The following is a 114559-nucleotide window of genomic DNA, read 5'->3' on the forward strand; positions in this document are numbered from 1 at the left end:
GGCGCTGCCTTGCCTTCTTGCGCGCATGCGCTTCCGCTTGAATGCGATGCTGAACGAAACTCGCGGAAACATTCGGACACATTTCGGAAACGCGTGCAAGCTCGTACACCCGTTCAAACACGCCATCCGGCGTCGTGCATACGCGCAATAGAAATGTATCGAAAACATCGAACGAGCACGCAGAAACATTTCGCGCGCGAGTTCTCGCGTCGACGATCGCGACATTCATGCTGAAATCCCCGCCCGTTCGCGATCATTAAACGTGCAAGCGTGCGAGATCAGGCGCACGCTCATGAAAAAATTCATCGCGCGATTCAAAATCGCGCGCATCGCGACTGACAGATTCAAAAAATCGGATAACGTCAACGCGATGATTCGGAAAAAATTTCCCAGCGCGATTTCATCGAAGACGGCTCCGCTGTGCGCATCGACAAAGCCAGCGGTTGATGCCTGCTCGCGGCCGCTGCCGTCGGGCAATCGCGTGTGGCGACTGCATTTTCCGGCGCGATCATCCTTTTCGCATCCATGCAAAGCGATGCAGGTCGCGGGCGCGGCGACGCCTTGGGCTGCGCCGGGCGATTGGCCAGGTCGGCAGGTTTTGCCGCGCGGGCGGCAAAAAACTCCAGATAAGCCACTGAAAAACAACGAAAAATATTCGCCTGGATTTTCGGGCGAGCCCGTTCAACGCATCGGAAGCCGCGCGGAATGTGCACGATCGGCATTGCGGGTTGGAGAATGGGGATGAACTGGGCGCTTGAGATGAAGGCACCGGCCGAGATCGAGATCACCAAGGCGCCGCTTGCGCCGATCGATCCCGCGCCGCCGTGGAGTGACGGCGTCGCCATCCCTGCGACGGTTCAGGTCGAAGCCACCGATGTTCGCGACGAGGACGCCGAACTGCTGGACCGGCTCGCCACCGGCGATGAGGCTGCGTTCCGCCTTCTGGTCGAGCGCCACATCGATCGTGCCTATGCGATCGCGCTGCGCATCATCGGCAACGCGGCCGACGCCGAGGACGTGGTGCAGGACACCATGCTCAAGATCTGGACGCATCGCGGGCGCTGGCAGCACGGCCGCGCGAAATTTTCGACCTGGCTCTATCGTGTCGTCAGCAATCGCTGCATCGATCTGCGGCGCAAGCCTCGCACCGAGAACGTCGATGTCGTGCCCGAGGTGGCCGATGCGAGGCCCGATGCGTCCAGCGTCATCGAGCGCAACGAGGCGCGGGATCTCCTCGACGCGGCGATGCAGCGGCTGCCCGAGCAGCAGCGCGTTGCCGTGATCCTGTCCTATCATGAGAACATGAGCAACGGCGAGATCGCCGATGTCATGGATACGACGGTCGCCGCGGTGGAGTCGCTCTTGAAGCGCGGCCGGCAGCAGCTTCGCGAGTTGCTGCGCCGGCACGAACGCGACATCCGTCACGCGTTTACGGATCTCTAACCATAAATCACGCTAGCGGCGGAGTTTCCGCCTGATCTTCCGCTGCCGTTCCGTTTGAAGGATGCACGGCGCCGGAACTCGCGTCGTTCGTTATCATCCCGGATGCGGCATGTCATGCCCATCACCACAGGAGCTTTTACATGCCCGTAATTTCCACCAATCTCGCTGCCAACGCCGCAGTGAGCTACCTCAACATCAACTCGCAGCAGGAGACCAGCGCGCTCTCCAAGCTGTCGAGCGGTTCGCGGATCACCTCGGCTTCCGACGACGCTGCGGGCCTTGCGATTTCGACCCGCATCTCCTCCGACGTCACCGTGTTGCAGCAGGCCGCGACCAATGCCTCGCAGGCCACCGCGATCCTGCAGACCGCCGATGGCGGCGCCTCCAACATCAGCGACATCCTTGCCCGTATGGAATCGCTGGCTTCGGAATCGTCCTCCGGCACCACGGTCCAATCCAGCCGCGCCTATATCAACTCGGAATTCTCGCAGCTCATCAGCGAAATCGATTCGATCGCCTCCGGCACGCGTTACAGCGGGCAGAGCTTGCTCGACGGCACCAGCTCCTTCGCGTCAGGCGTTTCGGTCATGGTCGGCTCTTCGGGCAGCGACACCATCACCATCACCTTGTCGAACCTGACCTCGTCATCGCTCGGCGTCAGCTCGCTCAGCGTCAGCACGCAGTCGAGTGCCGTCTCGGCGCTAGACGCGCTCAGCAGCGCTGTTGATACGGTCTCCAATGCCCGCGCCCAGATCGGCGCCCAGGAGTCGCGGTTCAACTTCGCCTCCAGCTCGATCTCGACCCAGACGCAGAACCTGCAGGCAGCGAACTCCGCCATCAAGGATGTCGATATCGCCTCCGAGCAGGCGACGCTGTCTTCGGCCGAGGTGAAGACCCAGGCTGCGGTGTCGGCGGAAACCGCCGCGAACCAGATGCCGCAATATCTGCTCAAGCTGCTCGGCTAACGGGCAAGAAGCCGGGCCGGCATGACGCCGGCCCGGTCTCTCTCATGACGGACCCAGGGCCATGACGGTAAGCAGCGCCACGTCGAGCACCACCGGGACGACCTCCTCGACGTCGAGTTCGACCGGCTCGTCGAGCACGGTGACGACGACCGGAACGACCAACTCGACCAGCGTCGATTGGAGCGCGCTGATCCAGGCCGAAGTCGCTGCCAAGCTGGAGCAGGCAACCACGATCGAGACCAAGATCACCGCCAACCAAGCCAAGATCTCGGCCTATCAGACCTTGCAGACCGATCTGAGCAACCTGGCGAGCAGCCTGCAATCGCTGGCCACCTCGGTCATCAATTCGTATGCGACCAACGTCTTTGCGACGCGCGCGGCGACCATTTCCGCCACCGGCGATGTCAGCGCCTCCTCCGCGCTGTCCATGACCGTCAACAACGGTGCCGCAACCGGCGATCACACCCTCACCATTTCCCAGATCGCCACCGCCGAGAAAGTGATCGGCGCATCGCAATCGGACGAGACCACGGCGCTCGGCTATTCCGGCACCTTCTCGCTCGGCCTGTCCGGCGGCTCCAGCGCCAGCATCACGGTCAACAGCTCGATGTCGCTGCAGGACATCGTCGATGCCGTCAACGCGCAGACCTCGACCACAAACGTAGAAGCCTCGATCGTCCAGGTATCCAGCGGCTCCTACGAAATGGTGCTGACAGCCACCAACGACAATGCCGACATCAGCTATTCCAGCACCTCGGGCGACGACATCCTCAACAAGCTCGGTGTCACCGACGGCTCAGGATCGTTCACCGACGTGCTGCAGCAGGCGCAGCCGGCGAAGGTTTCGCTCGACGGCATTTCGATGACGCGCGATACCAACACCATTTCGGACGTGCTCAGCGGAGTCACTTTTGATCTGCTGCAGGCGACGCCCAGCGGCACCACGCTCAACATTTCGATCGGCACCGATGCCAGCCAGATCCAGTCCGCGCTGCAGACATTCGTGACCGACTACAACACGTTCCGCGATGCCGTGATCGCCCAGCAGGCGCAGAATTCGGATGGCACTGCCGCATCGAGCGCGGTGCTGTTCGGCGACAGCACCATGCGCGACATCATGACCCAGATCGAGCAGGTATTGGGAACGTCGATCGGCGGATTGTCGATGAGCGATCTCGGACTGTCCTTCAACGAGAACAACGAGCTCGAGCTCGACACCAGTGCACTGTCGACGATCCTGGACACCAATCTCAGCGGCGTGACGACGCTGCTCTCGGCGCAGACCACGACGTCCTCGAGCCAGCTCGCCGTGGTCAATACCGGAACCTCGCCGCAATCGTTCACGCTCGACCTGACGGTGGACTCCTCCGGCAATCTCAGCTCCGCTTCCGTCGACGGCGACAGCTCGATGTTCACCGTCAGCGGAAACACCATCGTCGGCAATGCCGGAACCGCCTATGCCGGCATGGCCTTCACCTACACCGGATCGACGTCCCAGTCGATCACCGTGACCTCGACATCGGGTCTCGCGACGCAGATCTACCAGCTCGCCAAGACCTATTCGGATACGAGCACGGGAGCGCTGCAGACGCTGATCAGCAATCTGCAGACGCAGGATGACGATTACCAGAACCAGGTCGATACAATCGAGAGCAACGCGTCGGCCTATCAGACGCAGTTGCAGAACCAATACGCCAACTATCAGGCGGCTATCGAAAGCGCCAATAACACCCTCACCTATCTCAAAGCATTGTTGAACTCATCGAGTAGCGGCTGATGACACAGAACCCGTTTGCCTATCGAGCCAACCAGGCCTATCGCGGCGCGGCGGTCGCCGTGCCGCCGCTGAAGGCGGTGGTGATGTTGTTCGACGGCGCCATCACGTCGTTGCAGAAGTCGGTGGAAGCGCAGGAAGCGCGCCGGTTCGAGGAAGGTCATGGTCACCTGATGCGCGCCACCGCCATCCTGCGCGGCTTGAGCCACCATCTCGATTTCAACCGCGGCGGCGCCTTGGCCGAGCGGCTTTACCAGACCTATAGCGCGTTGATCATGGCCTGCTTGCGTGCCTACGGCCGACCTCGCGCGCGGGAGAATTTTGGCCGCATCGTGGCAAGCCTCGGCGAACTGCGCGAGGCCTGGCAATTCGTGGATGCGACCAGAGGCCCGAAGGCGCCCGGGCAGGGATAGGCTCGCCGAATCGCTTCGGCGCCGCGGCGCTGGATAGAGGCGCTGCGGCATGCAGACGCAGCCTCCCGCCCCGCGCAAATCCCCGGGGATGGGCGGGGCAATCCTATGGATTTCCGGTTGAAATCCGTTTCCGCCGGGGCGCGAATGCTCTATGACAGCTCTGTCAAAGGAGCTGGATCCGCCGACGATGGACGTCACGATGTTCGAGGACTTGATCGACCGGTTGGGGGAGGATCTCTCCCATTGGCCCGACGATCAACGGCGGGCCGCCGAAGAACTCCTCGCGTCATCTTCCGCGGCGCGCGCGCTGCACGAGGAGGCCCGCGCCGTGCGCAAGGCGCTGGCGGGACCGCCGATCAGCGCCCCGGCCGGTCTCGCCGACCGCATTGTCGCCGCCGCCCGGGCCTCCGCGAAATCGGCGCCCTCGCAAAACGACCAAAAGACCGCGGAAGAGCCGGTTCGTCCCGCGCAGCCCGGCAAGGTCTTGCCGGTGCTGTTGCTGGCACTTTGCCTCTTGCCCTCGCTTGCCGCGCCGGCTTTGCTGGATCTGACGCGAGGCTGCATCTAGCGCATCCGCCGATCAAGTTGCAGAGCCGGACGAGTGCCTTCAACCAGGCCCGTCATTGCGAGGAGCGAAAGCGACGAAGCAATCCAGACTGTATCCGCGGACAAAGCCTGGATTGCTTCGCTTCGCTCGCAATGACGGCGGAGCGTGCGCCCTCCGATTCGCTCAGATCGGCGACTGCTCTGGCGTTTCCCTCCAAACCGCTCGCCCGGTCGGTTCCGTCTCTTTCCGGGCTCATTCTCAACTGCAACCTCAACTGTAACGCTGTCGCGCGCTGACCTGGTCTTGCGCGCTCATGTCCTGCCGCGCCGATCGCGCGCGGCCGCGCTTACGTCCTTGCGATGCGCATCGGCAAATTCTGCCGAGCAATCAATCGTTTCCGCGCAATTTATTCGCGCCTGAATTGGCCGCGCCATCCGTTTCATCTGCGAACGACCTTCACGAATGCAACCTGCAAACGAGCCTCCGTCGCGCGCTCCGCGCAACGACGAGAGCCGGAGCTTGCCATGACTGTTACCTCGACGTCTTCCACGTCGAACACGACGACGAGCAGCACGACATCCTCGTCGAGCTCGTCGGCTTCGACGATCAGCTCCAGCGATTTCCTCCAGCTCCTGCTCAGCGAAATGCAGAACCAGGATCCGCTGAATGCGACGAGCACGACCGACTTCATGAACCAGCTCACGTCGTATGCGAATTTCACCGAGCAGTCGCAAATCAACAGCAGCATGTCGTCGCTCGCGAGCTCCTTCTCGAGCCTCGTCACGCTGAACTCGGTCAACTACATCGGCCACACCGTCGAGGCGAAAACCGACACCGCGACGCTGTCCAACGGCTCGGCGACGTTCGGCTACTCGCTGTCGGCGGCATCCTCGAACGTGACACTCACGCTCAAGGATTCCTCGGGCAACACGGTGTGGACAGGCAGCGGCACCGGCAATGCCGGCGCCAACACCTTCACCTGGAACGGCCAGGACTCGAGCGGCAATCAACTCAGCGACGGCGGACAATACACGCTCTCGGTCACCGCGACCGACTCGGCCGGCAACTCGGTTTTCAATTACTCGACCATCACCGGCACCGTGACCGGCATCGATACGTCGACCTCCACGCCATCGCTGACGGTCAACGGAGTTTCCGTCAGCGCCGCCAACATTATCGCGGTCACTTCCTGACACACTATCTGGAGTTCTATTCATGGGTCTCTCGGGCGCACTTTCCTCGGCGATCTCGGCGCTTGCCTCGCAAAGCACGGCGCTGTCGATGATCTCCGACAACATCTCCAACTCGGACACGACGGGCTACAAAACCACATCCGCGATGTTCGACGACCTGGTGACGGCGTCGAGCTCGTCGACGTCCTATGCCGCGGGCGGCGTCACGGTGTCGGGCCGCGCCAACATCACCCAGCAGGGCCTGCTCGCGGCCACCACCAACGCCACCGACGTGGCGATCCAGGGCAGCGGCTTCTTCGTGGTGACGGATGGGCTGTCGGGCGGCAACACCTTCTATACACGCAACGGTGCCTTCACCACCGACAACCAGGGTTATCTCGTCAACAACGGCTATTATCTGGAGGGCTGGCCGACCGACAGCACCGGCGCCGCCGACGAGACCGCCGCCCCGGTGCCCATCAATACGCAGGCCGCGGGCAGCATTGCGAGCGCCACCGCAAATGTGGCGTTCGATGCGAACTTGCCGTCCGACGCCGCCACGGGCGCCACTTTCACCAGCTCGATGTCTGTCTACGATTCGCTCGGCGATCCCGCCACAATCTCGGTCACCTGGACCAAGACTGGCAGCAACGCCTGGACGGCGCAGTTCGGCGATCCGACCACGTCGTCAGGTACGTCGCTCGGCACCACCAGCATCGTCAGCTCGAGCGGTACCCCAACCTCGGTCACGCTCAATTTCAACAGCGACGGATCACTGTCCTCAACCAGTCCAACTCCGCCACAAATCAGCGTCGCCTGGACCAACGGCGCCAGCAGCAGCACCATCAACCTCAATCTGAGCAAACTGACGCAAAACGCATCCGGCGAGACCACGCCGGCGGTCGACGTCACCAGCATCACGCCGGATGGTTATGCGCGCGGCACGCTGAGCAGCATTTCCGTCAGCAAGAACACCGGCCTGGTCGATGCGACCTATTCCAATGGCGAGACCATCCCGATCTACAAGATCGCGGTCGCGACCTTCACCGATCCGAACGGGCTCTCGGCGGGCAGCGACGGCATGTATTCGGCGACGGCAACCTCGGGCAACGCAACCCTGCACGGGTCCGGCGAGAATGGGGCGGGCACCATCTACGGCAGCGAGCTGGAGTCGAGCACGACCGACACCAGCGGCCAGTTCAGCAACATGATCTCGGCGCAGCAGGCCTATTCGGCGGCTTCGCAGGTGGTGACCACCGTCAACAAGATGTACGACACGCTGATCTCGGCGATGAGGTAGTCATGGCCGGCGCAGGTAAATTGAAGAGGGGCGGCGAGGGCGAGGCGCTGCTGCGCAAGCTGCGGCGACTGACGGCTCGTGCCGGCGCGCTGAAGGCAGGCGATCGCGCGCAGCTTCTCGCGCTGATGGACGACATCCAGACCGCACAGCGCAAACTGGCAAGCGAATGCGCGCGCCTCGACGAGGATATGAGGCGCGCGACGGTCAGGCTCACGGCGATCAAGGCGTATGCATGGGGCACGAGCGCAGTTCGCGCGCCGCGCCAGGGTCGGCACTGAAAGAATGGGAGCGACAGCATGATTCCGGTACAGAACATCACCGCCAAGCGTGCATCGGGAAACGACATGCACGTCAGGTCCCTCATTGCGCTGATCGACGAGTTGCTCTCGATCGTGACAGAGGAGAACGCGGAGCTTTCCAAGGGCTTGCCGGCCTCGCGCCTCAAGCAGGTCGACGAGAAGAACCGGCTCGCCGATTTGTTCCAGGAGTGCGTGGCCGAATGCGCGGCGAAGACCGCGAAGCTGCATGTGCAGGACCGGGTGCTGCGCGAGCAGCTCATGGAGCGGATCCTGAAGCTGCGCGAGGCCATGGATGAAAACCTGGTGCGGCTGCGCGCGGCGATCGATGCCAGCAACCGCAGGATCGAAGCCGTGATGCAGGCGATCCGGGAGCAGATCGCCAATGTCTCACCCTATGGCGCCGGCGGCCGCCGCACCGCGCGCTCGGCATCCTACAGTACCAACGTTCGGGCCTGACCGGTCCTTGATGACGGGAGGTTGCATTGTCCTCGCTTGATATCGCTCGGCTCATCGCCTTTAGCGGCCTCTCGGCAACGCAGGTTCAGATCAGCGTCGCGTCGTCGAACATCTCGAACGCGGACACCGCCGGCTACACCGAGGAGACCGCCAATCAGGCGAGCCTGGTCACCGCGGGTGTCGGCACCGCCGTCACCATCACCGGCATCAGCACCACCATCGACAAGCTGCTGTTGAAGTCGCTGATCGGCGCCACCTCGGATCTCGGCTCCGCCAACACGACCAACAATTATCTCACCCAGCTCGAGCAGCTCTATGGCACGGTGGATGGCTCCACGACCTCCGACAGCACGACGACCGGCACGTCGCTAGCCAACACGCTGGCATCGTTCGAATCGGCGCTGTCGTCGCTGGAGGGCACGCCCTCGAGCCCGTCGCTGCAGTCGAATGTGATCAGCGCGCTCGATGCCGTCACGACCCAATTGCAGGACACGTCGAGCGGCATCCAGAATTTGCGTTCCAATGCCGACCAGGACATCGCCTCGTCGGTGCAAAGCATCAACAGTGATCTCAAGCAGATCGCGGACCTCAACAAGGAAATCAAGCAGGAGGCCGCCGCCGGGCAGTCGACCGCCGATCTCGAAGACCAGCGCAATTCGGCGCTGCAGGACCTCGCCTCGATGATGAACGTGAACTACTATACGACCTCCAGCGGCGATCTACAGGTCTACACCACCTCGGGCCAGCCGCTGGTCGACAGCACCGCGCATACGCTGAGCTATACCACGGCCTCCAACGTGACGGCGGCGACCACTTACGCCTCGGGCGGGTTCAGCGGCATCACCGTGAACGGGGTCGACATCACCGCCCAGATCACGTCGGGCAAGGTGGGGGCGCTCATCACGCTGCGCGATAAGACCCTGCCGGCCGCGCAATCCCAGCTTGACGAGCTCGCTCAAAATCTCATCTCGACGGTCAATGCCGTCTCCAACCAGGGCACGTCGGTCCCGCCTCCGACCAGCCTGACCGGGACCACGACGGTGAGCAGCACGGACGCTTTTTCCGGCACCGGCACCGTCCGCATTGCGGAGACGGACGCTAGCGGCAACCTGACAGGCTACTATGACTTCGATCTCTCTTCTTACAGCACGGTCGGGGACGTTGTTAATGCAATCAACAATGAATCTAGTACCTCGCATGTGACGGCATCGATCGATTCTTCCGGCCATCTGGTGCTCACGGCTGCGGACTCGGGCGACGGCGTCTCCATCAACGAGATGACCAGCTCGGTCGGCAGTAGCGATCAGGGCTTTTCGGATTATTTCGGCCTCAACGATCTGCTTACCGGTTCGAACGCCTCCGATATCGCCGTGCGCAGCGATTTGCTCAGTGGTTCCGCGGCACTGCCGACCGCAACGCTGGACTCCTCGACGAGCCTGAGTGCCGGAAGCCAGGTGCTGTCGTCGGGGTCTGCGACCATCGTCGATGCGCTCGACAACGCAATGACGGGATCGACCAGTTTTGCCGCCGCCGGCGGGCTTGCCGCGACGACCGGCTCCTTCACCGACTATGCCGCCGCCATCGTCTCCAATATCGCGACGCAGGCATCGCAGGCGTCTTCGAACTACACGCTGAAGGAGACGGCGCAATCGACCTATGCCAATTCGATGTCCTCGGAGTCGGGGGTCAACATCGACGAGGAGACGGCGCGGCTCAGCGCGCTGCAGAACAAATATTCGGCGGCCTCGGAGCTGATCCAGGTCATCAATTCCATGTTCTCGTCGCTGATCAGCGCGATCCAGGCGGGCTAGAAGCGCTTTTCACCTCTGCCCGCTCGCGGGGAGAGGTGAACGAATAGATTGCTCGAAGTAGGAGAAGTCCCATGACGATGCGCGTGGCCACCTTTGCGCTTTCCGACCAGATGATCGCGGCGGCGCTGCGGACGCAATCGATCATGGCCAATGAGCAGATCCAGGAATCCTCGGGCGTCAAGTCGCAGGACTTTGCCGGCTATGGCGCCGATACCCAGAGCGTCGTCAATCTGCAGGTATCGGTGACGCGTGCGCAATCCTATATCGATGCCTCGACGCTCGCCGACAGCAAGGTTCAGGCGATGTACTCGGCGGTGGGATCGATGACCACCCTCATCACCAATTTGCGTTCACAGCTTTCCGCCGCCACCACCGGCAGCAGCTCGTCGACGGCCTCGCTGATCAGCTCGGCCAAAGACATGCTGCAGGAGATGGGATCGCTGCTGAACACGCAGTATGACGGCGAATATGTCTTCGGCGGCGCCGATGTCACGACGGCGCCGGTCGATCTTTCGAGCTTCTCATCGGGCAGCGGATCGCTGACGACCGCCGACACCAGCTATTACCAGGGCGATAGCGAGATCGCCTCGGTCAAGGTCGCCGACAATCAGACGGTGGATTACGGCGTCACCGCCGACAATTCTGCGTTCGAGCAGACCATGCGCCTGCTGAAATTCATCGCCAACAGCACGTCGCTGTCCTCGTCCGACGTCAGCCAGGCGCTCGATCTCGCCAGCAGCGCACTGGATGCCACCTCGACGGTGCAGGCCCAGCTTTCCAGTGCATCATCGCAGATCGAGGCCGCGAGCTCGCGCCAGACCGACTACAAGAACTACGCCTCGACGCTCGCGAGCGACCTCACCAGCGTCGATGTCGCCGCCGTCACCGCGCAGCTCTCGACCTATCAGGCGCAGTTGACGGCATCCTATTCCGCGATCTCGAAGATTCAGAGCCTCAATCTCGCCGACTATCTGAGGTGATCGGTCGCGAGCCGAGCCGGAGACTTACGCCTTCGGCGCCTCCCATTTTCGCGCCGGCGGCACGTAGGCCGCAAAGCGCTTGAGGATTGCATCGACATCGCTGGCAACGACCAGCATGTCGGCATAGCGTTTGGCGACGAAACCCTCCGCCACCGCCTTCTCGATCATCGCAATGAGCGGCTGGAAATAATCCTTCACGTTGAGAAGGCCGCAGGGCTTGCCATGGATGCCGAGCTGCGCCCAGGTCCATTGCTCGAAAAACTCTTCCAATGTGCCGGCGCCGCCGGGCAGGGCGATAAAGCCGTCGGAGAGATCGGCCATTTTGGTCTTGCGTTCGTGCATCGTCTCGACGACGTGAAGCTCGCTGAGGCCGGCATGAGCAATCTCACGCTCAAGCAGCGCCCGTGGGATCACGCCGATGGCGCGCCCGCCTGCCGCGACCACCGCATCGGCAATCGCGCCCATCAGCCCGACCTTGCCGCCGCCATAGACGAGGGACAGTCCGGCCCTCGCCAGGGCTTCGCCGGCGGAAATGGCGGCGTTGCGATAGACCGGATCGCGGCCGACGCTCGAGCCGCAAAAGACGCAAACTGCCTTCATGCCAGTGCCTCCTGCCATCCTTCTATCCGACTCGCTTGAGGATGGCCTAGCACATTCGCCCAGGCCGAAGGATGAAGCCGAGTCGCCCCTCGCCGATGATGCATTGGCGCAGGCTGGCGCGCCGGCCGGGCGCCACCGCCGTCGTATTCACACCGTGCGGATTGAAATGGCAGGCAAACGTCGGCGCGATCGGGCTGCTTGCCCGAATTCGGCCGCAACGCCGCGCTCACCTCCGCCCGCCGACCTCGTCGATATGGTTCAACAGATCCGCCGGATCCTCATAGACGCGGATGGCGCCGGCCTGGCGCAATTCGTCGGGGCCATAGCCGCCGCTGAGCAGCCCGACTCCGAGCGCACGGCAGCGGGTGGCAGCAAGCATATCCCAAATGCTGTCGCCGACGACGATCGCGCGGTCGATTCCGACATCGAGACGCTGCGCCGCGGCCAGGAACAGGTCGGGATCGGGCTTGGCATATTTGACCTGGTCGCGGGTAACGACGGGAGTCCTGCTCGGATCGACGCCAAGCGCTTCCAGGTTGACGGCCGCCGTCTCCATCCGGCCGCTGGTCGCGATCGCCCAGGCGATGCCGGCGTCCGTCAGCCACGCGAGCAGTTCGCGCGCGCCGGGCAGCGGACGGATGTCGCGCCCGTAGCGATTATAGGCCTCCGCATGCGCGCGCCGCAGCCGGTCGATGCGCTCTGGATCGATATCGCAGCCGGTTTCGCGCAAGAGCTGATTGGTGAACAGCCCGCCGCTCATGCCGATCTTGCGATGGATGCGCCAGACCGACAGCTCGATTCCTTCGGCATCGAGCGCGGACTTCCAGGCCAGCACATGCTGATAGACGCTGTCGACCAGCGTGCCGTCGAGGTCGAAGAGAAAAGCCGTTTCGATGCGCATGGTCGAGATCTCCTCTGTTCCGCGCCGGTCCGCTGTTAACGCGGGCCCGCCACCGAAGGTCTCAAGGAGACTAGCAGATGTGATTGACGTAGGTGTTGCAGTCTATTCGCCCCGGCTGCCCTTTTACGTCAAGGCACCGTCATTCCGGGGCGGTGCGGCAGCACCGAACCCGGAATCTCGAGATGTCCGGGTTCGCGCTTTCGCCGTCCGGAATGACGATGCCTTGACGAACGCGGGGCGGGGCGAGGACGGATCACTCCGCCGCCTGTACCATCCCCTGTCCGGCCGCCTCGATCGCGACCGCGACCGACTGAACGATGGCGGCGAAGCGCACGGCGGTCTGGATCACCGCCGAGCTGACGCCGGCTTCCTGCAGCACTTTCTCATGGGAGTCCATGCAGGCGCCGCAGCCGTTGATGGCGGAGACCGCCAGCGACCACAGTTCGAAATCGGCCTTGTCCACGCCGGGATTGCCGATCACGTTCATGCGCAGCCGCGCCGGCATCGTCCGGTATTCCTGGTTCGACGTGAGGTGGATGAAGCGGTAGTACACGTTGTTCATCGCCATCACGGAGGCGGCCGCTTTCGCCGCCGCAATCGCGGCCGGCGTCAGCACCTCGGCCGCAGCCGATTCCATCGCGGCGATGACGACCGGATTGCGCGTCGCGATCGCCGTCGCCAGGAACAGCCCATATTTGGTCTGCGGCGACAGCGTCTCGTCGGACGCCATGGACGTCAGGTTGAGCCTGACGTCCTTGGCGAAGTCCGGGATCTGGTCCTTCAGTTGCTCGATCGACATGACGCGTCAGGCAACTTTGAGCGTTGCGCCACCGACCTCGCGGTTGCAGGGGCAGAGCTCGTCGGTCTGCAGCGCGTCGAGCACGCGGAGCGTGTCCTTCGGAGCGCGGCCGACATTGAGGTTGGTCGCGTAGACGTGCTGGATGGTGTTATCGGGATCGACAATGAAAGTGTAGCGATAGGCGACGCCGTCGGGCGAACGCACGCCCAGGCCGTCGACCAGCGCGCCCTTGGTGTCGGCGAACTGCCAGATCGGCAAATGATGCAGGTCCTTGTGCTCGCGCCGCCAGGCCAGCTTGCAGAACTCATTGTCGGTCGAACCGCCCAGCACGACGGCGTCGCGGTCGGCAAAATCCTTGGACAGCCGTGCGAACTCGGCAATCTCGGTCGGACAGACGAAGGTGAAATCCTTGGGATAGAAGAAGATGATCTTCCATTTGCCGGGGAAGCTCTTTTCGGTCAGCGTCTCGAACGCGCTCTGCCCCTTCTCCTCCTGGCTGTGAAAGCCCGGCTTCACGCCGACGATCTCAAACGACGGCAATTTACTTCCAATTCCAAGCATATTGTCCTCACAAGATTGCTTCGCCGAAGCGACAATGTCCGGCGATAGCGAAGCAAGCGATATGCCATCCCATGTCGCGCTGTTCAATTGTCGCAAATGCAACAATCGAATGCTCGTACCGCAGGCATCAGAACGCGATCGTTTCGTTCGACTTGGATGTCTGATTGAGCGTATTGTTTGAGCAGGATTTCCGCGCCGATGCGGCGTTTTGCGTGCTTGCCACGATGAGCATGCGGCGCTTGTTCGGCATAAGGTGCATGCTGCCAGAATCGAGGATGAAGCCATGAAGCTCAGCGCTCGCAATGTTCTGCCCGGCCGGGTGATCGCCGTCACCAAGGGAAGCACGACCGCCCATGTCAAGGTCGAGTTGGCGCCGGGATTGACGGTTTTCTCCTCGATCACCAACGAGGCGGTCGACGATCTCGGGCTGAAAGTCGGCGACAGCGTCTCGGCTGTGATCAAGTCGTCCGACGTGATGATCGGGAAATAGCCGTCTGACGCTGACTGCGTCAGATCGAGAATCTGCGGCAATGCAATGCGGTGCGCGTGGACTTATACTGCCGTAGCCGGGCCCGCGCGCAAAAACTAATTTCACGAGCTGAATCAAGCTGATTTGGCTTGTCCAGACCCTTCGCAACAAATATTTCTGTTTTTCAGAAGCCGGAATCAATCGTATCGTCTGCGTGTTCCGCGCCGGCATGAGGGACGTACGCGTCGTCACGAACGTGGAGCGGAATGCGGTGACCGCGTTGATGCCGGTGGACGAGCGGTATCGACGCGGACGGCGAAGTCGTGTGGTCCTGGCGCGCCCATGGAGGCGCCAAGTTGGCGATGATGTGTTCGCATCGAGCTGACGACGGTGGCAAACGCTGGTTCACCGAGGAGAGCGCGAAGTAAGCCGTAAACCACTCGCGCAGGGAAGGCCGGTGTGAAGCCGCCTGTACCTGTGGTCACGCGCCCTTTGCGCACCTTTTCTGGCGCGAGGGCCCCGGGTGCAGCGGTCACCCGGTCTTCCCTGCCCCTCTGTATTTTAAGAGGGCTGTAGTTGAGCAAAACTCGAGCGCGGATCGCGCCGCGAGAATATGAACGCACGCCCCTCAGCCGTTCGAACTTTGGATCGGAACGTGCTTAACGCGCGGAGGCCATTGAATCTTGCTCGTCAAGCCCGGCCATGACGAAGCACCTGTTGAAAGACTCTGCGGATCGGTCACGTCACCGGCGCGGGATTGAACAGCGTGAGGTCGTTGTGAATGCCCCAGCGATCCGACCAGACCTTGGTCCGGCCGCTGGCGACATCGAGGATCAGGCGGAACAATTCCCAGCCGGCGTCCTCGATGGTCATTTGGCCCGTCGCAATTCGCCCCGCGTCGAAATCGATCAGGTCCTTCCAGCGCCGCGCCAGCTCGCTGCGGGTGGCCACCTTGATGACGGGCGCCGCTTGCAATCCGTAGGGCGTCCCGCGGCCGGTCGTGAACACCTGCAGCGTCATGCCCGAGGCGAGCTGCAGCGTGCCGCAGATGAAGTCGGAGGCAGGCGTGGCCGCAAACAGCATGCCCTTCTGCCGCGCCTTCTCGCCGGGCGCCAGCACGCCGGCGATCGGGCTCGAGCCCGACTTGACGATCGAGCCGAGCGATTTCTCAACGATGTTGGCGAGCCCGCCCTTCTTGTTGCCGGGCGTGGTGTTGGCGCTGCGGTCGCTGCCGCCGCGGGCGAGATACGCATCGTACCAGGCCATCTCGCGCACCAGCGCGCGGCCGACCTCTTCGTTGGCGGCGCGGCGCGTCAGAAGCTGGATGGCATCGCGCACTTCCGTGACTTCGGAGAACATCACGGTGGCGCCGGCACGCACCAGCAGATCGGCGGCGAAGCCGACGGCTGGATTGGCGGTCACGCCGGAAAAGGCATCACTGCCGCCGCATTGCAGGCCGATCACGAGATCGGAGGCCGGGCAGGTCTCGCGTCGGCGCTGGTTGAGCACGGCAAGCCGCGCATCGGCCATTTTCATGATGCCGTCGACGATGGCGCCGAAGCCGTCAAAGGCTTCGTCCTGCATGCGCACGATGGAGTTGTCGACGCCCTCGGGCAGGAGGCGTTCGGGCGCGAGTTTTTCGCAACCGAGTCCGACCACCATCACCTCGCCGCCGAAGTTCGGGTTGAGCGCGAGGTTTTGCAACGTGCGGATCGGCACCACGGCATCGGGCGCGGTGATGGCGACGCCGCAGCCATAGGCATGCGTCAGCGCGACAACGTCGTCGACATTGGGATATTTGGGCAGGAGCTCGGCGCGGATGCGCTTGACCGCATATTCCAGCGTGCCGGCCACGCATTGCACCGAGGTCGAGATGCCCAGAATGTTCTTGGTGCCGACCGAGCCATCCGGGTTGCGATAGCCCTCGAAGGTATAGCCTTCGAGCGGCGGCAGCGGTTCCGGCACGGCGGTCGCGATCTCGAGATTGTCGAGCGAGGGCGCTTCCGGCATGCGGATGCGCGCCTCATCGACCCATTCGCCTGCTTGAATCGGCGAGGCGGCATGGCCGATGATCTCGCCATAGCGCAGGATGGGCGCATCTTGCGCGATATCGACCAGCGCGGTCTTGTGGCCCTGCGGCACGAAGCTCTTCAGCGTGAGCCCGCAGGGGAAGCGCGATCCCGCGGGCAGGCCGAAATCGTTGACGACGATCGCGACATTGTCGCGCGCGTTGAGCTTGATGTAGCGGGGCTGTTCGGCCGTGATGGGCGAATGTTTCATGCGCACTCCCTTTCGAAGGACGCCCGTTCAGACCGGATAGGTGTAGGCGGTCTTGACCGTGGTGTAGAACTCCTTGGCATAGGCGCCCTGTTCGCGCGCGCCGTAGCTCGAGCCTTTGCGGCCGCCGAAGGGCACGTGATAATCGACGCCGGCGGTCGGCAGATTGACCATCACCATGCCGGCCTCGCTGTTGCGCTTGAAGTGGGAAGCATATTTCAGGCTGCTGGTGCAGATGCCGGACGCAAGCCCGAAATCGGTATCGTTGGCGATCGCGAGCGCCTCGTCATAATTCTTGGCGCGAATGACGGCGGCGACGGGGCCAAAAATCTCCTCGCGCGCGATGCGCATGGAGTTCTTGACCTCGGTGAACAGCGCGGGCTGCAGATAGAAGCCGGGCGTCTCCCGGTTCAACAGCTCGCCGCCCCAATAGAGCTTGGCGCCCTCGTCCTTGCCGATCTTGAGGTAGCGCAGATCCTGGTCGAGCTGGTTCTGATCGACCACCGGGCCGACATGGACGCCGGGCTTCAGCGCATCGTCCACCTGCAGGCCCTTCAACCGCTCGGTCATCGCCTCGACAAAGCGGTCGTGAATGCCCTCGGTCACGATCAGGCGCGAGGAGGCGGTGCAGCGCTGGCCGGTGGAGAAATAGGCGCCATTGGTGGCGGCTTCGACGGCGACCTTCAGATCGGCGTCGTCGAGCACGACCAGCGGATTCTTGCCGCCCATCTCGAGCTGGAACTTCTTCATATTGGAGGAGGCGACGCAGGCCTTCGCGATGTTACGGCCCGTCGCGACCGAGCCGGTGAACGAGATCGCCGCGACATCGGGATGTTCCAGCATCGTCTGGCCGACGACGGAGCCGGAGCCGACCACGAGGTTGAACACGCCGGCCGGCAGGCCCGAGCGCGCGATGATCTCGGACAGCGCATGCGCCGAGCCGGGGACCAGTTCCGCCGGCTTGAACACCACGGTGTTACCGTAGCAGAGCGCGGGCGCGATCTTCCAGGCCGGGATCGCGATCGGGAAATTCCAGGGCGTGATCAGGCCGACCACGCCGAGCGGCTCGCGCGTCATCTCGACCTCGAGATTGGGGCGCACGGAGGGGCCCTTCTCACCGAACAGCCGCAGCGCCTCGCCGGCAAAGAACGCGAAGATTTGCCCGGCACGTGCGGCCTCGCCGATGCCTTCGGGCAGCGTCTTGCCCTCTTCGCGGGAGAGCAGGCGGCCAAGCTCTTCCTTGCGGGCGAGGATTTCGGTCGAAATCTTGTTCAGCGCGTCATAGCGCTCCTGCGGCGTCGAGCGCGACCAGGCGGGGAAGGCGGCCTTCGCCGCTGCGATCGCCTTTTCGGTCTGCGCCCGGTCGGCGCGGGCATATTCGCCGACGAGATCGTTGGTGTTCGAGGGATTGATGTTCTTGGTGATGCCGGTGCCATCCACCCAATCACCACCGACAAAATTCTTCAGGACTGCTGACATGTGTTCCTCCGGAGTCTGTTTCTCATCGTACGAGGCAGGGACGCTTGTCGTCAAAGGTCCAGCCCGGGACGAGGAATTGCATGGCGATCGCATCGTCGCGCGCGCCAAGCCCATGCTTCTTATACAGCGCATTGGCGGCTTCGATCGCGCTACGGTCGATCTCGACGCCGAGACCAGGCCGGTCGGGAACGGCAATCTTGCCGCCCTCGATCTTGAGCGGCTCCTTGGTGAGCGCCTGGCCGTCCTGCCAGATCCAGTGCGTATCGATCGCCGTCACCTTGCCCGGCGCCGCCGCGCCAACATGCGTGAACATCGCCAACGAAATATCGAAATGATTGTTCGAATGCGAGCCCCAGGTCAGGCCGTTGTCGCGGCAGGTCTGCGCCACGCGCACCGAACCTTGCATGGTCCAGAAATGGGGATCGGCCAGCGGGATGTCCACAGCGCCAAGCCGCACGGCGTGCGACAATTGCCGCCAGTCGGTGGCGATCATGTTGGTCGCGGTCGGCAGGCCGGTGGCGCGGCGGAACTCCGCCATGATCTCGCGGCCCGAAAAGCCGGCCTCGGCGCCGCAGGGGTCTTCCGCGTAAGCCAGGATGCCGTGCATGTCCTTGCACAGCCGGATCGCCTCATCCAGCGACCAGGCGCCGTTCGGATCGAGCGTCACGCGCGCCTTGGGAAAGCGCGTGGCGATCGCCGTGACCGCCTCGATCTCCTGCTCGCCGCGCAGCACGCCGCCCTTCAGTTTGAAATCAGCAAAACCGTAATGATCATGCGTCGCCTCGGCGAGCCGGACGATAGCCTCTGGCGTCATCGCCTCCTGGTGGCGCAGCCGGAACCAATCGATCCCCTCGTCTTCGCCCGCGACATAGGGAAGATTGGTTTTGCGGCGATCGCCGACAAAAAAGAGGTAGCCCAGCGTCTCGACGCTGGCGCGCTGCTGGCCTTCGCCGAGCAGGGCCGCGACCGGAAGCCCAAGATGCTGGCCGAGCAGATCGAGCAGCGCGGATTCCACCGCCGTCACCGCATGAATCGTCACGCGCAAGTCGAAGGTCTGCTTGCCGCGGCCGCCCGCATCGCGGTCGGCGAATGTGGTGCGGATCGAAGCCAGGATGTTGTTGCAGGCGCCGATCGTCTCGCCGATGACGAGATTGCGGGCATCTTCCAGCGTCTGCCGGATCTTCTCGCCGCCCGGCACCTCGCCGACACCGGTATGGCCGGCATTGTCGGTGAGCATGACGATGTTGCGGGTGAAGAACGGCGCATGCGCGCCGCTCAAATTGAGGAGCATGCTGTCGCGTCCCGCGACCGGAATCACCTGCATCTCCGTGACGACCGGTGCGCCCGAAAGCCCGGCGCTCATCGCTTGCGCCACCATCTGCTCCTCCCGTTGGCCGCAGCTCGCGGCGGTTTATTCTGCAGCCTGCATCGCCGATTTGGTCGCGGGCAGCCTCTCCACCAGCGCTGCCAGTTCGGCCAGTTCCTGCTCCGTCAGATCGGTCAGCGGCGGACGGACAGGTCCGGAATAGCGGCCGATCACCTTCATTCCGGCCTTGATGATCGAGACGGCGTAGCCCTTCTTGCGGTTACGTATCGCGACCAGCGGCAGAATGAAATCCTTCAATCCTGCATGGATGGTCCGATGGTCGCGCCGCCGCACGGCGGCGTAGAAGTTGATGGCGAATTCCGGCACGAAATTGAAGACGGCCGAGGAGTAGGTGGTGACGCCCATGTCGAGATAGGGCAGGGCAAAGGTCTCGGCGGTCGGCAAGCCTCCGATATAGGTGAGGCGGTCGCCGAGTTTGGTGTAGACCCGCGTCATCAATTCGATGTCGCCGATACCATCCTTGTAGCCGACGAGGTTGGGGCAGCGCTCGCACAGCCGCGCCAGCGTGTCGGGCTGCAGGATGGCATTGTCGCGGTTATAGACGATGACGCCGAGCTTCGTCGCCGCGCAGACCGCCTCGACATGGGCGGCGAGGCCCTCCTGCTCGGAGTGGGTGAGATAGGGCGGCAGCAAGAGCAGGCCGTCGGCACCCGCCGTCTCGACGCCGATCGCGATCTCGCGTGCGGTCGCGGTGCCATAACCGGCGCCGGCAAGCACGGGCACGCGGCCCTTGGTCTCGTCGACGGCGACCGCGACCACTTGCGGCACTTCGGCCGGGGTGAGCGAAAAGAACTCCCCCGTGCCGCCTGCCGCGAACAGGCCGGCGACATCGTAACCGCAGAGCCAGTCCATGTTCGCGCGATAGGTCGCCTCGTCAAAGGAAAAATCCGCCTTGAACGGGGTCACGGGGAAAGACAGGAGGCCGCCGCCGATTCTCGCGGCCATCTCCTGCGGGGTCATCTTGCTCATCGCGCCACTCCTGGTTCGGGGAACGACGCGGGCGGTGCAGACGGCCTCGCGTCCCGCCGGATTTCTAGGAAACGGTTCAATGCGCGTCCAAGCCAATGACGATATCGAACGATGCGCGATCAGCATCGATCCCCAGCGTCAGTCCTTCGGCGTGCCCGAGACCGCGATACCGCTTGCGATCTCGACCAGCGCGGGCAGCAGCGGATTTTCGTGCGCGCGCGGCCAGACCAGGAACAGTTCGACCGGATTGGGCGTACGCAGCTTGAGCGGGCGCAGCTTGACGTCGGCGATCTTCAGGCTCGCCGCGGCGGCCGGAACGATAGCAACGCCGAGCCCTGCCCGCACCATGGCAAGAATGGAATGGATTTGGCTGAGATGCTGGACGTAACGCGGCAGGATTTCCGCGCGCGAAAACTGCGACACCAGGAGATCGTGGAAGTAGCGCGCCTCATAGGGCGAGTACATGATGAAGGGCTGGCTGTCGAAATCCTTGATCGAGAGCGCCCCGGCCGCTGCCAGCGGATGCTTTTTCGGAATCGCCGCGAGCAGCGGCTCCGCCAGCACGCGGCGGCTTGCGAGCTCGGGGCGCGCGATCGGCGGCCGCAACAGCCCGGCATCGATCTGCCCGGAGGCGAGCGCCTCGAACTGATCGCCGGAAACCATTTCCTTCAGCGAGAAGTCGATCTCCGGCAGTTTTGCCCGGCACGCGGCAATCAATTCGGGCAGAAAGCCGTAAGCCGCGGCGGCCGTGAAGCCGATCTTGAGCGAGCCTGTCTTGCCCATGGCGATGCGATGGGCGACCTGGGATGCGCTCTCGGCAAGCTTCAATATCCGCCGCGCCTCGGGCAGGAAGCTGCGCCCTGCAGGCGTCAGCCGCACCGAGCGGCTGGTGCGCTCGAGCAGCGGCGCGTCGATGATATGTTCGAGCACCTGGATCTGCCGGCTGAGCGGCGGCTGGGTCATGTTGAGCCGCGCCGCCGCCCGACCGAAATGCAGTTCTTCCGCCACCGTGACAAAGCAACGGAGCTGGTTGAGGTCGAACATCGATGCGCGTCCGGAATAGACGGGGCGTTGAAATGCCGCTTCTAGCATCGATGTCCGCCCAAAACAAAGACGGCGGCCGAAGCCGCCGCCGTCGATTCTTGCGCGGGGAGGAGACAACGCCCTCAGGACCGCCGCAAATGCACCCGTTCGATCTTGCCGACGATGAAGAGGTACGCCGCCGCCGCGACCAGCGCATTCAACCCGACGAAGACGAGCGCGCCGTTGAAGGAGCCGGTTCCCGCCACGATGTAGCCGATCACGATTGGCGTGGTGATGCCGGCCATGTTGCCGAAGGTATTGAAGAGCCCGCCCGACAAGCCGCCGGCTTCCTTGGGCGAGGTGTCGGAAACCACCGCCCAGCCGAGCGCGCCGATGCCCTTGCCGAAAAAGGCGAGCGCCATCAGGCCGACCACCAGCGCCTGGCCGTCGACATAGTTGCAGGCGATGATCGACATCGACAGCAGCATTCCGCCGACGATCGGGACCTTGCGCGCCAGCGTCAGCGACTGTGTCCTGCGCAGCAGCGCGTCGGAAATGATCCCGCCGAGCACGCCGCCGATGAAGCCGCTCAGCGCCGGCAGCGTGGCGACAAAGCCCGCCTGCAGGATCGAAAGCCCGCGCTCCTTGACGAGATAGACCGGAAACCAGGTCAGGAAGAAATAGGTCAGCGTGGTGATGCAATATTGGCCGATATAGACGCCGAGCAGCATGCGGTTGGAAAGCAACTGCCGCAAATGATCCCATTTCGGTCCGCTCTCCGCTGCGCGCGCATCGTTCGGGCCGTCCAGATCAACGAGAGCGCCACCCTCCTTGATGTAGTCGAACTCGGCCTCGTTGATCGCCGGGTGGTCCTTCGGGCCGTACATCGTCTTGACCCAGATGAGGCCCATGAGGAGACCGAGCGCGCCCATGACGTCGAACACGTAGCGCCAGCCGAACTCATGCGCGATCCAGCCCATCAGAGGCGCGAACAGAACGGTCGCGAAATACTGGCCGGAGTTGAAGAAGGCGGACGCCGTGCCGCGCTCATTGCCGGGAAACCACGCCGCGACGATGCGCGCATTGGCCGGAAAGTGCGCGCATTGGCCGGAAAGGATGGCGCTTCGGCGAAGCCCACCAGGAAGCGCAAGGCAAACAGTGCAACGATCGCGGTTCCCGCGCTCAGAAAGCCAACCCAGCCCTGCAGCATCGTCACCAGCGACCAGGCAATGATGCTGATAGCATAAACCCAGCGCGAGCCGAAGCGGTCGAGCAGCCAGCCGCCCGGCACCTGCGCAATCACATAGGACCAGCCGAACGCCGAGAACACGTACCCCATGGCGACGGGATCGAGATGCAGTTCCTTGGAAAGCGCAGGTCCCGCGATCGACAGCGTCGCACGGTCGGCGTAATTGACCGTGGTGACCAGGAACAACATGGTCACGATAAACAGCCTGACGCGAGACCGTCTGGCCTCGGTCACGGCGGACACGATTGCGCTCATGCGCACCTCCTCGAAAACCTTCCTCCGGATGCTTTCCTAGAGAGATGCGTAAGGAGGGTCCAAGCCGAAGCGGGTATTGATCGATACCGTTTTTGGATTGATCGTGGCCCAGGGCACGGCCCTCCGACGGGCTGGGAAAGTGGCAGAAGCCGGGCCTTGCTAGCGCTATGCGCTACCGATCTGTCAGGAATTGAGAGCCGCCAATCTTGCGGGCTCGTTGGCTTCCGCTGGTGTGCAGTGAATCTCGGACCTCAGCAAAACGGGTCGCGGGTCAGCACGGATGGCGCAGACCGTCCTTGCCGAGATAGCTGCGGGAGACGGGATCATAGGAGCGGTAGTGTCGGGCGCAATAAGACTGGCCGGTCGCGGGGCCGAAATAGACCTGCGACGGATAGGGGCGGGGAGAGCGGTAAGGATTGCTCTCCAGAAAGCCGGCGGCGCCGATCGAGGCGAGCGGCGGACTGGCGGCAAAATTGCCGGGAAAGCCGCCGTTGGTCGGAAAGTCGCGGTTGTCATTGCGGGCGTCAAACGTCCACCACGGGCTGGTCACGCCGTAGCGGAGCGGGCGCGGGCCGTAATAGTCGCCGGCAAGAGCCGGCGTGCCAAAGACAAAACTCGCGAGCAGTAGAAGTGCCGCCCCCCTCAGGCCAGTCATCGTCGCCGCGCGCTTGTGCTTCATGGCCGGATCGTCCCCCAATCGCCTTTCCATCCCGTGAGCCGCCACTTGCGAAACTGCAGGTAAAGGCCGTCGCTGCGGATCGACAACGCGCTGCCTTTGATGTTGGGGATCGCGAGCAACAGCTCGTTGCCCGGGCGACCGCGAACGTAGTTCAGCGGCACGCCGAGCGCTTGCGATACCTCCTCCGCCGTCATGCCGAAGTGGAGCGGTGCTCCGTTCGTCGGCACAACGAAGGTGGTCTGGCCAAAGACGGGCGCGAGGGTGAGGCCCAGCGCAAGCGGGATCGAAACGGAATAGCGTGCGCGCATCGCTTACTCCACCGCGGCCGAGGCCAGCGTGCCTTGCGGCGTCCACCCACCGCCGAGCGCCTGGAACAGACTGCTTGCCGCCAGAAGCTTGTTCAGGCGGATTTGAACGAGGTTATTTTGCGCGGTGAACAGCGTCTGCTCCGCCTGCAGCACGGTGATGAGGTTCACGGTGCCTCCGCGCAACTGCGTTTCCGCGACCTCAAAGGCCTTCTGCGAAGCCGCCACCACGTCGTTCTGCAACCGCTCCTGCAGCGTGAACTTCTGCAATCCGATCAGCGCTTTCTCAACGTCGGAGAAGGCCGAAAGCACGGTTTTGCGATAGGTCTGCAGATCCTGAAGCTGCACGCCCTTCGCCTGCTTCAACTGGCTCTCCAGCAAGAAGCCGTCGAACAGCGGCTGCGTCAGGCTCGCGGTCATCGTGTAGAACCACGCGCCCGGCGTGAACAGCGAGGCGAGCGCGGCGCTCTGCAATCCGGTCGTGCCGGTCAACTGGATCTGCGGAAAGAACGCGGCGCGCGCGGCTTCGACACTGAAATTGGAGGCCGCAAGCGTCGCCTCGGCCTGGCGGATATCCGGCCGCTGATACAACAGTTCCGACGGCAGCCCAGGCGTGACCCGCGGGACCGCGATCCGGCTGGTGGAGCCGCCGCGCACCGTGAAGTTCGCCGCCGCGCGGCCGACCAGGAGCGCAAGCGCGGCGATGTTCTGGTCGCGCGTGACCTCGAGCGGCGGGATGGCCGCGCGCTCGGTTGCGACCAGCGCTTCCTGTTGCGAGACGTCGAGCTGCGAGGCCGTGCCGCCGGCAAACTGGGTCTTGACGAGGTTCAGAATCCGCTCGGCTGCAGCCAAATTCTGGCGGGTGACGCGCAATTGGTCCTGCGCGGCGAGAACCGCGAAATAGGTGTTGGCGACGCTCGCCATGGTGGTGAGCGTGACGACTTCGCGGTTGTAGCGCGACGCGGTCGCGGTTTCCTCGGACGCGGCGAGTGTCGCGCGGTTCTTGCCCCAGAAGTCGAGAATGTAGCTCGCCGTCAGGCTGGTCGAGAAGGTGGAGAATGTCGAGGAGCCGCTGCCGGTGAAAGTGCCGCTGCTCAAGCTGGACGCGGAGCGGCTGGTCGAACCGAAATGCTGGCGCTCGGCGCTTGCGCTGCCGCTCACGGTCGGCAGCAGCGCTGCGCCGGAAACGCCGACCTGGGCGTCGGCCTGGACGATCTGCGCGATCGCGACCGCGATATCGAGATTGTGGAGCTGCGCTTCATCCATCAACGACGTCAGCTCGGCCGAGCGAAATCCGCGCCACCAGTCGAGCGCCGGCACCGAGGCATCGGCATCGGCCTTGGGCGCCGCGCGATAGTTTGCGGGGACTTCGAGATTGAGCTCGGGCCGCTCGAGGCCAAGAATGCAGCCCGACAAGCCCGGGCTGATCGCCAGCGCAAACAGCGCAGCCGCCGGACGCAGCTTGCGGCCGCCGTCCGCAGGCGTATGCCGGACAAGCTTGCTGATGCGGTGAACGGCTCGAATTGGCAGGGGTCTTGGCATTTACTCGCCTGGCTGCAGTGAAGGCCCGGGCGTGTAGGGTGCCGCGTTGCCCCGGCGACGTTGGCTCCAGAGGCGGAACCTGTCCAGATACAAATAGATCACAGGCGTGGAATAAAGTGTGAGTATCTGGCTCAGCGCGAGACCGCCGACAATCGAGATGCCCAGCGGCTGGCGCAACTCGCCGCCGTCGCCGACGCCGAGCGCGAGCGGCACCGCGCCGAGCATGGCGGCCATGGTCGTCATCATGATCGGGCGGAAGCGAAGCAGGCAGGCCTCGCGAATCGCCTCGAGCGGTGCAAGGCCGCGTCGGCGTTCGGCGTCCAGCGCAAAGTCGATCATCATGATCGCATTCTTCTTGACGATGCCGATCAGCAGGATGACGCCGATCAGCGCCATGATGCTGAACTCGGTGTTGAAAGCTATCAGCGCCAGGAGCGCGCCGACGCCGGCCGAGGGCAGAGTCGAAAGGATGGTCAACGGATGCACGTAGCTCTCGTAGAGGACGCCGAGCACGATGTAGATCGTCACCAACGCCGCGAGGATCAGGTAGGGTTGATTGCTGATGGAATCCTGGAAGGCCTTGGCAGTACCCTGGAACGTGCCGTGGACTGTGGCAGGCACGCCGATGCGGTTCATGGTGGCTTCGATCGTCGCGATCGCCGTGCTCAGCGAAACGTTCGCCGGCAAATTGAACGAAATGGTGTTGGCGACGAGAAGCCCCTGATGGTTGACGGAGAGCGGCGTTGCGCCATTCGTGAAATGCGCGACGGCCGAGAGCGGGATCATGGTCTCCTGGCTGGTGCTCACGGCGGAGCCTGTGGAGGTGACGCCCTTGCCGGTCGCGCCGATCGAGTTGGTCGCCTGGTTGCGCGCGGCCTGAGCGTTGGCGGAATTTGCGGAAAAGGTCTTGCCTCCGGAGACAACCGTCCCGGCGACGGCATTGGTCGCCTGCGAACCGCCGACCGAGCCGCCGGACGTGCTGATATAGACGTCCTTCAGCGTCTCCGGATTTTGCCAATAGCGCGGCGCGACCTCCATGATGACGTGGTACTGATTGCGCGCGACATAGATGGTGGAGACCTGACGCTGGCCGAAGGCGTCGTAGAGCGTATTGTCGATCTGGCTCACGGTAACCCCGAGCCGCGCCGCGGCGTCGCGATCGATCACGACGTCCGATTCGAGACCCTTGTTCTGCTGATCGCTGTTGACGTCGGCGAGATTGGGCTCGTGCTGCAGGGCGGCCACGATCTTCGGTGTCCACTCGTTCAGCTCTTCCAGTGTGGGGCTCTGCAGCGTGTATTGGAATTGCGCATTGCTGGCCCGGCCGCCGACGCGAATATCCTGCACCGATTGCAGGAACAGCGTTGCGCCCGGTACGGCAGCGAGCTGATGCCGCAGCCGCGCGATCACCCCGTCGGCGGAAATCTTGCGCTGATCGCTTGGATAGAGCGAGACGAACATGAAGCCGGAATTGGTCGACCCGCCGCCCGTGAAACCGACGGCGGTTTCAACCGCCGGATCCTTCTTGATGATGTCGACGAATTGCGTCAGCTTCTGCTGCATGAGCTGAAATGAAATGCTCTGATCGGCCTGGATGAAGCCGACGATTCGTCCGGTGTCCTGCTGCGGGAAGAAGCCTTTCGGAATGACGCCGTAAAGGTAGAAGTTCAGTCCGAACACCGCGAGCAGGATCAGAATCATCGAACGCGGATGCTCCAGCGCGGAGGTCAGCGTGCGCCGATAAAAGCCGAGCATCGCCTCGAAGAAGCGTTCGCTCGTGCGGTATAACCAGCCGCGTCGTTCGGCTGAGAGCGGTCGAAGCAGCACCGAGCACATCATCGGCGTGGTCGAGAGCGAGATCGCCAGCGAAATCAGGATCGAGATCGAAATGACCATCGCGAATTCGCGGAACAGGCGGCCGACGATGCCTCCCATCAACAGGATCGGGATGAACACGGCAATCAGCGATATGCTCATCGAGAGCACGGTGAAGCCGACCTCATTGGCGCCCTTCAGCGCGGCCTCTAGCGGCGACAGCCCGTCCTCGATGTAGCGGGTGACGTTTTCGAGCACGACGATGGCGTCGTCGACGACAAACCCGGTCGCAACCGTCAGCGCCATCAGCGACAAATTGTCCAGGCTGTAGCCCATCAGGTACATGACCGCGAAGGTGGCGACCAGCGACACCGACACGGCGACCACGGGAATAAAGGTGGCACGCATGTTGCGCAGGAACGCGAACACCACGATGATCACCAGCATGACGGCAAGGATCAGGGTCCGCTCCACATCATGCAGCGAGGTCCGGATCGTGGTCGAACGGTCGACCCCCAGCGTCATGTCGATGGCGGGTGAAACCGAGGCGCGCAGCGTCGGCATCAGCGCCTTCACCGCGTCGACGGTGGAAATGATGTTGGCGCCTGGCTGCCGATACAGGATAATCAGCACCGCCGGCTTGCCGTTCGCGAGGCCGGCATTGCGGAGGTTTTCGACGCCATCGGTGACCTCGCCGACGTCGGACAGATGCACCGGCGCGCCGTTGCGGTAGGCGACGATCAGCGACTGGTAGTCCTTGGCCTTGTTGGCCTGGTCATTGGCGTAGATCTGATAGCGTTGATCGCCGACATCGATGCCGCCCTTGGGGCTGTGCGCGTTGGCGCTGCCGAGCGCCGCACGGACATCCTCAAGCCCGATCCCATACTTGTAGAGGGCCTGCGGGATCAGATCGACCCTGACCGCCGGCAGCGAGCCGCCGCCGACCAGCACCTCGCCGATGCCTTCGACCTGCGACAGCTTTTGCGCCAGCACCGTGGAGGCGGCGTCGTAGATCTCGCCGCGGGTCAGGGTATCCGAGGTCAGCGTCATGACCAGGATCGGCGCGTCGGCGGGATTGACCTTGCGGTAGGTCGGATTGCTTCGCAGGCTGGTCGGCAGGTCGGCGCGGGCGGCGTTGATCGCGGCCTGGACGTCGCGAGCGGCGCCGTTGATGTCGCGGTTGAGGCCGAACTGCAGGGTAATGCGCGTCGTGCCGACCGAGCTCATCGACGTCATCTCGGTGACGTCGGCGATCTGCCCGAGATGACGCTCGAGCGGACTTGCCACCGTGGTGGCGACGTCCTGAGGGCTCGCGCCCGGCAGCGTCGCCTGGACCGAGATGGTCGGAAAATCGACCTGCGGCAGCGGCGAGACCGGCAGCTTGAAGAACGCGATGGCGCCCGCGGCGGCAAGCCCGAAGGTCAGCAAGGTCGTTGCGACCGGTCGGCGAATGAAGGGTGTGGAGGGGCCCATGGCTCAGCGCGCCCCGCCGACCTGGCCGAGGCTGTGCGGCCGCCCGGTGAACCGCAGCGCCAGCCGATCGAACCAGAGATAGATGACGGGCGTGGTGAAGAGGGTCAGGAGCTGACTCAGCAGCAGGCCACCGACAATCGAAATCCCGAGCGGATGCCGCAGCTCCGATCCCGCGCCGGTGCCGAGCATCAGGGGCAGCGCGCCCAGCACCGCGGCCATCGTGGTCATCAGGATCGGCCTGAACCGCAACAAGCAGGCCTGGTGGATGGCGTCACGCGGTGACAGCCCCTCATTACGCTCGGCGTCGAGCGCGAAGTCGATCATCATGATCGCGTTCTTCTTGACGATACCGATCAACAGAATGATGCCGATGATGGCGACGATGGTCAGATCGTGGCCGCCCAGCATCAGCGCCAAGAGCGCACCGATACCGGCCGAGGGCAGTGTGGAGAGAATGGTGATCGGATGGATGAAGCTCTCATAGAGCACGCCCAACACGATATAGACAGTGACGATCGCCGCCAGGATCAGGAATAGCTGATTGGACAGCGAGGCCTGAAACGCCAGAGCCGCACCCTGGAAGCTCGTGATCACGCCCAGCGGCTGGCCAATGTCGAGTTGCGCCTGCTTGATGGCTGTCACCGCTTCGCCCAGCGACGCGCCCGGCGACAGGTTGAATGACACCGTGGCGGATGGGAACTGGCCAAGATGCGAGATCTGCAGCGGCGCGGTCGTCTCGCGGACCTTGGCCATCGTCATCAGGGGAACCGGCGTGCTGCTCACGGAAGATGGCAGGTAGATATCGCCTAGCGAGTGCAGCGAGTTCTGCAGGCTCGGATCCGCTTCGAGGATCACGCGATACTGGTTCGAGTTGGTGAAGATGGTCGAGACGATACGCTGGCCATAGGAATCATAGAGCGCATTGTCGATGGTCGCAGGGGTTATGCCGAAGCGCGCCGCCTGGTCGCGATCGATGTCGACGTAGACCGCAAGTCCTTGCTGGGCGCTGTCGGTCGTGACTTCGGCGAACTGCGGTAACGTTCGCAGCTTATCGACGAGCTTCGGCGTCCATTCGGCAAGTTCCGCGGGATCGGCGTCCTGCAGGATGAACTGGTATTGCGTGCGACTGACGGTGCCCTCGATGGTCAGGTCCTGCACCGGCTGCATATAGAGCGTGATGCCGGTCAGGTGCGACGTCGCTTCCTTGATACGCTGCATGATCGTGGCAATATCGGACTTGCGCTGATCGTGCGGCTTCAGGTTGATCAGGATGCGGCCGCTATTGAGCGTGGCGTTGGTGCCATCGACGCCGATGAACGAGGACAGGCTGTCGACCTCGGGGTCCTTCAGGATGATGCTGGCGAGCTGCTGCTGCCGCTCGGCCATAGCGGCGTAAGATACCGACTGCGGCGCTTCCGAAATCGCCTGGATGACGCCCGAGTCCTGCAGCGGAAAGAAGCCCTTGGGGATGACGATATAAAGAAAGGCGGTGAGGGCGAAAGTCGCAAGTGCGATCAACAGCACAAAGGTCTGACGGTCGAGCACCCAGTTCAGCATGTGCCCGTAAAGCGCAATGACGCGGTCAAACGCCTCGCGGTTGAAACGCTGGAACGCGTTCTCGCGAGTCTCGCTTTCCGGCTTCAACAGCTTGGCGCAGGCCATCGGCACCAGCGTCAGCGAGACAACCGCGGAGATGAGGATCGTCACCGAGAGCGTGATGGCGAATTCGCGGAACAGCCGGCCGACCACGTCGCCCATGAACAGGAGGGGAATCAACACGGCGATCAGCGACACCGTCAGCGAGATGATGGTGAAGCCGATCTGCTCAGAGCCGCGCAGCGCCGCCTGCAATGGCGGCTCGCCCTCTTCGATGTAGCGGGAGATGTTTTCGATCACCACGATCGCGTCGTCGACCACGAAGCCGGTCGCGATCGTCAGCGCCATCAGCGAGAGGTTATTGAGGCTGAAGCCGCACAGGTACATGATGCCCAGTGTGCCGACTAGGGACAGCGGCACCGACAGGCTCGGGATCAGCGTTGCTCGCGTCGAGCGCAGGAACACGAAGATCACCAGCACGACCAGGATCACTGCGAGCGAGAGCTCGTATTCGACGTCCTTGACGGAAGCGCGAATGGTGATTGTGCGGTCGGTCAGGACATTGAGGTCGATGGCAGCAGGGAGCGTCGCCTGGAGCTGCGGCAGCAGTGCCTTGATGCCATCGACCACCGAAATCACGTTGGCGCCCGGCTGGCGCTGAATGTTCAGGATGACGGCCGGCGTTTCGTTCATCCAGGCGCCGAGCTTGTCGTTCTGCGCGGCGTCGATGACGTCGCCCACATCGCTTAAGCGAACCGGCGAGCCGTTCTTGTAGGCGACGATCAGGGATTTGTAGTCGGCGGCGTTGCGGATCTGGTCGTTGGCGTTGATCGTATAGGCTCGCATCGAGCCGTCGAAATTGCCCTTGGGCGTATTGACGTTGGCGTTGCCGAGCGTGGTGCGCAGGTCGTCGATGTTGAGGCCGTAGGCCGCGAGCTTGCGGATGTCGGCACGAATCCGCACCGCTGGGCGCTGGCCGCCGCTGATGCTGACGAGACCGACGCCGGGAAGCTGGGAGATTTTTTGCGCGAGCCGCGTATCGGCGAAGTCCTCGACCTGCGTCAGCGGCATCGTCTTCGACGTCAACCCGAGTGTCAGGATCGGCGCGTCAGCGGGGTTCACCTTGGCGTAGATCGGGGGCGCGGGCAGGTCGGAGGGGAGCAGATTGCCCGCGGCATTGATCGCGGCCTGCACCTCCTGTTCGGCGATGTCGAGCGAAATGCTCAAGCCGAATTGCAGCGTAATGACCGACGCGCCGGCGGAACTGACCGAACTCATCTGGTTGAGATTCGGCATCTGCCCGAATTGCACTTCCAGCGGTGCCGTGATGGAGGAGGTCATCACATCCGGACTGGCGCCCGGATAAAAGGTCTGCACCTGGATCGTCGGGTAGTCCACTTCGGGCAGCGCAGCCACAGGCAGGAATTTGAACGCCAGCATGCCCGAGAGCATGATGGCGATCATCAGCAGCGTCGTCGCTACCGGCCGTAAGATAAATGGCTGCGACGGGTTCATTGCTTCGGTGCACCCTCCGAACGCCGTTTCTTCGCAGGATTGGGGCTGTTCTGGCTGGGCGCCGCGGCGCCTGGTGGATTGCTGGTCTCTGAGGACTGGCGCAATACGATCTTGGCGCCGTCGCGCAGCTTGTCGGCACCGTCGATCACGACGCGATCGCCTGGATTGAGGCCCGAGAGCACTTCCACGCGGTCGCCGTCGGTGACGCCGAGCTGCACCTGACGCACCGAGACGGTGCTGTCGGGATTGATCAGATAGACGAATGTGCCGGGCACGCCACGCTGGACGCCCGCGGTGGACATGGTGGTCACGTCCTTATGCGTGTCCAGCAGCAGGCGGACATTGACAAACTGGTTGGGATAAAGCGTGCGCTGGTCGTTCGGAAACTGCGCGCGCAGCTTGATCGTGCCGGTGGTCTGATCGATCTGGCTGTCGAAGGTCTGCAGCGTGCCGTCCGCCAGCTTGTTGGCGCCGCCGCGGTCGAGTGCGGATACCGGCAGAACCGCGCCGCTCTGCAGGCGTTTTGCAATCGCCTGCAAATTGTCCTCGGGCACGGTGAACAGCACGCTGATCGGCGCAAGTTGCGTCACCACGACGATGCCGTTGGTATCGCCTGGGGTGACGTAGTTGCCCTGATCCACCTGACGCAAGCCGACGCGGCCGTCGACTGGCGAGACGATCCTGGTGTAGTTCAGATTGACTTCCGCCGATTTCACCGCCGCGCGATCGGCTTCGACCGTGCCCTGGTCCTGGGCCACCAAGGCGATTTGCGTGTCCAGCGTCTGATGCGGCACCGCGTTCTGCGCGGCGAGCCCCTGGTAGCGCTGCAAATCGACCTGCGCTCCCTTCAACAGCGCTTCATCGCGCGCAAGCTGGCCCTTGGCTTGCGCAAGCGCCGCCTCGTAGGGGCGCGAATCGATTTCCGCGAGCAGGTCGCCTTTCTTGACCTCGTCGCCTTCCTTGAAATCGATTTTCATCAGATAGCCGCTGATCTGGCTCCTGATGGTGACGGTCGCGAGCGAGGTGACCGTGCCCAGCGCGTTGAGGGTAAGTTTGATGTCGCCCTTGCCGATGACCTCATCAGCGACGGACATCGGCGGCGCATTCCGGCCGAAGCCGGCGCGGCCTTGCGGCTCGGGCGCCGTTCCGTGCCTGGTCCACCAGACGATGCCGGCGACGACCAGCAGCACGATGATCACCGTGAGGGTGAATCTCCAGCGGGACCGCGGCTTCGGAGGCGACGCTTCGGTCGGAGGGGCTTTGATCGGCGGCTTGAGCGGCTTGTCCATGAACCTGCGTCACACGGGGCTAAGGAGATCGGGTGGCGTCCCTATAGCTTATCCGTTCCGCTACCGCTGGGACATTCCGAACCACCATATTTTGAACGGTTCCGTTCCGAATTGTCCCATTAACTTTCTGAAAGAATTGGGCTTTTGTCACGGAATCTGCACCATTGCGGCAAATCCGCCACGACTTGAAGCCGAGAAACGCGCCGTGCCGTCAGGGTGGGCGTGAGGAGGAGGCGTGCGCCTTCTTCCCCAATTTCTCCTTGCGCATCGCGTTCCAAAAAGTCTCCGCGGCATTCGTCATGCGAGCCCGCGCGCGGAACAGGCTAATGCTGATCGCGATATCCCAATCTTCCGCCCCGGCACGCAAGAGCCGTCCTTCGGCAAGATCGTTCTGCACCAGAGAGCGCGGCGCCCACGTGACGCCTCTTCCCTCGCGGGCCATGTCGATCAGCAGCATGACAGGCGCGGCAAAGCTCGGCACCAGCCAAGCGGCTGGATCCTTTGCGGCGAGCACCGCGCTGACGATACGGCCGATGCCGGAGCCAGGATGGTAGGCAAGATAGGGCAGCGGCGCGGTTTGCGTACCGGGCAGCGCATGGCGTGGCCTTGCTTTTCTCCGCCGTGTGCCGCGCAGCGCCGAGACCGCCGCAGGCGCAGTCACGGGCACAAGCACGTCGCTGCCCAATTCGAGGCGCTGAAAACGATCGGTGTCGAGCCGGCTCGCCAGCGCCGGATGGTGATGGGCAAGCAGGAAATGCACCCGCGCATCCAGCAGCAGCTTCTCGCAAGCGGCGAAATTGGCGGCCACCAGTTGTACGCCCGCGCCGGCCCTTGCGCTGTCCGCCCGGCGAATCCAGTCCGGAAAGAAAGTCTGCGACAGCGCGTGGGTTGCCGCGAAATGAATGGTTTCGGCCCTGAGGCGGGCGACTTCCAGTGCTTCTTCGCGGCCGGCCACGAGCCGGCGCAACACGTCCTCCGCCACCGAGCGGAACGTCTTGCCCGCCGGCGTCAGCGTGAGCGTATGCGAGGTTCGCTCGAACAGCGGCGCCCCCAGCCAGTCTTCCAATGCCCGGATGCGGCGACTCAGCGCCGGCTGGGTGACATGGCGGCGCTCGGCGGCGCGGGAGAACCCGCCATCCTCGGCGATCGCCAGGAAATCCTCCAGCCAGACCAGGTCCATGATGATTTTTTGTCCTTAATTCATGCCGATACGGCATTAGCGCCCGCCGCCTTGCTGGTTCAATGTAAATCCGCCGAAAAGCCAAAAGAACAACAGATGCCCCGCTCGGGCGCGTCGCTCCGGGAGGATATGCATTGCAGATTGCCGCGACTTCGCTCTCTCCATCCATTGCCGCCGCGGCCGCAGCGCCGCGCCGCAAGCCGTTCTGGCGTGAGCAATACGTCCTTGTCGCGGCAGGCGCTGCGTTTGGTGCGCTCGCTGGCGCCCTGTTTCCCTCGATCGCTGTTGATTTCAAGCCGCTTGGCGACACCTTCATTTCACTGATCAAGATGACCATCACGCCGCTGATCTTTCTGGTGGTGGTCACGGGCATTGCGCAGGTCGGCGACATGCGCGCCGTGGGGCGCATCGGGCTCAAGGCCTTCGTCTATTTCGAAGCCGTCACTACGCTGTGCCTGCTGTTCAGCCTTCTGGTCGTGCACTGGGTGCGGCCCGGTGCGGGCGTCGCGCCGGCGAGCGCCCAACAAGCCGAGACGGTGTCGCGTTATGCGCAGGCGCATGTCGGGTCAGTGTCGGCTTATCTCCAGCACATGGTGCCGGACAGTTTTGTCGGCGCCTTCGCCAATGGCGACGTGCTGCAGGTTCTGGTGCTGGCGCTGTTGTGCGGAATCGGACTGCTGCTGCTCGGTGAGCGCGGCACGGCGCTGCGCGGCGGCATGGAGCGGGTGACCGAGCTCGTGTTCAGCGTGGTGCATGTCGTCGTCGCGTTGGCGCCGATCGGCGCTTTCGGCGCCATGGCCTTTACGGTGGCGAAATTCGGCGTCGCCACGCTCTATGCGCTGGCGCTCCTGGTCGGCGCCGCCTGGGCGATGATGGCGTTCTTCATCTTTGTCGTGCTCGGGGCGATCTGCCGGTTTGCCGGCATCCGCCTGATGGATCTGCTTCGCATGCTGCGCACCGAACTCCTGGTCGTGCTGGGTACGTCCTCGTCGGAGACCGCCATTCCCAGTATGATGGAGAAATTGCCGGCCGCGGGGGTCGGCCGGGCCGTCGTAGGTCTGGTCATTCCCTCCGGTTATTCCTTCAATCTCGATGGCGTGGCGCTGACGCTGCCGCTCAGCACTATCTTCGTGGCGCAGGTCTACGGCATCGAGATGACCACGGCGCAGCAGCTCAGCCTGTTCGTCGTGATGCTCTTCACCAGCAAGGGCGCGGCCGGGGTGACCGGCGGCGCATTCGCCGCGCTCGCCGCGACCGTGATTGCGGCCGGCCTTCCGGCGGAGGGGCTGGCGCTGCTGCTCGGCATAGACCGCTTCATGTCCTTGGCGCGGGCCATCACCAACACCATCGGTAACGCCGTGGCCGCGATCGTCGTCGCCAAATGGGACGGCGAGTTCGATTCGCACGCCTGGACCTCATCCATCACCCAAACCCTGACCGCAAAGTGAAGTTCAATGGACACAAGTCAAGACGCTCTCCCGATCGTCGCGCTGGTACCTGGCGATTGCACCGGCATCGGGCCTGAGCAAACCGCGCGCATCCTCGCCGATGGCAATCTCGCCAATGTCGCTCGCCTGGTCGTGGTCGGCGACGCCCGCGTGCTGGAGATGGGCATGGCGCAGGCCGGCGTGAAGCTGAAGGTCGAGCACATCGCTTCGCCGGCAAGAGCCTCCTGGCACGAGGGCGTGGTGCCGTTGGTTGATCTCGGCAATACCGATCCGTCGCTGTTTCCGCTCGGCAAGGCCAACGCCGATTCCGGCCGGCTCACCGGCGAGACGCTGTCGCGCGCGATCGACTTCGCGAGGGAAGGCGAGGTCGACGCCATCACCTTTGCGCCGCTGAACAAGCGCGCGATGTTCGACGGCGGCTGGAAGTTCCCGGACGAGCACAAGATGTTCGCGAGCCTGCTCGGCCATCAGGGCTATTTCTCCGAGATGAACGTGCTCGACGGGCAATGGATGTCGCGGGTCACCGGCCATCAATCGCTGCGCGAGGCCTTGGACTGCATCACTCCGGAGAGTATCACCGACGCGATCGAGCTTGCCGACCGCATGATGCGCAAGTCGGGCATCGAAAGACCCCGCATCGCGGTGGCGGCGCTCAATCCCCACGCGGGCGAGGGCGGCCTGTTCGGCCGCGACGAGATCGAGATGATCCGTCCCACCGTCGACGCCGTGGCCAAGCGCGGCATCGCCTGCAGTGGGCCTTATCCCGCCGACACTGTCTACATTCGCGCTTTTGCCGGCGAGTTCGACAGTGTAGTGGCGATGTATCACGACCAGGGCCAGATCGCGACCAAGCTGCGCGGTTTCAATCGGGGCGTCACGGTGACGGCAGGGCTCGACACCGTCTTCACGACGCCATCGCACGGCACCGCCTTCGATATCGTCGGCAAGGGCGTGGCCAAGACCGGCGCGCTCGAAAGCGCGGTCCGGCTTGCTGCCCAGCTTGCCAATGTAAAAACAAGAACCCGGGAGATTACCCATGCCCATCACTGATCGCCGAACCCTGCTGCAGACGGCTGTCGCACTTCCGCTCGCCACTGCCGGCGCTACCGGCATGGCTTTCGCGGATGCTTCCGCCGTCGCGCCTGCCGCGCCAGCAAAATCCGCACCCACCAAGGGCGTGACGCGGGCGCTTGCACATTATCTCGTCAGCGCCAGTTACGATGATCTTCCCGCCAATGTACGAAAGGAAGGCGTGCGGACCTTGTTGAACTGGGTGGGCGTTGCGATCGGCGGCTCGCGCCACCAGACCGTGGATATCGCTGTTGCCGCGCTCACGCCGTTCTCGGGCCCGCAGCAGGCCTCGCTGTTCGGGCGGCGCGAGCGGTTCGACATCATGAACGCGGCCTTCATCAACGGCGTGTCGAGCCACATCTTCGATTATGACGACACGCATCTGAAGACCATTATTCATCCGGCGGGTCCGGTGGCGTCGGCCATTCTTGCGCTGTCGGAAATGCAGCCGGTCTCCGGCAAGGACTTTCTCAACGCGCTCGTGCTCGGCGTCGAGACCGAGTGCCGGATCGGCAACTCCGTCTATCCGAACCATTACGACGTCGGCTGGCACATCACCGGAACGGCCGGCGTGTTCGGGTCTGCGGCGGCTGTTGGCAAATTGCTCAAGCTCAACGAGCAGCAGATGGTGTGGGCGCTCGGCCTTGCCGCCTCGCAGCCGGTCGGCTTGCGCGAATCCTTCGGATCGATGAACAAGAGCTTCAATCCCGGTCGCGCCGCCTCCAACGGCATCTTCGCGGCGATGCTGGCCTCGAAGAATTTTACTTCCTCCGACGAGATGATCGAGGCCAAGCGCGGCTGGGCCAATACGATCAGCACCAAGCAGGACTACAACGAGATCCTCGGCGATCTCGGCAAGCGCTACGAGGCGGCGCTGAACACCTATAAGCCGTTCGCCTGCGGCATCGTCATGCATCCGGCGATCGACGCGGCGATCCAGTTGCGCAATGAGAACAAACTCACTGCGGATCAGATCGATCACGTCGATCTCAAGGTGCATCCGCTGGTGCTGGAGCTCACCGGCAAGAAAACCCCGCATGAGGGCCTGGAGGGTAAGTTCAGCATCTATCATGCGGTCGCTGTCGCGCTGGTTGAGGGGGCCGGGGGCGAAAAACAGTTCAGCGACCGCGCGGTGAACGATCCGACCATCGTCGCGCTGCGCGGCAAAGTCAATCCGGTGATCACGCCGGGCATCAAGCCCGAGCAGGTCGACATGACCGTCGTGCTGAAGGACGGGCGACAGTTGCACCGCTACATAGAACACGCGGTCGGCAGCGTGGAGGTGCCAATGACAGACCAGCAGCTCGAGGCGAAGTTCACCGATCTCGCCGACGGCATCATTGCCCCGCCGACGATCCGCCGGGTGATGGACGCTTGCTGGAATGTCGAAAACCTGCCGAACGCTGCCGAAATCGCCAAGATGTCGGTCTCGGCGTAAGGTGAGGGGCTACATGCACCAAGCACTATCGCGTCGCCGCCTGCTGCTGTCCGCTGGTGCGCTCGCAACGCTAGCGGCATCGCCGTTCAGATGCGCGCCGGCCGCGGACGGGGCTGCCGGCGTCACCGCGCGCCTTGCCAGCTACATGGCTGCGGCACGCCGCCAGGAATTGCCTGACGCGGTGATACTGGCGTGCAAGCATCGCATTCTCGACACCTTTGGGGCGATGGTCTCGGGTTCGCGAATGAAACCGGGCATGATGGCGACGAAATATGTGCGCACACTCGGCGGCGAGCCGCAGGCCTCGGTGGTCGGTTCGGACTTCCATACCACCACCATCAATGCCGCGCTCGCAAACGCCATGTGCGCCCATTCCGACGAGACCGACGATTTCGAGCCCGTCACCAAGGCGCACCCCGGCAGCTCGGTGGTGCCGGCCGCATTGGCGATGTCGGAAAAGGAGGGCCGCAGCGGCGCGGATCTCATTCGCGCGGTCACTCTTGGCTACGATCTCGCCTGTCGGCTGTTGATGGCGCTGGGACCCGACCTCGTGCGCGGCACGCATCGCAGTGCCGAGGGAATGGCCTCGACCTTCGGCGCGTTGGGCGCGGCCGCCTCGCTCGCCCAACTCGACGAACAGGGCATGCGTTTTGCGATTTCGTATTCCGCGCAGCAGGTCTCGGGCCTGTGGAGCTGGGTCAAGGACAAGGACCATATCGAAAAGGCCTTCGACTTCGCCGGCATGGGCGCGCGTAATGGCGTGATGGCGGTCACCATGGTGCAGGCAGGCCTCACCGGCGTGGACGATGTGTTGGACGGCACGCACGACCTCTTCATCGCGCTGTCGACCGAGCCGAAGCCGGAGCAGATGCTGGATGGGCTCGGCCATCGCTTCTACATCACGGAGACGGCGATCAAGACCTACTCCGTCGGCTATCCGATCCAGTCGCCGCTGGATGCGCTCTTGAGCCTGCGCAAACAACATGATCTCACCCCCGAGAACGTCCGAAGCATTCTGGTGAAACTTCCGACCGACGCGATGGGCATTGTCGGTGAAAGCGCCATGCCCGACGTCAATTGCCAGCATCTGGTGGCGCTTGCGCTGATGAAGGGGGCCGTTTCGTTCGCCGACAGCCACGACACCGCGCTTATGCACGATCCAAAGATCCTCGAACAGCGTGCCAAGATCACTCTGGCGGGTGATAAGGCGCTGATGGACCCGGCTGCGCCGCGCGGTGCCATCGTCGAGGTGACGCTGGTCGATGGGCGCAAGCTCGACCATTTCACCAAATTTCCGCCAGGCACCAAGGAAAATCCGCTCAGCACCGAGGCCGTGAGCGCCAAGGCGCGCGATCTCATGGCGCCCGTGCTAGGAGCGGAAAAGACCGACAAGCTGATCGCGCAAATCAATGCGCTGGAACACGTGGACGATGTGCGGACGCTGCGGCCGCTTTTCACGACGTGAGAGGCGGGGCGCGGCCGATGAAGGGCAGCCATTCGCCAAAGCGCTCGACAAGGAGGGCCTGTTGCGCAGAATCTAAGGCCACTATCTAAGGCGATTGTGAAACGCACGAAGACAAGTGCGGCGGTAAAAACATCGGTGCAGGACACAGGCACAGTAAGGGGAGAAACATGAAGCTGAAGCAATGGATCGCCGGCTGTGCCGGCGCGGCCGCGCTGTTACAGGCGAGCGCCGTCATCGCGGCGAATGTCGATATTTCCGCACATGACGTCGGTGGTCAGGTGAGCGGCGAGAAGGGCCCCGAGGCGGGCGTGTGGGTGATCGCCGAGACCAAGGACCTTCCGACCAAATATGCCAAGATCGTCGTTACCGATGATCAAGGCCGCTATGTCATTCCCGACTTGCCGGACGCGAGCTACAAGGTCTGGGTTCGGGGCTACGGCCTGATCGACAGCGCACAGGTCGATGCGCGTCCTGGCAAGCTTGTCGATTTCACCGTGAAGGGGGTCGCCTCGGCCGGCGCTGCGGCGCAGCTCTATCCCGGCATGTACTGGTATTCCATGCTCGACATTCCGGCGCCGAGTGAATTCCCTGGCACCGGCGACAAGGGCAACAAGATGCCGGACACCATGAAGAGCCAGGCACAGTGGGTGGATACGGTGAAGAATGGCTGCCAGTCCTGCCACGCGCTGGGCTCTCGCGGTATCCGCGAGGTGCCCAAGATGTTCAGCGAGGGTCACGATTCGCAGGAGGCCTGGGCGATGCGCACGCAGGCGGGCCAGGCCATGGAATATATGGCGGTGGTGCTGGGCAGCATGGGACCCGAAAAGGCCTATTCGCTGTTTGCGAAATGGACCGACCGCATTGCGGAGGGCGAATTGCCCTTCGACAAGCCCGAACGCCCGAAGGGAGTCGAACGCAATGTCGTCTACACCGAGTGGGATTGGGCCTCACCCACGCACTACCAGCACGATGCGATTTCGACCGACAAGCGCAACCCGACGGTGAATGCCAACGGCTTGATCTACGGGTCTCCGGAGGAAAGCACGGATCTCATTCCGACGCTCGATCCCGTCAAGAACGTCGCCGCCACGATCAAGGAGCCTTACCTCGATCCGAACACGCCATCGTCGGCGGACGCGCCGCGCGGTACATCGGCCTATTGGGGCGACGAGGCGATCTGGGACGGTCACACCAGCATCCATAACGTCATCATGGACGAGCAGGGCAAGGTCTGGTTCACCGCGCGTCTGCGGCCGCCGGAAAATCCGGATTACTGCAAGCAGGGCTCCAGCCATCCGTCCGCAAAGGTTGATCCGCAGGCCACCTCGGTGCGCCAACTCTCGCGGTTCGATCCTGTCACCGGCAAATGGGACATGATCAACACCTGCTTTTCCACGCATCACCTCTATTTCGCGCATGATGCCAACGACACGCTGTGGATGAGCGCGGGCGGCCCGACCCTCGGCGGCGGCATCGTCGGCTGGCTGAACGTCAAGCAATTCCGCGAAACGCATGACGGCGTGGCCGCGCAAGGTTGGACGCCGCTCGTGATCGACACCAACGGGAACGGCAAGCGCGATGCCTATGTGGGCCCGAAGGACCCGCTCGATCCGGCCAAGGACAAGCGCGTCATGGCCTCCTTCTACGGCGTGATGCCGAGCCCGGTCGACGATTCCATCTGGGGCCAGTCGATGGACCGCGGCTTCTCGCGGATCGATCAGCCCGGCTACATCATCCGCGTCGTGCCGGGGCCCGATCCCGCCAACACGGCGCTCGCGGAAATCTATCAGCCGCCGGAGGGCACGTTCGGTCCGCGCGGCATCGATATCGGATTTGACGGCGTGGTCTGGACAGCCCTGTCGAGCGGCCATCTCGCGAGCTTCGACCGCAGGCTGTGCAAGGGGCCGCTCAACGGCCCGAGCACGGCCGAAGGCAAGCAGTGCCCCGAAGGCTGGAAGGTCTACCGGATGCCCGGCCCGCAGTTCAGGGGGCTGGACCCGAAGGGCAGCGCCAATCACGCGTATTATCTCTGGGTCGATCGCTACAATATCCTCGGCCTCGGCGCCAATGTGCCGATCGCGTCGGCCAATGGTGGCGAATCGCTCCTTGCTCTGGTGAATGGCGAGTTCGTCACGCTGCGGGTGCCTTATCCGCTCGGCTTCTTCACCAAGAATGTCGATGGGCGTATCGATGATGCGTCCGCCGGTTGGAAGGGACGCGGCATCTGGACTACTTCGGGCACACGCGCGAATTTCCATGGCGAGGGCGGCAAGGATGCCTATCCCAAGGTCTTCAAGGTGCAGATGCGGCCCGATCCGCTGGCGCACTGATTTGTTCAACTCGCCGGTTCCGCGCGTTGCGGGGCCGGCTCCAACGGAGCATCACATGCAAAGAACTTCTCGACGCGATCTGCTGACCGTGGCAACGGGGGCTGTGGCGGCGGCCGCCATCTCCGACGCGGCTCCGGCCGCGGCGCAAGCCGGTCCCAAGCCGATCTTCGAGGTGCCGATCACGACCATTCCCATCGTCGGCGAGAACGGCGTGTTTCAGGTCCGCCGCATCTATTGCATCGGCCGCAACTATGCCGCCCACGCGATCGAGCGCGGCTCGGATCCAAACCGCGAGCCGCCGTTCTTCTTCCAGAAGCCGACGGACGCCATCCAGAACGTGCCGATCGGCGTCGTCGCCGACCACCCCTATCCCTCGCTGACCAAGAACTACCACCACGAGGTCGAGCTGGTGGCGGCGCTGAAGTCCGGAGGCACCAACATCTCGCCCGAGAAGGCGCTCGATCATGTCTACGGCTACGCGCTCGGCCTCGACATGACCCGGCGCGACCTGCAGAACGGCATGTCCGCGGAAAAGAAGCCCTGGGAGATCGGCAAGAGCTTTGATCATGCAGCGGTGCTTGGACCGATCCACCCGGTCTCCAAGGTCGGCCATCTCACCAAGGGTGCGATCTCGCTCGCGGTCAACGGCGTGGTGCGGCAAAGCTCCGATCTCGACAAGATGATCTGGAGCGTTGCGGAGCAGATCGCAAAACTTTCCGAGGCATTCGAGCTGAAGGCCGGCGACATCATCTACTCGGGCACGCCGGAAAATGTCGGGCCGGTGGTGAAGGGCGACGTGCTGCTGTGCAAGCTCCAGGGCCTGCCGGACATGTCGATCAAGATCGTCTAATTCTGTCGGCCGTCGCGCGAAGTGTTTGGCGCGACGGCCATTGCAGATCGTCGCGGCCCTTTTCGAACTGCCGGCACGCATTTGGCAGTCCGGTGGTATTCTCCATCCTCGTTCGGGAACTTTTCGCGGCTCGAACCGTCTAAGCTGACGGGTCGAAGCGCAGGCGCTTGCTTGTCTAACCCCCGCCACCTCGTAAGCCGCGCCGGCCAGCGGAGGCACATCATGAGCGAGGACAACAAGCCGAGCGGACCGGATCTCACGCAAGGTGTATCGCCTGCCGATTTCGCCGATGGTAAGCTGCTCGGCCATGTTGGCGAGGAGCAGGTGCTTCTCGTCCAGCTCGGCTCCGAGATCCTCGCGATAGACGCTTTTTGCAGCCATTATCACGGCCCGCTCGCGGAAGGGCTGGTTGTCGGCGACACGATTCGGTGCCCCTGGCACCACGCCTGCTTCGCGTTGCGCAGCGGCGAAGCGGTGCGCCCGCCTGCGCTGACCGCGCTCTCGGTCTGGCAGGTTGAACGCGAAGGGGACAGGATCTTTGTCCGGCGTAAGCGCGAGGCAGCCAAGGAGGCGCCGCCGGCTACAGCGCGCCGGGCGGGCGCTTTGCCAGACCGAATCGTCATCATCGGCGGTGGGGCCGCCGGATTTGCTGCAGCCGAGATGCTGCGGCGCGAGGGCTTTGCCAGTCTGATCACCGTGATCAGCGATGATGGCGCGCCGCCGGTCGATCGGCCCAATTTGTCCAAGGACTATCTGGCGGGCCAGGCGCCGGAAGACTGGGTGCCGCTCCGCCCGGACGAGTTTTACGCCGACGTCGGTATCGAACTCAGGCTCAATACATCAGCCGCCTCGATCGATCTGAAAGACCGCAAGGTTGCTCTCGGCAATGGCGGGTCGGTGCCGTTCGATCGCCTGCTGCTTGCAACGGGCGCGGAGCCGGTGCGCCTGCAGATCCCGGGGGCCGATCAGCCGCACGTGCACACGCTGCGCACACTCGCCGACAGCCGCGCGATCATTGCAGCCGCGGGTAACGCAAAGCGCGCGCTGGTCATCGGCGCGAGCTTTATCGGGCTGGAGGTCGCGGCATCGCTGCGCACCCGCAATCTCGAAGTGCACGTCGTGGCGCCGGAGCAGCGGCCGATGGAGCGCATTCTTGGCGCCGAGATGGGCGACTTCGTGCGCTCACTGCACGAAGAGCACGGCGTCATTTTCCACCTGCAGGATACGGTGGCACGGCTCGATGGCAAACGCGCCACGCTGAAGAGCGGTGCCGCGATCGAAGCCGATCTGGTCGTGGTCGGAATAGGCGTCCGCCCGCGCGTCGCGCTTGCCGAACAGGCGGGACTTGCGACCGCCCGCGGCGTCACCGTCGACGCCTATCTCGAAACCAGCGTCCCCGGCATCTTCGCTGCCGGCGACATCGCACGCTGGCCGGATGCGCATTCAAAGGCCAATATCAGGGTCGAGCATTGGGTCGTCGCCGAGCGGCAGGGCCAGACCGCCGCGCGCAACATGCTGGGGCAACGCGAAAGGTACGATGCCGTGCCGTTCTTCTGGAGCCAGCACTACGACGTGCCGATCAACTATGTCGGTCACGCGGAAAGCTGGGACCAGATCAAGGTCGACGGCAGCATCGCCGGCAAGGATTGTCTCGTGCGGTACAAGCAGCAGGGCCGCGTGCTCGCGGTGGCTTCGATCTATCGCGACCTCGCCAATCTTGAGGCCGAGCTCGCGATGGAGCGCGGGAGCTGACGCTGAACGAAAATACTCCGGCCGCATCAAAACGTCGGCGGCGTGCAGGCGCTGATCACTTCGCAGGGTTTGTTGCCGACGCAGCGGAAGCGGTGCGGCCGGCGGCTCTCGAAATAATAGGCATCGCCCGGTCCCAGGATGCGCCGCTCGCCATCGACCGTCACTTCCAGGCGGCCGCTGATCACGATGCCGCCTTCCTCGCCGTCGTGCACCAGCGGCACGCGCCCGGTGTCGCCGCCCGGACCGTAATGCTCTCTTAATATCTGCAGCGCGCGGCCGAACAGATTGTCGCCGACCTGGCGGTAGGAGATCGGCTTCTTGCCGATCTCGGTCAATTCGTCGGCGCGGTAAAAGGCCTTGCGCGGGCGTTCCGGCTCGATCGCGAAGAACTCGGCCAGCCCCATCGGAATTCCGTCGAGGATGCGCTTGAGGGCGCCGACGGACGGGTTCATCTGGTTGGACTCGATCAGGGAAATGGTCGAGTTGGTGACGCCGGATCGCTTTGCCAGCTCCCGTTGGGACAACTTGTGATGCTGGCGAACGAAGCGGAGTCGCCCGCCGATATCGACGCTCATCGGAAATCCCGTGTTTGAACTGTTGCGGATCGCACAAACGTGCCTTTGGCGATCTAACAAAATCAAGAGGTTGCCTGCAATCAGAAAAGGACTTGTTGCCCATTCCTGAGCATGGTCAGGCTGTTTGAACAGCCACGCAAAGGAGCGCCGCCGTGACCGTTCACCAGATTCCGAACACCTTGCAGCTCGATTCCTTCTGGATGCCGTTCACGGCCAACCGACAGTTCAAGGCCGCGCCCCGCCTCGTCGCTTCCGCGGAAGGGATGCATTACACGACCGTCGATGGCCGCAAGGTGATCGACGGCTCGGCGGGGCTGTGGTGCGTGAACGCCGGCCACGCCCGGCCGCAGATCGCAGCCGCGGTCGAGCGACAACTGATGACGCTGGACTATGCGCCGTCATTCCAGATGGGCCATCCGATCGCTTTCGATTTCGCCGAGAAGCTCGCCGCGATTGCGCCTGATGGACTCGATCGCATCTTCTTCACCAATTCGGGTTCGGAATCGGTCGACACCGCGCTGAAGATCGCGCTGGCCTATCAGCGCGCCGCGGGGCAGCCGACGCGGACGCGCCTGATCGGTCGCGAGCGCGGCTATCACGGCGTCGGCTTCGGCGGCATGTCGGTGGGCGGCATCGTGAACAACCGCCGCGCCTTCGCCACCCATCTGCCCGGCGTCGACCATATCCGCCACACCCACGACCTCGCACGCAACGCCTTCTCCAGAGAGCAGCCGGCATATGGCGCCGAATTCGCCGATGATCTCGAGCGCCTGGTCGCCTTGCATGGCGCGGAGACCATCGCGGCCGTCATCGTCGAACCCGTCGCGGGCTCCACCGGCGTGCTGGTGCCGCCGCAAGGCTATCTGAAGCGGCTGCGCGAGATCTGCGACAGGCATGGCATCCTGCTCATCTTCGACGAGGTCATCACCGGCTTCGGCCGGCTCGGCACGCCGTTCGCGGCCAATTATTTCGGCGTCACCCCCGATATCATGACCACCGCCAAAGGCATCACCAACGGCGTGATCCCGATGGGGGCGGTGTTCGCCAGCCGCAAGGTGCATGACGCGCTGATGGCCGGGCCGGAGGCCCAGATCGAGCTGTTCCACGGCTACACCTATTCCGCTCATCCGGTGGCCTGTGCCGCGGGTCTGGCGACGCTCGAGATTTACCGAAGCGAGGGCCTGTTGACGCGCGGCGCGACGTTGGCGCCGCACTGGCAGGAGACGATGCATGGCTTGCGCGACCTGCCCAATGTGATCGACATCCGCACCATCGGCCTCGTCGCCGGCATCGAATTGTCGCCGCGACCGGGTGCCGCCGGCGCGCGCGCCTACGAGGTGATGGTGGACTGCTTCAACAACGGACTGATGCTTCGCATCACCGGCGACACGATCGCGCTGTCGCCGCCGCTGATCGTCAAGCAAGAGCAGATCGACGAGATGGCGGCGATCCTGGCTGCCGCGATCAAACGCGTGGCCTGATCCTTGCTCTGCGCGGTCGCAGTTAACATCTCTAATGGCGCGGCGATCGCGCGGGAGTCTTGATCGGTGAAAGTGCTAATCCTCGGCGCCGGCGTCATTGGCGTGACGTCGGCCTATTATCTTGCGAAGGCCGGCCACGCGGTCACAGTCGTTGACCGCCAGGCGGGTGCGGCGCTGGAAACCAGCTTTGCCAATGCCGGCGAGGTTTCGCCGGGCTATGCCTCGCCCTGGGCGGGGCCCGGCGTGCCGGTCAAAGCCATCAAGTGGCTCTTGATGAAGCACGGCCCCCTGGTGATTCGTCCCAAGCCGGACCTCGCGATGTGGGTGTTCATGGCGAAGATGCTGCGCAACTGCACCAGCGCGCGCTACGCCGTCAACAAGAGCCGGATGATTCCGATCGCCGAATATAGCCGCGACTGCCTGCGCAGCCTTCGCGGTGAAATCGCCATTCATTACGACGAAGAGAGCCGCGGCACCTTGCAACTCTTCCGCAAGCAGGCGCAACTCGATGGCACGGGCGAGGACATCGCCGTGCTCAAACAATATGGCGTGCCCTACGAGGTGCTCGACCGCACCGGCTGCATCGCGGCCGAGCCCGCGCTCGCCGCCGTGAAGGACAAATTCGTCGGCGGCCTGCGTCTGCCGCAGGACGAGACCGGCGACTGCCACATGTTCACGCAGGCGCTCGCCGCGAAGGCGGCGGAGCTTGGCGTGCAGTTTTCCTTCGGCACTTCGATCGAGCGGATCGTCGCGGACGGTCGGCGCGTCGCCGGCGTCGCGACCTCTGCAGGGCTCCTGCAGGCCGACGCTTATGTCGTCGCGCTCGGAAGCTGGTCGCCGCGCGTGCTCGGGCCACTCGGCATCTCGCTTCCCGTCTATCCGGTGAAGGGCTATTCGATCACTGTGCCGGTGAAGGACCCCGCAGGCGCACCTGTTTCGACTGTGATGGACGAGAGCTATAAGGTCGCGATCACGCGGCTGGGCTCTCGCATCCGCGTCGGCGGCACCGCGGAGATATCAGGCTATTCCAATGTCCTGCATCCGTCGCGTCGCGCCACGCTCGATCATTCCCTGACCGATCTTTTCCCGCGCGGCGGCGATCTCACGGACGTGAAGTTCTGGTGCGGCCTGCGCCCGATGACCCCCGACGGCCCGCCGCTGATCGGGCCGACGCTTTACCCCAACCTGCACCTGAACACCGGCCACGGCACGCTCGGCTGGACCATGGCCTGCGGCTCGGGCCGCGTGCTCGCCGATCTCCTGAGCGGCCGCAAGCCCGACGTCGATATCGGCGAGCTGGCGATGAGCAGGTATGAGCATCGCTTCGGCTGAGAAGGCGCCACGCAACCGGGCCTCGGTCGTAGCGGAAAGCCGAATGCCGTGGGATCGAGCTTGGCGCGGCGCTCCTCAAGATAATTCGCAAGCGGGTTCGCGCCGTCATCCTGTTAGCGATTATACCAGTAGGCTTTCACTACTTTACCCGAACGAACAACGCGCCAATATCCCTGCGTTCTGAACAGGGAGCGTTTTCATGCGCGTATTCGTCACCGGCGCCGCAGGATTTATCGGCACCGAAACTACAAAGGAACTTATCGCAAACGGGCATCATGTCGTCGGCCTCGCGCGCTCTGAAGACAACGTCAGGACGCTGGAGAATCTGGGCGCGGAGGTTCATCGCGGCTCGCTGCAGGATCTCGAAAGCCTGAAGAGCGGCGCAAGGGACGCCGACGGCGTGATCCATCTGGCCTTCATCCATGATTTCGCGAAATTCGCGGAGAATGGCGCGATCGACAAGGCCGCCATCGAAGCGATGGGTGATGTGCTGGCCGGCACGAACAAGCCTTTTATCGTCACATCGGGAACGGGCCTCATTGCGCCCGGTGTGGTGATCACCGAAGATATGCGGCGCGATTCCAGCCCGCATGTTCCGCGCGTATCCGAGCAGGCAGGTCTGGCCTATGCCTCGCGTGGCGTGCGCGCGATGGCGATACGTTTGCCGCAGGTGCATGGCGCCCCTGGAAAAGCTGGGTTGATCAGTTATCTGGTCGAGTTCGCGCGCCAAAAAGGCGCCGCGGCCTATGTCGGCGAGGGCGCCGAACGCTGGGCTGCGGCGCATAAGCTGGATGTCGCCCGCCTTTACCGGCTTGCGTTGGAGAGGGGCGCGGCAGACGGGATTTATCACGCTGTTGGCGAGGAGGGCGTCCGCATGCGCCAGGTCATCGAAGTGATCGGCCGCGCCCTGAATGTGCCGGTCGTTTCGATCAAGAAGGAGGAGGCGGGCGATTATTACGGGCCATTGGCGATGTTCGCCGGTCTGGACATGCCGGCCTCCAGTACGTTGACGCAGCATCGGTTGGGCTGGACGCCCACCGGGATCGAGTTGATCGCCGACATCGGCCAGCCGGGCTACTTCAAGAGGTGAGCCCCAGCCTGGACGGCCGTCAAACAGCGCTTCAAAATGATCGCGCGTCTATTTCGTCCCGAACATCCGGTCGCCCGCATCGCCTAAGCCCGGCAGGATGTAACCGTGGTCGTTGAGCCGCTCGTCGATGGCGGCGGTCCAGATCGGAATATCAGGGTGTTCTTTCTGGAATTGCGCGATGCCTTCGGGGGCCGCGAGCAGGCAGACGAAGCGGATGTCGCGGGCGCCGCGCGCCTTGAGCAGTTCGGCGCCGGCGCAGGCGGAATTGCCGGTCGCCAGCATCGGATCCATCAGCACCACTAGGCGGTCCGACAGATCGTTGGGCGCCTTGAAGAAGTATTCCACCGCCTGCAGCGTTTCGGGATCGCGATAAAGTCCGATATGCGCCACCCGTGCCGAGGGGATCAGTGCCAGCATGCCGTCGAGAAAGCCGACACCGGCGCGCAGGATTGGCGCCAGAGTGAGTTTCTTGCCGGCGATCATCGGTGCCTTCATCGGCGCGAGCGGGGTCTCGATATCGACCAGCTCCAGCGGCAGGTCGCGCGTGACCTCGTAACAGAGCAGCATGCCGATCTCGTTCAGGAGTTCCCGAAAACCTTTGATCGAGCGGTCGCGCTCGCGCATCAGCGAGAGCTTGTGCTGGACCAGAGGGTGGGCGACGACGTTGACGCTGGCTGCCATGTCACGAGATGTACATGCTTAAGGCGGCCTTCGCCAGACGGAAACCGGCGGTTTTCCCGGCGCAGACCAGGGTTTGAAGCGCCGGTCGGCTCAAGTAACATCCGGGCAAAAGGAGGCCAGCATGAACGGTTCGCAAAAAGGTGCGACAGCCCGGTCGATCCAGGAAATCGCAAGCTTCCACGCCCACGTCTATTACGATCCCGCGACAAGCCGGACAGAGGCCGAGCGGTTGCGTGACTGGATCGGCGAGCGCTTTGCGGTCACGCTCGGCCGCTGGCATGACGAGAAGGTCGGCCCGCATGACCAGGCGATGTTTCAGGTGGCCTTTGCTTCGGAGCTTTTCGCCGAGCTGGTGCCGTGGCTGATGCTCAATCATGGCTCCCTGAGCATTCTGGTGCATCCGAACACGGCCGACCCGCGCCGGGATCACTTGGCCGATGCGTTGTGGATCGGACCGCCACTTGCCTTGCATGGAGACAAGCTGCCGGGGCAGGGCGAGGCGCAACCTGCACCCGCGCCGAACACGGAGCCGACGTTGCGGCCTTAGAGCATGATCCGGAAAAGTGGGAACCGGCTTTGCGGAAAGATCAGGCTCAAACAGAGAGATCAGATCGTGATCGGATTTCCGTCTCATCGGATCATGTTCTAAGCGCTCGCGGTGGCGCGGATGGTCGCGGCGAGAGCTTTGAGCGATGACCTGCTCTGGCGGTCGCTGAGATTGGAATGCAGCACCACATCGCGCGACGGCAGCGCCGGCAGGCCCAGCCGCGGCCCGACATCGATCGTGCCGGGCGGCGCCACGCGCCGACCGAGCGCGGCAACCGCAAGGCCGGCGGAGACGGCCGCTCCGATCGTCGTGACGCCGCCGCCGACAAAGACTTCGGTCCAGGCTATGCCGGCCGCCTTCAGCGCGGCGATCGCCATGCTGCGAACGCTGCAGGGCTCGGCTTGGGTTGCGAGCGGCAAAGGCTCGCCCGGATGATGCTCGAAATCCGGAGCGGCCATCCAGGCGAAGGCCTCCTCCAAGATGGTCTCGCCGTCGCGCCTGCGGTTGTCATGGCGCAGCACGATGGCGGCATCGATGGTCCCCTGCTCGAAATCCGCAAGCACCTCGCGTGAGGTCGACACCCGCATCTCCAGCACGAGGCCAGGCTCGGCACGGCTCATCCGCCTGAGCAGTAGCGGCAGCTCGGCGCCGACAATGTGATGGCTGATGCCCACCACTAGCCGACGCTGTTCGACACCGAAAGCTGACACCGCGCCGTGATGCGCGGCCACCAGGTTTCGCGCTGCTTGCAGAAAGGCGTTGCCATCCGCCGACAGCCGCACCACCCGCGGCGTTCGTTCCAGCAGCCTGCGGCCGAGGCCGTCCTCGAGCCGCTTGATCTTCAGACTCACGGCCGACTGCGTGGTGTCCAGCGCTTCGGCGGCGCGGGTGAAGCTTTTCAAATCCGCGGTCAGGACGACAAAGGCCTGCACGGCTTCGATATCGAGGGCCTTCATGGTTCAACCATTTAAAATCGAAATCATTGATATAGAAATTGATGTCGTTTCGCAATGGTCGTCTCAACGCTATGTCTGGCTCATGTCCGGTTTGACTGCAGGAAGAGAAAGGAATCCCACCATGATCATCGTCCATTACGGCCACAGGCTGCCGGCCAATTACGATATTGGGCTCATTCGCAAGCGCGCCGCCGAGCGCGGGCACCTCTTCGACGCCGTCCCGGAGCTGCACTTCAAGGCTTTCTTACTGCGCGAGCGCGGCCAGTTCGGCGCGATATCGAGCGAATATTCCTCGCTCTATCTCTGGCGCCAGGACGAAGGCTTCCGCAATTTCCTGGTCGAGGGCCGCTACAGGTCGGTGACCGACAGTTTTGGCCGGGCTGTGATCGAGACCAGGGTGGCGTTGGATGCGCGCAAGGGGAGCGGCCGCGCCGCGCGCTTCCTTTATAAGCAGGAGCAGGACATTCCGCTCGATGCCGATCTGACCTCCGCCTTCGCCGCCGAGATCGAGCGCAACCATGCGGTCGCGCAGGAGCCGGGCACGGTTGCCGCCGCCGTGGGCGTCGACGTGCAGACCTGGAAGCTCACGCGCGTGCTGTTGTCGGAGCGCGAGCCCGATGCTGGCAAGGGCGGCGTTGCATATCAGGTGCTCTATCTCGCAAAGCCACTGCTCGAGACGCTGCCTGGGTAAGGTTTCGCAGGGTGTGCTGAGCGAAAGCGAAACCCACCGCTTCTCGCGCGCCGCGGCATGGTGGGTTACGCCTTCGGCTAACCCACCCTACGGTTCTGAAGCGGTCGCCATGTTGGACCCTCATCCCGGGGGTCTCGCGAAAGCGAGCCTCGAGGGATGAACGGCCCCGCTACAAGGGCTTTCGAGACGGCCGCTTGCGGCCTTCTCACGGGTGACGGGGATAGTTGGACGCCGTTTGACGTGAGACGCTTTCTAGCCGATCTCCCGCCGCACCAGCGCCGCTGCATCCGCCATCGCCTTCAGCTTGCCGAATGCCCTGGCGCGCGGCATGTATTTCATGCCGCAATCGGGCGCGACGACGAGGCGATCAGCCGCCACGTATTTCAGGCCGTTGCGGATGCGATCGGCGATGACGTCCACCGTTTCAATTTCGGGATCGCCGAGGTCGAGCACGCCCAGCATGATCTTCTTGGCTGCGAGATCCTTGAGCACGCCGAGGTCGAGCCTGGGTTGCGCCGCCTCGATCGAAATCTGCTCGGCGATGGTGTCGGCGAGCTCGGAGAGGAAGGAATAGCCCGCCGGCTTGGTCGAGCCCGGCACGACCGCGGCATAGCCGAAGCAGAGATGCACGACCGTCGGCACCTTGATGCCTTCCAGCGCACGGTTGATCGCCTTGACCGCGTAACGGCGGGCAAGGTCGGGATTGTTGCGCACCCAGGGTTCATCGAGCTGGATGATGTTGGCGCCGGCTTTTTCCAGATCCCGCGCCTCCGCATTGACAGCTTCGGCAAACGCGAGCGCGAGCTCTTCGTCGTCCTTGTAAAATTCGTTCTTGGCCTGCTGGCTCATGGTGAATGGGCCGGGCAGGGTGATCTTGGCCGGGCGATCGGTATTGCGACGAAGGAACTCCATGTCGCGCACCTCCACCGCGCGGGTGCGCCGCACCTTGCCGACCACCCGCGGCACCGGCGTCTCGTGGCCGGCGCGCGAGATGATCATTGCCGGATTCTCGGCGTCGACGCCTTCGAGCGCGGTGGCAAAGCGGTTGGAATAGCTCTCACGGCGGATTTCGCCGTCGGTGACGATGTCGATGCCGGCGCGCTCCATGTCGCGGATCGCGACGATGGTCGCATCATCCTGGGCTTCCTCCAGATGCTCTTCCGGTAGCCGCCACATGTCGCGCATGCGGGTGCGCGGCACGGATTTCGACAGCATCGCGCGATCGACCAGCCAGTCCGGCTGTGGGTAGCTGCCGACCACGGTGGTCGGCAACAGATGCTTCGGCAGGTTCATCCTGGTCTCCTTGCTTCTTATTTGCGGCGCGGCTTTTAGGCCGCGCGCGTTGCCGTGGCCGTAACTTCGTCCTTGACGGGATTGCGCAAGATGCCGATGCCGGAAATCTCGACCTCGACCACGTCGCCGTCCTTCATCCAGAGCGGCGGCGTACGGTAGGCGCCGACGCCGCCGGTCGTCCCGGTGACGATGACGTCGCCGGGCACGAGCTCGGTGAATGTCGAGCAATAGGCGATCAGCGCTGGCACATCGAACACCAGGTCCGAGATCGGCGCGGCCTGCACCTCGACGCCGTTCAGTCGGGTCGCGATATTGAGCTTGCTGACGTCGGGAATCTCGTCGGTCGTGACCATCCACGGGCCGAAGGCGCCGGTGCCGACGAAATTCTTGCCCGGGGCGAATTGCGAGGTGTGGCGCTGCCAGTCGCGGATGCTGCCGTCATTGTAGCAGGCGTAGCCCGCGACGTGGCGCAGTGCGCTTTCCCGCGCGATGCGGCGGCCGCCTTTGCCGATGATCACGGCCAACTCGCCCTCATAGTCGAAGCGCTCCGATTCCAGGGGGCGGATCATCGGCTGCCCGCCGCCCACCTGGCTGTTGGCGAAGCGCGTGAAGATCATCGGATGGACCGGCTTGGGATGGCCGCTTTCGGCAAGGTGCGTCGCATAGTTCACGCCGATGCAGAAGATCTTGTCGGGATCGGGAAGGGTCGGCAGCAGCTCGATCTCGGACAGCGCGTGATCGGGGCGCTCGCTCCTGAGCGCGGCAAGCTCGTCGAGCGATCCCTTGCTCAGCAGCGTCTTGAGCGTGGGATAGGCCGCAAGGCGCTTGCCGGCGTCGATGACGCCCGCGTCGGTGATGATGCCGTAGCTTGCCGTTGCGCCTTTCCTGAAACTTGCAATCTTCATTATCGGATACTTTCCTCGATGGTTGAAACATAGGCGTCGATGGGCCGCACGATTGTGCCTGCACTGATCGGCACGCAAGCTGGCGGAAAATCCTGGCGGAAGCGGGCGCCGCCCTTATCGGCGGCGTCGAGAAACTCCTCGAGATGGTTCATCGCGCCGGTCGGCAGGTCGTGCAGCACCATCAACGTCCACTCTTGCGCGCGGCATTGATCCAGCGCGCGATTCGCCCAGCCATGCGGATCGTCCCAGTCGCGCGGGATCGCGTTCCACAGCACGCAGGAATATTGCTCGCGCGCGAGATAGCTGACGATGGAAGGCTTCAGCAGCCGGTCGTCGAGATTGCCGCCGCCGCCAAATGGCCGGAACCAGCGCTCTTCGTGCGCGAGGTCGCCGATCAGGGCTTGCGTCCGGCCGATCTCGTGCTCGGCGCTGGCGGGGTCGTGCTGCTGCCCGAGCGGCAGCGAGTGGGTGTAGGTGTGATTGCCGATCCAGTGACCTTCGTCATGAGCGCGCGAGGCGAGCCGCCGGCGCGCGGGATCCTCCAGCTTCCGTCCGATCACGAAGAAGGTCGTCTTGATGCCGCGCTCGCGCAAGATATCGAGCACGCGCGGGGTGACGTCCGGTTCCGGGCCATTGTCGAAAGTGAGGGTGAGATCGAACACGTCCTGCGCTCCGTCATGTCGCCGGCTGCATCGCGCCGGTCGCGACATCGTCGGCGGTGGCTTGCGCGCCGCGCGTGCCGGTCTGCCAGATCGCGCATTTGCGCTCGATCCATTTGATGGCGGCGTTGAACGCAACCGCCAAGGCGAGCACCAGGAGCACGCCGGCAAAGACATGCGGGCTGTCGAGAATGGTGCGGTAGCGCGAGATCAGGTAGCCGATCCCGGCGGACGAGATCAGCATTTCCGAGACGACCACGCCGACGATGACCAGCGCGCCGCCGATGCGTAGGCCCGACAGCACGGTCGGGATTGCCGCCGGCAGCACTACGCGCGCTAGGCGCTGACCGACCGTCGCGCCCATGCTGCGCGCAGCGAGGAGGAGCTGCGGATCGATGGTCTGGATGCCGGCGGCGGTCGCGAGCATGGTCGGCAGAAAACCGTAGATGGAGGCGAACGCGATCTTGGATTCCGAGCCGATGCCGAGCCACACGGTAAAGACGGGATAGAGGATGACCAGCGGCACGGCGTAGAGGCTCGACACCATCGGCATGATCAGCACGCGCGGGCGCGGCAGGCTGCCGACGAGGGCGCCGAGCAGGATGCCGCCGCCGCAGGCGAAGGCCATGGAGACGCCGACCTCGTACAGGGTCACCAGCAGCGCCTGGCCATATTCGCCGGCTTCCGTGAAGCCCGCCTTCAGTGTCGATGATAGCGAGGGCAGGAACAGTTCCGGCACGAGGCCGGTGCGGGGAAGGATCTCCCAGAACGCGATCAGGGCGATGACGATCAGCCGGCGCAGCGTGCTTGCCTTCATGCGCGCCTCACGCCGATTTCCGGATATGCCGCCAGATGCGGTCGCGAAGGGTGCTGAAGGCGTCGCCGCTCAGCATTTCATAGGTACGCGGCCGCGGCAGCGGAATCTGCAACTGATCGACGATGCGCCCCGGGCGCGCCGACATCACCACCACCTCATCGGCGAGGTAAACGGCTTCGGTGAGGCTGTGCGTGACGAACACGACGGTCTTGCCCGTAGCGGCCCAGATCCGCAGCAGCTCGTCGCCCATGGTCATGCGCGTCTGCTCGTCCAGTGCCGCGAACGGCTCGTCCATCAACAGCACGGGAGGATCTTGCACCAGGCCGCGCGCAATCGAGACGCGCTGCTTCATGCCGCCCGACAGTTCATGAGGATGACGCTTGCCGAAGCCCTCGAGGCCGACCAGCTTGAGCGCTTCCTCCGCCCTGGCGCGCCGCTCGGCCTTGGGCACGCCGCGCAGCGCCAGCGGAAACTCCACATTGTCTTCGGCCGTGAGCCAGGGGAACAGGCTCGCTTCCTGGAACACCACGCCGACGCGGTCGGGATCGGGCTGCGTGATGGGGGTGCCGTTGATCAGGATGGTGCCGGAGGTCGGCTGCCGTAGGCCGGCAAGCATCATTAGCAGTGTCGACTTGCCGCAGCCGCTCGGTCCGACAAGCACGACAAAGCGCCCCGGCTTGATGTCTAGCGAAACCTCCGACAGTGCGACGACGTCCTGGCCACGCGCCTTGTAGACCTGGCCGACGTCGTTGATCTGGATCGCGCCGGCGCGTGGCGCGGGTTTCAGCGGCGTTACGTTCGCCAATGGCTGCATCGCGTTTCCACCCATCTGATCATTTCGTTGAAGGCAATGGCAATGGCCGCGATCATCACTACGCCGGCCAGGAGCTGCTTCATCTGGAAGTTTTCGCCCCAGGTGGCGATCTGATGCCCGATGCCGTCGCGTGAGGCGTACATCTCCGCCAGGATGACACCGGTGAGATTGAAAATCATTGAGATCCGCAGCGCCTCGAGCAGCACCGGCAGCATGCTCGGCAGATACACGCGCCATGCGGTCTGTGTCGCCGTCGCGCCGTAGGAGCGGGCGACGGTGAGATATTCGACCTTCACGGATTCCACCGCCGTCGTCGTCGACATGACGACGATGAAAATGGTGGAGAAAAACCCGAAGCCGACCTTCTGCGAAAAGCCGACGCCGAACACCAGGATGAACATCGGCAGGAATATCGATTTGGGAATCGAGAAGGCGAAGAACAAAAGCGGCTTTGTCACCTCCGCGAAATAGCGGTTTTCCGCGATCAGAAATCCCATCAGGGCGCCCACGGGCACCGCGAGCGCGAATGCCGCCAGCACCTCGGTCGCGGTGACCAGGAGATCGTTGCGGACGCTCGCCCGCTGCAGGAGATCACCGAGCGTTGCCAGCGTGTCGGAGGCCGAGGGCAGGAGCCGCGGATTGACAATGCCCGTCCGCGACAGCACTTCCCACAGTGCAAACAGCGCAACGACGATTGCGATCCGCGCCAGGGTGTTGGTCATGCGCTCCATCGCGTGCATCGTCTCACGGTTTGGTCGGAACCGGCTTGAACTGCGTGGAGATGATGTCCTCCGTCGGCATGATGTCCTTCAGCCCGCCGAACTTGGCGAGATCGAGCGAAAGCTGTACGGCCTCGACTACGTTGGGTGCCGCCATGTTGCTGTCGGTCTCGAGATTCATGATGGTGTTGTCGTATTCCATCGCGGCGATCTCGGCGGGCATCTCATAGAGCTCGGCAATCAGCTTGACCGTGACGTCGCGGTTGTTGCGCATGAACGCGACTGCGCCGTAAAGCGCATTCAGCGCCTTCTGCACCACCTCGGGCTTTGCCTGCGCGTATTTGTCGAGCACGATCCAGCCCGCGGTGAGGTTCGGGGGCACTTCCTTGGCATAGTCGAGGATGGTCTTGGCATCGCCGGATTTCAGGACCTGGAAGCTGAGCGGCGAATAGACCACCGCCGCATCGACATTGCCCGCCATCAGGTTCGGCACCAATCCGCCGCCGCCGACCGGCACGCGGGTGAAGTCGATCTTCTTGTCCTGGATGGTCCAGAGCGCGAGCAGGTCAGAGCCCGATCCGGCCGAGGTGATCCCGACCTTCTTGCCGTTGAGATCCTTCACGCCCAATGTCGATTTGGCCGGTACCATCAATTGCCAGCCGAAATTGCCCATCGCGGCGTTGGCCACGAGCTTCGACATCACGCCTTTCTTGCGCCCGGCGGAGACCAGTGAGGGCGGATCGAGGATGATGTCGGCTGCGCCCGCCGCCATCGCCTCGAACGTCTCGGCCCCGCCCCGGTAGATCGTGAGTTCCGCGCTGATGCCTTCCTTCTCGAACAGTTTTTGCCGCACCGCCGTCTCCGCGATCGTCGTCGGCCAATAGGTCTTCGTCGGCAGGCCGACCCGGATGGTCTCGGAAGAAGCGGGGGCCGGAAGCACAAGCAGGGCCAAGGCGAAAACAGAGGCGAGGCCGTGACGGCGGGTGAGATGCATTCGATGTTCCTCCCGATGATTGGTTTTGTTGTTCTGCTGCTGGAATCGTGCGCGGTGCGTCAGGTCTTGCCGCTCACCTCCGCGATCCGGGGCGCGCCGAGTTCGACGAATTCCATGGTGACGGAAAAGTGCCGTGCGAGCGCGGCGACCGCGGCGTCCGCATCGCGCTTGCGCACGGCATCCACGATGGCGGCATGCTCGGCTTCGACGTCGCGCGGCTTGTCGGTCTGACGGCGCAGCGCCAGGCGGCGATAGCGCTCGCTCTGTTCGTGCAGCACGTCGCGAAAACCGAGCAGCCACTGCGAGCCGCAAGCATTGACCAGCGCGCGGTGAAAGATGCGGTGGCGGACGACCCATTCCTCATAGTGAACGCCGGGGTCGTCGGGATAGCGATAGGGGACAGCTTGCAGGGCTTCCCAGGCGGCTTCCACCGCGTCGAGCCAGCCGGCGTCGCCGCGCTCGATCGAGCGGCGCAAGGCCAGGCCTTCGATGTCGATCCGGGTCTGTGTGACGTCGGCGAGGTCGGCCAGCGACACCGGGCTCACACGAAAGCCGCGCTGGTCCGAGGCCTGCACCAGCCCATCCGCCACCAGCCGCGACAGCGCCTCGCGCACGGCGGCGAGACTGACGGAGAATTGCTTGGCAAGGCCCGCGATATGCAGCTTTTGGCCTGGCAACAGGCGCGTGGCGAGAATGTCCGCCCGCAGCCGTTCCTGAACGGCCGAGGTCAGGCTGCGCGGGCGTTCCTCCGTGCCGCTCCCTCCAAAACTCAGTCCGACGCTCTCCATGGCGCGACAATGACAACACGACTGGCAATCGTCAATCGAAAATCGATTTTTCTATCGGAAAGCCACGGCCACCGGTTTGCAGCTACCAAACGTCCCGGGGCTTGGGCTAAACCGCTGACAGCGCGCGACCTGCGCGCCATCAAGCCGGGTTGATAAGAAACATGAATAGTGAAGCACGATCCCGCGGGAGCGAAACCGCCTCTGAATTCGACTACATCATCGTTGGCGCGGGCTCAGCCGGTTGCGTGCTCGCCAATCGGCTCTCGGCCGATGGCAAGCACACGGTGCTCCTGCTGGAGGCCGGGCCGAAGGACAAGAACATCTGGATCCACGTGCCGCTCGGTTACGGCAAGCTGTTCAAGGAAAAGACCGTCAACTGGATGTACCAGACCGAGCCCGAGCCGGGGCTCGGCGGCCGCCAGGTGTTCCAGCCGCGCGGCAAGGTGTTGGGCGGCTCAAGCTCGATCAACGGCCTGCTCTATGTGCGAGGCCAGCACGAGGATTACGATCGCTGGCGCCAGCTCGGCAACACCGGCTGGGGCTTCGACGACGTGCTGCCCTACTTCAAGAAGGCGGAAAACCAGTGCCGTGGCGGTGATCAGTATCACGGCGCGGCCGGGCTGCTGCCGGTCTCGGACTGGCGCCATTCCGATCCGCTCTCCGAGGCGTTTGTCAAAGCGGCCGTCGAAGCCGGTATTCCCTACAACCCCGATTTCAACGGCGCGACCCAGGAAGGCGCGGGATTCTTCCAGACCACCACACGGAAGGGCCGGCGCGCCAGCACGGCGGTCGCGTACTTACGCCCCGCGCTGCACCGAGGCAATCTGCGCGTCGAGACCTCGGCGCTGGGCCAGCGCGTGCTGTTCGATGGCCGCCGCGCGGTGGGCGTCGAATACCGGCAAGAGGGTGTTGTGCGCACGGCGCGCGCGCGCAAGGAGGTCGTGCTCTCCGGCGGCGCCTATAATTCACCGCAGCTCTTGCAGCTCTCGGGCGTCGGACCTGCGGAGCTACTGAAGCAGCACGGCATCGACGTCGTGCTCGACGCGCCCGGGGTCGGCAACGATCTGCAGGACCATCTGCAAGTGCGGCTGGTGACGCGCTGCGCGCAGCGGGTCACGCTCAATGACATCGTCAACCATCCGCTGCGCCGCGTCTGGGCCGGCGTGCATTATGGGCTCTTGCGCAAGGGCGCGCTGACGATTGCCGCAGGCACTTCCGGTGCGTTCTTCAAGACCAGTCCGCGCCTTGAGACGCCGGATATTCAGATCCACTTCATTCCATTCTCGACCGACAAGATGGGCGAGAAGCTGCATTCCTTCTCCGGCTTCACTGCCTCGGTGTGCCAGTTGCGCCCCGAGAGCCGCGGCTCGCTCCGCATCAAGAGCGCCGACCCGACGGTGGCGCCGGAAATCCGCATCAATTACCTGGCAACCGAGACCGATCGCCGCGCGTTCATCGATGGCCTGAGGATTTTGCGAAAAATCCTGGCGGCGCCCGCGCTAAAGTCGTACTGCGCGGGTGAAGTGTATCCGGGATCGAATGTCACGAGCGACGAGGATCTGCTGGAGTTTTGCCGGCAGACGGGCTCGACGGTCTATCATCCGACCTCGACCTGCCGGATGGGCAATGATCCGCTCGCGGTGGTCGACCAGCGCCTGCGTCTGCGCGGCATCGAGGGCTTGCGGGTGGTCGATGCCTCGATCATGCCGGATCTGGTGTCCGGCAACACCAATGCGCCGGTGATCATGATTGCGGAGAAGGCCTCCGATATGATCTTGCAGGATGGGCGATGACACGGGAGCGCTTGTAGTGGATGGTCGTTTGCGGATCGGGACGCGAAAGAGCGCGATGGCGCTGGCCCAGACGGAGGAGATCGCGCGCCGGCTGACCGCATCCATGTCGGGTCTCGAGGTCGAAGTGGTCAAGTTCGACACCACTGGAGATATCGACCAGACCAGCAAGCTGCTGCCGCATGGCGGCAAGGGTGGCGCCTTCGTGCAGCAGATTCGCGCGGCCGTGCTGAAGGGCGAACTGCAGGCGGCGATGCACTCGCTCAAGGACATGCCGGGCAACGAGGACACGCCGGGGCTGGTGATCGGCGCGACCTTGTCGCGCGATCCGCCGGGTGACGTGCTGGTGCTGCGTCCTGGCCTGTCGGTCGAGAAGCTGCAGCGCTCGCGCGGCAAAGGGCTTAAACTCGGCACCAACGCGGTGCGGCGCGCGGCTTACGCGCGGCGGCTATTTCCTGATGTCGAGGTGATTCATTTTCGCGGCGCGGCCGATACCCGCATACGCAAGCTGGATCAGGGCGAGAGGCAGCGTCTGCCCGATGGCGGCACGGTGGGGCCTGCGGATGCCCTGATCATGGCGCGTTCCGGGCTGGAGCGCGTCGGTCTCGCCGATCGCATCGCATACGAATTTTCCGCCGCCGAGATGCTGCCCGCAGTTGGGCAAGGGATTGTCGCCGTGGAGTGCGCGGCGGCGGACTGGCGGACGCGCGAACTGCTCTCGAGCATCGATGATGCCGACGCGCGCGCCTGCGCCGAGGCGGAGCGCGAGGTGCTGTGGGTGCTCAACGGTCACTGCAATTCGCCGATCGCAGGATTTGCAGAGATCAAGGCTGCGGAGATGCTGCTGCGCGCGTCGGTGCTGGATTTGGGCGGCGGTGTCATTATTGAAGCATCGCGCACCGGTCCCGCCGGCCGACCGCGCGAATTGGGACGCGCGGTGGCCTTCGATCTCCTGGCGAAAGGTGCTGCCGAGATCATCGAGCGCAGCCGGCCGAGGTGACGTCACCTTCCCCCGCAAGGGGACAGGGTAGGGGCTCCTGCTGGGATCAGCCGTTATGCCCCCGCACCCGCCGCACCATTTGCTCGACATGCGCGATCGGGGTCTCCGGCAAGATGCCGTGGCCGAGATTGAAGATCAGCCGGCCCGCCGCATAATTTGCCAGCACATCGTCGACCGCGGCATCGAGCGCGGCGCCGCCCGCGATCAGCGCCAGCGGATCGAGATTGCCTTGCACGGCGACCTTGCTCTGCACCTGCGTGCGGATCATGGCGGGCTCCGCCGCCCAATCGATGCTGACGGCATCGACGCCGGTTGCCGCGACATAGGCCGGCAGCAGCGCGCCGGCGCCGCGGGGAAAGCCGATGATCTTCGCCTCGGGTCTTTGTTTGCGCACGCCTTCGACGATGCGGCGGGTCGGCTCGATCGACCAGCGTTCGAATTCGCGCGACGGCAGCACGCCGGCCCAGGTGTCGAAAATCTGCAAGGCGTCGGCGCCGGCCTCGAGTTGGCCGAGCAGATAGTGCACCGAGTTCTCGACCAACGTGTCGATGATCTTGGAAAACGCGTCGGGATGGCGATAGGCGAGGAGGCGCGCCGGCGCCTGGTCCGGCGTGCCGTGGCCAGCGACCATGTAGGTCGCGACCGTCCACGGCGCACCGCAGAAGCCGATCAGCGTGACGTCCGAGGCGAGCGCTCCGCGCACGCGTCGCAGCGCCTCGAACACCGGTTCGAGCTTCCTCAGATCGGCCTCGCGCGCGAGCTGGCCGATTTTGTCCGGCGTGTCCAGCGGATCGAGCCGCGGTCCCTCGCCGGCTTCAAAGGCTACGTTGCGCCCGAGCGCGTAGGGAATGACCAGGATGTCGGAGAAGATGATCGCCGCATCGAAATTGAACCGGCGGATCGGCTGCAGCGTGACCTCGGCTGCGAGTTCAGGCGTGAAGCAGAGATCGAGGAAGCCGCCAGCCTTGGCGCGCACTTCCCGATACTCTGGCAAATAACGTCCGGCCTGCCGCATCATCCAGAGCGGCGGCACCTTCTGCCTGCGCCCCGCGAGCACATCGAGAAGGGGCTTGGGTGAGGACATGGAATTCAAGCGCAGGCTCCGCAGGCGAGGGATCGTGGTTCCCTGATACACCGCCGATCCGGCTTGGCCAACCCGGGCCTTGTCGGCGCGGTCGCGTGGGAACCGACCACATCCGATTCGCCGGAACGCGCCTCCAGCGCGCGCGTTGGTTAGGCATTGGATTGAGGAGCTCCGGAGGCTCACCATGGCCGACAAGTTCAATCCTGCGCCACGCGACAAGCTCGCCGCCGATCCCCGAGAGGCCCAGCGGCTGGACCAAGAACTGCACGCGAAACTCGAAACCGGCCTGGTCGACACCTTTCCCGCGTCGGACCCCGTGAGCGCTGCGCAGCCGGCATCGACCAGGCATGACCGCCATCCCGAGCGGAAACACGACAACCACGACCGTTAGCCCTTGAGGGCGGCAAGCAATCAATAATGCGGCGGCGGCTCGTTGGTTGGTCGTGGCAGGCCGGCTTCCGCCTCCAGCAAGCGCTCGTTCAAATGCGCGATCTTGCGCTTGAGCGCGTCGATTTCCCGCCACTGGGTCGTGACCGTTTCGTTCAGCGTCTCGATCGTGGCGTCCTGGAACATCAGGCGCGCCTCGAGCGCATCGATGCGGTTTTCCAATGCGAGTTCACTCATCGATACCTCGTTCGCGTGAACGTTCCCTCAGGCCATGGCCAAGCGCAACGCGCTCGTCGAACACAAAACACTCGCCACGCCAGCGGCTTTCGGCCTCACTCACGTCCTCCAGATATTTGAGGATGCCGCCCTTGAGATGATAGACCTCGCGAAAGCCGCGCGCCAAGAGATGACTGCTCGCCTTTTCGCAACGGATGCCGCCGGTGCAGAACATCGCGATCTTGCGATGCTTTTCGGGATCGAGCCTTTGGGCGACAAATTCCTTGAACTCCCCGAAGCTCGCGATTTGGGGATCGACCGCGCCTTCGAAGGTGCCCATTGCGACCTCGAACGTATTGCGCGTGTCGATCACGAGCGTGTCTTCGCTTGCGATCAGCGCATTCCATTCGGACGGCTCGACATAGACCCCGACCTGGCGGTTCGGATCGGCCGCCGCATCGCCGAGCGTGACGATCTCCTTCTTCAGCCGGATCTTGAGGCGTCCGAACGGCATCGCCCGCGCCCTGGAGAATTTCAGCTCGATACGGTCGAGGCGGCTTCCGAACAGCGCACCGCCTTTTAGTTCAGTCACGAGTGCGTCAATGCCATGGTCGGGACCCGCGAGCGTGCCGTTGATGCCTTCTTCCGCCAGCAGCACGCTGCCTTTCAGTGCAAGTCCTGCGCAGATCGTGCGCAGCGGTTCACGCAACGCGCGAAAATCGCGCAGCGACGTGAACTGATAGAAGGCGGCGACCTTGTAAGACATCTCGTGAGCACGGGCGTAGATATGGGGCAGAGGCGGGCGCGGTTTAGCAGGAGCCAAAGGCCGGCTCAATGAACCAGGTTCCGCGACCGACATGGCATCCATTCGCTGGCATACCAGCCATTGCAGAAGGCTATATGGATGTGTCATGAAAGCGCGGTTCCGCCGCCAAGTCGCGGGAAAACAACGCTAAAGTGAGCCCTGTTTATGAGGAATTTCCAACTCGCCGGCCGCTCCACGGTCCATGCCCAAAACGCGATGGTGGCGACGTCGCATCCGCAAGCAGCGCTGGCGGCGATCGAGGTGCTCAAGGATGGCGGCACCGCAGTGGACGCGGCGGTTGCGGCCTGCGCGCTCCTGGGCGTGATCGAGCCGCAATCGACCGGCATCGGCGGCGATTGCTTTGCGCTGATCCAACCTCGCGGCGAGGGCAAGATCACGGCCTATAATGGCTCGGGCCGCGCGCCAAAGGCGGCGAACGCCGATTGGTATCTGGAGCGCGGCATCCGCGCGGTGCCGCTGACTTCGGCGCATGCGGTGAGCATCCCCGGCGCGATCGATGCCTGGGAAACCATTTTGCGCGATCACGGCAAGCTCGGCCTCGACCGCCTGCTGCAGCCGGCGATCAAGGCGGCGGAGGAGGGCTATGTCGTCGCGCCGCGCGTCGCCTTCGACTGGAAGACCCAATTCGAGAAACTGAAAAAGGGCACCAACACCGAGCGCTATCTCCTGCCGCAGGGCAAGCCCGCGGTCGCCGGCGACGTCATCCGGCAACCCGAACTCGGCAAGACCCTGCGTGCGATTGCCGCCAGGGGCCGCGACGCCTTCTACACCGGCGAGATCGCCGAAGACATGGTGGAGACGCTGCGCAGCATCGGCGGCCTGCACACGCTGGAGGACTTCGCGGCCCACACCACCGAAGTGACCTCGCCGATCGGTACCCTCTATAAGGGCCTCGACGTCTGGCAGTGCCCGCCCAATGGGCCCGGTATCACCATGCTGGTGATGCTCAACATCCTCTCGCGCTTCGATCTTACGAAATTTGCGCCTGTTAGCGTCGAGCGCTTCCATCTCGAGGCGGAAGCCGCGCGTATCGCTTACATGATCCGCGAGGAAAACATCGCGGATCCCGCCCATATGAAGGTGGATGTGGCGAGGATCCTGGCGAAAGAATTCGCCGAGGAATACATCAGCCGCATCCGGATGGATGGCGTGCTCGAGTTGCCGAATGTGGCGCCGCCAATGAACCCGTCGACCATTTACGTCACAGTGGTGGACAAGGATCGCAACGCCTGCTCCTTCATCAATTCCATCGCGCATGCCTTCGGCTCCGCCATCGTCTCCAACAAGACCGGCGTGCTGCTGCAGAACCGCGCCGGCGGTTTCCGCATCCAGCCCGGCCATCCCAACTGCATCGCCGGAGGCAAGCGGCCGCTGCACACGATCATTCCGAGCCTCGTGACGAAGAATGGCCGTGCCCTGATGCCGTTCGGAGTGATGGGCGGCCAGTACCAGCCGGTCGGTCAGGTTCATGTGCTCACCAACATGCTCGACTATGGCTGCGACGTGCAGGAGGCGATCGATATGCCGCGCGGCCTGCATTACGAAGGCATCTACCAGCTCGAGGATGGCGTGCCGCCTGAGGTCGTCGAAGGCCTCAAGAAGCTCGGGCACAAGACCACCAGCGTGGTCTCGCCGCTCGGCGGTGGACAGGCGATCTGGATCGATTGGGAGAAGGGCACGCTCACGGGCGGTTCCGATCCACGTAAAGACGGCTGCGCACTCGGCTACTAAAGCGGGTTCGCTTTTCACCTCTCCCGGCCGGGAGAGGTGAACGAGATTGCCGTAGCGGCTCAACTTGGGCTCATCATTATTGTGTGGGGCCGCACGGTCGCGCCGGAACCTTCGTTCCATCAGCGAAAGTTGAAAAACTCGGCCGCTCAATTCGTCGCGGCGCAGGCGCGTCTGCGGAACGGGGCTTGTTATCCCTAGTTAGGTCGGGCAGGCGCGCAGGCGTGCGCGCCGCTTCTACTTTCAGCGGCGGAGGCCGTCCATGTCCGACAAATCCTCTTCCTCGAACGCGTCGGCTTTCAATCGCCGCGCCTTCATGGCCGCAGTCGCGGGAACGGCGGTGGCGGCGCCGCTCACTGCGCGTGCCGAGGGACCGGCGGCGACGCCGAGCGTGGCGCAAGGTCCGCAGCTTCCCGTCGACCTCACGCTGAGGGTCAACGGCCAGAACAGGCAACTTAGTCTCGACGCGCGCACCACGGTGCTGGATGCGCTGCGCGAGCGGCTCGGTCTCACCGGCAGCAAGAAGGGCTGCGACCACGGCCAGTGCGGCGCCTGTACGGTGTTGATCGACGGCCGCCGGGTGCTGTCCTGCCTCACGCTCGCGCTTGTCGCGCAAGGTCACGAGATCACGACCATCGAAGGTCTCGCCGATGGCGACAAGCTGCATCCGATGCAGCAGGCTTTCATCGATCAGGATGCTTTCCAGTGCGGCTATTGCACGCCGGGACAGATCATGTCGGCAGTCGCTTGCGTGAAGGAAGGACACGCCAAAAGTGACGACGACATCCGCGAATATATGAGCGGAAACATCTGCCGCTGCGCCGCCTATCCGAACATCGTTGCGGCCATCAAGCAGGCCGCGCCCGAAATCCTGAAAGGCTAGCCCGATGCAACCGTTCGTCTTTCAAAGTGCCAATGATCCGTCAGCCGCCATGCAGGCCTTGATGCAGGCCTTGGCCGCGAGCGGTGGCAACAATGTCACGGAAGCGCCGGTGCAGGCGCTCGCGGGCGGCACCACGCTGATCGATCTGATGAAGCTCGACGTCATGCGGCCAAGCACCGTGATCGACATCAATCCGCTGTCGGCTGCGTGGTCGCAGATCAATCTCGAGGGCGGCAATTTGCGCGTGGGCGCCATGGCCCGAATGGCGGATGTCGCTGCCCATCCTGAAATCCAGAACAACTATCCCGTTGTTGCGGATTCGCTCAAACTTGCCGCGAGCGCGCAATTGCGCAACATGGCGACGCTCGGCGGAAATGTCCTGCAGCGCACGCGTTGCACCTATTTCCGCGACATCAGCTATGGCAATTGCAACAAGCGCAATCCCGGCTCGGGCTGTGCAGCGATGGAGGGCATCAACCGCATGCACGCGGTGCTCGGCACATCAGACCAATGCATCGCGACGTATGCGGGCGATTTCGCGCAGAGCCTGATTGCGCTGGACGGCAGCGTGGAGATCACCGGCAAATCGGGAACGCGCAGCATTGGGTTCGCGCAATTGCATAGGCAGCCAGGTAACTCACCGCACATCGAGACGACGCTTGCACCGGGCGAGCTGATCTCGGGCTTCACGATTCCCGGCCGTTGGCCGCGCTCGGCCTATCTCAAAGTGCGCGACCGGCAGTCCTATGAGTTCGCATTGGCCTCGGCAGCGGTCGCGCTCGACATGCAAGACGGCGTCGTGCGCGATGCACGCCTGGCGCTCGGCGGTGTCGCCACCGTGCCGTGGCGGGCGCGTGAGGCGGAAGCGCTGCTGAAGGGGCAGAAATTCGATGACGCGCTGGCCGAGCGCGTCGCGGACGCTGCCTTTGCTGGCGCAACGCCGCGCCGTCATAACGCCTTCAAGATCGCGCTCGGCAAGCGCGTGGTGGCGCGGGCGCTGCACCAGGCCGCAACGATGGAGGTGTGATCATGTCGACCGCCGCTCCTGCGCCGAAAGCGAATATGGGCCAGCCGGTGCCGCGCTATGACGGCGTCGCCAAGGTGACCGGACACGCGCAATATGCCGCGGACGTCCCGCTCGCCAATCCGGCTTACGCCTATCTCGTCACCAGCAGCATCGCTAAGGGCCGCATTGATGGCTTTGACCTTGCCGAAGCCAAGACCATGCGCGGGGTGATCGATATCTTCACGCATGAGAATGCGGAGAAACTGAAGGAGATAAAATTCTTCAGCAATGGCGGCTATGCCTCCACGACCATCGTTCCGCTCAATTCGCCTGACGTTGCGCATGAAGGCGAGATCGTCGCGGTGGTGGTCGCCGACACCTTTGAGGCGGCGCGCGGTGCAGCGCATCGCGTCAAGGTGAAATACACGGCGGAGACCCCGACCACGACGTTCGATTCGCCCGGCACCACGTCGGCGCGCGCCAAGGGTCAGAACGCCGTGTTCAAGGAGGATCCGAAGGTCGGCGACTTCGCCAATGCCTTCGATCAGGCCGAGGTGAAGTTCACCGCGAGTTACGAGACGCCGACGCAGCACCACAATCCGATGGAACTGTTTGCCACGAGCTGCGTGTGGAATGGCGATCAGCTCACGATCTACGAACCGAGCCAGTTCGTCTACGGCCTGAAGAACGGCGTCGCCCAGCAGCTCGGCATCGATGCCGACAAGGTGCGGGTGATCAATGCCTATGTCGGTGGCGCTTTCGGGTCCAAGGGCTCGACCACGCCGCGCACCGCGATCATCGCCTCCATCGCCCGGCGGCTGAACCGGCCGGTGAAGCTGGTCGCAAGCCGCGATCAGGGGTTCACCATTGCGACCTATCGCGCCGAGACGCGGCATGACATCCAGATCGGCGCAAGTCGGGACGGCAGACTGGTCGCGCTGCGCCATGAGGGCGGGGAGATCTCCTCGCGCGCCGACGCCTATTGCGTCGGCGGCACCAAGACCACGACGCGCCTCTATGCTTGTCCGAATGTCGACAGCCTGGTGTCCATCGTGCGCGCTGACCGTAACACGCCGGGATTCATGCGCTCGCCGCCCGAAGTGCCCTATGTGTTCGCGCTGGAAAGCGCGATGGACGAGCTTGCGGCGGAGCTGCAGATGGATCCGATCGAGCTGCGCCGCGTCAACGATACCACCAATGAGCCGATTTCCGGCAAGCCCTACACTTCGCGTTCGCTGATGGCCTGTTTCGACGAGGGCGCGAAGGCCTTCGGCTGGGACAAGCGCGCGGCGACGCCGAAATCAATGAGCGACGGCGATTGGCTGATCGGCTATGGCTGCGCGACCGCCTGTTACCCGACGCAAATGGGTGCGGCGGCGGCGCGGGTGCGGCTGCAGCGCGACGGTCGCGCGCGGGTCGAGATCGCGGGCCACGACCTCGGCACCGGAGCGTACACCGTGATCGCGCAGGCCGCCGCGGAGCGGCTGGGAATTCCGTATGAGAAGGTGTCGGTCTCGCTTGGCGACAGCCGCCTGCCGCCGGCGCCCGTTGCGGGCGGCTCGAACTCGACCGCGAGCACCTGCTCGGCCGTGATCATGGTGTGCGACCAGATCCGGCACCGCCTGTTCCAGGCCTTGATGCCGAAAGAGACGCTGGCGGACAAGGCCAAGGAGACGGTTGGCGTCGGTCAGACGCCGGCGAGCAAGGCGGAGCAGAGCGGCCAGCCGCTCGACCGAGACAAAGCGTTCGATGCGCTCGGCGTCAGCGCGGTCGAGGAATATGGCGAGTGGAAGCCGGAAGGCGCGCCGAAGGACGCATTGCAAGCGCTGCACAATGGCATCGTGCGCATGGTCGGCGGGCCTGATCTGGGCGGCAAGATCGCTTATGCCTTCGGCGCCGAATTCGTCGAGGTGAGGGTGAACAGGTTCACCCACGAAATTCGCACACCGCGCCTCGTCGGCGCGTTTGCGGCGGGCCGCATCATGAATCCGCGTACGGCGCGCAGCCAGCTCATGGGCGGGTTGATCTGGGGCATGTCATCGGCGCTGTTCGAGGCGACCGAGCTCGATGAGCGCTATGCGCGCTATGTCAATGATAATCTCGCCGACTACCTCGTCCCGGTGAATGCGGACACGCCGAGCGTCGACGTGATCCTGCTCTCCGAGACCGACGAACATATCGATCCCGCGGGCGTGAAGGGACTCGGCGAACTCGGTAATGTCGGCACCGCGGCCGCGGTTTGCAACGCGATCTACAACGCCACTGGCCAGCGCATCCGCAAGCTGCCGGTGCGGCTGGAGAAGATCGAGGTGTAGATATCGCTCCAGAGGGTGGTCACGCTGGCATTGTTGCGCTAAACACCTGCCGCGTTTTCGAACAAGGAAGGTGGTAAGCGATGTTGCGTGCAAGAATTCTGGTCGCATCGGTGATGGTCTTCATCGCGATGCTGTTTGTGCCGACCCTCGCGTCCGCCCAGAGCATAGGAAAAGCCGTGACCACACCATCAGGCCTGCAGATCATCGACACCAAGGTCGGCACCGGAGCCTCGCCCAAGCCGGGCCAGATTTGCGTGATGCATTATACCGGCTGGCTCTACGAGAATGGGCAGAAGGGCAAGAAGTTCGATTCTTCAGTCGACCGCAACGAGCCGTTCGAGTTTCCGATCGGGCAGCACAAGGTGATCGCGGGGTGGGACGAGGGCGTCGCCACCATGAAAGTCGGCGGCAAGCGCACGCTGATCATTCCGCCATCGCTCGGCTACGGCGCGCGCGGCGCCGGCGGCGTCATCCCGCCGAACGCGACCTTGATGTTCGACGTCGAACTGCTGGCGGTGAAGTAGCTGGCATTGCGGACTCCGTGATATTCCCTCGCCCCCGCTCTTGTCTGCCGAAGCTTTAGCCAAGGCGGGCGCGGGCGAGACGTGATGGCCGGTGCGAGGTCAAAAAGAAGCCGGCCTTTCGGCCGGTCTTGTTCAGATAAACCAATTTGTCACGCTAGTCCGCGCCGCGCTTTGCGGCCGCTGCCGCGCGGTCGATCGTCTCCTTGGTGGCTTCCTTGGCCTCGCCCACGGTCTTCTGGCCTTTGCCCTTCACTTCCTGCATGGCGCCTTCGCCCTTGAGCTTCTCGGAATCGGTGGCTTCGCCGACGCCCTGCTTTGCCTTGCCCATTGCTTCGTTGGCAGTGCCTTTCACCTTGTCAGCGGTGCTTCCCATAAAATTCTCCTCCTGATTGGTCCGCCAAATCAACGTTTTGCCTGCAAAAAAGTTCTTCCCATCCGCTGGCTTGAAACGTTGGATTTCTGTACGGTGCTCGCGGAACTCCCTCGAAAGCAGCGCCATCGAAAGCAGCGCAATGACTTCTGATCATCACGACCACGGCCACCCGCACTCGCACGACCACGATATGGAACGCTGGAAGCATGACGGCGTCCGCGTTATTCCCGGCAACCAGCTCGATCCCAACGTGCCCTCGACACAGGGCATGGACCGCAAGGCCGCGATCAACTTCGCGCGCGTCGGCGCGCAGAAATTGTGGGCGGGCACGGTCAGCATCAAGCCAGATGCCAAAACCGGCGCGCATCATCACGGCCATCTCGAGAGCATCATCTACGTGGTGAAGGGCAAGGCGCGGATGCGCTGGGGCGAAAAGCTGCAATTCACCGCGGAAGCCGGCCCCGGCGACTTCATCTTCGTGCCGCCTTACGTGCCGCATCAGGAGATCAATGCCAGCCGCGACGAGGTGCTGGAGTGCGTGCTGGTGCGCAGCGACGGCGAGGCGGTCGCGATCAATCTCGACATTGAACCGGTCGAGAAGCCGGAGACGGTCTTGTGGGTCGACCCCGTGCACCGCGACCCCGCGGAGAAGAAGTGAGGCGCTGACCGTCGTTCCGGGGCGCGAAGACGCGAAACCGGAATCTCTTGCGCGCCACGTCACAATTGCGAGCCAACAGGTCCGCGCGAAGCGCGGCCCCATGACAGGCTCCGCGAAGCAATCCAGGGCCCGGCGTGAAACTCTGGATTGCTTCGTCGCTTCGCTCCTCGCAATGACGGGTTAAAGCGTTCACGCAAACACGCTGTGATCGATCGGGCCGTTCGGCACGACATAGCCATAACGCGTGTTGGACGGTTCGGGGCCGCGCTTCTCATACTCCGCCTTCATCAGCGCGAAGCGGTCGCCCTTGATTTCGTTCATCGTGCGCTTGGGCTGGATATCGTAGAGCCTCGCATTGTTGTCGCCGAAGATCGCGCTCTTCACGGGCCCATCGGCCGGGCCGAGCGGGGCAAAGCCGAACTGCTTCTGCATCACTTCCGGAATTTCCAGCCGCCGCAATCCCTCGATCTGCCATTGCGGCGCGCCGGTCCACAGCGCGTCCGTGCCCCAGCAGACGTGATCGACACCGAGTCCCTTGATGAGAATGCCCATCAGCGCCGCGCAGACATTCGGCTCGGCGACGAGCGTCGTCGCGAACAATTGACCGACATCGCCATAGACGTTGCTGACGCCATATTGCGCCGGAATGTCGGCAAGATCGCTGGTCCAGGCGATGCGCCCGGTGCGCTCGAATTCGGCGAGCGCCACCTTCGGATCGCCACCGACATGGCGATAGGCGGAGTGATAGATGATGAAGTTGAGCTGCGGCCAGTCCTTGGCCGCCTGTCCGACATCGGCGACATCGGCAAAGCCGCGCAAATTCGGAAACTGCTTTTCGACGCCGGGCGGGAACAGCCCCTTGTGTACGCAGACGTTCTTGATGCCCGCTTGCACCATTTTTTCATAACCCTTGTAGGCGACCTTCTCATCGTCCATGCGCCAGGGATAGCGGCTGATGTCCTTGTGCGTGTTGTCGCCGATGGTGTAGCCCTTGCAGGACTCCGGCTTGAGCGCGAGTGCCGCATCGAGTTTGTCGAGCCAGCCCGGCTGTCCGGGCGTGAAGATGGCATGACAGAACAGGCGCCGCGAGCCGACCTCCTCGTTGATCTTCTTGCGGGCGTCCGCCATCTGCTCGTTGGTCAAGAACCAGTCCCGCTCGATATCGGAGGGGGCGGAGGAGATCAGCGCGATCTTGGTATCGGAATCGAGAAAGATCTCCTTTTTGTAGTTGTTGAATTTCAGATCATCGATGGTCTGCTCGTGCTCGGTGAGTTCCTTGTTCCAGCCCGCCTTGCCGACCGCTTTCCGCATTTCCAGAAAAGGTGGTGATGCGGGTGTCGTCGCGCAGGAAATGCGTGTGCATGTCCAGGATGAACTGGTCCTTCAAGGCGTTCGCGCGCTCATCGGCCATCGCGGGCGTTGCCGCTTCCGCGCGTGTCACATCGAACAAGGGGCCATAGACCTCGTTCATCGCGACGAAAGAGGCGGCCATGCCGGCCGCGGTCTGGAAGAAGCGGCGGCGGCTTAGGCCCTGCTTGCCGCCGAGTTCGTCGGCCATGGCGAGCAGCCGTGCCTCGACCTCGCGCTGCCGCTCGTTCTGCGGATCGGGATAGAATTCATCGCTGGACACGATCTGCGTCGGGATCGGCGTCCGGTGCTGGCAGAATTCCGATGGCATCAGCGCCGCAAGTTCTTCTTCGGTTAATTGGCTGCTCATGGCTTTACTCCCTTGCATCCGCCGGATTTTTCCGGTCGGGCATCGCGTGCGAGACTAAGCTGAGGTTGCGCGTTCCGTCCGCGCTGTCTTTGGCCGTCAATGTCACAAGCGCGTGTGCCGCCATGGCGGATTGTGGATCGCTCGTTCCGCAACCGCGTAATGCCCGATGGCTTCGCAGCTCTCAAAGCCTGTGCTATCGTCGCTCGCAAGAGATCGGACGAAGAAACCGAACCCGCTGGGAGAACAGTGATGACGCAGTCTGAACTCACCCTGGCGCGCCGTGCCGTCATCAAAAGCATCGGCGCGGGTGTGGCGGCGAGCGCAATCGGCGCGATGCCGGCGGTTGCAGCGAAGGCAGACGCAGCGGATGGCGGCGAGATCTGGAGCAGCGAATATTGGGCCAAAAAGGGCGACGTGCCGTTGTGGATGTTTCGCAAGCGGCTAGGCGTGCCCAAAGCCGGCGAACCGGCGCGGCCGGTGGTGTTCTTCGTTCACGGCTCCTCCGTCACCTCGCGCGTGTTCGATCTTTCGGTGCCCGGCAAGGGCGAATATTCGGTCATGAACGAGTTCGCCCGCCATGGCTTCGACTGCTGGACCATGGACCACGAGAATTACGGCAAGTCGGGGCGCACTTCCGGCAATTCGGACATTGCGAGCGGCGTCGAGGACCTCAAGGCCGCCGCCGAGGTCGTCACCCGTGAGACCGGGCAGAAGCAATTCCACTTTGTCGGCGAGTCCTCCGGCGCGTTGCGCGCCGGCGCTTATGCCATGGCCGCACCCGATCGCGTCGATCGGCTGGTGTTCGCCGCCTTCACCTACAGGGGCGAAGGTTCGCCGACGCTGAAGAAGCGTGCCGAGCAATTGGACTACTATCGCTCGCACAACATGCGCAAGCGCGACCGCGACATGATCCGCTCGATCGCGACCCGCGACAGGCCGGGCACCAGCGATCCCGCCGTGATCGAGGCGCTTGCCGACGTGGAATTGCAGTTCGGCGATCAGATTCCGACCGGCACTTATCTCGACATGACGGCGAACCTCCCCGTGGTGCTGCCGGAGAAAGTGTTGGCGCCGGTGCTCTTGCTGCGCGGCGAATATGATGGAATCGCAGCCGTCACTGATCTCGAAGAGTTTTTCAACAAGCTGCCGAATGGCGACCGCCAATTCGTGATCCTGCCGGGCACGGCGCATTCGGTGGTGCTCGCCATCAACCGCCAATTGTTCTGGCACGCCAGCCGCGCATTTCTGACCATGCCGACGCCGATTGCGACATAAGCGGACGCCAGCTCTATCCGCTCTCGCGAGCGCAAGCGAAGCAATTCAGACCTTCTCCGCGGATGCAGTCTGGATTGCTTCCGCCTATGCGCAAAGGCGTTTCGGCGGGACTTCACGCCTCGCCATAGTTCGCGCAGCGAGCGACGGCGGATCGTCGCTGTCGCTTCTTGCAATGACGGGGACAGGAGGCGCACACGGCCATAAAAAACTTTGTCCCCTGTCGGGATCAGGGCTGGCGATCCGTCCTTAGGCCGTGCGCAACCCCACGGAGACCATGACGACCAAGCTGATTTTCGTCAATCTGCTGGTGAGCGATCTTGCCCGCGCCACTGCCTTCTATCAGGCGATCGGCGCGACCAAGAATCCGCAGTTCAGCGATGACACCGCGGCCTGCATGGTGTTCTCCGACACTATCCATGCGATGCTGCTGACCCACGACAAATTCCGGCAGTTCACGCCGAAGAAGATCGCCGACGCCAAGGCTTCGAGCGAGGTGCTGATTTGCCTCTCCGCCGACAGTCGCGAGGCGGTGGACGACATCGTCGGCAAGGGACAGCGCGTGGGCGGCACGGCCGATCGTGCGCCGAAGCAGGATTTCGGCTTCATGTACGGCCGGAGCCTTGAGGATCCCGATGGCCATATCTGGGAAGTGATGTGGATGGATGTCGAGGCCGCGCGGAAGGCTCAGGCGAGTCAGGCGACCGCCTGACCTGTTCTCGGCCGCAAGGAGATTTTCAATATCGAAGATTTCGCCCTGCGTGGGATTGAGCAAAGCGAAACCCATCGTGCCTGCGGGTGGTTCGATGGGTTTCGCATCCGGTCAACCCATCCTGCAGCGCCTCGTGCGCGTTAATCCCGCGCGGGCGGCCACACCCCGCGCGAGAGCATGATCAGGGAGCAGATCGCGGCATAGGCAATCAGCGATGCCGCGACCATGCTCGCCAATCCCGTCATGCCCGCCCCGAGCGCCGTCACCACCCACCAGCCGCAGCCCGCCGCGATCAGGATGCGCAGGCTGGAGGCGACAAAGGGCCAGAGCACATGGCCGGCGCCTTGCGCGGCAAAGCCGAGCACGAAGCCGAAGCCGAGCGCTGCGTAGCTGGGCGCGACGATGCGCAGATAGGTGGTGCCCATGCGCAGCACCTCGCCGTCATGACTGAACAGTGTGAGCCAGAGCGGCGGATAGGCGGCGACGATGAGACCGATGGTGCCTGTCAGCGTCACACCCGCCGCGCTCGCGACCCAGGCGATGCGCCTGGCGCGCGCGATGTCACCGGCGCCGACGGCGATGCCGACCATCGTCAGAGTCGCCGTGCACAACCCGAACAGGATCGGGATCAGGATGTAATCCAGCCGCGAGGCGATGCCGTAGGCCGCGAGCGCGGTGGTGCCGAACAGTCCGACCGCGCCGGTGACCAGAATGACGGTGAGATTGGTGAGCACGGAATTGACGGCGGTCGGCACGCCAACGTGCAGAATGTCGGCGAATAGGCGGCGCTGCAGCGGAACGATCCTGAGCCTCAGGCCGGCGCGGCCGCTCGCCATATAACGCAGCAGGAACAGCATCGCCCCGCAATAGTAAACGGCAAAGGCGATGCCCGCGCCCGCAATGCCGAGGCGCGGCAGTCCGCCAAGGCCAAAGATCAGGATGGGCGACAGCGGAATCAAGACCAAGGCACCGACCAGTGTGACCAGGGCGGGAACACGTACATTGCCCGACCCGCGCAGCGCGCCGGCCTGGAAATTCACGATCCAAACCGGGATCGCCCCGGCAAAGAGATAGTTGGAATATCGCAGCGCGGCCTGCAGCGCCTCGCCGCGGCCGCCCAGAGCGCGGTAGAGATGCGGGCCGCCCCACATCGTCGCAAGCGAGAACAGCGCGCCGACCACGATTGCAAGAACAATGGCGTGGAACAGCAGCGCATCGGCATCCTCCTTTCGGCCCGCGCCGACGGCGCGCGCCACCGCCGAGGATACGCCGCTGCCGAGCCCGCCGTTCGACATCATGGTCATCAGCATGAACACGGGAAAGACCAGCGCCACGCCCGCGAGCGCATCGGTGCCGAGAAAGCCGACATAATAGGCCTCAGCGATATTGACCGCGGTCTGCGCCACCAGCACCACGACCGTGGGCAACGCCAGTTTCAAGAGCGTCGGCAGCACGGGGCCGGTCAGCAGCGCCGCGCGCCGCCCCTCGTTGCGGGCGTGCAGGGGCGATGGCTGGGACGGCGCTTTGGGGACAGGGGAGCTGGAGTCGGTTCCCTTGCCGGACACCGCATCCCGCTCGATCATGCGTGGCAGCGCCTCAGTCGCATCGGTCATTTCGGTTCAGCTTCGTTCAGGTCGGCGGGCTCTCGCGACTTTTATATGATAGTCACAATGCATTATGATGACCATAATGCAATATGCCATCGCTCACGATTGCGTAGGCCCGCGGAGGCGCCGCCTGCTTCCTTCCGCACGGGAGCAGGGGTCCATTGCTCTGATGTTGTAAATTTATCACAGGCACGACTCGCGCGCTGATCCCTCGCCGGCGGCAAGCGCAAAACCCGTTCAAGACAATCGACAGATAAATCGCGCTCGTTCACAGTCGATGCCGTTGCGATACCCTCGGCTTTGTGACCAGTCCCGTGAACATTGCGCGCGAGTCCTCTGCTTCGAACCTCTCCGTCGTGGTATGCGGCCTCGTCTCGGCCTTCATTTTCCTGATCGCGCATGCCGCCTTTGTTGTACGATTGAGCACGCCGGAAAAATTCGTCTTCGACGAAGTGCATTACGTGCCGGCGGCGCGGCAGATGCTTGAGCCGGTCATGCGCGAGCCGATGCTCAATCCGATGCATCCGCCGCTCGGCAAGCAAATCATCGCGTTGTCGATCCGTATCTTCGGCGATAATGCGTTCGCCTGGCGCTATCCGGCTGCCCTGTTCGGCGCGATCTGCCTGGTCGCGATCTATCTCGGCGCGCTCGCACTATTTTCCGGGCAGGCGCCGGCCATTGCCGCAAGCCTGATCGCTTTCTTCAATCAGATGCTGTTCGTGCAATCGCGCATCGCGATGCTCGACATCTTTGCGCTTGGCTTTTCCTTGTGCGGCATCGCGGCTTTCATGCATGGTTACCGCAAGGTCCGCCCCCACATCTATTTCGCGGCCTCGGGCCTCGCCTTCGGATTCGCGGCTGCCTGTAAATGGAGCGGATTGTTCCCCCTTGCGACCGCCATCGTCATTATCGCGGCCGTCAGGCTGATGCAGGGCTGGCGTACCGCGTTTGCGGACGGAAATTCCAGCGACTGGTATCGGCCGGACCTTTGGCCGGACTTCAGGGTCTTTCATTTCGCCGCGTGCTTCGTCGGCCTTCCCGCGCTCGCTTATCTCTTGAGCTTCGTCGTGCTTTACGGTCCGTCCCCATCCGACATTCTCGAAGCCCAGCAGCGCATCTTCACCGACAACACCACCAGCGCGATCGCCGGCCACACCTATATGAGTTCGTGGCCATCCTGGCCGTTTCTGATTCGTCCGGTCTGGTACCTGTTCGATAAGGTCGAGGACGACACCGTCGCGGCGATCGTGCTGCTCGGTAATCCCGTGGTGCTATGGCCGGCGCTGATTGCGCTGCTCGTTTGCCTGCGCGACTGGACCGTGATGCGTCGGGCAGATGCGTTCCTGATCCTCGCGTTCTATTTCGGGCCGTATCTGGCCTGGGCCCTGCTGCCGCGCACGCTCGGCTTTCTCTATTATTATCTGCCGTCGGCGACGACGGCCTCGCTCGCGCTGGTTTACGCATTAACGCGGCAGGGAATGCCGCGCTGGGCGCTATGGGCCTATGTGGCGCTGGCAGGCGCTGGCTTTGCGGCGATGCTGCCGATTTCGGCGGCGTTCGTCGGCACGTCGATGGCGACCTTCAACCGGCTGATGCTGTTCCAGAGCTGGATTTAGGATGTTCGCGTTTCCCCGCGAAGAGCGGAGAGAGGGAGCACAGCCGCATCTTTCGGTGTGCGGTCTTAAAAGCGGCCGTCTTGCGACAACAAATCACCCAGATGCGCCCCTAACAGCGGCGGTCCCAAGACCAATAAGAACTGACGCAAGTAGAGGCCGTGTTTTCTCCCAAGCGACCGAGTGACTATCAGGGCTATCGCGCCGGCACCACCGAGCGGGCGGGATCCATCACCTCAATGTCGGTCCTGATCGGCGCCGCCATGATCGCGGTGGCGATCCTGCTGTCCACCCTGATCACCGCCGTGGGCGCCCGTTATGTCGGGATCGAAGGCCCGACCGAAGACAGCGCCTGGCTGGTCGACCGTCTCACCGGCAAGATCTACAAATGCGAGGCGCCGGGGCGCGGCAGGGCGTCCTGCGAGCCGGACGTCGCAACGGGGAGCATCGGCGCCAAGCCGAACCCATAAGGCGCGTCCGCAGCCTCGCGTCGTTCATCTCTTCGATGGTACGATCCGAGCTGCCTGTTCGGCAATGAATCGCCAGAGCCGGGTAGCGACGGGGCCGTGGGGCGCATGACGCAACCGCGCCGCGACAAGCTCGGCCTCGCCCCCACGGAAATGGGTTCCCGTGATCGGCAGGAGCCGCTTCTCCCGCAGGTCGCGCGCGACCAGGTAATGCGGCATGTGACCCCAGCCCATGCCCTGCAAAATGAGTTCGCGTTTCATCAACTGGTCGCTGACGGTCCAGCTTCGCGCGCCTTCGACCAGAAAATAGTCTCGCGGCGGGGAATGGCGGGCGCTGTCGCGGATCACGCATTGCACGTAGTCGCGCATTTGCTCCGGTGTGATCGATTTACTGATCGGAAAGCGTAGGAAATTCGGCGCGACCACCGGCACGATCTTCACCGTGAAGAGGTCGACGAATTCAAGCCGTGGGTTGGCCTTGTCGATGTGATGCAGGATGAGATCGGCCTCGCCTTCTAGCAGGCGCTCGACCGGGCCCGAGATCGATTCGAAATAGAGGTTGAGCCTGGTCGAAGGACAACGGTCGAAAAAGCTGCGCAACAATGCCAGCGTCTCCGGCAGCGGGCTGACGTCCCCGATCACCACGCGCAACTCGCTCTCTTCGCCCATCGCAAGCTGGGCGGCATGGCTGGCTAATCGTTCCGCATCTTTCAGGAACAACCGGGTGCGCTCGTAGAACGAGCGTCCCGCCTCGGTCAGCTTCACCCGGTAGCCGCCGCGGTCGAGCAGGCTGAGCTTGAGCTGCGCTTCCAGGTTCTTCACCGATGCCGAGACGCTCGGCTGCGAGCGCCTGAGCTTTTCGGCCGCGGCCTGAAAGCTGCCGGTGCTGACCACGGCCTCGAAACATTGCAATTGGTGCAGCGTGACGCCGTCGAGCATTATTCAATTATCCTATGAAGAATATCGAAATTATATTCTTTTTTCTAATGACGCAATTCGCAAAGCTCACGCGCCACAACACAGGGAAATCCTCATGCGCGCGATCGTCATCAAGGAATACGGCGGGCCGGACGTGCTCGCGATCGAACAGCGTCCAGATCCCGAGCCGAAACCCGGCCACGTCCTGATCGAGGTGAAGGCCTTCGGCGTCAACCGCGCGGAGCTGTACTTCCGCTCAGGCGCGTGGGGCGAGGTCGCCGAGATCAGCGGCATCGAATGCGTCGGCGTGGTGAGGGCCGATCCCGACGGACGCTTCAAGCCGGGAGAGAAGGTGCTCGCCATCGTCGGTGGCATGGGTCGCAGCATCAGCGGCAGCTATGCCGAGCTCGTCAACGCGCCGGCCACCAATGTCACCGCGATCGAGACGGATCTCGCCTGGGAAGATCTCGCCGCCATCCCGGAATCCTACGCAACCGCATGGACCGCGCTATGCGGAATCCTCGCGATCAAGCCCGGCCAGACGGTGCTCATTCGCGGCGCTACCTCGGCGCTGGGGCAGGCAGCGATCAATATCGCGGCGCATGCCGGTGTGCGCGTGATCGCTACCACGCGTAACGCGGCGCGCACCGCGTTGCTTGAGTCCTTGGGGGCCGACGCGGTCCTGCTGGAGCAGAGCGGGCTGTCGCAGCATTTGCGCCAACTGCACGGACGGGGGATCGAGGCGGTGCTTGATATCGTCGGCAATAGCACAGTCCTCGATTCGCTTCGGATGGTGAGGCGCGGCGGCGAGGTATGCCTGGTCGGCTTTCTCGGTGGCGGCGGGCCGCTGACGGTCGAGCCGGTCTTTCAAGTTCCGAGTGGAGTGCGACTTAGCACCTTAGCCAGCGCGCTGGTGACCGGATCCGGCGAATTTCCGCTCTCGGAAATTCCATTCCAGGCCATCGTCGATCGCGTCGCCTCCGGCGTCTATCGGGCCAAGCCCGCGCAGGTGTTCAAGTTCAAGTTCGAGGACATTTCAGCCGCCCACCGCGTCCTGGAGGAAAACACGGCGGGCGGCAAAGTCGTCGTCCGGCTCTGACGTCGGGAGGGCAGGGCGATGAGGGCCGCCGCTGCCTGCAGCATGGACGGCGTCTCAGAAGTTGGGCATGGCAAAGCAAGGCAAGAGTTTTTCATTTGATGCTTGCCGCGCAGCCGATGAAGGCCGCGCGGCTTTCTTTGTCTCTCGCGCGCCTGGGCCGAATCCGGCTAGATTACCTCGTTGTGTCCGGCGGCAAGAAACTCCATCCCTTAAGCCAGCGTGAGGCGAGGCGCATCTGGTTGCGCGCGCAGCGGCTCGATACGGCCGCGCCGTTCGGCGCCGGCGCGCGGGCCGTGGCGGATGCGGTCGCCCATCTCGGCTATGTGCAGATCGACACCATCAACGTCATCGAGCGCTGCCATCACCACATCCTCTGGACCCGCATTCCCGAATACAGGCGCGCCGATCTGCGTCAGGCCCAGAGCGTCGACAAGAGCGTGTTCGAATACTGGACCCACGCGCTGTCCTACATTCCGAGCCGCGACCTGCGGTTTTTCATTCCACTGATGCGGCTGCACAAGCGCGAGCGGGAACGCTGGTTCGAGCAGGTCACGCCGCAGGACCTGCGCAAGGTGATGCGCCTGATCCGGCAGGGACCGCTGACCATTCGCGACATCGACGACGACGTGCTGGTCGAGAAGGAACATCTCTGGGCCAGCCGCAAGCCCTCGAAGCGGGCGCTGCAGTTTGCCTTCTATACCGGCGCGCTCGCCATCAGCGAGCGCAATGGCATGCTGAAGACCTATGAGCTGATCGGGCGGCATTTCGGCTGGGACAAGCCGCCGAAGGCCGCGTCTGCGCCCGAGGTTGCCGCCTATCTGCTCGACCGAGCCTTGCGCTCGCAGGGCTTGGTCTCGCTCGATTCGATCTGCCATCTCGACGCGCCGAGCAAGCCGGGAGTTCGCCGTGTGATCGAGGCGTGCGTGCGCCGCGGCGAACTGGTCCCGGTCATGCTGGAAGGTGCCGGCAAGCAGGAGCACTGGGCACGCCCGGAGTTACTGGAGGAGAAAGGTGAGGGCGGGCCTGAGCTGGTGCACATCCTCTCGCCCTTCGATCCGCTCATCATCCAGCGCAAGCGCACGCGTCTGTTCTTCGGCTATGAGCACCGTTTTGAGGCCTATGTGCCGAAGCACAAGCGCCAGTTCGGCTATTTCGCGCTGCCGGTGCTGGTGGACGATGACATCGTCGCCGCTATCGACCTCAAGACCGACCGGCAGAACCGCGAGCTGCTGCTGCAGAAATGGAGCTGGGTGGGCGTTGGGGCCAAGCGCGGCGCGCGCGGGGAGCTGAAGCGGAGAATCGAGGAGGCGCTCGGCCGCTTCGAGCGCTTTCAACTCGGCGATTGAGTTCTCCGTCATTCCCGGGGGCACTCGCGGAGCGAGTGAACCCGGAAGTTCGAGATTCCGGGTTCACGCTTCGCGTGCCCCGGAATGACAGAGCGAGGTGGAGCAAGATAGGGCCGACGCATGCCTCCTCCCGCCCCAGCGAATGTGCATCCCTGACGAATCCGATTGACACCACCGGTGCAATGCTAAAAACCTTTGTCAGAACATCAAAAAGAACGACCCAGGGGAGCAAACATGAGCCAATCCGCGAGTCTTGCCGCGTCGAGCGTCGGCGTTCGGGGCGACATCGAAGTCTCGACCATCCGGGCCATCTCCTGGCGGCTCATCCCCTTTCTGGTGCTGGCTTACTTCTTCTCCTATCTCGATCGCGTCAATCTCAGCTTCGCCGCGCTCGGCATGAACGCGGAATTGAAATTCACGCCGCTGATCTACGCCTGGGGCGCCGGCATTTTCTTCATCGGCTATTTCATCTTCGAGGTGCCGAGCAATCTCGCGCTGGAGAAGTTCGGCGCCAGCCGCTGGATCGCGCGCATCATGGTGACGTGGGGGGTGATCTCGGCGCTGATGGCAACCGTCAACAGCGAGTGGAGTTTTTACCTGCTGCGCTTCCTGCTCGGCGTGGCCGAGGCCGGCTTCTTCCCCGGCATCATCCTCTATCTCACCTATTGGTACCCGGCCGAATATCGTGCGCGCTTTCTCGCGGCATTCGCCATCGCCGTACCTGTTTCCACCGTGATCGGCGCGCCGATCTCGGGACTGTTGCTTGGCCTCGACGGCGTCTGGGGCCTGAGAGGCTGGCAATGGCTGTTCATTATCGAAGGCATCCCCTCGGTGCTGCTCGGGCTGGTCACCTGGTTCTATCTGACCGACAAGCCTGAGCACGCCAACTGGCTGACGGCCGAGCAGAAGGCCTGGCTGTCGGCGCGGCTCAACGCCGAGCTTGCCGCCAAGCAGGCGGCCAAGTCCATGACGCTGGGTGAAGCGCTGTCTTCGCCCAAGGTGATCATGCTGAGCCTGATCTATTTCTGCTTCGTCGCGGCCCTCTACGGCATGCAGTTCTGGCTGCCGCAGATCGTCAAGGCCTTCGGCCTCACCAATGCGCAGACCGGTTTCGTCACCGCGATCCCGTATCTGTTCGGTACCGGCGCAATGATCCTGTGGGCACGGCGCTCGGATGCGACGCGCGAGCGCGTCTTCCATGTCGGCGCGCCGTTCTTCGTCACCGCGCTCGCGCTCGGCGTCTCCAGCAACATCACCGACCCGACCATGACCATGGTGGTGCTGACCCTGGCCGCCATCGGCATCTTCTGCATCTTCGGCGTGTTCTGGACGCTACCGACCGCCTGGCTCTCCGGCACCGCGGCGGCCGGTGCGATCGCGCTGATCAACTCGATCGGCAATCTTGCCGGCTTCGGCGGGCCGTATCTGATCGGCTGGGTCAAGGAAGCCACAGGCAGCACCTCAACCGGCCTGCTCTTTCTCGCGGTCTTGCCACTGATCGGCGGCCTGCTCGTTTTCCTCGGCGGCCACGAGAGCAAGGTGGAATTCGCTGGCACCGAACCGGGGAAGTGACGGAGCTCTCGCCCGTCATTCCGGGGCGCTCGCGACAGCGAGCGAACGCGGAATCTCGATGATCAAGGGACATGACAGATAAGCTCGAGATTCCGGATCGACGCGCCTTGCGCGTCGTCCGGAATGACGCGACCTGATTGCGTAGGGTGGGTTGAGCGGAGCGAAACCCACCATTTTCTCGCGCGGCGGATTTCGCTCCGCTCACCCCACCCAACGGTTCTTCGTAAGACATCTCCCTGTGGTTAGGCGCCCCGGCTTTTTGCCGGGTGAGGGACAATAACTAATTAACGTTCACGAAATCATGATTACTGACGATTATTGACTTTCGTCATAAGACATTCGACACTTCAGGCAGGTCGAGTCCAGGGAGTGTCCGATGCTGGCCCGGTTAATTTTCTTGAATTATTCCAGGTTGTTAGCTGGCGTGATGCTCGCCGGCATGGCCGTGGCGCTGGCTGGCTGCAACGATAGCGTCGCCGAGAAGGCCGAGCCGACCCGCCCTGTGCTGGTCGCGACCGCCCATTACGAGGCCGAAACCCCCGAGCGCAGCTTTGTCGGCACCATCCGGCCTCGGATCGAGAGCGACCTCGGCTTTCGCGTCGCCGGCAAGGTTTCCAAGCGTCTGGTCGAGGTCGGCCAGCGCGTCGACGTCGGCACCCCGCTCGCGACCCTGGACGAGGTGGACCTAAAGCTGCAGGCCGAGCAGGCGGAGGCCGAGCTCAGGGCCGCGACGGGCGTGTTGGCACAGGCCGCCGCTGCGGAACAACGCGCCAAGAACCTCCGCGTCAACGGCTGGACCACCGACGCCCAGCTCGATTCCGCCAAGGCCTCGGCCGACGAGGCCCGCGCGCGCCTCAACCGCGCCGAACGTTCGGTCGAACTCACCAAGAATTCGCTCTCCTACGCGACGCTGGAGGCGGACGCCCGTGGCGTCGTCACCGCGACGCTGGTCGAGCCCGGCCAGGTCGTGGCCGCCGGCCAGACCGCCATTCGCGTCGCGCGGCTGGCGGAGAAGGAGGCGGTGGTCGCGATCCCCGAAACGCTGGTCGAGCGCGCCAAGAAAGGTACGGCGACCGTGACGCTGTGGTCCGATCCGAACCGGAAATACGCCGCGCGCCTGCGCGAGATTTCGCCGAGCGCGGATCCGGTCACGCGCACTTATCTGGCCAAATTCTCGCTGCCTGAGGCCGGCGACAATGTCGAGCTGGGCATGACCGCAACGCTGACGCTCGCCGATCCCGCGACCGAGCGTGTCGCGCGCCTGCCGCTGTCGGCGCTGTTTCGCCAGGGCGGCGATCCCTCGCTCTATGTCGTCGACGACAAGGGTGAGGTGACGCTGAAGCCGGTCAAGGTGAAGTCTTACGAAAGCAACGACGTCGTGATTTCCGGCGGAGTCGACGAGGGCGCGAAGATCGTCGCACTCGGCGTGCAAAAGATTGATCCGAGCCAGAAGGTGCGCGTGGTCTCGTCGCTGTCGTTCTGAATTCCCTTCCGTCATTGCGGGGTGCGAGGCGAGGAAGTGGTCCAGTATCCAAGCCCCAGCCCCCTGGATTGCTTCGCTTCCCCCCGCAATGACGGTCCCGGGGCGTGATCCGGAAAAGTGCGTAGCGGTTTTCCGAAAAGATCATGCTCAAAGTAGAGCGCGATGACGATTCAATCTGATCTCGTCGCGCAGTTGCGCTCCGTCATTCCGGGGCGGTGCGAAAGCACCGAACCCGGAATCTCGAGGTTCCGGGTTCGCACTTCGCGCGCTCGGGAACGACGAAGTTGAAGCAGGTCGCAAGAAAATTGGAGACTGACATGAAGCGCTTCAATCTTTCCGCCTGGGCGGTCAGCCATCCGGCGCTCGTGCTGTTCCTGATGGTGGCGCTGGGCATCGCCGGCCTGTTCTCGTATCAGCGGCTCGGGCGCGGGGAGGACCCGTATTTCACGGTGAAGGTCGTCAACGTCTCCGTGATGTGGCCGGGCGCGACCGCCAAGGAGATGCAAACCCAGGTCGCCGATCCCATCGAGAAGAAGCTGCAGGAGCTGCCCTATTTCGAGAAGGTGCAGACCTATTCGAAGCCCGGCTTCTCCGCGATGCAGGTGACCTTCCGCGATTCCACGCCGCCGAAGGACGTGCCCTATCTATTTTATCTTCTGCGCAAGAAGCTGGTCGACGTGCAGGGCGAACTGCCGAGCGGCATTCTCGGCCCCGTCGTGAACGATGAATTCTCCGACGTCGATTCCATCCTCTTCATGCTGACCGGCGACGGTGCCGACTACAAGCAGCTCAAGACGGTTGCCGAGGCCTTTCGCCAGCGCCTGCTCAAGGTGAACGGCGTCACCAAGGTCGACATGTATGGCAACCAGGACGAGCGCATCTTTGTCGAGTTCTCTCACGCCAAGCTCGCAACGCTCGGGATCACGCCGCAGGCGCTGTTCGACTCGCTTGCCAAGCAGAACAATGTCGTGCCGGCGGGCACCGTGGAAACCTCCTCGCAGCGCGTGCCGCTGCGCGTCACCGGTGCGCTCGACGGCGCCAAAGCGGTGGCGGAAACGCCGGTCGAGAGCAATGGGCGCGTCTTCCGACTGGGCGACATCGCCACCATCACCCACGGCTACGTCGACCCGCCGAGCTTCATCGTGCGCCAGGAAGGCAAGCCCGCGATCGGCATCGGCGTCGTCACCGCCAAGGGCGCCAATATTCTTGAACTCGGCAAGGACGTGAACGCCGCCACCGCTGATTTCATGAAGGCGGTGCCGCAAGGCATCAATGTCGATCAGATTGCCGATCAGCCCAAGGTCGTCGAGCACGCGGTCGGCGAGTTTGTGCACTCCTTCGTCGAGGCGCTCGCGATCGTGCTGTTCGTCTCTTTCCTGGCGCTGGGCTGGCGCACGGGCATTGTGGTCGCTCTGTCCGTGCCGCTGGTGCTTGGAATTGTCTTCATCGTGATGAATGCGATGTCGCTCGACCTGCACCGCATCACGCTCGGCGCGCTGATCATCGCGCTCGGCTTGCTCGTCGACGACGCGATCATCGCGGTAGAGATGATGGTGGTGAAGATGGAGCAGGGCTGGGACCGCGTTCGCGCGGCGTCCTTTGCCTGGGAATCCACGGCATTCCCTATGCTCACGGGCACACTGGTCACCGCGGCCGGTTTTCTGCCCATCGGCTTTGCCAATTCGGCGGTCGGCGAATATGCCGGAGGCATTTTCTGGATCGTGGCGATCTCGCTGATCGCGTCCTGGTTCGTGGCGGTGATCTTCACGCCCTATATCGGCGTGAAGCTGTTGCCGGATATCAAGGTCCACCACAACCACGACCCGCACGCGATCTATGAGACGCGGCTCTATCGCGGCTTACGCGCCGTCATCCAATGGTGCGTCAATCACCGCATCACCACGGTCGCGGCGACAGTGGGTATTTTCGTCGCCTCGATCGTCGCCTTCGGCCATGTGCAGCAGCAGTTCTTCCCGCTTTCGGAGCGGCCCGAACTGTTCCTGCAGTTGCGTCTGCCGGAAGGCACCGCCTTCAATGTCACGGAAAAGTCAGTTGAGAAGGCGGAGACCCTGCTCAAGGGCGACAAGGATATTTCGACCTACACCGCCTATGTCGGGCAAGGCTCGCCGCGCTTCTGGCTCGGGCTCAACCCGCAGCTTCCCAACGAGGCCTTTGCTGAAATCGTGATCGTGGCGAAGGACGTCGAAGCGCGCGAGCGCATCAAGGCCAAAATCGAGAACGCGGTGGCTGACGGTGCGCTCAACGAGGCGCGTGTCCGCGTCGATCGCTTCAATTTCGGTCCGCCGGTCGGTTTCCCCGTGCAATTCCGCGTGATCGGGCCTGACACCAACAAGGTGCGCGAGATCGCCTACCAGGTCCGCGATATCATGAAGCAAAACCCGAACGTGAAGGACGTGCAGCTCGACTGGAACGAGCAATCACCTTACTTGAAACTCGTCGTCGACCAGGACCGCGCCCGTGCGCTGGGCCTGACGCCACAAGACGTCTCCCAGTCGCTCGCCATGCTGATCTCGGGCGCCCAGGTGACGACCGTGCGCGACGGCATCGAAAAGGTCGGCGTGGTCGCCCGCGCCGTTCCCTCCGAGCGGCTCGATCTCGCCCATGTCGGCGACCTCACCATTACTTCCAAGAACGGCATCGCCGTGCCGCTGCAGCAGATCGCGAAGATCGAATATTCACACGAGGAGCCGATCCTGTGGCGGCGCAACCGCGATATGGCGATTACGGTGCGGTCTGACGTCAACGATGGTGTGCAGGCGCCCGATGTCACCAACCAGATCTGGCCGAAATTGCAGGAGATTCGCGATCATCTCGAGCCGGCCTACCGGATCGAGGCGGGCGGCGCGTTCGAGGAATCCGCGAAGGGCAATGCCTCGATCTTCGTCCTCTTCCCGATGATGGCAATCGTGATGCTGACGCTCCTGATGATTCAGCTCCAGAACTTCTCGCGCCTGTTCCTGGTGTTTCTCACCGCACCGCTCGGCATCATCGGCGCCTCTTTGGGCTTGAACGTTGCCAACGCCCCGTTCGGCTTCGTCGCGCTGCTCGGCCTGATCGCGCTCGCCGGCATGATCATGCGCAACACCGTGATCCTGGTCGATCAGATCGAGACCGACGTCGCCCATGGGCTCACGCGCAAGGAGGCGATCGTGGAGGCGACGGTGCGCCGTGCCCGACCGGTGGTGCTCACCGCGCTTGCCGCCATCCTCGCCATGATTCCGCTGTCACGCTCGGCGTTCTGGGGTCCGATGGCGATCACGATCATGGGCGGTTTGTTTGTTGCAACCTTCCTGACCTTGCTGTACCTGCCCGGTCTCTATGCCCTCTGGTTCCGCAAGAGCCTTGAAGAAAGCGGTGCAAACACCGATCTTGCGTCGCAGCAACGGCAGCCCGCTTTTCCGCTTGCTGAGGCTGCGGAATAGTTGAACATTGAGATCGTCATGACGCTGATTTCCGAACATGTCGAGCCGGACACCCGCGAGCGGATCCTCGTGGTGGCGGAGCGGCTGTTCCGGCAGCTCGGCTACCAGAAGACCACGGTCGCCGACATCGCCAAAGAGCTGCGTATGAGCCCGGCCAACGTGTATCGCTTCTTCGATTCGAAGAAGGCGATCCACGAAGGCGTGGCGCGCACGCTGATGGGCGAGGTCGAGACCGAAGCCAAGCGGATCGCGGATGCTCCGGGGCCGGCTACGCCCCGCCTGCGCGAGCTCATCAAGACCATCAACCGCATGAACACCGAGCGCTATGTCGGCGACTCCAAGATGCACGAGATGGTCGAGATCGCCATGGAGGAGAGCTGGGACGTCTGCGTGGCGCACATGGAGCTCATTACCCGCATCATCGGCGAGGTGATCGGGCAGGGCGCGGCCTCGGGCGAATTCCGCGTCGCCGATGTGCCGCTGGCGGCGATGTGCGCCTGTACCGCAATGGTGAAATTCTTCCATCCGCAGATGATCGCGCAGGCCGCTGATAAGCCCGGACCGGATATCGAACAAATGATCGATTTTGTTCTCGCCGGGCTTGGTTCGCGCAAAGCTGCAGGCTAAGTTCCGCTTCATCCGTCATTCCGGGGCGCACGCGCAACATGCGCGGGCGAACCCGGAATCTCGAGATTCCGGGTCTCGTGCGTGCGCACGATCCCGGAATGACGGCGATAATTGGGTTATTCCGTCATTGCGAGCCAACGGGTCCGCGCGAAGCGCGGCCCGATGACAGGCTCCGCGAAGCAATCCAGGCTTGCTCCGCGGCGAGACTCTGGATTGCTTCATCGCTTTCGCTGCTCGCAATGACGGACAACAATAGGGAAAGAGGCGTGGCAGAGAAGGAATTGCACTATTACGAACCGGCCAAGGGCCATGGGCTGAAGCACGATCCCTTCAATGCCATTGTCGCGCCGCGGCCGATCGGCTGGATTTCCTCGCGCGACGCCAACGGCAACGTCAATCTCGCGCCTTACAGCTTCTTCAATGCCTTCTGTTACAAGCCGCCGATCGTCGGTTTTTCGTCCACGTCCTGGAAGGACAGCGTCGCCAATATCCAGGAGACGAAAGAGTTCGTCTGGAATCTCGCGACCATGGACCTCGCCAGGCAGATGAACGCGACCGCCGCCCATGTCGCCCGTGATGTCGACGAATTCGGCATCGCCGGGCTGACGGCTGCGCCCTGCAGGCTCGTCAACGTGCCGCGCGTCGCCGAGAGCCCCGTCGCCTTCGAGTGCAAGCTGTCGCAGATCATTCAACTCCAGGGCGCCGACGGCAGCAAGGCCGAGGCCTGGCTGACGCTCGGCGAAGTCGTCGCCGTCCATATCGATAAAGCCTTGATCAAGGACGGCGTGTACCAGACCGCGCTGGCGCACCCGATCGTGCGCGCCGGCCGCCGCGGCGACTATTTCGAGATCCGCCCAGACGCGATGTTCGAAATGCCCCGGCCGGATTGATCTTCGCTGGAAGAGCCAGGCCTCATTCTTCGAGACGGCCGCGCTGCGGCCTCCTCGGGATGGGGGGAAATGGGCTGGCTACGAGGCTGCACCATGCGGCCGCATCCGAGCTATTGATCCTCATGGTGAGGAGGTCCGCAAGCGCCGTCTCGAACCAAGAGGCCCAAAGTGCGGGACGGCGCTCGGAACCGGGGCCAGAATGCCCCGTTATTGGTCGATCAATTTCAGTTTATTTTCAGTGCGAACGGCCGCCTGATTTTTTACCCTTTTCGTTACAGAGGGTTCTGCCGAACATCGACTGACATCGCGCCGTTGCTCGCAACCGTTAGGGACATCGCCATGAGCTCCTTTCGCCGCGACTTCATGACCAAGCCGATCTTTTCCCTCGCGCGCAAGGCGCTGCCATCGATGTCCGAGACGGAGCGCGAAGCACTGGAGGCGGGCGACGTCTGGTGGGACGCCGAGCTCTTCACCGGCGAGCCCGACTGGCAGAAGCTGTTGAACTATCCCCAGGCCAAGCTCGCGGACGAAGAGAAGGCTTTCCTCGACGGCCCGGTCGACGAGCTCTGTGCCATGCTCGACGAGTGGAAGATCAATTGGGAATGGCGCGACCTGCCGAAGGAAGCCTGGGACTTCATCAAGGAGAAGAAATTCTTCGGCATGATCATCCCCAAGGAGTATGGCGGGCTCGGCTTTTCGCCCTATGCGCATTCGGAAGTGGTGCGCAAGCTCTCCTCGCGCTCGCTCACCGCCGCTGTCACGGTGATGGTGCCCAATTCGCTTGGGCCCGGCGAACTCTTGCTGCGCTTCGGTACCAAGGAGCAGCGGGAAAAATGGTTGCCGCGGCTGGCCGATGGCCGCGACATTCCTTGCTTTGGCCTGACCAGTCCGGAGGCCGGCTCCGATGCCGCCGCGATGGTTGATACGGGCATCATCTGCAAGGGTGATTTTGAAGGCCGCGAGGTGCTGGGCTTAAGGCTCAACTGGCACAAGCGCTACATCACGCTGGGGCCGGTGGCGACGCTTCTGGGCCTCGCCTTCAAGGCCTACGACCCCGATCGTCTCCTAGGTGCGAAGGAAGAGCTCGGCATCACCGTCGCGCTGATCCCGACCCATCTTCCCGGCGTCGAGATCGGCCGCCGCCATCTGCCGGCGATGCAGGTCTTTCAGAACGGCCCGAACCGGGGCCGCGATGTGTTCATTCCGCTCGACTACGTCATCGGCGGCAAGGACCGGTTGGGCCAGGGGTGGAAGATGCTGATGACGGCGCTCGCCGCCGGCCGCGGCATCTCGCTGCCCTCGCTCTCGGCCGCCGGCGCCGCCTACGCCGCGCGTACCACCGGCGCCTATGCGCGCATCCGCGAGCAGTTCGGGATCGCCATCGGCAGGTTCGAAGGCATCGAGGAGTCGCTCGCCCGCATCGCCGGCACCGCCTACCTGCTCGATGCCGCGCGGCGGCTCACCTGCGCCGCCCTCAATGAGGGACATCATCCCGCAGTCATCTCCGGCATCATGAAGCTGCAGGCGACCGAGCGGATGCGGATCGTGATCGACGACGCCATGGACATCCATGGCGGCAAGGCCATCATCGATGGCCCTCAGAACTATCTCGGCAATCTCTATCGATCGGTGCCGGTCGGCATCACCGTGGAAGGCGCCAATATCCTCACGCGCAATCTGATCGTGTTCGGGCAGGGCGCGATCCGCGCGCATCCCTATCTCCTTGAGGAGATGAATGCGTTGAGTGAGGAGGATCGGGATCGCGGGCTCGATGCGTTCGATTACGTGCTCTGGAAGCATGTCGGCCACAGCTTCATGACGCTGCTCCGCGCCTGGGGACGGAGCTGGACGTTCGGCTTGTTTGCGCCCGCGCCGGATGCTGGCGACGCGACCGGCTTCTATCGCCAGCTCTCGCGCTATGCATCGGCTTTCGCGCTCTGCGCGGACGTGGCGCTGCTCACGCTCGGCGGCGCCTTGAAACGCAAGGAGATGCTGTCGGCGCGTTTCGGTGACATTCTCTCCGAGCTTTACCTGCTCTCCGCCGCGTTAAAGCGCTGGCACGACGAGGGCCGGCAGCAAGAGGATTTCCCGCTGCTGCAATGGTGCATGGCGACCGGCTTCAAAACCATCGAGAACCGCTTTGCGGAGATTCTCGCCAACCTGCCCAACCGGCTCGTGGGCGCCGTGTTGAAATTCCTGATCCAGCCTTTCGGCGCGCGCGTGCTTGGCCCCTCCGACCGCATCATTCATCAATGCGCGCAGATCATTCTCACGCCGTCGGCGGCGCGCGACCGGCTTACGCCTGACCTCTCGCATGTCGAGGATGGCAGCGGGCAGGCGCGGCTGGAAAAGGCATTCCTGCTGGTTGTCGCCGCCGAGGATGCATCCAGGAAGATGCGTGCCGCCCGGCTGCATGACTGGCACGAAGCGGTGACGCGCGGCGTCATCACGCAACCAGAGGCCGACAAGCTCGCGGCTGCGCATGAGGCGGTGGCGAAGGTCATCGAGGTCGATGATTTCGCGCCCGAGGCATTGTCGCCGATTTACAAAAAGGGCGCCGACGTGCATCAGTTCTTCCAGGAGCTGGGTGAGCAGAGGGCGGCGAGCTAATGGCGCGGCCAGTCTTTATCATCGACGGCAGCCGGACGCCGTTTCTGAAAGCGCGCATGGGTCCGGGGCCGTTCACGCCGGTCGATCTTGCCGTGCAAGCGGGGCGGCCGCTGCTGGCGCGCCAACCCTTCGCGCCATCCGCTTTCGACCAGGTCATTCTCGGCTGCGTCAACGTCATTGCGGACGAGATGAATCCGGCCCGCGTCGCGGCGCTCCGGCTCGGCATGGGCGAGGCCATGGTCGCCTTCACGCTGCAGATCAATTGCGGCTCCGGCATGCAGTCGATCGACACTGGCTATCGCTATATCCGCGAGGGCAAGGCAAATTTGATCCTCGCGGGCGGTACCGAAGCGCTGAGCTATGCACCGCTGGTCTGGCCGCAACAGGGGGTGCGGTGGTTCGCAGGCCTTGCGACCGCGAAGAGCCTGGGTGCCAAGATCGCGGCCGCGCTCAAGCTGCGGCCGAACTATTTCAAGCCGATCATCGGGCTGGAGCGCGGCCTCACCGATCCGATCACCGAACTCAACATGGGGCAGACGGCGGAAGTCGTCGGCCATCTTTTTGGCATCACGCGTGCGCAAGCGGATAGTTATGCCGCCGAGAGCCATCAGCGCCTCGCCAAGGCGCAGGCGGAAGGTTTCTTGAAGGGCGAGGTCGAGACCGCCTTCGCGCGCAACGGCAAGTTTTACGACCATGACGACGGCGTGCGGCCGGACTCGACGGCGGAGACCCTTTCGAAACTGCGGCCGGTTTTCGAGCGGCCCTGGGGTCAGGTCACCGCCGGCAATTCCTCGCAGATCACCGACGGCGCCTCCTGGGTGATCCTCGCCTCCGAGGATGCGGTTGCAAAATATGGGCTGACGCCGAAGGCCGTGATCCTCGACAGCCAGTGGTCGGCACTCGATCCGTCGATCATGGGTTTGGGCCCGGTTTTGTCGGCCACCGAACTGCTCAAGCGCAATGATTTAACGCTGCAGGATATCGAGACCTGGGAGTTGAACGAGGCTTTTGCCACGCAGGTGCTCGGTTGTCTTGCCGCCTGGAACGACGACAAATTCTGCCGCGAGGTACTGGGCCTCGATAGTGCGGCCGGCCAGATCGACCGCGCCAGGCTGAATGTCGATGGCGGGGCCATCAGCCTCGGGCATCCCGTGGGCACCTCGGGCAATCGCATTGTGCTGCACCTCGTCAATGCGATGAAGCGGCTGGGTACGCGCCGCGGCATCGCCACCGAATGCATCGGCGGCGGGCTGGGCGGCGCGATGCTGATCGAGACGGTGTGATCATGGACTCGAGGGTGATGGACGTTCTCGCCGACCGCGTGCTCGCGCTGGGCCCAGCGCCCGCGGCCGGTCCCTACCGCCATTTCAAGCTGACGCGCGATAGCGACGGTATCGCCTGGCTGTTGTTCGACCGCGAGGGCGCCAGCGCCAACACGCTTTCCAGCGAGGTGATGGCGGAGTTCGAACAGGTGCTCGCGGCTTTGGAGAGCGAACGCCCGGCGGGGCTCGTCATTCGCTCGGCGAAAAAGTCCGGCTTCGTTGCGGGCGCGGATGTCAACGAATTTCGCGGGGCGAGCAATGCCGGTCTGGTTGAAGCGGCGATCGTGCGGGCTCATGCGGTGATCGACGATCTGGAGGCGCTGCGCGTGCCGAGCGTTGCCGTGATTCACGGCTTCTGCCTCGGCGGCGGCCTCGAGGTCGCGCTCGCCTGTGAGTCGCGGATTGCGATCGACAATGCGCGTTTCGGCTTTCCCGAGGTGATGCTCGGCTTGCATCCGGGATTGGGCGGCACCGCGCGCTTCACGCGCCTCGTCAATCCGATGCAGGCGATGACGTTGATGCTGACGGGCCGGACCATCGATGCGCGGCGCGCGAAGGCGCTCGGGCTCGTCGATGCGGTGACGCAGGAACGCCATGCCGCTGCCGCGGCGAGGGACGCCGTCTTCGGTCGGTTGAAACGCGCGCGGCCGGGCGTCTTGAACAAAGTGCTCAACTCCGCGCCTGCGCGCGGCCTTCTCGCCTCGCGCATGCGCAAGGAGGCAGCCAAGGCAGCCTCGCCGGAGCATTACCCGGCGCCTTACGCCTTGATCGATCTCTGGGAGAAGCATGGCGGCAACAAGGCAGCGATGCTTCAGGCCGAGAAGATTTCGTTCGCGCGTTTGATGGTGACGCCTTCAGCGCAAAATCTGATCCGTGTCTTCTTTCTGCGCGAGCAGATGAAGAAGCTCGCCGGCGCTGGCAACAAAATCCGCCATGTCCACGTCATCGGTGCCGGCGCCATGGGTGGCGATATCGCGGCCTGGTGCGCGCATCAAGGCCTGCGCGTCTCGCTGGCCGACATGAAGCCGGAGCCGATCGCTTCCGCGATCAAACGCGCGAGCGTTCTCTTTACAAAGATCATCCGCAAGCCGATCGAGGTCCGCGATGCATTGGACCGGCTGGTGCCGGATCTCGACGGCGAGGGGGTGCGCAACGCGGACCTCATTATAGAGGCGGTCCCGGAAAAGCTTGAGCTGAAGCAGAAGGTCTACGCCGCGCTGGAGCCGCGGATGAAGCCGAGCGCGATTCTCGCCACCAACACCTCCAGCATTCCGCTGCAGGATCTGCGCACGAGCCTGCAAAGGCCAGAGCGCTTGCTGGGCCTGCATTTCTTCAATCCCGTCTCGAGGCTGCAACTGGTCGAAGTGGTGAGCCATGACGGCACCGACAGCGAGCTGTTGAAACAAGCGCTTGCCTTTGTCAGCGTCATCGATCGCCTCCCGCTACCGGTGAAGAGCTCACCCGGCTTTCTCGTCAATCGCGCGCTGACGTCCTACATGCTGGAAGCGATGGTGATGCTGGACGAGGGCATCGACAAGCGCGTCATCGACAGGGCCGCAGAAAGATTCGGCATGCCGATGGGGCCGATCGAGCTCGCCGACCAGGTCGGACTCGATATCTGCCTCGATGTCGGCGACATGCTGCGCTCGAAATTCGGCGACCTGCTGCCGGACACGCCCGCTTGGCTGCGCGAAAAGGTCATCAAGGGCGAGTTAGGGCGCAAGACCGGCAAGGGCTTTTATGTCTGGAAGGAGGGCAAGGCCGACAAGTCGCAGGTTGCGCCGAATACGCCGCAGCCGACGGACGAGATGATCGACCGCCTCATCCTGCCGATGTCGAATGTGTGCGTCGCCTGCTTGCACGAAGGTATCGTGGACAACGCCGATGCGGTCGATGGGGCCATGATTTTTGGCACGGGCTATGCACCGTTTCGCGGCGGGCCGTTGAACTACGCGCGCGCGCGCGGAGTCGAGAATGTGGTCGCCGCGCTTCGCGCGCTGTCGCAAAAGTTCGGCGGTCGGTTCTTGCCCGACGCGGGCTGGGAGAGCTTTAAATGACGGATACGCAAGTGCGGGACCCGCTGAATGCCGCTGCCGAGCCGGGCGGCGATCTCTGCATCCGCACGCTGGCGATGCCCGCGGACACCAACGCCAATGGCGACATTTTCGGCGGCTGGCTGCTCAGCCAGATGGATGTTGGCGGGGGCGTGTTTGCGTCCAAGGTCGCGAAATCGCGTACGGTGACGGTCGCGGTCGAGGCGATGAACTTTCGCAAGCCGGTCTATGTCGGCGATCTCGTGTCCGTGCATGCGACGCTTGTGCGCGCGGGGCGTACCTCGATCACGGTGCATCTCGAGGCCTGGGTGCTCAGGCGCGAGGAGTCGCGCTCCATTCTCGTCACCGACGGTAATTTCACCTATGTCGCGATCGACGACCATGGCCGCCCGCAACCGGTGCAACGCGATCAGGCGATCACGACATAAGTGTCGGCGTGATGGCAGCCGGACGACGCTTTTGAGAATTTCAAAACCGGTAGATCGCTGGTGCCGGCTTTTGTTTTGCAGGAACGAAACCGCCTCGAATCTGTTATATGCCCTCACAGGGGATTTGAGAGCGGGCAATGTCCGATCGCTACATTATCGAGGTCGGATCGCAGCAGGCGGGAATCGTCGTGCGCGGTCCGGACGGTTATCGTTTCTTTGCGGCATCGCCGCGCTTCCAACAACTCGAAGGTCGAATCTTCCGTACCCCACGCGATGCCGAGCGCGCTGCAGCGCGCCTGCTCGAGGCGGCGTAGGCGCGGCGGCTGCTTGCGCGTCCGTTGCTGCGACGCCACTCCATAATTTGGATACCGTCATTCCGGGGCGCGCGGCAGCGCGAACCCGGAATCTCGAGATTCTCAGAGTGCTATTGCACATCAGGGTTCGATGCTTTGCATCGCCCCGGAATGACGGTGCGTAGTTGACCCGGCTCTCAAACCGCCGCTACCTTAAGCCGCGCAACCGCGACAAGGTGACGCCGTGACCGGCCTGACCCACCGCCAATCCGAAATCCTCAACCTCGCGCGTGCCTCGGGCCGGGTGATGGTGGAGGAGCTCGCGCGCCGCTTCGAGGTCTCGGCGCAGACCATTCGCAAGGACCTCAACGATCTCTGTGAACAGCGTTCGCTGACGCGCATTCACGGCGGCGCCATCATCGCTTCCGGTGTGGAAAACCTCGCCTACGAAGCGCGCCGCTTTGTCGCGGCCGAGGAGAAGAAGGCGATCGGGGCGGCCGCCGCGGCGCTGATCCCGAATGGCTGCTCGCTCTTCATCAATATCGGCACCACCACGGAAGAAGTCGCCAGCGCGCTTACCTCGCATGAGGGCCTGCTCGTGATCACCAACAACCTCAATGTCGCGATGCTGCTCTACCGCCATCCGCGCATTGAGGTGATCGTCGCGGGTGGTGCGGTGCGTCGCGCCGACGGCGCCGTCGTCGGCTCGACTGCGACGCAACTGATCGGCCAGTTCAAGGTCGACTATGCCATCATCGGCGCATCGGCGATCGACGAGGAGGGCGCGCTGCTCGACTTCGACTATCGCGAGGTGCAGGTGGCGCAAGCCATCATCGCCAATGCGCGCAGCGTGATCCTGGTCGCCGACTCCACCAAATTCACCCGCAGCGCGCCGGTGCGCATCGCCCATATCAGCCAGATCCAGACTTTCGTCACCGACCAGCCGTTGCCAGCGGGACTGGCCAATATCTGCCATTCCCGCGGTATCCAGGTGATCGAAGCGATGCCAAAACGCGCGGCGGATGTCGAGGAGGCGGCCGAAACGAGCGAAGCAGGCGAAGGCGCCGAGCCGCCATCGCCGGTGGTGCGGTTGCGATAGTGGCAAAGTAGGCAAAGCAGACTGTCAAGGTCGATCGCGAACGCTCAAGCTGGTCCGTAACCCTTAAGGTGCTCGCGAAAGCGAGCCTCGAAAGGCGACGGCCCCGCTGCAGCAGCCGGGCCGTTCATCCTACGAGGCTCGCGGAGCCTGTCATCGGGCCGCGCTTCGCGCGGACCCGGTGGCTCGCACCTTCAGGATGACGGGGTGAGCGCGCCGCGACGGCAAATGGGGGACGCGGTCAACTATGATCCGGCGTCTTGGCCGCAGTGCCCACGGCCGCGGCGGCGTCTTTCGCGATCTCGGTGTCGGTTTCCTTGCTCATGCCCGCGATGCCGACCGCGCCGACGACCTCGCCATTGACGCGCACCGGCATGCCGCCACGCAGCGACAGGATGCCGGCGGTGACGAAGGCCGTCCGGCCTTTATTGATATTGTCCTCGATCTCCGCCGTCGGCCGTTGCAGCCGCGCCGCGGTGCGCGCTTTCTCGATCGCAAGCTCGGCGCTGGCCGGGCGAACGCCGTCCATGCGCGTAAACGCCAGCAGGTCGCCGGCGGGGTCGACGACGGCGATGGCCGAAGGCGCCTTGCGCTGCTCGGCGAGTGCCTTGGCTGCCTGCAGCACCTTTTCGGCGCCGGCCTGCTCGAGGGTCCTGACCTGGATGGTCTGTGCAGCCGCCGAGAAGGCAAGAATGGCGGCCAATAGTCCGACGCTGGTGGCAAGTTTCGTCATGGCGATCTGATTTTCGAGAGTTGGAGTTCGGCGGGCGGGCGTGGGCTGCCGCCGGCACGCAGTTTGGTGCTGCATTGCAGCAAGTAACAAGCAAACCACCAAGGCGCTCATCACGCTTGAGTGTGCGAGCGCGTTACTTGGCCCCATTCTCCCGGCTCCTATTTTCGACCTAATCCAGCCCCCTTTCGCATCTGCAGCATTTTGTTTTCGCTTGCTTTCGTTTCAGTTGTGATTTACCGAAAAGCGAAAGTGAAATCGCCAAAGCGAACGGCGAGCGCCGGGGGAAGCGTCTTTTGGATCGAATTTTTGACCTCGCGATCATTGGCGGCGGGATCAACGGCTGCGGCATCGCCCGCGATGCGGCGGGCCGCGGAAATACTGTCTTCCTCTGCGAAATGAACGATCTGGCGAGCGGGACGTCGTCCTGGTCGACCAAGCTGGTCCATGGCGGCCTACGCTATCTCGAATATTATGAGTTTCGCTTGGTCCGCGAGGCGCTGATCGAGCGCGAAATCCTGTGGCAGATCGCTCCGCACATCATCCGCCCATTGCGATTCGTGCTGCCGCACCACGCCGGCCTGCGTCCGGCCTGGCTGCTCCGGCTCGGCCTCTTCCTTTACGATCATATCGGCGGGCGCGTGCTGCTGCCGCCGACGCGCTCGGTCGATCTCACCAAGGATGCGGTCGGCCGCCCCCTGATTCCCGGGCGCTATAGCCGCGGCTTCGAATATTCCGATTGCTTTGTCGACGACGCGCGATTGGTGGCGCTCTCGGCGCGCGATGCCGCCGACCGCGGCGCCGAGATCCGCACGCGCACGCGCGCGACCGACATCCGTCAGCAGGACGGCATCTGGCAGGTCACGGTCGAAAGCACGCGCGACGGCGCACGTTCGACCATTCGCGCCCGCGCGCTGGTCAATGCCGGAGGTCCGTGGGTGGAGGAGGTGCTGGCGCGAGGGGCCGGTGTCAATGCGCGCGCCAAGGTGCGGCTGGTGCAGGGCTCGCATATCGTGGTCAAGAAGCTCTACGAGCACGACCGCGCCTACATCTTCCAGAACGCCGACGGCCGCATCGTCTTCACCATCCCCTATCAGGACGATTTCACCTTGATCGGCACCACCGATCGCGACTATGAGGGCGATCCTGCCAAGGTGAAGGCGACTGCCGAGGAGATCAAATATCTTTGCGACGCCGTCAGCGAATATCTGGCAAAGCCGGTGGCGCCGGCGGACGTCGTCTGGAGTTATGCCGGCGTGCGTCCGCTCTATGACGACGGCGCGAGCGAAGCCAAGGCCGCGACCCGCGACTATGTGTTCGAGCTCGACACGCCCGGCGGCGCGCCGCTGCTCTCCATCTACGGCGGCAAGATCACGACCTATCGGCGGCTTGCCGAGGAAGCGCTGGAGCGGCTCGATCCTTACCTGCGCAGCGCCAAGGCGCGCGAAGGCTGGACTGCCAAATCGCCGCTGCCCGGCGGCGACATGGATGTCTCCGCGGTGCCGGCGCTGACCGCGGAGCTCATGCGCAACTATCCCTTCCTCACCCGCGACCACGCGAGCCGGCTCGCTCACGCCTATGGCACGCGCGCGGCGCGCTTGCTCGGCGATGCCAAGTCGGCCGATGATCTCGGCGTCTCCTTCGGCGCCACGCTCACCGAAAGCGAGGTCCGATACCTGATGGCCGCCGAATGGGCGATGACCGCCGAGGACATCGTGTGGCGGAGGTCCAAGCTGGGCCTGCGGATGTCCGCCGATCAAATCGCCGCGCTTGATAACTGGATCGTAGCCAACGGCGCGCGTGAGGCAACGCCCCTGCTCGAAGCGGGAGGGCGGTCATGAGCGTCACGCTCGAACATGTGACGCGCGTCGTCGATGGGTTGCCGACCATTCGCGATGTCTCGCTGACGTTAGAGAAAGGGACGCTCGCCGTCCTGCTCGGCCCGACGCTGTCGGGGAAGACCTCGATCATGCGGCTGCTGGCAGGACTGGACAAGCCGACGACCGGCCGCGTGCTGGTCAATGGCGAGGACGTCACCGGCATTGATGTGCGCAGGCGCTCGGTCGCCATGGTCTATCAGCAGTTCATCAATTATCCCTCGCTGACCGTCTATGAAAACATCGCCTCGCCGCTGCGCGTGCAGGGCAAGCCGCGCGAGGAAATCGACAAACGCGTGCGCGAGGCCGCAAGACTGCTGCGGCTCGAGCCTTTCCTCAACCGCACGCCGCTGCAGCTCTCGGGAGGTCAGCAGCAGCGCACCGCGATTGCGCGCGCTTTGGTGAAGGGCGCCGATCTTGTGCTGCTTGACGAGCCGCTCGCCAATCTCGACTACAAGCTGCGCGAAGAGCTGCGCGCGGAACTGCCGCGCATCTTCGAGGCATCGGGCGCGATCTTCGTCTATGCGACCACCGAGCCGTCGGAAGCGCTGCTGCTCGGCGGGCGCACGGTCTGCATGTGGGAAGGCAAGGCGCTACAGGTCGGCGAAACGCCGAAAGTATACCGCCATCCCGAAACGTTGCGCGTTGCGCAGGTGTTTTCCGATCCGCCGCTCAACGTGGTCGGCATCGAAAAGAGGAACGGCTCGGTGCGCTATGCCGGTGGGATCGAGGCGCCGGCCTCCGGGCTTTATACGAGGCTTTCCGACGGCACTTACCGCGTCGGTTTTCGCGCCCATCAATTGGAAATCGGCAAGGGCGTTCCAGGCCGTCACGCTTTTCCGGCGACCGTCTCGGTGACGGAAATCACCGGGTCAGAGAGCTTTGTGCACCTCACCCGCGATTCCGTGAACTGGGTCGCGGTGCTGCACGGTGTGCACGAGTTCGAGCCTGGGCAGACGCTCGATGCGGTGCTCGATCCCGACAACATCTTCGTCTTCGACGGCGCCGATCGCCTGGTCGCATCTCCCGCCTCCAGATGGGGAGATGCCTGATGGCCCGCATCGACCTCGTCGATCTCGCGCATTCCTACCATGGCAACGGCGCCGATACCGAAAGCTATGCACTGAAGCCGATTTCGATGACCTGGCGACAGGGCGGCGCCTACGCGCTGCTCGGCCCCTCCGGCTGCGGCAAGACCACGCTGCTCAACCTGATCTCCGGAATCATCACACCCTCGCGCGGCAAGATCCTGTTCGACGGCAAGGATGTGACGCTGCTCTCGACGCAGAAACGCAACATCGCGCAGGTGTTCCAGTTTCCCGTCATCTACGACACCATGACGGTCGGGCAGAACCTCGCCTTTCCGCTGAAAAACCGCGGCGTGCAAAGGCGCGAGATCGACGCGCGGGTCTCCGAGATCGCGCATCTGCTCGATCTCACGCCGGACCTGCATCGCAAGGCGACGCGGCTCACGGCGGATGCCAAGCAGAAGATCTCGCTCGGGCGCGGCCTGGTGCGCTCCGACGTCGCCGCGGTGCTGTTTGACGAGCCGCTCACGGTGATCGATCCAGAGCTGAAATGGCAGCTCCGCTCCAAGCTGAAGAAGCTGCACCGCGAGCTCGATCTCACCATGATCTATGTCACCCACGACCAGACGGAGGCGTTGACCTTCGCCGACACCGTGGTGGTGATGCATGACGGACGAGTGGTGCAGAGCGGAACGCCGGCGGAATTGTTCGAGAAGCCGGCGCACACATTCGTCGGCTATTTCATCGGCTCGCCCGGCATGAACATCATGTCGGCCGAGGTGAGGGGACGCGAGGCGCGGATCGACGGGCATGTGATTTCCCTCAAGCGCAACTACGACGGCCTGCCGTCAGGAGCGAAGATCGAGATCGGCGTGCGTCCGGAATTCGTCGACATCGCAGCGCCGTCGCCCGGCCTGCTCTCAGCCCAGATCGAGCGCATCGACGATCTCGGCCGCATGCGCTTCGCCCGCGTGCGGGTCGGCGACGTGAAATTCGCTGCGCGCGTGCGCGAAAGCTTTTCCAGCTCCGACGGCCGGTGCGGCCTGATCTTCGATGCCGCGCATGTGCATGTCTATGCCGACAGCCGCCTGGTCGAGGGAGCGCCGTAATGGAGAAGACGGTCAACCAAAAGGCCTGGTTCCTGGTGCTGCCGGTGTTTCTGGTCGTGGCGTTCTCCGCGATCATCCCGCTGATGACGGTGGTGAACTATTCGCTGCAGGACACTTTCGGCAACAACCAGTTCTTCTGGAACGGCGTCGGCTGGTTCAAGGAGCTGCTGGATCCCTCGACCGATCTGGGCGGCCGCTTCTTCGCTTCCCTCTGGCGCAACCTGTTTTTCTCTTTCGTGATCCTGGCGATCGAGGTGCCGCTCGGCATCGTCATTGCGCTGTCGATGCCGCGCCAGGGCTGGCAGGTCGCTGCGTGCCTGGTCATCCTGGCGCTGCCGCTTTTGATTCCATGGAACGTGGTCGGCACCATCTGGCAGATCTTTGGACGGCCCGACATCGGCCTGCTCGGCTATACGCTCAACAGCATCGGCATCAACTACAATTATGTCTCCAATGAGTTCGATGCCTGGGTCACCGTCATCGTCATGGACGTCTGGCACTGGACGAGCCTGGTCGCGCTACTCTGCTATGCCGGGCTGAAATCGATCCCCGACGCCTACTACCAGGCTGCCCAGATCGACGGCGCCTCGCGCTGGGCGGTGTTCACCGCGATCCAGTTGCCGAAGATGAACCGTGTGCTCCTGATCGCGGTGCTGCTGCGCTTCATGGACAGCTTCATGATCTACACCGAGCCGTTCGTGGTGACCGGCGGCGGCCCCGGCAACTCGACGACCTTCATCTCGATCGAGCTCGTGAAGATCGCGCTCGGCCAGTTCGATCTCGGCAAGGCGGCTGCGATGTCGCTGGTCTACAACCTGATCATCCTGATCGTGTGCTGGGTATTCTATACCGTCATGACCAACGCCGGCGCCGGGCGCCGCGTCAAGGAGGGAGCGAAGTGATGCATTCGATTCCCGGCCGCCGCATGATCATCTCGGTGTTCCTGGTCTTCCTGCTGTTGCCGATCTACTGGCTCGTCAACATGAGCTTCAAGACCAACAACGAGATCGTCTCGACCATGACGCTGTGGCCGCAGCATCCGACGATCCAGCATTACGTGCGCATCTTCAGCGACGAAAGCTGGTACTCCGGCTACATCAACTCGCTGAAATACGTCATCATCAACACCATCATCTCGATCTCGGTCGCGCTGCCGGCGGCCTATGCCTTCTCGCGCTACCGTTTCCTCGGCGACAAGCACCTGTTCTTCTGGCTGCTCTCGAACCGCATGGCGCCGGCCGCGGTCTATGCACTGCCGTTCTTCAACCTCTATTCGGCGATCGGCCTGTTCGATACGCCCTGGGCGGTGGCGCTGGCGCATTGCATCTTCAATGTGCCGCTCGCGGTGTGGATTCTCGAAGGTTTCGTGTCCGGCGTGCCGCGCGAGATCGACGAGACCGCGTTCCTCGATGGTTATTCGTTCCCGCGCTTCTTCGTGAAGATCCTGATGCCCCTGATCGCCAGCGGCATCGGGGTGGCCGCGTTCTTCTGCTTCATGTTCTCCTGGGTCGAGCTCTTGCTCGCGCGCACGCTGACGTCGGTGGATGCAAAACCGATCTCGGCGGTGATGACGCGCACCGTGTCGGCAGCCGGCATGGATTGGGGGCTGCTCTCGGCGGCGGGCGTTCTGACCATCATCCCCGGCGCGTTGGTGATCTGGTTCGTGCGCAACTACATCGCGCGCGGCTTCGCGCTCGGGCGGGTCTAGGAGGGCGCATGATCAAGTCGATTATCAGGGACGTGCGCGCCGTCATTGCGAGGAGCGGAGCGACGAAGCAATCCAGAGTCCCACGCGCCGCTCTGGATTACTTCGCTTCGCTCGCAATGACGGGGCGGCGAAGAGGATAGCATCATGGACAGCATCGCATGGATGGCCTGGACGCTGCCGACCGCGATCTTCTTCACGATGATCGCGCTAATGCTCGCCATCATGACCTGGCTCGCCATCGCCTATCCGGAAGTCGAGCGCGTTGGAGTGTTGCGCATTCCGACCACGCGCGGCGACCGTCTGTTTGTTTCATTGATTGTCACCGCGGTCGTGCACCTGTTGTGGATCGGCCTCATCGGCACCGACACCATCGCGACGCTGCCGATCGGCGAAGAAGGTTTTGAAATCTCGAGCCTGTGGCTCGCGCCCGTGATTTCGTTGGGTTTGGCCGTGGTCATTTTTCGCACGGTCTGAGCCTTTCGAGATAAGAGCAGATCCGGGGATCAACTCGGGCCTGATTTAAGTCTGTCGCTGCAACGGAGGAACAACATGCGACACCTAGAACGAAGCAAGGGGCCTTTGTCGAGGTCCCGGATGTTGATGATGACGAGCGCGTTCGCGCTGATGGCCGCCTCGGCTGCGATCACCGCCCCCGCTTACGCCGACGAAGCTGCGGCCAAGAAGTGGATCGACAGCGAATTCCAGCCTTCGACGCTGTCGAAGGACGACCAGATGAAGGAGATGGAGTGGTTCATCAAGGCCGCTGCACCCTTCAAGGGAATGGAGATCAACGTCGTCTCCGAAACGCTGACGGTGCACGAATATGAATCGCGCACGCTGGCGAAGGCGTTCGAGGAAATCACGGGCATCAAGGTCAAGCACGACATCATCCAGGAAGGTGACGTCGTCGAGAAGATCCAGACCCAGATGCAGTCCGGCAAGAACGTCTATGACGGCTGGATCAACGACTCCGATTTCATTGGTACCCATTTCCGCTACGGCCAGGCCGTCGACCTCACCGACTGGATGAAGGGCGATGGCAAGGACGTCACCGATCCGATGCTTGATGTCGATGACTTCATCGGCAAGTCGTTCACCACGGCGCCGAACGGCCATCTCTATCAGCTCCCCGACCAGCAGTTCGCGAACCTCTATTGGTTCCGCTACGACTGGTTCACCAACCCGGAGTACAAGGCCAAGTTCAAGGCCAAGTATGGCTATGACCTCGGCGTGCCCGTGAACTGGTCGGCCTATGAGGACATCGCTGATTTCTTCACCAACGACATCAAGGAAATCAACGGCGTCAAGGTCTATGGCCACATGGACTACGGCAAGAAGGACCCATCGCTCGGCTGGCGCTTCACCGACGCGTGGCTGTCGATGGCCGGCAACGGCGACAAGGGCCTGCCAAACGGCCTGCCGGTCGACGAATGGGGCATCCGCATGGAAGGCTGCCGTCCCGTCGGCTCCTCGGTCGAGCGCGGCGGCGACGTCAACGGTCCCGCGGCGGTCTATTCGATCGTCAAATATCTCGACTGGCTGAAGAAGTATGCCCCGCCGCAGGCGCAAGGCATGACCTTCTCTGAGTCCGGACCGGTGCCCTCACAGGGCAACATCGCCCAGCAGATCTTCTGGTATACCGCCTTCACCGCCGACATGGTGAAGCCGGGTCTTGCGGTCATGAACGCTGACGGCACGCCGAAGTGGCGCATGGCCCCATCGCCGCATGGTGCGTACTGGCGGGAGGGCATGAAGCTCGGCTACCAGGACGTGGGCTCGGCGACGCTGCTCAAGTCCACCCCGGTCGATCGCCGCAAGGCGGCCTGGCTCTATCTGCAGTTCATCGTCTCCAAGACGGTGTCTCTGAAGAAAAGCCATGTCGGTCTCACCTTCATCCGTGAATCCGACATCTGGGATAAGTCCTTTACGGAACGTGCGCCGAAGCTCGGCGGCCTGATCGAGTTCTACCGCTCGCCCGCGCGAGTACAGTGGACCCCGACCGGGAACAACGTGCCCGACTATCCGAAGCTCGCGCAATTGTGGTGGCAGAACATCGGCGATGCCGCGTCCGGTGCGAAGACGCCGCAACAGGCGATGGATTCGCTTGCGGCCGCGCAGGACTCGGTGCTCGAGCGTCTGGAGAAGTCGGGCGTGCAGGGCGCCTGCGGACCGAAGCTCAACAAGAAGGAGACGGCCGAGTACTGGTTCAACAAGTCGGCCAAGGACGGCAACATCGCGCCGCAGCGCAAGCTTGCCAACGAGAAGCCGAAGGGCGAGACCGTCGACTACGACACCCTGATCAAGTCGTGGCCGGCCTCTCCCCCGAAGCGCGCTTCGGCGAACTGACGCACTGTCACCGTCATGGCCGGGCTTGACCCGGCCATCCACGAGAAAGCAAGGCCGGGAGCAATCCCGGCCTTTTGCTTTTTGACGATTGACTCAGCCCGCCGCCGCGGGTTCGGATCAAGCGCGCCCCGCGAAGAGCGGGGAGAGGGAGTTGGCTCATGCGCATGATTTTCCGCTGCGATCCGAACCTTGCGGATCATCTGCCGCGGCCGGTGCCGGCGCGCAGTGCGTTGCCCGATTGGCTGCGCGACATGCCTGCCAACGCCCATTCGGAGATCCACGGGCGCGGCATCCGCACGGTCAAGCAATGCCCGCCCTTCGTCGACGCCATGGCCTATGGCGTGATGATTCTCTTGCCTTGCGACGTCGCGGTCGAGCGCGGCGCGTTTTCGTGGGATTGGAAGATTCCGGAGCCGGCGACGGAAGGGCATCCGCGCGCGCCGCTGAGTTTCCATGTCGCGGCTCAGTTCGCGGGTGCGCCGTTCGCGAACGGCGGGCGGGCTGCGCTGAAATTCAACAGTTTCTGGACCATCGAGCTCGAGGAAGGCTGGTCGCTGTTCGCGACCCACCCGGTCAATCGCGATGATTTGCCGTTCCGTCTGGTCTCGGGCTTGGTGGATGCCGACCGCTTTCACGACGGCGGCATCAATTTCCCCGCCGTCTGGACGAGACCCGACTTTTCCGGTGTGCTGCCGAAGGGCACGCCTGTTGCGCAGTGCTTCGCGGTGCCGCGCGACAATCTTCAGCTCGTGTTCGAGAGTTTGGATGAGGCCCATCAAAAGGCCTACGCGCAAACGGTCGCCGAGGTGCTGGCCAAACCCGGCGTCTACCGCAAGCGCTTTCGCGCCCGACGCGGCCGCCTAACGGTTTAGGACGCGCCGCAGCTCGCTCTCGTCCAGCCACAGCCGTCCATGCGAGGCCGAGGTCAGCGCCATCGCGATCGCGCCGAACATCTCGGGGCGCAGGCGATAGGCTTGCGCATAGGCGGTCATCGCGCCATCTGGATCGCCGGACTCCTGCAGCACGATGCCGAGATTGAGCGCAGCCTCGGCATGATCGGGCTTGATGGCGAGCGCCTTGCGGTAGGCGGCTTCCGCCGCGTGATACTCGCGCCGGTCCTGGCGGACGAGGCCGAGATCGAACCACACCGAAGCTGGCGCCTCGCCCGTCACTGCGCGCTCGAGATAGGATGCGGCCGCCGCGAGGTCGCCGTCCTCGAAGGCGAACCGCCCGAGCCGCGCCGCGGCTTCCTGGTGCTGCGGAATGATCTTCAGGATCGCGCTCCACGCCTCGCGCGCCTGTGGGTGAAAGCCGGCCTGCTCGAGCGTGCGTGCCTTCTCCACGAAAGTCTCGCGCTCCGGCCGAAGCGCGATCGCGCGATCGAGATGCGTCAGCGCGGCAGCGAAATCGCCCGCGCCGCGTGCGATGCGGCCGGCAAGCAGCCGCGCCGCGGCATTATCGGGTCGCTTGGCAAGGCTCGCCTCGATGTGCCGGCGCGCCGCGGTAACGTCGTTCTGCGCGAACAGCACCGCAGCCAGCAAATGACTGAGCATGGGCTCGCCGGGCTGACGAGAGAGGCCTTCTTCGCAAAGCTTGCGAGCTTCATCCGCGCGGCCCGCGTTGAACGCGGCGGCGGCACGGCGAACGATGTCCTCGGCGGTACTCTTCATGCCGGGGACATTAGAACAGATGGTAGTACGCTGTCATTCCGGGGCGCGTCGAAGACGCGAACTCAGGTGTGCACTTGCACATCTGAGAATCTCGAGATTCTCAGGTGCGCAATTGCGCACCAGTTCGGTGCTGTCGCACCGCCCCGGAATGACGATCTGGCGAGAGCTATTCCGCCGCTTCCGTCTCCAGTGTCGGATAGTCCGTATACCCCTTGGCGCCGCCGCCATAGAACGTCGATTTGTCCCAATCGTTGAGCGGCGCGCCGCGCTTCAAGCGTTCCACCAGATCGGGGTTGGAGATGAACGGCTTTCCGAACGCGATCAGGTCGGCCGCGCCTTCCGCCAGAACCTTGGTCGCAAGCTCGAAGTCGTAGGCGTTGTTGGCGACATAGGCACCGCTAAAACGCTTGCGCAAGCTTGCATAGTCGAACGGCGCGATGTCGCGCGGCCCGCCGGTCGCGCCCTCGATCACATGGATGTAGACCAGCTTCAGCGCATTGAGCTGATCCACGATGTAGTCGAACAGGGGTTGCGGGTTGGAGTCGGAGATGTCATTGGCCGGCGTCACCGGCGAGATGCGAATGCCGGTGCGCTCGGCGCCGATCTCGGCGCTGACGACCTTGGAGACCTCCAGCATCAGTCGCGCGCGGTTCTCGATTCCTCCGCCGTAAGCATCCGTGCGCTTGTTGGCGCCGTCCTTTGCGAACTGGTCGAGCAGGTAGCCATTGGCGCCATGAATTTCGACGCCGTCAAACCCCGCTTCGCGGGCATTGGCCGCGGCACGCTTGAAATCGTCGATGATGCCGGGGATTTCGGAAAGCTCGAGCGCGCGCGGTTCGGAGACGTCGGCGAAACTGCCGCCCACGAAAGTCTTGGTCTTGGCGCGGATCGCGGACGGCGCAACCGGCTTGCCGCCGCCTGGCTGCAGCGATGTGTGGGAGATGCGTCCGACATGCCAGAGCTGGATGAAGATGCGCCCGCCAAGCTCATGCACGCGGTCGGTGACCTTGCGCCAGCCCGCAACCTGCTCCTTTGAATAGATGCCCGGCGTGTCCTGATAGCCCTGGCCTTGCTGCGAGACCTGGCTCGCTTCGGTGATCAAAAGGCCCGTGGAGGCACGCTGGCCATAATATTCGGCCGCAAGCGGGCCCGGCATCATGCCAGGGGGGACCGCACGGTTGCGGGTCAAGGGTGCCATCACCAGGCGGTTGGGCAGCGTGATCGGGCCAAGCTTGTACGGCTCAAACAATTTGGTCGGTGTGCTCATCGGGATGTCTGGGTGGAAGGTTTCAGGTCAGGGACAAGTGGGCATTGCAGCAGTCTGTGCAATGCCGCAAGTCATTCCTCCCACGCAGACGAGCCGCGCGAAGCGCTGTTCAAAAAGATTCATTCGGATTTCAGATCGGTACGAAAGAAAGGTGCTAACGACTGCCTTTGGTTTGGAGTGTTTCTTCTCGTCATTCCGGGGCGATGCGATAGCATCGAACCCGGAATCTCGAGATTCCGGGTTCGGCTCTATCGAGCCGCCCCGGAATGACGCAGGCCGGAATCTCGCGCTGCGATCTCTAGACTCCGGCCTCGCGCTTGCGCGGCCCGGAATGACTGCCCGGACTTACCGCATTGGCGGCAGCGCGGCTGCGGCGGGCTGGGCGCGCGGGATGCCACGCATCCGCGCCAGCAATTCTGCCGTCGGCCAGGAATCCGCGGGCAGGCCGTACTTGATTTGCATCGCCTTCACGGCCGTGCGGCTTTGCTGGCCGAGTACGCCGTCGACCTTGCCGACATCAAAACCCGCGCGGACCAGAAGCTGTTGCAATTCCTTGATCTCGTTGAACGGGAGTTGCGCGACCGGTCCTGCGGGCCTTCGCATCGGCGGCGCGCCCGCAATACGCGTAGCCAGGTAGGCGGCTGTGGTGGAGTAGATCAGCGAATTATTCCATTCTGTGTAAGCCGCGAAATTCGGATAGGCGAGAAATGCGGGACCCATCCGCCCCATCGGCAACAGCACCGATGCCGGCAGATTGTCGCTCGGCAGTGCGCGTCCGTCCGGATAGGTCACGCCCAGCGTTATCCACTTCGAGCGCGGCAACTGGATGGTGAGGTCGGCCTGCGCGTAAGGGAAATTCTGCGGCAGGCGGATTTCCTCGAGCCACGGCTCGCCGCGCCGCCACTTCAGGCCGTTGGCAATATAGTTTGCGGTCGAACCGATCACGTCCGGTCCGCTGCGCAGCAGGTTGCGCCGGCCGTCGCCGTCATAGTCGACGGCATAGGTGAAATAATGCGTCGGCAGAAATTGCGTCTGGCCCAACTCGCCGGCCCAGGAGCCGATCATCTCGGAAGGCGAGAGATCGCCGCGATCGATGATCTTCAGCGCCGCGATGGTTTCATTCTGGAAACGCTCGGAGCGGCGGCAGTCGTAAGCGAGCGACACCAGCGAAGGCAGCACCTGCAGGTTACCCATGTTGGCGCCGAAATCGCTTTCCAGTCCCCAGAATGCGGCGATCACCGCGGGCGGCACCCCATACTCCTTCTCCGCGCGCGCAAAAGCTGCGGCATAGGTTCGGATGTGTGCCTGGCCGTTCTGCATCCGATAGTTCGCGGCCATGCGCCCGGCGAACTCGGTGAAGAGCTGGCCGAAGACGCGCTGCCCGCGGTCGCGGTTGACGATACCCTGGTTGTAGGTGAGGTAAGGCGAGGCCTCGGCAATCGCCTGTTGTGACACGCCTTCCGCGATCGCTCGCTGCTTCAGTTCGCTCAGGAATTTCTCGAAGCTTGCGCCATTATGGCAGGACGCGGCCCGCAGCGAGGGCGCACCGGCGGGTCTCGCGGGCACCGCCGCGGGCCTTATCGGTGCAGGAAATGATTGCTGAGCGGATGCCGGCGGCGATAGCGCCAATAACGCTGCAACGATCGCAATCGCAGTTCGGATTCCAGGCAAAAGGATCGGCATCGATCTGACGGCCTCGCGCAAACCAGGATCCTTCCGGAATACCCGAACGCCGGGAAAAAGGAAATCTCTCCGGGTTCACGCGAGAACGGATGTGCACTACAGTGAGACCGGGGCGCTTCACGCGCTCATCGATTTCTGCAGGCTGCGCCAGGGTGACCGTAGCGACAAATTTTAATTCGTTCTTGTCCAGTCATTAACCACCGCGCAATCGCCGCGTGGCGGTCCACAGTTTCGCCCTCTAGTGGAATGAAACATTAGCTCTCTTTAGGGCAATGTTTTAACATGTTGAGAAATGGTGAATACGCGGCATGGTTCCGCACTTCGCGCGGCGAAGGCACGGGGATCGTGCATCTTGCGGACGGCAGGATTTCAGGCCGCGACAGCTTTTTCAGCTACAGCGGGTCCTACGAAATCGAGGACGATCGCTTCACCGCCACCTTAACAACGCGCCGCTATGCCGATGGTCCGACGACGTTGTTCGGCGTCGACGAGGTCGAGGTGAAGCTGACCGGCACCATCAACGGCACCATCGCGTGCTGCTCCGGCATCTCCGAGCAGGCGCCGGGCGTGCATTTTGAAGCCACGTTGTTCCTGAACCAGGAGCCCCCGGAGCCGGAGGTCAAGCACCCAATGTCCGCCAACGTGGCGAAATTGCCGAAGAAGATCGGGGCAGGCTATCGCGCGCGGCACCCATTCCTTTCGGGACGCTGATCGACCCCATTCGCGCCACGGCAGCGCGACGCACGGCGCCGGCATCGCACAACTCCAGGGGAGTCAGGAACCTGACCCTCGGTTGGGGTGTTGGGGTTGCAGATCGGCGCCTGCGCCCGACCTCTACTCTCGTCTTGATCAAGGCAGGAGAGCGCGATGGAACGCATCCTTCTTGCGATCATGCTTCTCGGCGTAACGACCGCTCACGCCCAGGCCCCCGTACAAACCAACGCGGCGGAAACTGGCGGGATCACCTCGCCGTGCACGACCTCAGGCTTGTCGAGCGGGGCCGCCCAGTCAAACGCCTCAATCGGTGCGTCCACGACCGCGACCGGATGCGCGGGCAGCTCGACCAGCGCACCGATCACTTCCGGGCTGTCTCAGCCGGGACCAACATTCAGCGTTGGAACCACGACAGGATCAGCAACAAGCGCGACAACGGGCTCGACCGGCCAGGCGGGCGCATCGGGATCGATCAGCTCGCCCGCAGGCACCAATCCGCAAGCAGCGCTGCAACTGCCGGGCGAAGCGCCCAACAGCGCCACGCAATCCCCGCGCAGCACGGCCGGTTCTAACGGCGGCGGTGCAACGGCCGCAGGCGGCATCTCGTCGACGACGCTCTGCGCGCCGATGATCAGCTCAAGCGGCGGCGTCTCCAGTCCGGGCGAGCTGCTTGGCGGATGCTGAAGCAAGCCTGGTTTACGGCGCGGACGCGCCGTCCGCTGCCGGCATGTCGGCTTCCGTGAGGGCCACCGGCGTGCCGTTCGGATTTTCGGGATCAAACCCGAACATTCCGACCAGATATTTGTAATAGTCCGGCAGCTTTTCCTTCAGGGCCGCGCGCGTGAAGGGCTCGTGCGCCGCGTCCTTGCCGGCCAGGAAAATGCTCGCGGTGACCGCAAAAAACTCCTTGTGATTGAACAGCGCGTAGGCCTTCTTCGGCAGCAGGTTCTTCGCCTTGGCGTGGGCGTAGAATCCCTTGATGCCAATATTCTCGAAGCCCATCGGCAACAGCCGCGCATGGTAGGCGTGCAGGAACTCGTGCAGCAGCACCGGGTCTTGCGCGTAGGTCATCATGTACGGACGCACCATGATGACGCCGAGTCCAGAGTCGGCAGCGAGTTCGACCGGGTCCGGGTTGCTCCACTGCCGCTTCTGGGGATCCCAGACGGTGACGTTGAACGTGCCGTGGCGTTCCCGGTCCGGCACGGCCAGGCCATAGCAGGCCCAGGCGGCACCCAGTCCGAGGCAATCGGTCTCGCTCGCCACGATCGGAATCGAATGGAAAAACTTCAGGACCCTGGGGCTGAGGCCGGCGTTCTCGACCATGTCGAGCTGGCGCTTGAGATTGTCGAGGATCGCAGTGCTGTCCTTGCGCTCCGCATCCTGCGACAGGTCGAAGGAGTAGCCGCGATAGGTCTCGAACTTCTGCGGCGGCGCTGATGACGCCGCAGCGTTATCGCCGGCGTCGACGTGGAGCACCTGCGGGTCGGCAACGGCCGCCGTTGCGCCGAGCGCGAGGGCGAAGATGACTGGAAAGGCCACTGCAGCGCGCATGATTTTCCCCCTGCTGTCGAACGCGTCGGCCGCTCAAGTTGAGGCGCGGATCAATTGGAGATTGAGCGGGGAGGAGGCTACGCGATCGACATTGCGGTCACGTTAATCGGCCTCTGCCAAGCCTTTTTGTGCCGTTATGCCTCAGTTAACCAAGCGGCGCGCGGTGGCTGCGCCCGAATAGGCATGGGCCCATTCGCCGACCACGCGATGCAGGTCGGAAAGATGCTCGCGGAGCTGTTCGAGCGCGAAGCCGAGCGCGAAAAAGCGCTCCACGGCTTCGCTCGCCATCTTGCGC

The 114559-nt window shown here is 63.6% G+C and carries 104 protein-coding genes and 1 pseudogene (2 of these 105 cut by a window edge); 60 read left to right on the forward strand and 45 right to left on the reverse strand.

What is annotated here, in order from left to right; genetic code table 11:
• On the reverse strand, window positions 1-229 hold the 5' portion of the coding sequence (locus P6U23_RS07045) for an HAD family hydrolase (protein ID WP_407178840.1). It extends 2234 nt beyond the left edge of the window; only the first 229 of its 2463 coding nucleotides appear in the window; its start codon is at window positions 227-229; its stop codon lies off the left edge, out of view.
• 63 nt (window positions 230-292) lie between these two features.
• On the opposite strand from P6U23_RS07045, the gene P6U23_RS07050 reads away from it, so the two are divergent.
• The 12 genes from P6U23_RS07050 to P6U23_RS07105 all read left to right on the forward strand — a co-directional run bounded on the left by P6U23_RS07050 (window position 293) and on the right by P6U23_RS07105 (window position 11160).
• On the forward strand, window positions 293-745 hold the full coding sequence (locus tag P6U23_RS07050) for a hypothetical protein (protein ID WP_407178841.1): 453 nt from the start codon (window positions 293-295) through the stop codon (window positions 743-745).
• Window positions 742-1443, forward strand: a complete 702-nt coding sequence (locus tag P6U23_RS07055) for an RNA polymerase sigma factor (RefSeq protein ID WP_407178842.1) — start codon at window positions 742-744, stop codon at window positions 1441-1443. The genes P6U23_RS07050 and P6U23_RS07055 overlap by 4 nt, the downstream gene beginning before the upstream one ends.
• A 140-nt stretch (window positions 1444-1583) precedes the next feature.
• The gene (locus P6U23_RS07060; RefSeq protein ID WP_407178843.1) at window positions 1584-2408 is read left to right on the forward strand and encodes a flagellin; all 825 of its coding nucleotides are present in this window, start codon (window positions 1584-1586) and stop codon (window positions 2406-2408) included.
• A 61-nt stretch (window positions 2409-2469) separates the two neighbouring features.
• A complete protein-coding gene (gene fliD, locus P6U23_RS07065; RefSeq protein ID WP_407178844.1) occupies window positions 2470-4185 on the forward strand; it encodes a flagellar filament capping protein FliD in 1716 nt (571 codons plus the stop codon).
• Window positions 4185-4595: a flagellar export chaperone FliS gene (gene fliS / locus P6U23_RS07070; protein WP_407178845.1), complete on the forward strand. Its 411-nt coding sequence runs from the start codon at window positions 4185-4187 to the stop codon at window positions 4593-4595. The genes fliD and fliS overlap by 1 nt, the downstream gene beginning before the upstream one ends.
• 151 nt (window positions 4596-4746) lie before the next feature.
• Window positions 4747-5163: a hypothetical protein gene (locus tag P6U23_RS07075; RefSeq protein WP_407178846.1), complete on the forward strand. Its 417-nt coding sequence runs from the start codon at window positions 4747-4749 to the stop codon at window positions 5161-5163.
• A gap of 503 nt (window positions 5164-5666) precedes the next feature.
• On the forward strand, window positions 5667-6335 hold the full coding sequence (locus tag P6U23_RS07080; protein ID WP_407178847.1) for a flagellar hook assembly protein FlgD: 669 nt from the start codon (window positions 5667-5669) through the stop codon (window positions 6333-6335).
• A 22-nt stretch (window positions 6336-6357) separates the two neighbouring features.
• Window positions 6358-7614 (forward strand): flagellar hook protein FlgE, encoded by a 1257-nt coding sequence (gene flgE / locus P6U23_RS07085; protein WP_407178848.1) that lies wholly within the window; start codon window positions 6358-6360, stop codon window positions 7612-7614.
• 2 nt (window positions 7615-7616) lie between these two features.
• Window positions 7617-7892 (forward strand): hypothetical protein, encoded by a 276-nt coding sequence (locus tag P6U23_RS07090; protein ID WP_407178849.1) that lies wholly within the window; start codon window positions 7617-7619, stop codon window positions 7890-7892.
• An 18-nt stretch (window positions 7893-7910) separates the two neighbouring features.
• A complete protein-coding gene (locus P6U23_RS07095; protein ID WP_407178850.1) occupies window positions 7911-8369 on the forward strand; it encodes a flagellar protein FlgN in 459 nt (152 codons plus the stop codon).
• Window positions 8370-8395: 26 nt separating this feature from the next.
• Window positions 8396-10180, forward strand: coding sequence for a flagellar hook-associated protein FlgK (flgK, locus tag P6U23_RS07100; protein WP_407178851.1), 1785 nt, complete (start codon window positions 8396-8398; stop codon window positions 10178-10180).
• Window positions 10181-10251: 71 nt separating this feature from the next.
• Window positions 10252-11160: a flagellin gene (locus tag P6U23_RS07105; protein ID WP_407178852.1), complete on the forward strand. Its 909-nt coding sequence runs from the start codon at window positions 10252-10254 to the stop codon at window positions 11158-11160.
• Window positions 11161-11184: 24 nt separating this feature from the next.
• Here P6U23_RS07105 and P6U23_RS07110 read toward each other — a convergent pair whose 3' ends face one another.
• The 4 genes from P6U23_RS07110 to P6U23_RS07125 all read right to left on the reverse strand — a co-directional run bounded on the left by P6U23_RS07110 (window position 11185) and on the right by P6U23_RS07125 (window position 14021).
• On the reverse strand, window positions 11185-11760 hold the full coding sequence (locus tag P6U23_RS07110) for a TIGR00730 family Rossman fold protein (protein WP_407178853.1): 576 nt from the start codon (window positions 11758-11760) through the stop codon (window positions 11185-11187).
• 226 nt (window positions 11761-11986) lie between these two features.
• A complete protein-coding gene (locus P6U23_RS07115) occupies window positions 11987-12661 on the reverse strand; it encodes an HAD family hydrolase (RefSeq protein WP_407178854.1) in 675 nt (224 codons plus the stop codon).
• Window positions 12662-12914: 253 nt separating this feature from the next.
• A complete protein-coding gene (locus tag P6U23_RS07120; protein WP_407178855.1) occupies window positions 12915-13460 on the reverse strand; it encodes a carboxymuconolactone decarboxylase family protein in 546 nt (181 codons plus the stop codon).
• A gap of 6 nt (window positions 13461-13466) precedes the next feature.
• Window positions 13467-14021, reverse strand: coding sequence for a peroxiredoxin (locus P6U23_RS07125; protein WP_407178856.1), 555 nt, complete (start codon window positions 14019-14021; stop codon window positions 13467-13469).
• A gap of 283 nt (window positions 14022-14304) precedes the next feature.
• On the opposite strand from P6U23_RS07125, the gene P6U23_RS07130 reads away from it, so the two are divergent.
• A complete protein-coding gene (locus P6U23_RS07130; RefSeq protein ID WP_024506575.1) occupies window positions 14305-14511 on the forward strand; it encodes a molybdopterin-binding protein in 207 nt (68 codons plus the stop codon).
• Window positions 14512-15228: 717 nt separating this feature from the next.
• Here P6U23_RS07130 and garD read toward each other — a convergent pair.
• The 13 genes and pseudogenes from garD to P6U23_RS07195 all read right to left on the reverse strand — a co-directional run bounded on the left by garD (window position 15229) and on the right by P6U23_RS07195 (window position 34523).
• Window positions 15229-16770, reverse strand: coding sequence for a galactarate dehydratase (gene garD / locus P6U23_RS07135; RefSeq protein WP_407178857.1), 1542 nt, complete (start codon window positions 16768-16770; stop codon window positions 15229-15231).
• 27 nt (window positions 16771-16797) lie between these two features.
• The gene (locus P6U23_RS07140) at window positions 16798-18246 is read right to left on the reverse strand and encodes an aldehyde dehydrogenase family protein (RefSeq protein ID WP_407178858.1); all 1449 of its coding nucleotides are present in this window, start codon (window positions 18244-18246) and stop codon (window positions 16798-16800) included.
• A 22-nt stretch (window positions 18247-18268) separates the two neighbouring features.
• A complete protein-coding gene (gene gudD / locus P6U23_RS07145) occupies window positions 18269-19624 on the reverse strand; it encodes a glucarate dehydratase (protein WP_407178859.1) in 1356 nt (451 codons plus the stop codon).
• A 33-nt stretch (window positions 19625-19657) separates the two neighbouring features.
• A complete protein-coding gene (kdgD, locus tag P6U23_RS07150) occupies window positions 19658-20602 on the reverse strand; it encodes a 5-dehydro-4-deoxyglucarate dehydratase (protein WP_407178860.1) in 945 nt (314 codons plus the stop codon).
• Window positions 20603-20740: 138 nt separating this feature from the next.
• A complete protein-coding gene (locus tag P6U23_RS07155; protein WP_407181362.1) occupies window positions 20741-21646 on the reverse strand; it encodes a LysR substrate-binding domain-containing protein in 906 nt (301 codons plus the stop codon).
• A 122-nt stretch (window positions 21647-21768) separates the two neighbouring features.
• A pseudogene (locus P6U23_RS07160) lies at window positions 21769-23129 on the reverse strand (MFS transporter).
• Window positions 23130-23400: 271 nt separating this feature from the next.
• Complete coding sequence (locus tag P6U23_RS07165; RefSeq protein WP_407178861.1) at window positions 23401-23808, reverse strand: BA14K family protein; 408 nt, start codon at window positions 23806-23808, stop codon at window positions 23401-23403.
• Window positions 23805-24116 carry a hypothetical protein gene (locus P6U23_RS07170; protein WP_407178862.1) on the reverse strand — a complete coding sequence of 104 codons (312 nt, stop codon included), beginning with the start codon at window positions 24114-24116 and terminating at the stop codon, window positions 23805-23807. Before P6U23_RS07170 ends, P6U23_RS07165 begins: the two co-directional genes overlap by 4 nt.
• Window positions 24117-24119: 3 nt before the next feature.
• Complete coding sequence (locus P6U23_RS07175; protein ID WP_407178863.1) at window positions 24120-25655, reverse strand: efflux transporter outer membrane subunit; 1536 nt, start codon at window positions 25653-25655, stop codon at window positions 24120-24122.
• Window positions 25656-28943 (reverse strand): efflux RND transporter permease subunit, encoded by a 3288-nt coding sequence (locus P6U23_RS07180; RefSeq protein ID WP_407178864.1) that lies wholly within the window; start codon window positions 28941-28943, stop codon window positions 25656-25658. It abuts the gene before it with no gap.
• Between the two features lie 3 nt (window positions 28944-28946).
• On the reverse strand, window positions 28947-32054 hold the full coding sequence (locus tag P6U23_RS07185; RefSeq protein ID WP_407178865.1) for an MdtB/MuxB family multidrug efflux RND transporter permease subunit: 3108 nt from the start codon (window positions 32052-32054) through the stop codon (window positions 28947-28949).
• Entirely contained in the window at window positions 32051-33343 is a 1293-nt protein-coding gene (locus tag P6U23_RS07190) for an MdtA/MuxA family multidrug efflux RND transporter periplasmic adaptor subunit (RefSeq protein WP_407178866.1), read from the reverse strand. Before P6U23_RS07190 ends, P6U23_RS07185 begins: the two co-directional genes overlap by 4 nt.
• Before the next feature lie 211 nt (window positions 33344-33554).
• Window positions 33555-34523 carry a LysR family transcriptional regulator gene (locus tag P6U23_RS07195; RefSeq protein WP_407178867.1) on the reverse strand — a complete coding sequence of 323 codons (969 nt, stop codon included), beginning with the start codon at window positions 34521-34523 and terminating at the stop codon, window positions 33555-33557.
• A gap of 134 nt (window positions 34524-34657) precedes the next feature.
• Here P6U23_RS07195 and P6U23_RS07200 point away from each other — a divergent pair, with 134 nt between their 5' ends.
• The 7 genes from P6U23_RS07200 to P6U23_RS07230 all read left to right on the forward strand — a co-directional run bounded on the left by P6U23_RS07200 (window position 34658) and on the right by P6U23_RS07230 (window position 44877).
• Window positions 34658-35971, forward strand: coding sequence for a cation:dicarboxylate symporter family transporter (locus P6U23_RS07200; RefSeq protein ID WP_407178868.1), 1314 nt, complete (start codon window positions 34658-34660; stop codon window positions 35969-35971).
• A gap of 6 nt (window positions 35972-35977) precedes the next feature.
• Window positions 35978-37021: a PdxA family protein gene (locus P6U23_RS07205; protein WP_407178869.1), complete on the forward strand. Its 1044-nt coding sequence runs from the start codon at window positions 35978-35980 to the stop codon at window positions 37019-37021.
• Complete coding sequence (locus P6U23_RS07210) at window positions 37008-38480, forward strand: MmgE/PrpD family protein (protein ID WP_407178870.1); 1473 nt, start codon at window positions 37008-37010, stop codon at window positions 38478-38480. The genes P6U23_RS07205 and P6U23_RS07210 overlap by 14 nt, the downstream gene beginning before the upstream one ends.
• A 13-nt stretch (window positions 38481-38493) precedes the next feature.
• Window positions 38494-39945 (forward strand): MmgE/PrpD family protein, encoded by a 1452-nt coding sequence (locus P6U23_RS07215; protein ID WP_407178871.1) that lies wholly within the window; start codon window positions 38494-38496, stop codon window positions 39943-39945.
• 167 nt (window positions 39946-40112) lie between these two features.
• Window positions 40113-42275, forward strand: a complete 2163-nt coding sequence (locus P6U23_RS07220) for a carboxypeptidase regulatory-like domain-containing protein (RefSeq protein WP_407178872.1) — start codon at window positions 40113-40115, stop codon at window positions 42273-42275.
• Window positions 42276-42330: 55 nt separating this feature from the next.
• A complete protein-coding gene (locus P6U23_RS07225; RefSeq protein WP_407178873.1) occupies window positions 42331-43125 on the forward strand; it encodes a fumarylacetoacetate hydrolase family protein in 795 nt (264 codons plus the stop codon).
• A 222-nt stretch (window positions 43126-43347) separates the two neighbouring features.
• Window positions 43348-44877 (forward strand): FAD-dependent oxidoreductase, encoded by a 1530-nt coding sequence (locus P6U23_RS07230; protein WP_407178874.1) that lies wholly within the window; start codon window positions 43348-43350, stop codon window positions 44875-44877.
• Window positions 44878-44903: 26 nt separating this feature from the next.
• Here the strand turns inward: P6U23_RS07230 and P6U23_RS07235 are convergent, their stop codons facing one another.
• A complete protein-coding gene (locus P6U23_RS07235) occupies window positions 44904-45452 on the reverse strand; it encodes a cupin domain-containing protein (protein ID WP_024506617.1) in 549 nt (182 codons plus the stop codon).
• A 152-nt stretch (window positions 45453-45604) separates the two neighbouring features.
• Here P6U23_RS07235 and P6U23_RS07240 point away from each other — a divergent pair, with 152 nt between their 5' ends.
• The 3 genes from P6U23_RS07240 (at window position 45605) to P6U23_RS07250 (ending at window position 49355) form a co-directional block, all read left to right on the forward strand.
• A complete protein-coding gene (locus P6U23_RS07240) occupies window positions 45605-46933 on the forward strand; it encodes an aspartate aminotransferase family protein (protein ID WP_407178875.1) in 1329 nt (442 codons plus the stop codon).
• 66 nt (window positions 46934-46999) lie between these two features.
• The gene (locus tag P6U23_RS07245) at window positions 47000-48265 is read left to right on the forward strand and encodes a D-amino acid dehydrogenase (protein WP_407178876.1); all 1266 of its coding nucleotides are present in this window, start codon (window positions 47000-47002) and stop codon (window positions 48263-48265) included.
• A gap of 199 nt (window positions 48266-48464) precedes the next feature.
• Complete coding sequence (locus tag P6U23_RS07250; RefSeq protein WP_407178877.1) at window positions 48465-49355, forward strand: SDR family oxidoreductase; 891 nt, start codon at window positions 48465-48467, stop codon at window positions 49353-49355.
• Window positions 49356-49403: 48 nt separating this feature from the next.
• Here P6U23_RS07250 and upp read toward each other — a convergent pair whose 3' ends face one another.
• Entirely contained in the window at window positions 49404-50036 is a 633-nt protein-coding gene (gene upp / locus P6U23_RS07255; RefSeq protein ID WP_407178878.1) for a uracil phosphoribosyltransferase, read from the reverse strand.
• Between the two features lie 121 nt (window positions 50037-50157).
• On the opposite strand from upp, the gene P6U23_RS07260 reads away from it, so the two are divergent.
• A complete protein-coding gene (locus P6U23_RS07260) occupies window positions 50158-50583 on the forward strand; it encodes a DOPA 4,5-dioxygenase family protein (protein WP_407178879.1) in 426 nt (141 codons plus the stop codon).
• 98 nt (window positions 50584-50681) lie between these two features.
• Here P6U23_RS07260 and P6U23_RS07265 read toward each other — a convergent pair whose 3' ends face one another.
• Window positions 50682-51539, reverse strand: coding sequence for a LysR substrate-binding domain-containing protein (locus P6U23_RS07265; protein ID WP_407178880.1), 858 nt, complete (start codon window positions 51537-51539; stop codon window positions 50682-50684).
• A gap of 121 nt (window positions 51540-51660) precedes the next feature.
• Between P6U23_RS07265 and P6U23_RS07270 the strand changes: the two genes are divergently transcribed.
• Complete coding sequence (locus P6U23_RS07270; RefSeq protein WP_407178881.1) at window positions 51661-52230, forward strand: DUF4865 family protein; 570 nt, start codon at window positions 51661-51663, stop codon at window positions 52228-52230.
• Window positions 52231-52482: 252 nt separating this feature from the next.
• On the opposite strand, the gene P6U23_RS07275 is transcribed toward P6U23_RS07270, so the two are convergent.
• Genes P6U23_RS07275 through P6U23_RS07310 form a run of 8 tightly spaced genes read right to left on the reverse strand, consistent with a single transcriptional unit; the run spans window position 52483 to window position 59219 of the window.
• Complete coding sequence (locus P6U23_RS07275; protein ID WP_407178882.1) at window positions 52483-53523, reverse strand: 5-methyltetrahydropteroyltriglutamate--homocysteine methyltransferase; 1041 nt, start codon at window positions 53521-53523, stop codon at window positions 52483-52485.
• 35 nt (window positions 53524-53558) lie between these two features.
• Complete coding sequence (locus P6U23_RS07280) at window positions 53559-54428, reverse strand: fumarylacetoacetate hydrolase family protein (protein WP_407178883.1); 870 nt, start codon at window positions 54426-54428, stop codon at window positions 53559-53561.
• Window positions 54428-55090, reverse strand: coding sequence for a polysaccharide deacetylase family protein (locus tag P6U23_RS07285; protein ID WP_407178884.1), 663 nt, complete (start codon window positions 55088-55090; stop codon window positions 54428-54430). The genes P6U23_RS07280 and P6U23_RS07285 overlap by 1 nt, the downstream gene beginning before the upstream one ends.
• A 13-nt stretch (window positions 55091-55103) precedes the next feature.
• Window positions 55104-55904, reverse strand: a complete 801-nt coding sequence (locus P6U23_RS07290; RefSeq protein WP_407178885.1) for an ABC transporter permease — start codon at window positions 55902-55904, stop codon at window positions 55104-55106.
• Window positions 55905-55911: 7 nt separating this feature from the next.
• Window positions 55912-56718 (reverse strand): ABC transporter ATP-binding protein, encoded by an 807-nt coding sequence (locus P6U23_RS07295; protein ID WP_407178886.1) that lies wholly within the window; start codon window positions 56716-56718, stop codon window positions 55912-55914.
• Window positions 56697-57440 (reverse strand): ABC transporter permease, encoded by a 744-nt coding sequence (locus P6U23_RS07300; RefSeq protein WP_407178887.1) that lies wholly within the window; start codon window positions 57438-57440, stop codon window positions 56697-56699. The genes P6U23_RS07295 and P6U23_RS07300 overlap by 22 nt, the downstream gene beginning before the upstream one ends.
• Before the next feature lie 22 nt (window positions 57441-57462).
• A complete protein-coding gene (locus P6U23_RS07305; RefSeq protein WP_407178888.1) occupies window positions 57463-58431 on the reverse strand; it encodes an ABC transporter substrate-binding protein in 969 nt (322 codons plus the stop codon).
• Between the two features lie 59 nt (window positions 58432-58490).
• Window positions 58491-59219: a GntR family transcriptional regulator gene (locus tag P6U23_RS07310; protein WP_407178889.1), complete on the reverse strand. Its 729-nt coding sequence runs from the start codon at window positions 59217-59219 to the stop codon at window positions 58491-58493.
• 161 nt (window positions 59220-59380) lie between these two features.
• Here P6U23_RS07310 and P6U23_RS07315 point away from each other — a divergent pair, with 161 nt between their 5' ends.
• Both P6U23_RS07315 and hemC read left to right on the forward strand, forming a co-directional pair.
• Window positions 59381-61012, forward strand: coding sequence for a GMC family oxidoreductase (locus tag P6U23_RS07315; RefSeq protein WP_407178890.1), 1632 nt, complete (start codon window positions 59381-59383; stop codon window positions 61010-61012).
• Window positions 61002-62009: a hydroxymethylbilane synthase gene (gene hemC / locus P6U23_RS07320; protein WP_407178891.1), complete on the forward strand. Its 1008-nt coding sequence runs from the start codon at window positions 61002-61004 to the stop codon at window positions 62007-62009. Before P6U23_RS07315 ends, hemC begins: the two co-directional genes overlap by 11 nt.
• Before the next feature lie 46 nt (window positions 62010-62055).
• On the opposite strand, the gene hemE is transcribed toward hemC, so the two are convergent.
• The gene (gene hemE / locus P6U23_RS07325) at window positions 62056-63093 is read right to left on the reverse strand and encodes a uroporphyrinogen decarboxylase (protein WP_407181363.1); all 1038 of its coding nucleotides are present in this window, start codon (window positions 63091-63093) and stop codon (window positions 62056-62058) included.
• 184 nt (window positions 63094-63277) lie between these two features.
• Between hemE and P6U23_RS07330 the strand changes: the two genes are divergently transcribed.
• A complete protein-coding gene (locus tag P6U23_RS07330; RefSeq protein ID WP_407178892.1) occupies window positions 63278-63484 on the forward strand; it encodes a hypothetical protein in 207 nt (68 codons plus the stop codon).
• A gap of 20 nt (window positions 63485-63504) precedes the next feature.
• Here P6U23_RS07330 and P6U23_RS07335 read toward each other — a convergent pair whose 3' ends face one another.
• Together P6U23_RS07335 and P6U23_RS07340 are read right to left on the reverse strand one after the other, a co-directional pair.
• Window positions 63505-63717 carry a SlyX family protein gene (locus P6U23_RS07335; protein ID WP_407178893.1) on the reverse strand — a complete coding sequence of 71 codons (213 nt, stop codon included), beginning with the start codon at window positions 63715-63717 and terminating at the stop codon, window positions 63505-63507.
• On the reverse strand, window positions 63710-64462 hold the full coding sequence (locus P6U23_RS07340) for a rhodanese-related sulfurtransferase (protein ID WP_407178894.1): 753 nt from the start codon (window positions 64460-64462) through the stop codon (window positions 63710-63712). The genes P6U23_RS07335 and P6U23_RS07340 overlap by 8 nt, the downstream gene beginning before the upstream one ends.
• Window positions 64463-64666: 204 nt before the next feature.
• Between P6U23_RS07340 and ggt the strand changes: the two genes are divergently transcribed.
• The 5 genes from ggt (at window position 64667) to P6U23_RS07365 (ending at window position 70978) form a co-directional block, all read left to right on the forward strand.
• Window positions 64667-66253, forward strand: a complete 1587-nt coding sequence (gene ggt, locus P6U23_RS07345) for a gamma-glutamyltransferase (protein ID WP_407178895.1) — start codon at window positions 64667-64669, stop codon at window positions 66251-66253.
• 259 nt (window positions 66254-66512) lie between these two features.
• Window positions 66513-67133, forward strand: a complete 621-nt coding sequence (locus P6U23_RS07350) for a (2Fe-2S)-binding protein (RefSeq protein ID WP_407178896.1) — start codon at window positions 66513-66515, stop codon at window positions 67131-67133.
• Window positions 67134-67137: 4 nt separating this feature from the next.
• Window positions 67138-68160 (forward strand): FAD binding domain-containing protein, encoded by a 1023-nt coding sequence (locus tag P6U23_RS07355; protein ID WP_407178897.1) that lies wholly within the window; start codon window positions 67138-67140, stop codon window positions 68158-68160.
• A gap of 2 nt (window positions 68161-68162) precedes the next feature.
• A complete protein-coding gene (locus P6U23_RS07360; RefSeq protein ID WP_407178898.1) occupies window positions 68163-70454 on the forward strand; it encodes a xanthine dehydrogenase family protein molybdopterin-binding subunit in 2292 nt (763 codons plus the stop codon).
• Between the two features lie 113 nt (window positions 70455-70567).
• Window positions 70568-70978 carry an FKBP-type peptidyl-prolyl cis-trans isomerase gene (locus P6U23_RS07365; protein WP_407181364.1) on the forward strand — a complete coding sequence of 137 codons (411 nt, stop codon included), beginning with the start codon at window positions 70568-70570 and terminating at the stop codon, window positions 70976-70978.
• Between the two features lie 154 nt (window positions 70979-71132).
• Here P6U23_RS07365 and P6U23_RS07370 read toward each other — a convergent pair whose 3' ends face one another.
• Entirely contained in the window at window positions 71133-71351 is a 219-nt protein-coding gene (locus P6U23_RS07370; protein WP_407181365.1) for a CsbD family protein, read from the reverse strand.
• A 139-nt stretch (window positions 71352-71490) separates the two neighbouring features.
• Here P6U23_RS07370 and P6U23_RS07375 point away from each other — a divergent pair, with 139 nt between their 5' ends.
• Window positions 71491-72009, forward strand: a complete 519-nt coding sequence (locus tag P6U23_RS07375; RefSeq protein ID WP_407178899.1) for a cupin domain-containing protein — start codon at window positions 71491-71493, stop codon at window positions 72007-72009.
• 189 nt (window positions 72010-72198) lie between these two features.
• Here P6U23_RS07375 and P6U23_RS07380 read toward each other — a convergent pair whose 3' ends face one another.
• Together P6U23_RS07380 and P6U23_RS07385 are read right to left on the reverse strand one after the other, a co-directional pair.
• Window positions 72199-73320: an amidohydrolase family protein gene (locus P6U23_RS07380; RefSeq protein WP_407178900.1), complete on the reverse strand. Its 1122-nt coding sequence runs from the start codon at window positions 73318-73320 to the stop codon at window positions 72199-72201.
• A complete protein-coding gene (locus tag P6U23_RS07385; RefSeq protein ID WP_407178901.1) occupies window positions 73253-73726 on the reverse strand; it encodes a hypothetical protein in 474 nt (157 codons plus the stop codon). The genes P6U23_RS07380 and P6U23_RS07385 overlap by 68 nt, the downstream gene beginning before the upstream one ends.
• A 249-nt stretch (window positions 73727-73975) precedes the next feature.
• On the opposite strand from P6U23_RS07385, the gene P6U23_RS07390 reads away from it, so the two are divergent.
• Window positions 73976-75001: an alpha/beta hydrolase gene (locus P6U23_RS07390; RefSeq protein WP_407178902.1), complete on the forward strand. Its 1026-nt coding sequence runs from the start codon at window positions 73976-73978 to the stop codon at window positions 74999-75001.
• A gap of 274 nt (window positions 75002-75275) precedes the next feature.
• Complete coding sequence (locus tag P6U23_RS07395; protein WP_407178903.1) at window positions 75276-75710, forward strand: VOC family protein; 435 nt, start codon at window positions 75276-75278, stop codon at window positions 75708-75710.
• A 140-nt stretch (window positions 75711-75850) separates the two neighbouring features.
• Here the strand turns inward: P6U23_RS07395 and P6U23_RS07400 are convergent, their stop codons facing one another.
• Window positions 75851-77293, reverse strand: coding sequence for an MATE family efflux transporter (locus P6U23_RS07400; RefSeq protein ID WP_407181366.1), 1443 nt, complete (start codon window positions 77291-77293; stop codon window positions 75851-75853).
• Window positions 77294-77637: 344 nt separating this feature from the next.
• On the opposite strand from P6U23_RS07400, the gene P6U23_RS07405 reads away from it, so the two are divergent.
• Window positions 77638-78933, forward strand: coding sequence for a phospholipid carrier-dependent glycosyltransferase (locus P6U23_RS07405; protein ID WP_407181367.1), 1296 nt, complete (start codon window positions 77638-77640; stop codon window positions 78931-78933).
• Between the two features lie 236 nt (window positions 78934-79169).
• Window positions 79170-79400, forward strand: coding sequence for a hypothetical protein (locus P6U23_RS07410; protein ID WP_407181368.1), 231 nt, complete (start codon window positions 79170-79172; stop codon window positions 79398-79400).
• A gap of 24 nt (window positions 79401-79424) precedes the next feature.
• Here P6U23_RS07410 and P6U23_RS07415 read toward each other — a convergent pair whose 3' ends face one another.
• Complete coding sequence (locus P6U23_RS07415; RefSeq protein ID WP_407178904.1) at window positions 79425-80336, reverse strand: LysR family transcriptional regulator; 912 nt, start codon at window positions 80334-80336, stop codon at window positions 79425-79427.
• A 94-nt stretch (window positions 80337-80430) separates the two neighbouring features.
• Here P6U23_RS07415 and P6U23_RS07420 point away from each other — a divergent pair, with 94 nt between their 5' ends.
• From P6U23_RS07420 to P6U23_RS07480, 13 genes are all read left to right on the forward strand, one after another.
• On the forward strand, window positions 80431-81414 hold the full coding sequence (locus P6U23_RS07420) for a zinc-binding dehydrogenase (RefSeq protein ID WP_407178905.1): 984 nt from the start codon (window positions 80431-80433) through the stop codon (window positions 81412-81414).
• A gap of 98 nt (window positions 81415-81512) precedes the next feature.
• Complete coding sequence (locus P6U23_RS07425; protein WP_407178906.1) at window positions 81513-82760, forward strand: winged helix-turn-helix domain-containing protein; 1248 nt, start codon at window positions 81513-81515, stop codon at window positions 82758-82760.
• A gap of 234 nt (window positions 82761-82994) precedes the next feature.
• Window positions 82995-84332, forward strand: coding sequence for an MFS transporter (locus tag P6U23_RS07430; RefSeq protein WP_407178907.1), 1338 nt, complete (start codon window positions 82995-82997; stop codon window positions 84330-84332).
• Window positions 84333-84708: 376 nt separating this feature from the next.
• The gene (locus P6U23_RS07435; RefSeq protein WP_407178908.1) at window positions 84709-85815 is read left to right on the forward strand and encodes an efflux RND transporter periplasmic adaptor subunit; all 1107 of its coding nucleotides are present in this window, start codon (window positions 84709-84711) and stop codon (window positions 85813-85815) included.
• A 317-nt stretch (window positions 85816-86132) separates the two neighbouring features.
• Window positions 86133-89258, forward strand: coding sequence for an efflux RND transporter permease subunit (locus P6U23_RS07440; RefSeq protein WP_407178909.1), 3126 nt, complete (start codon window positions 86133-86135; stop codon window positions 89256-89258).
• An 18-nt stretch (window positions 89259-89276) separates the two neighbouring features.
• Window positions 89277-89885 (forward strand): TetR/AcrR family transcriptional regulator, encoded by a 609-nt coding sequence (locus P6U23_RS07445; protein ID WP_407178910.1) that lies wholly within the window; start codon window positions 89277-89279, stop codon window positions 89883-89885.
• Between the two features lie 266 nt (window positions 89886-90151).
• A complete protein-coding gene (locus P6U23_RS07450) occupies window positions 90152-90775 on the forward strand; it encodes a flavin reductase family protein (protein WP_407178911.1) in 624 nt (207 codons plus the stop codon).
• Between the two features lie 339 nt (window positions 90776-91114).
• Window positions 91115-93385, forward strand: a complete 2271-nt coding sequence (locus tag P6U23_RS07455) for an acyl-CoA dehydrogenase (protein ID WP_407178912.1) — start codon at window positions 91115-91117, stop codon at window positions 93383-93385.
• Window positions 93385-94668, forward strand: coding sequence for an acetyl-CoA C-acetyltransferase (locus tag P6U23_RS07460; protein ID WP_407178913.1), 1284 nt, complete (start codon window positions 93385-93387; stop codon window positions 94666-94668). Before P6U23_RS07455 ends, P6U23_RS07460 begins: the two co-directional genes overlap by 1 nt.
• Before the next feature lie 2 nt (window positions 94669-94670).
• A complete protein-coding gene (locus P6U23_RS07465; protein WP_407178914.1) occupies window positions 94671-96764 on the forward strand; it encodes a 3-hydroxyacyl-CoA dehydrogenase NAD-binding domain-containing protein in 2094 nt (697 codons plus the stop codon).
• On the forward strand, window positions 96761-97189 hold the full coding sequence (locus tag P6U23_RS07470; protein ID WP_407178915.1) for an acyl-CoA thioesterase: 429 nt from the start codon (window positions 96761-96763) through the stop codon (window positions 97187-97189). Before P6U23_RS07465 ends, P6U23_RS07470 begins: the two co-directional genes overlap by 4 nt.
• Window positions 97190-97326: 137 nt before the next feature.
• Window positions 97327-97503, forward strand: coding sequence for a hypothetical protein (locus P6U23_RS07475; protein ID WP_198026407.1), 177 nt, complete (start codon window positions 97327-97329; stop codon window positions 97501-97503).
• Between the two features lie 223 nt (window positions 97504-97726).
• A complete protein-coding gene (locus tag P6U23_RS07480) occupies window positions 97727-98581 on the forward strand; it encodes a DeoR/GlpR family DNA-binding transcription regulator (RefSeq protein ID WP_407178916.1) in 855 nt (284 codons plus the stop codon).
• A 238-nt stretch (window positions 98582-98819) separates the two neighbouring features.
• Here the strand turns inward: P6U23_RS07480 and P6U23_RS07485 are convergent, their stop codons facing one another.
• The gene (locus P6U23_RS07485) at window positions 98820-99311 is read right to left on the reverse strand and encodes a GlcG/HbpS family heme-binding protein (protein ID WP_407178917.1); all 492 of its coding nucleotides are present in this window, start codon (window positions 99309-99311) and stop codon (window positions 98820-98822) included.
• A gap of 293 nt (window positions 99312-99604) precedes the next feature.
• Between P6U23_RS07485 and glpD the strand changes: the two genes are divergently transcribed.
• The 8 genes from glpD (at window position 99605) to P6U23_RS07525 (ending at window position 108248) form a co-directional block, all read left to right on the forward strand.
• A complete protein-coding gene (gene glpD / locus P6U23_RS07490; RefSeq protein ID WP_407178918.1) occupies window positions 99605-101149 on the forward strand; it encodes a glycerol-3-phosphate dehydrogenase in 1545 nt (514 codons plus the stop codon).
• Entirely contained in the window at window positions 101146-102237 is a 1092-nt protein-coding gene (locus P6U23_RS07495; RefSeq protein ID WP_407178919.1) for an ABC transporter ATP-binding protein, read from the forward strand. Before glpD ends, P6U23_RS07495 begins: the two co-directional genes overlap by 4 nt.
• Window positions 102237-103322: an ABC transporter ATP-binding protein gene (locus P6U23_RS07500; protein ID WP_407178920.1), complete on the forward strand. Its 1086-nt coding sequence runs from the start codon at window positions 102237-102239 to the stop codon at window positions 103320-103322. The genes P6U23_RS07495 and P6U23_RS07500 overlap by 1 nt, the downstream gene beginning before the upstream one ends.
• On the forward strand, window positions 103322-104224 hold the full coding sequence (locus tag P6U23_RS07505; protein WP_407178921.1) for a carbohydrate ABC transporter permease: 903 nt from the start codon (window positions 103322-103324) through the stop codon (window positions 104222-104224). The genes P6U23_RS07500 and P6U23_RS07505 overlap by 1 nt, the downstream gene beginning before the upstream one ends.
• Window positions 104224-105030, forward strand: coding sequence for a carbohydrate ABC transporter permease (locus P6U23_RS07510; protein WP_407178922.1), 807 nt, complete (start codon window positions 104224-104226; stop codon window positions 105028-105030). Before P6U23_RS07505 ends, P6U23_RS07510 begins: the two co-directional genes overlap by 1 nt.
• Before the next feature lie 144 nt (window positions 105031-105174).
• Window positions 105175-105504, forward strand: a complete 330-nt coding sequence (locus P6U23_RS07515; RefSeq protein WP_407178923.1) for a DUF2160 domain-containing protein — start codon at window positions 105175-105177, stop codon at window positions 105502-105504.
• Window positions 105505-105633: 129 nt separating this feature from the next.
• On the forward strand, window positions 105634-107376 hold the full coding sequence (locus P6U23_RS07520) for an ABC transporter substrate-binding protein (protein WP_407181369.1): 1743 nt from the start codon (window positions 105634-105636) through the stop codon (window positions 107374-107376).
• A 158-nt stretch (window positions 107377-107534) separates the two neighbouring features.
• On the forward strand, window positions 107535-108248 hold the full coding sequence (locus P6U23_RS07525) for a hypothetical protein (RefSeq protein ID WP_407178924.1): 714 nt from the start codon (window positions 107535-107537) through the stop codon (window positions 108246-108248).
• Here P6U23_RS07525 and P6U23_RS07530 read toward each other — a convergent pair.
• From P6U23_RS07530 to P6U23_RS07540, 3 genes are all read right to left on the reverse strand, one after another.
• Window positions 108237-109046, reverse strand: coding sequence for a tetratricopeptide repeat protein (locus tag P6U23_RS07530; RefSeq protein WP_407178925.1), 810 nt, complete (start codon window positions 109044-109046; stop codon window positions 108237-108239). The genes P6U23_RS07525 and P6U23_RS07530 overlap by 12 nt on opposite strands.
• Before the next feature lie 166 nt (window positions 109047-109212).
• The gene (locus P6U23_RS07535) at window positions 109213-110313 is read right to left on the reverse strand and encodes an alkene reductase (RefSeq protein WP_407178926.1); all 1101 of its coding nucleotides are present in this window, start codon (window positions 110311-110313) and stop codon (window positions 109213-109215) included.
• A 345-nt stretch (window positions 110314-110658) separates the two neighbouring features.
• Entirely contained in the window at window positions 110659-111996 is a 1338-nt protein-coding gene (locus P6U23_RS07540; protein ID WP_407178927.1) for a lytic murein transglycosylase, read from the reverse strand.
• A 282-nt stretch (window positions 111997-112278) separates the two neighbouring features.
• Between P6U23_RS07540 and P6U23_RS07545 the strand changes: the two genes are divergently transcribed.
• A complete protein-coding gene (locus tag P6U23_RS07545; protein WP_407178928.1) occupies window positions 112279-112707 on the forward strand; it encodes a hypothetical protein in 429 nt (142 codons plus the stop codon).
• A 203-nt stretch (window positions 112708-112910) separates the two neighbouring features.
• On the opposite strand, the gene P6U23_RS07550 is transcribed toward P6U23_RS07545, so the two are convergent.
• From P6U23_RS07550 to P6U23_RS07565, 4 genes are all read right to left on the reverse strand, one after another.
• Complete coding sequence (locus P6U23_RS07550) at window positions 112911-113075, reverse strand: hypothetical protein (RefSeq protein ID WP_407178929.1); 165 nt, start codon at window positions 113073-113075, stop codon at window positions 112911-112913.
• A 12-nt stretch (window positions 113076-113087) separates the two neighbouring features.
• Window positions 113088-113399: a hypothetical protein gene (locus P6U23_RS07555; protein ID WP_407178930.1), complete on the reverse strand. Its 312-nt coding sequence runs from the start codon at window positions 113397-113399 to the stop codon at window positions 113088-113090.
• A 7-nt stretch (window positions 113400-113406) separates the two neighbouring features.
• Window positions 113407-114264, reverse strand: a complete 858-nt coding sequence (locus tag P6U23_RS07560; RefSeq protein WP_407178931.1) for a hypothetical protein — start codon at window positions 114262-114264, stop codon at window positions 113407-113409.
• Window positions 114265-114405: 141 nt separating this feature from the next.
• Window positions 114406-114559, reverse strand: the 3' portion of a protein-coding gene (locus tag P6U23_RS07565; protein WP_407178932.1) for an FUSC family protein. It continues 992 nt past the right edge of the window; 154 of the gene's 1146 nt are visible here — the last part of the coding sequence; its start codon lies off the right edge, out of view — the gene reads right to left on this strand; its stop codon occupies window positions 114406-114408.

Origin of the sequence: Bradyrhizobium sp. STM 3562 (genome assembly GCF_045571435.1) — a bacterium.
Classification (GTDB): domain Bacteria; phylum Pseudomonadota; class Alphaproteobacteria; order Rhizobiales; family Xanthobacteraceae; genus Bradyrhizobium.

Bases quoted from the DNA above. Each gene is read 5' to 3' on its own strand.
- P6U23_RS07050 (WP_407178841.1), top strand. From the start codon at position 293: ATGAAAAAATTCATCGCGCGATTCAAAATCGCGCGCATCGCGACTGAC.
- P6U23_RS07055 (WP_407178842.1), top strand. From the start codon at position 742: ATGAACTGGGCGCTTGAGATGAAGGCACCGGCCGAGATCGAGATCACC.
- P6U23_RS07060 (WP_407178843.1), top strand. From the start codon at position 1,584: ATGCCCGTAATTTCCACCAATCTCGCTGCCAACGCCGCAGTGAGCTAC.
- fliD (WP_407178844.1), top strand. From the start codon at position 2,470: ATGACGGTAAGCAGCGCCACGTCGAGCACCACCGGGACGACCTCCTCG.
- fliS (WP_407178845.1), top strand. From the start codon at position 4,185: ATGACACAGAACCCGTTTGCCTATCGAGCCAACCAGGCCTATCGCGGC.
- P6U23_RS07075 (WP_407178846.1), top strand. From the start codon at position 4,747: ATGACAGCTCTGTCAAAGGAGCTGGATCCGCCGACGATGGACGTCACG.
- P6U23_RS07080 (WP_407178847.1), top strand. From the start codon at position 5,667: ATGACTGTTACCTCGACGTCTTCCACGTCGAACACGACGACGAGCAGC.
- flgE (WP_407178848.1), top strand. From the start codon at position 6,358: ATGGGTCTCTCGGGCGCACTTTCCTCGGCGATCTCGGCGCTTGCCTCG.
- P6U23_RS07090 (WP_407178849.1), top strand. From the start codon at position 7,617: ATGGCCGGCGCAGGTAAATTGAAGAGGGGCGGCGAGGGCGAGGCGCTG.
- P6U23_RS07095 (WP_407178850.1), top strand. From the start codon at position 7,911: ATGATTCCGGTACAGAACATCACCGCCAAGCGTGCATCGGGAAACGAC.
- P6U23_RS07105 (WP_407178852.1), top strand. From the start codon at position 10,252: ATGACGATGCGCGTGGCCACCTTTGCGCTTTCCGACCAGATGATCGCG.
- P6U23_RS07110 (WP_407178853.1), bottom strand. From the start codon at position 11,760: ATGAAGGCAGTTTGCGTCTTTTGCGGCTCGAGCGTCGGCCGCGATCCG.
- P6U23_RS07115 (WP_407178854.1), bottom strand. From the start codon at position 12,661: ATGCGCATCGAAACGGCTTTTCTCTTCGACCTCGACGGCACGCTGGTC.
- P6U23_RS07120 (WP_407178855.1), bottom strand. From the start codon at position 13,460: ATGTCGATCGAGCAACTGAAGGACCAGATCCCGGACTTCGCCAAGGAC.
- P6U23_RS07125 (WP_407178856.1), bottom strand. From the start codon at position 14,021: ATGCTTGGAATTGGAAGTAAATTGCCGTCGTTTGAGATCGTCGGCGTG.
- P6U23_RS07130 (WP_024506575.1), top strand. From the start codon at position 14,305: ATGAAGCTCAGCGCTCGCAATGTTCTGCCCGGCCGGGTGATCGCCGTC.
- garD (WP_407178857.1), bottom strand. From the start codon at position 16,770: ATGAAACATTCGCCCATCACGGCCGAACAGCCCCGCTACATCAAGCTC.
- P6U23_RS07140 (WP_407178858.1), bottom strand. From the start codon at position 18,246: ATGTCAGCAGTCCTGAAGAATTTTGTCGGTGGTGATTGGGTGGATGGC.
- gudD (WP_407178859.1), bottom strand. From the start codon at position 19,624: ATGGTGGCGCAAGCGATGAGCGCCGGGCTTTCGGGCGCACCGGTCGTC.
- kdgD (WP_407178860.1), bottom strand. From the start codon at position 20,602: ATGAGCAAGATGACCCCGCAGGAGATGGCCGCGAGAATCGGCGGCGGC.
- P6U23_RS07155 (WP_407181362.1), bottom strand. From the start codon at position 21,646: ATGTTCGACCTCAACCAGCTCCGTTGCTTTGTCACGGTGGCGGAAGAA.
- P6U23_RS07165 (WP_407178861.1), bottom strand. From the start codon at position 23,808: ATGAAGCACAAGCGCGCGGCGACGATGACTGGCCTGAGGGGGGCGGCA.
- P6U23_RS07170 (WP_407178862.1), bottom strand. From the start codon at position 24,116: ATGCGCGCACGCTATTCCGTTTCGATCCCGCTTGCGCTGGGCCTCACC.
- P6U23_RS07175 (WP_407178863.1), bottom strand. From the start codon at position 25,655: ATGCCAAGACCCCTGCCAATTCGAGCCGTTCACCGCATCAGCAAGCTT.
- P6U23_RS07180 (WP_407178864.1), bottom strand. From the start codon at position 28,943: ATGGGCCCCTCCACACCCTTCATTCGCCGACCGGTCGCAACGACCTTG.
- P6U23_RS07185 (WP_407178865.1), bottom strand. From the start codon at position 32,054: ATGAACCCGTCGCAGCCATTTATCTTACGGCCGGTAGCGACGACGCTG.
- P6U23_RS07190 (WP_407178866.1), bottom strand. From the start codon at position 33,343: ATGGACAAGCCGCTCAAGCCGCCGATCAAAGCCCCTCCGACCGAAGCG.
- P6U23_RS07195 (WP_407178867.1), bottom strand. From the start codon at position 34,523: ATGGACCTGGTCTGGCTGGAGGATTTCCTGGCGATCGCCGAGGATGGC.
- P6U23_RS07205 (WP_407178869.1), top strand. From the start codon at position 35,978: ATGGACACAAGTCAAGACGCTCTCCCGATCGTCGCGCTGGTACCTGGC.
- P6U23_RS07210 (WP_407178870.1), top strand. From the start codon at position 37,008: ATGCCCATCACTGATCGCCGAACCCTGCTGCAGACGGCTGTCGCACTT.
- P6U23_RS07215 (WP_407178871.1), top strand. From the start codon at position 38,494: ATGCACCAAGCACTATCGCGTCGCCGCCTGCTGCTGTCCGCTGGTGCG.
- P6U23_RS07220 (WP_407178872.1), top strand. From the start codon at position 40,113: ATGAAGCTGAAGCAATGGATCGCCGGCTGTGCCGGCGCGGCCGCGCTG.
- P6U23_RS07225 (WP_407178873.1), top strand. From the start codon at position 42,331: ATGCAAAGAACTTCTCGACGCGATCTGCTGACCGTGGCAACGGGGGCT.
- P6U23_RS07230 (WP_407178874.1), top strand. From the start codon at position 43,348: ATGAGCGAGGACAACAAGCCGAGCGGACCGGATCTCACGCAAGGTGTA.
- P6U23_RS07235 (WP_024506617.1), bottom strand. From the start codon at position 45,452: ATGAGCGTCGATATCGGCGGGCGACTCCGCTTCGTTCGCCAGCATCAC.
- P6U23_RS07250 (WP_407178877.1), top strand. From the start codon at position 48,465: ATGCGCGTATTCGTCACCGGCGCCGCAGGATTTATCGGCACCGAAACT.
- upp (WP_407178878.1), bottom strand. From the start codon at position 50,036: ATGGCAGCCAGCGTCAACGTCGTCGCCCACCCTCTGGTCCAGCACAAG.
- P6U23_RS07260 (WP_407178879.1), top strand. From the start codon at position 50,158: ATGAACGGTTCGCAAAAAGGTGCGACAGCCCGGTCGATCCAGGAAATC.
- P6U23_RS07265 (WP_407178880.1), bottom strand. From the start codon at position 51,539: ATGAAGGCCCTCGATATCGAAGCCGTGCAGGCCTTTGTCGTCCTGACC.
- P6U23_RS07270 (WP_407178881.1), top strand. From the start codon at position 51,661: ATGATCATCGTCCATTACGGCCACAGGCTGCCGGCCAATTACGATATT.
- P6U23_RS07275 (WP_407178882.1), bottom strand. From the start codon at position 53,523: ATGAACCTGCCGAAGCATCTGTTGCCGACCACCGTGGTCGGCAGCTAC.
- P6U23_RS07280 (WP_407178883.1), bottom strand. From the start codon at position 54,428: ATGAAGATTGCAAGTTTCAGGAAAGGCGCAACGGCAAGCTACGGCATC.
- P6U23_RS07290 (WP_407178885.1), bottom strand. From the start codon at position 55,904: ATGAAGGCAAGCACGCTGCGCCGGCTGATCGTCATCGCCCTGATCGCG.
- P6U23_RS07295 (WP_407178886.1), bottom strand. From the start codon at position 56,718: ATGCAGCCATTGGCGAACGTAACGCCGCTGAAACCCGCGCCACGCGCC.
- P6U23_RS07300 (WP_407178887.1), bottom strand. From the start codon at position 57,440: ATGACCAACACCCTGGCGCGGATCGCAATCGTCGTTGCGCTGTTTGCA.
- P6U23_RS07305 (WP_407178888.1), bottom strand. From the start codon at position 58,431: ATGCATCTCACCCGCCGTCACGGCCTCGCCTCTGTTTTCGCCTTGGCC.
- P6U23_RS07310 (WP_407178889.1), bottom strand. From the start codon at position 59,219: ATGGAGAGCGTCGGACTGAGTTTTGGAGGGAGCGGCACGGAGGAACGC.
- P6U23_RS07315 (WP_407178890.1), top strand. From the start codon at position 59,381: ATGAATAGTGAAGCACGATCCCGCGGGAGCGAAACCGCCTCTGAATTC.
- hemC (WP_407178891.1), top strand. From the start codon at position 61,002: ATGGGCGATGACACGGGAGCGCTTGTAGTGGATGGTCGTTTGCGGATC.
- hemE (WP_407181363.1), bottom strand. From the start codon at position 63,093: ATGTCCTCACCCAAGCCCCTTCTCGATGTGCTCGCGGGGCGCAGGCAG.
- P6U23_RS07330 (WP_407178892.1), top strand. From the start codon at position 63,278: ATGGCCGACAAGTTCAATCCTGCGCCACGCGACAAGCTCGCCGCCGAT.
- P6U23_RS07335 (WP_407178893.1), bottom strand. From the start codon at position 63,717: ATGAGTGAACTCGCATTGGAAAACCGCATCGATGCGCTCGAGGCGCGC.
- P6U23_RS07340 (WP_407178894.1), bottom strand. From the start codon at position 64,462: ATGTCTTACAAGGTCGCCGCCTTCTATCAGTTCACGTCGCTGCGCGAT.
- ggt (WP_407178895.1), top strand. From the start codon at position 64,667: ATGAGGAATTTCCAACTCGCCGGCCGCTCCACGGTCCATGCCCAAAAC.
- P6U23_RS07350 (WP_407178896.1), top strand. From the start codon at position 66,513: ATGTCCGACAAATCCTCTTCCTCGAACGCGTCGGCTTTCAATCGCCGC.
- P6U23_RS07355 (WP_407178897.1), top strand. From the start codon at position 67,138: ATGCAACCGTTCGTCTTTCAAAGTGCCAATGATCCGTCAGCCGCCATG.
- P6U23_RS07360 (WP_407178898.1), top strand. From the start codon at position 68,163: ATGTCGACCGCCGCTCCTGCGCCGAAAGCGAATATGGGCCAGCCGGTG.
- P6U23_RS07365 (WP_407181364.1), top strand. From the start codon at position 70,568: ATGGTCTTCATCGCGATGCTGTTTGTGCCGACCCTCGCGTCCGCCCAG.
- P6U23_RS07370 (WP_407181365.1), bottom strand. From the start codon at position 71,351: ATGGGAAGCACCGCTGACAAGGTGAAAGGCACTGCCAACGAAGCAATG.
- P6U23_RS07375 (WP_407178899.1), top strand. From the start codon at position 71,491: ATGACTTCTGATCATCACGACCACGGCCACCCGCACTCGCACGACCAC.
- P6U23_RS07380 (WP_407178900.1), bottom strand. From the start codon at position 73,320: ATGCGGAAAGCGGTCGGCAAGGCGGGCTGGAACAAGGAACTCACCGAG.
- P6U23_RS07385 (WP_407178901.1), bottom strand. From the start codon at position 73,726: ATGAGCAGCCAATTAACCGAAGAAGAACTTGCGGCGCTGATGCCATCG.
- P6U23_RS07390 (WP_407178902.1), top strand. From the start codon at position 73,976: ATGACGCAGTCTGAACTCACCCTGGCGCGCCGTGCCGTCATCAAAAGC.
- P6U23_RS07395 (WP_407178903.1), top strand. From the start codon at position 75,276: ATGACGACCAAGCTGATTTTCGTCAATCTGCTGGTGAGCGATCTTGCC.
- P6U23_RS07400 (WP_407181366.1), bottom strand. From the start codon at position 77,293: ATGATCGAGCGGGATGCGGTGTCCGGCAAGGGAACCGACTCCAGCTCC.
- P6U23_RS07410 (WP_407181368.1), top strand. From the start codon at position 79,170: ATGTCGGTCCTGATCGGCGCCGCCATGATCGCGGTGGCGATCCTGCTG.
- P6U23_RS07415 (WP_407178904.1), bottom strand. From the start codon at position 80,336: ATGCTCGACGGCGTCACGCTGCACCAATTGCAATGTTTCGAGGCCGTG.
- P6U23_RS07420 (WP_407178905.1), top strand. From the start codon at position 80,431: ATGCGCGCGATCGTCATCAAGGAATACGGCGGGCCGGACGTGCTCGCG.
- P6U23_RS07425 (WP_407178906.1), top strand. From the start codon at position 81,513: ATGCTTGCCGCGCAGCCGATGAAGGCCGCGCGGCTTTCTTTGTCTCTC.
- P6U23_RS07430 (WP_407178907.1), top strand. From the start codon at position 82,995: ATGAGCCAATCCGCGAGTCTTGCCGCGTCGAGCGTCGGCGTTCGGGGC.
- P6U23_RS07435 (WP_407178908.1), top strand. From the start codon at position 84,709: ATGCTGGCCCGGTTAATTTTCTTGAATTATTCCAGGTTGTTAGCTGGC.
- P6U23_RS07440 (WP_407178909.1), top strand. From the start codon at position 86,133: ATGAAGCGCTTCAATCTTTCCGCCTGGGCGGTCAGCCATCCGGCGCTC.
- P6U23_RS07445 (WP_407178910.1), top strand. From the start codon at position 89,277: ATGACGCTGATTTCCGAACATGTCGAGCCGGACACCCGCGAGCGGATC.
- P6U23_RS07455 (WP_407178912.1), top strand. From the start codon at position 91,115: ATGAGCTCCTTTCGCCGCGACTTCATGACCAAGCCGATCTTTTCCCTC.
- P6U23_RS07460 (WP_407178913.1), top strand. From the start codon at position 93,385: ATGGCGCGGCCAGTCTTTATCATCGACGGCAGCCGGACGCCGTTTCTG.
- P6U23_RS07465 (WP_407178914.1), top strand. From the start codon at position 94,671: ATGGACTCGAGGGTGATGGACGTTCTCGCCGACCGCGTGCTCGCGCTG.
- P6U23_RS07470 (WP_407178915.1), top strand. From the start codon at position 96,761: ATGACGGATACGCAAGTGCGGGACCCGCTGAATGCCGCTGCCGAGCCG.
- P6U23_RS07475 (WP_198026407.1), top strand. From the start codon at position 97,327: ATGTCCGATCGCTACATTATCGAGGTCGGATCGCAGCAGGCGGGAATC.
- P6U23_RS07485 (WP_407178917.1), bottom strand. From the start codon at position 99,311: ATGACGAAACTTGCCACCAGCGTCGGACTATTGGCCGCCATTCTTGCC.
- P6U23_RS07495 (WP_407178919.1), top strand. From the start codon at position 101,146: ATGAGCGTCACGCTCGAACATGTGACGCGCGTCGTCGATGGGTTGCCG.
- P6U23_RS07500 (WP_407178920.1), top strand. From the start codon at position 102,237: ATGGCCCGCATCGACCTCGTCGATCTCGCGCATTCCTACCATGGCAAC.
- P6U23_RS07505 (WP_407178921.1), top strand. From the start codon at position 103,322: ATGGAGAAGACGGTCAACCAAAAGGCCTGGTTCCTGGTGCTGCCGGTG.
- P6U23_RS07510 (WP_407178922.1), top strand. From the start codon at position 104,224: ATGCATTCGATTCCCGGCCGCCGCATGATCATCTCGGTGTTCCTGGTC.
- P6U23_RS07515 (WP_407178923.1), top strand. From the start codon at position 105,175: ATGGACAGCATCGCATGGATGGCCTGGACGCTGCCGACCGCGATCTTC.
- P6U23_RS07520 (WP_407181369.1), top strand. From the start codon at position 105,634: ATGACGAGCGCGTTCGCGCTGATGGCCGCCTCGGCTGCGATCACCGCC.
- P6U23_RS07525 (WP_407178924.1), top strand. From the start codon at position 107,535: ATGCGCATGATTTTCCGCTGCGATCCGAACCTTGCGGATCATCTGCCG.
- P6U23_RS07530 (WP_407178925.1), bottom strand. From the start codon at position 109,046: ATGAAGAGTACCGCCGAGGACATCGTTCGCCGTGCCGCCGCCGCGTTC.
- P6U23_RS07535 (WP_407178926.1), bottom strand. From the start codon at position 110,313: ATGAGCACACCGACCAAATTGTTTGAGCCGTACAAGCTTGGCCCGATC.
- P6U23_RS07540 (WP_407178927.1), bottom strand. From the start codon at position 111,996: ATGCCGATCCTTTTGCCTGGAATCCGAACTGCGATTGCGATCGTTGCA.
- P6U23_RS07545 (WP_407178928.1), top strand. From the start codon at position 112,279: ATGTTGAGAAATGGTGAATACGCGGCATGGTTCCGCACTTCGCGCGGC.
- P6U23_RS07560 (WP_407178931.1), bottom strand. From the start codon at position 114,264: ATGCGCGCTGCAGTGGCCTTTCCAGTCATCTTCGCCCTCGCGCTCGGC.